The 84,063-nt window shown below is 59.7% G+C and carries 86 protein-coding genes, 1 tRNA gene and 3 pseudogenes; 47 read left to right on the top strand and 43 right to left on the bottom strand.

The window, feature by feature from the left end:
- The 5 genes from J5M72_RS24895 to J5M72_RS24875 all read right to left on the bottom strand — a co-directional run.
- Nucleotides 1–595: ABC transporter permease subunit (locus J5M72_RS24895; RefSeq protein ID WP_207867499.1), on the bottom strand; the 595-nt coding region annotated here is incomplete at its 3' end.
- Entirely contained in the window at nt 592–1,419 is an 828-nt protein-coding gene (locus J5M72_RS24890) for an ABC transporter permease (protein WP_169430111.1), read from the bottom strand. The genes J5M72_RS24890 and J5M72_RS24895, both read right to left, overlap by 4 nt.
- The gene (locus J5M72_RS24885) at nt 1,413–2,210 is read right to left on the bottom strand and encodes an ATP-binding cassette domain-containing protein (protein WP_207867497.1); all 798 of its coding nucleotides are present in this window, start codon (nt 2,208–2,210) and stop codon (nt 1,413–1,415) included. The genes J5M72_RS24890 and J5M72_RS24885 overlap by 7 nt, the downstream gene beginning before the upstream one ends.
- The gene (locus J5M72_RS24880) at nt 2,207–3,067 is read right to left on the bottom strand and encodes a putative selenate ABC transporter substrate-binding protein (protein WP_169430113.1); all 861 of its coding nucleotides are present in this window, start codon (nt 3,065–3,067) and stop codon (nt 2,207–2,209) included. The genes J5M72_RS24885 and J5M72_RS24880 overlap by 4 nt, the downstream gene beginning before the upstream one ends.
- Nucleotides 3,068–3,167: 100 nt before the next feature.
- Entirely contained in the window at nt 3,168–4,064 is an 897-nt protein-coding gene (locus tag J5M72_RS24875; protein ID WP_085709857.1) for a LysR family transcriptional regulator, read from the bottom strand.
- 165 nt (nt 4,065–4,229) lie between these two features.
- On the opposite strand from J5M72_RS24875, the gene J5M72_RS24870 reads away from it, so the two are divergent.
- Nucleotides 4,230–4,979 (top strand): glucose 1-dehydrogenase, encoded by a 750-nt coding sequence (locus tag J5M72_RS24870; RefSeq protein WP_207867494.1) that lies wholly within the window; start codon nt 4,230–4,232, stop codon nt 4,977–4,979.
- A gap of 10 nt (nt 4,980–4,989) precedes the next feature.
- Here the strand turns inward: J5M72_RS24870 and J5M72_RS24865 are convergent, their stop codons facing one another.
- The 3 genes from J5M72_RS24865 to gstA form a co-directional block, all read right to left on the bottom strand.
- Nucleotides 4,990–5,661, bottom strand: coding sequence for a paraquat-inducible protein A (locus tag J5M72_RS24865; protein WP_169430115.1), 672 nt, complete (start codon nt 5,659–5,661; stop codon nt 4,990–4,992).
- Nucleotides 5,658–6,254: a paraquat-inducible protein A gene (locus tag J5M72_RS24860; RefSeq protein WP_169430116.1), complete on the bottom strand. Its 597-nt coding sequence runs from the start codon at nt 6,252–6,254 to the stop codon at nt 5,658–5,660. Before J5M72_RS24860 ends, J5M72_RS24865 begins: the two co-directional genes overlap by 4 nt.
- Before the next feature lie 146 nt (nt 6,255–6,400).
- Nucleotides 6,401–7,012, bottom strand: a complete 612-nt coding sequence (gene gstA, locus J5M72_RS24855; RefSeq protein ID WP_207867492.1) for a glutathione transferase GstA — start codon at nt 7,010–7,012, stop codon at nt 6,401–6,403.
- A gap of 107 nt (nt 7,013–7,119) precedes the next feature.
- Here gstA and J5M72_RS24850 point away from each other — a divergent pair, with 107 nt between their 5' ends.
- A complete protein-coding gene (locus tag J5M72_RS24850) occupies nt 7,120–8,016 on the top strand; it encodes a transcriptional regulator GcvA (RefSeq protein ID WP_207867490.1) in 897 nt (298 codons plus the stop codon).
- 122 nt (nt 8,017–8,138) lie between these two features.
- Complete coding sequence (locus J5M72_RS24845; RefSeq protein ID WP_207867488.1) at nt 8,139–8,564, top strand: cupin domain-containing protein; 426 nt, start codon at nt 8,139–8,141, stop codon at nt 8,562–8,564.
- A gap of 99 nt (nt 8,565–8,663) precedes the next feature.
- Here the strand turns inward: J5M72_RS24845 and J5M72_RS24840 are convergent, their stop codons facing one another.
- Nucleotides 8,664–8,825, bottom strand: coding sequence for a hypothetical protein (locus tag J5M72_RS24840; RefSeq protein ID WP_207867485.1), 162 nt, complete (start codon nt 8,823–8,825; stop codon nt 8,664–8,666).
- Between the two features lie 272 nt (nt 8,826–9,097).
- Here J5M72_RS24840 and J5M72_RS24835 point away from each other — a divergent pair, with 272 nt between their 5' ends.
- Complete coding sequence (locus tag J5M72_RS24835) at nt 9,098–10,528, top strand: amino acid permease (protein WP_207867483.1); 1,431 nt, start codon at nt 9,098–9,100, stop codon at nt 10,526–10,528.
- Nucleotides 10,529–10,541: 13 nt separating this feature from the next.
- Here the strand turns inward: J5M72_RS24835 and J5M72_RS24830 are convergent, their stop codons facing one another.
- Complete coding sequence (locus J5M72_RS24830; protein WP_085709867.1) at nt 10,542–10,961, bottom strand: organic hydroperoxide resistance protein; 420 nt, start codon at nt 10,959–10,961, stop codon at nt 10,542–10,544.
- A 283-nt stretch (nt 10,962–11,244) separates the two neighbouring features.
- A complete protein-coding gene (locus tag J5M72_RS24825) occupies nt 11,245–12,171 on the bottom strand; it encodes a universal stress protein (protein WP_207867480.1) in 927 nt (308 codons plus the stop codon).
- Between the two features lie 271 nt (nt 12,172–12,442).
- Between J5M72_RS24825 and J5M72_RS24820 the strand changes: the two genes are divergently transcribed.
- The 4 genes from J5M72_RS24820 (at nt 12,443) to J5M72_RS24805 (ending at nt 16,068) form a co-directional block, all read left to right on the top strand.
- Nucleotides 12,443–13,516 carry an NAD(P)-dependent alcohol dehydrogenase gene (locus J5M72_RS24820; protein WP_207867478.1) on the top strand — a complete coding sequence of 358 codons (1,074 nt, stop codon included), beginning with the start codon at nt 12,443–12,445 and terminating at the stop codon, nt 13,514–13,516.
- Nucleotides 13,517–13,539: 23 nt separating this feature from the next.
- Nucleotides 13,540–13,749 (top strand): hypothetical protein, encoded by a 210-nt coding sequence (locus J5M72_RS24815; RefSeq protein WP_207867476.1) that lies wholly within the window; start codon nt 13,540–13,542, stop codon nt 13,747–13,749.
- Between the two features lie 30 nt (nt 13,750–13,779).
- A complete protein-coding gene (locus J5M72_RS24810) occupies nt 13,780–15,018 on the top strand; it encodes a DUF4010 domain-containing protein (protein WP_207867474.1) in 1,239 nt (412 codons plus the stop codon).
- Between the two features lie 126 nt (nt 15,019–15,144).
- Nucleotides 15,145–16,068 carry a universal stress protein gene (locus tag J5M72_RS24805; protein WP_207867472.1) on the top strand — a complete coding sequence of 308 codons (924 nt, stop codon included), beginning with the start codon at nt 15,145–15,147 and terminating at the stop codon, nt 16,066–16,068.
- Between the two features lie 52 nt (nt 16,069–16,120).
- Here the strand turns inward: J5M72_RS24805 and J5M72_RS24800 are convergent, their stop codons facing one another.
- Complete coding sequence (locus J5M72_RS24800) at nt 16,121–16,684, bottom strand: GNAT family N-acetyltransferase (RefSeq protein WP_207867470.1); 564 nt, start codon at nt 16,682–16,684, stop codon at nt 16,121–16,123.
- Between the two features lie 224 nt (nt 16,685–16,908).
- On the opposite strand from J5M72_RS24800, the gene J5M72_RS24795 reads away from it, so the two are divergent.
- A complete protein-coding gene (locus tag J5M72_RS24795) occupies nt 16,909–17,820 on the top strand; it encodes a universal stress protein (RefSeq protein ID WP_169430129.1) in 912 nt (303 codons plus the stop codon).
- Here the strand turns inward: J5M72_RS24795 and J5M72_RS24790 are convergent.
- Complete coding sequence (locus tag J5M72_RS24790) at nt 17,810–18,793, bottom strand: zinc-dependent alcohol dehydrogenase family protein (protein WP_207867468.1); 984 nt, start codon at nt 18,791–18,793, stop codon at nt 17,810–17,812. The two genes, J5M72_RS24795 and J5M72_RS24790, sit on opposite strands and share 11 nt — an antisense overlap.
- Before the next feature lie 24 nt (nt 18,794–18,817).
- Nucleotides 18,818–19,564 (bottom strand): fumarate/nitrate reduction transcriptional regulator Fnr, encoded by a 747-nt coding sequence (gene fnr, locus J5M72_RS24785; protein WP_207867466.1) that lies wholly within the window; start codon nt 19,562–19,564, stop codon nt 18,818–18,820.
- A gap of 244 nt (nt 19,565–19,808) precedes the next feature.
- Between fnr and J5M72_RS24780 the strand changes: the two genes are divergently transcribed.
- Nucleotides 19,809–22,184: a phosphoketolase family protein gene (locus J5M72_RS24780; protein ID WP_207867464.1), complete on the top strand. Its 2,376-nt coding sequence runs from the start codon at nt 19,809–19,811 to the stop codon at nt 22,182–22,184.
- Nucleotides 22,185–22,188: 4 nt separating this feature from the next.
- Here J5M72_RS24780 and J5M72_RS24775 read toward each other — a convergent pair whose 3' ends face one another.
- Genes J5M72_RS24775 through J5M72_RS24765 form a run of 3 tightly spaced genes read right to left on the bottom strand, consistent with a single transcriptional unit; the run spans nt 22,189 to nt 25,142 of the window.
- Complete coding sequence (locus tag J5M72_RS24775; protein WP_169430133.1) at nt 22,189–22,614, bottom strand: potassium channel family protein; 426 nt, start codon at nt 22,612–22,614, stop codon at nt 22,189–22,191.
- A gap of 16 nt (nt 22,615–22,630) precedes the next feature.
- On the bottom strand, nt 22,631–24,472 hold the full coding sequence (gene ftsH, locus J5M72_RS24770; protein WP_207867463.1) for an ATP-dependent zinc metalloprotease FtsH: 1,842 nt from the start codon (nt 24,470–24,472) through the stop codon (nt 22,631–22,633).
- Nucleotides 24,473–24,494: 22 nt separating this feature from the next.
- Nucleotides 24,495–25,142: a BON domain-containing protein gene (locus J5M72_RS24765; protein ID WP_207867461.1), complete on the bottom strand. Its 648-nt coding sequence runs from the start codon at nt 25,140–25,142 to the stop codon at nt 24,495–24,497.
- 222 nt (nt 25,143–25,364) lie between these two features.
- Here J5M72_RS24765 and J5M72_RS24760 point away from each other — a divergent pair, with 222 nt between their 5' ends.
- From J5M72_RS24760 to J5M72_RS24730, 7 genes are all read left to right on the top strand, one after another.
- Entirely contained in the window at nt 25,365–25,598 is a 234-nt protein-coding gene (locus tag J5M72_RS24760; RefSeq protein ID WP_169430136.1) for an Lpp/OprI family alanine-zipper lipoprotein, read from the top strand.
- A 72-nt stretch (nt 25,599–25,670) separates the two neighbouring features.
- Nucleotides 25,671–26,591, top strand: a complete 921-nt coding sequence (locus J5M72_RS24755; RefSeq protein WP_207867507.1) for a universal stress protein — start codon at nt 25,671–25,673, stop codon at nt 26,589–26,591.
- Between the two features lie 97 nt (nt 26,592–26,688).
- Nucleotides 26,689–28,074, top strand: a complete 1,386-nt coding sequence (locus J5M72_RS24750; RefSeq protein WP_207867460.1) for an MBL fold metallo-hydrolase — start codon at nt 26,689–26,691, stop codon at nt 28,072–28,074.
- Between the two features lie 45 nt (nt 28,075–28,119).
- The gene (gene mgtA / locus J5M72_RS24745; protein ID WP_207867458.1) at nt 28,120–31,716 is read left to right on the top strand and encodes a magnesium-translocating P-type ATPase; all 3,597 of its coding nucleotides are present in this window, start codon (nt 28,120–28,122) and stop codon (nt 31,714–31,716) included.
- A gap of 159 nt (nt 31,717–31,875) precedes the next feature.
- Entirely contained in the window at nt 31,876–32,763 is an 888-nt protein-coding gene (locus J5M72_RS24740) for a universal stress protein (protein WP_207867455.1), read from the top strand.
- Nucleotides 32,764–32,795: 32 nt separating this feature from the next.
- Nucleotides 32,796–33,356: a nitroreductase gene (locus J5M72_RS24735; protein WP_207867453.1), complete on the top strand. Its 561-nt coding sequence runs from the start codon at nt 32,796–32,798 to the stop codon at nt 33,354–33,356.
- 87 nt (nt 33,357–33,443) lie between these two features.
- Nucleotides 33,444–34,121 carry a phosphoribosyltransferase family protein gene (locus tag J5M72_RS24730; protein WP_207867451.1) on the top strand — a complete coding sequence of 226 codons (678 nt, stop codon included), beginning with the start codon at nt 33,444–33,446 and terminating at the stop codon, nt 34,119–34,121.
- Nucleotides 34,122–34,443: 322 nt separating this feature from the next.
- Here J5M72_RS24730 and J5M72_RS24725 read toward each other — a convergent pair whose 3' ends face one another.
- The 6 genes from J5M72_RS24725 to J5M72_RS24700 form a co-directional block, all read right to left on the bottom strand.
- Complete coding sequence (locus J5M72_RS24725) at nt 34,444–34,986, bottom strand: Hsp20/alpha crystallin family protein (RefSeq protein ID WP_207867449.1); 543 nt, start codon at nt 34,984–34,986, stop codon at nt 34,444–34,446.
- A 75-nt stretch (nt 34,987–35,061) separates the two neighbouring features.
- Complete coding sequence (locus J5M72_RS24720) at nt 35,062–36,555, bottom strand: basic amino acid/polyamine antiporter (protein ID WP_207867448.1); 1,494 nt, start codon at nt 36,553–36,555, stop codon at nt 35,062–35,064.
- A gap of 222 nt (nt 36,556–36,777) precedes the next feature.
- Nucleotides 36,778–38,637: an ABC transporter ATP-binding protein gene (locus tag J5M72_RS24715; RefSeq protein ID WP_169430160.1), complete on the bottom strand. Its 1,860-nt coding sequence runs from the start codon at nt 38,635–38,637 to the stop codon at nt 36,778–36,780.
- A 208-nt stretch (nt 38,638–38,845) separates the two neighbouring features.
- Nucleotides 38,846–39,847: an NAD(P)H-quinone oxidoreductase gene (locus J5M72_RS24710; RefSeq protein ID WP_207867445.1), complete on the bottom strand. Its 1,002-nt coding sequence runs from the start codon at nt 39,845–39,847 to the stop codon at nt 38,846–38,848.
- On the bottom strand, nt 39,848–40,180 hold the full coding sequence (locus J5M72_RS24705; protein WP_169430162.1) for a carboxymuconolactone decarboxylase family protein: 333 nt from the start codon (nt 40,178–40,180) through the stop codon (nt 39,848–39,850).
- Nucleotides 40,181–40,191: 11 nt separating this feature from the next.
- Nucleotides 40,192–41,628 carry an NAD-dependent succinate-semialdehyde dehydrogenase gene (locus J5M72_RS24700; RefSeq protein ID WP_207867443.1) on the bottom strand — a complete coding sequence of 479 codons (1,437 nt, stop codon included), beginning with the start codon at nt 41,626–41,628 and terminating at the stop codon, nt 40,192–40,194.
- A 219-nt stretch (nt 41,629–41,847) separates the two neighbouring features.
- Here J5M72_RS24700 and J5M72_RS24695 point away from each other — a divergent pair, with 219 nt between their 5' ends.
- Nucleotides 41,848–42,774 carry a LysR family transcriptional regulator gene (locus tag J5M72_RS24695; RefSeq protein WP_169430164.1) on the top strand — a complete coding sequence of 309 codons (927 nt, stop codon included), beginning with the start codon at nt 41,848–41,850 and terminating at the stop codon, nt 42,772–42,774.
- Here the strand turns inward: J5M72_RS24695 and J5M72_RS29070 are convergent.
- Nucleotides 42,764–42,922, bottom strand: coding sequence for a DUF2790 domain-containing protein (locus tag J5M72_RS29070; RefSeq protein WP_347709529.1), 159 nt, complete (start codon nt 42,920–42,922; stop codon nt 42,764–42,766). The genes J5M72_RS24695 and J5M72_RS29070 overlap by 11 nt on opposite strands.
- 91 nt (nt 42,923–43,013) lie before the next feature.
- Between J5M72_RS29070 and J5M72_RS24685 the strand changes: the two genes are divergently transcribed.
- On the top strand, nt 43,014–43,634 hold the full coding sequence (locus tag J5M72_RS24685; RefSeq protein ID WP_169430165.1) for a TetR/AcrR family transcriptional regulator: 621 nt from the start codon (nt 43,014–43,016) through the stop codon (nt 43,632–43,634).
- 200 nt (nt 43,635–43,834) lie between these two features.
- Nucleotides 43,835–45,106: an outer membrane protein transport protein gene (locus J5M72_RS24680; protein ID WP_207867441.1), complete on the top strand. Its 1,272-nt coding sequence runs from the start codon at nt 43,835–43,837 to the stop codon at nt 45,104–45,106.
- A gap of 75 nt (nt 45,107–45,181) precedes the next feature.
- Here the strand turns inward: J5M72_RS24680 and J5M72_RS24675 are convergent, their stop codons facing one another.
- Nucleotides 45,182–46,642, bottom strand: a complete 1,461-nt coding sequence (locus J5M72_RS24675) for an efflux transporter outer membrane subunit (RefSeq protein WP_207867437.1) — start codon at nt 46,640–46,642, stop codon at nt 45,182–45,184.
- 209 nt (nt 46,643–46,851) lie between these two features.
- Between J5M72_RS24675 and J5M72_RS24670 the strand changes: the two genes are divergently transcribed.
- Complete coding sequence (locus J5M72_RS24670) at nt 46,852–47,961, top strand: efflux RND transporter periplasmic adaptor subunit (RefSeq protein ID WP_207867435.1); 1,110 nt, start codon at nt 46,852–46,854, stop codon at nt 47,959–47,961.
- Nucleotides 47,958–51,053 carry an efflux RND transporter permease subunit gene (locus J5M72_RS24665; protein WP_207867432.1) on the top strand — a complete coding sequence of 1,032 codons (3,096 nt, stop codon included), beginning with the start codon at nt 47,958–47,960 and terminating at the stop codon, nt 51,051–51,053. Before J5M72_RS24670 ends, J5M72_RS24665 begins: the two co-directional genes overlap by 4 nt.
- Before the next feature lie 539 nt (nt 51,054–51,592).
- On the opposite strand, the gene J5M72_RS24660 is transcribed toward J5M72_RS24665, so the two are convergent.
- From J5M72_RS24660 to J5M72_RS24640, 5 genes are all read right to left on the bottom strand, one after another.
- Nucleotides 51,593–52,642 (bottom strand): tyrosine-type recombinase/integrase, encoded by a 1,050-nt coding sequence (locus J5M72_RS24660; protein ID WP_207867429.1) that lies wholly within the window; start codon nt 52,640–52,642, stop codon nt 51,593–51,595.
- A gap of 1 nt (nt 52,643) precedes the next feature.
- Nucleotides 52,644–52,886 carry a DUF4224 domain-containing protein gene (locus tag J5M72_RS24655; protein WP_116254797.1) on the bottom strand — a complete coding sequence of 81 codons (243 nt, stop codon included), beginning with the start codon at nt 52,884–52,886 and terminating at the stop codon, nt 52,644–52,646.
- A 140-nt stretch (nt 52,887–53,026) separates the two neighbouring features.
- The gene (locus tag J5M72_RS24650; RefSeq protein WP_207867426.1) at nt 53,027–53,179 is read right to left on the bottom strand and encodes a hypothetical protein; all 153 of its coding nucleotides are present in this window, start codon (nt 53,177–53,179) and stop codon (nt 53,027–53,029) included.
- Nucleotides 53,180–53,230: 51 nt separating this feature from the next.
- A complete protein-coding gene (locus J5M72_RS24645; protein WP_207867424.1) occupies nt 53,231–53,410 on the bottom strand; it encodes a hypothetical protein in 180 nt (59 codons plus the stop codon).
- Nucleotides 53,407–53,847 (bottom strand): hypothetical protein, encoded by a 441-nt coding sequence (locus tag J5M72_RS24640; protein WP_207867422.1) that lies wholly within the window; start codon nt 53,845–53,847, stop codon nt 53,407–53,409. The genes J5M72_RS24645 and J5M72_RS24640 overlap by 4 nt, the downstream gene beginning before the upstream one ends.
- A 60-nt stretch (nt 53,848–53,907) precedes the next feature.
- Between J5M72_RS24640 and J5M72_RS24635 the strand changes: the two genes are divergently transcribed.
- From J5M72_RS24635 to J5M72_RS24610, 5 genes are all read left to right on the top strand, one after another.
- On the top strand, nt 53,908–54,162 hold the full coding sequence (locus tag J5M72_RS24635; protein ID WP_207867420.1) for a hypothetical protein: 255 nt from the start codon (nt 53,908–53,910) through the stop codon (nt 54,160–54,162).
- A 173-nt stretch (nt 54,163–54,335) separates the two neighbouring features.
- Complete coding sequence (locus J5M72_RS24630) at nt 54,336–55,199, top strand: hypothetical protein (RefSeq protein ID WP_207867418.1); 864 nt, start codon at nt 54,336–54,338, stop codon at nt 55,197–55,199.
- Nucleotides 55,200–55,292: 93 nt separating this feature from the next.
- Nucleotides 55,293–55,979: a hypothetical protein gene (locus J5M72_RS24625; protein WP_207867416.1), complete on the top strand. Its 687-nt coding sequence runs from the start codon at nt 55,293–55,295 to the stop codon at nt 55,977–55,979.
- A 396-nt stretch (nt 55,980–56,375) separates the two neighbouring features.
- The gene (locus J5M72_RS24615) at nt 56,376–56,564 is read left to right on the top strand and encodes a hypothetical protein (protein ID WP_207867415.1); all 189 of its coding nucleotides are present in this window, start codon (nt 56,376–56,378) and stop codon (nt 56,562–56,564) included.
- Between the two features lie 108 nt (nt 56,565–56,672).
- Complete coding sequence (locus tag J5M72_RS24610) at nt 56,673–57,407, top strand: DUF5677 domain-containing protein (protein ID WP_207867413.1); 735 nt, start codon at nt 56,673–56,675, stop codon at nt 57,405–57,407.
- A gap of 15 nt (nt 57,408–57,422) precedes the next feature.
- On the opposite strand, the gene J5M72_RS24605 is transcribed toward J5M72_RS24610, so the two are convergent.
- Entirely contained in the window at nt 57,423–57,788 is a 366-nt protein-coding gene (locus J5M72_RS24605) for a hypothetical protein (RefSeq protein ID WP_207867411.1), read from the bottom strand.
- A gap of 384 nt (nt 57,789–58,172) precedes the next feature.
- On the opposite strand from J5M72_RS24605, the gene J5M72_RS24600 reads away from it, so the two are divergent.
- On the top strand, nt 58,173–58,562 hold the full coding sequence (locus J5M72_RS24600; protein ID WP_207867409.1) for an antiterminator Q family protein: 390 nt from the start codon (nt 58,173–58,175) through the stop codon (nt 58,560–58,562).
- A gap of 66 nt (nt 58,563–58,628) precedes the next feature.
- On the opposite strand, the gene J5M72_RS24595 is transcribed toward J5M72_RS24600, so the two are convergent.
- The 3 genes from J5M72_RS24595 to J5M72_RS24585 all read right to left on the bottom strand — a co-directional run bounded on the left by J5M72_RS24595 (nt 58,629) and on the right by J5M72_RS24585 (nt 60,366).
- A complete protein-coding gene (locus J5M72_RS24595) occupies nt 58,629–59,201 on the bottom strand; it encodes a hypothetical protein (RefSeq protein ID WP_207867407.1) in 573 nt (190 codons plus the stop codon).
- On the bottom strand, nt 59,189–59,938 hold the full coding sequence (locus J5M72_RS24590; RefSeq protein WP_207867405.1) for a hypothetical protein: 750 nt from the start codon (nt 59,936–59,938) through the stop codon (nt 59,189–59,191). The genes J5M72_RS24595 and J5M72_RS24590 overlap by 13 nt, the downstream gene beginning before the upstream one ends.
- Before the next feature lie 131 nt (nt 59,939–60,069).
- Nucleotides 60,070–60,366 (bottom strand): hypothetical protein, encoded by a 297-nt coding sequence (locus J5M72_RS24585; RefSeq protein WP_207867403.1) that lies wholly within the window; start codon nt 60,364–60,366, stop codon nt 60,070–60,072.
- A 42-nt stretch (nt 60,367–60,408) separates the two neighbouring features.
- Here J5M72_RS24585 and J5M72_RS29065 point away from each other — a divergent pair.
- Nucleotides 60,409–60,636 (top strand): annotated as a pseudogene (locus tag J5M72_RS29065) (lysis system i-spanin subunit Rz); the annotation flags it as partial.
- A 67-nt stretch (nt 60,637–60,703) separates the two neighbouring features.
- Here the strand turns inward: J5M72_RS29065 and J5M72_RS24580 are convergent.
- From J5M72_RS24580 to J5M72_RS24570, 5 genes and pseudogenes are all read right to left on the bottom strand, one after another.
- Complete coding sequence (locus tag J5M72_RS24580) at nt 60,704–61,522, bottom strand: TIR domain-containing protein (protein ID WP_207867401.1); 819 nt, start codon at nt 61,520–61,522, stop codon at nt 60,704–60,706.
- A 253-nt stretch (nt 61,523–61,775) separates the two neighbouring features.
- Nucleotides 61,776–61,928, bottom strand: a pseudogene (locus J5M72_RS29060) (DUF159 family protein); the annotation flags it as partial.
- Nucleotides 61,929–61,951: 23 nt separating this feature from the next.
- Nucleotides 61,952–62,677, bottom strand: coding sequence for a hypothetical protein (locus J5M72_RS24575; protein WP_207867399.1), 726 nt, complete (start codon nt 62,675–62,677; stop codon nt 61,952–61,954).
- Nucleotides 62,678–62,760: 83 nt separating this feature from the next.
- A pseudogene (locus tag J5M72_RS29055) lies at nt 62,761–62,970 on the bottom strand (hypothetical protein).
- Nucleotides 62,971–63,170: 200 nt separating this feature from the next.
- Nucleotides 63,171–63,258: transfer RNA gene (locus tag J5M72_RS24570), tRNA-Ser, on the bottom strand.
- A 122-nt stretch (nt 63,259–63,380) separates the two neighbouring features.
- On the opposite strand from J5M72_RS24570, the gene J5M72_RS24565 reads away from it, so the two are divergent.
- Nucleotides 63,381–64,052: a Bax inhibitor-1/YccA family protein gene (locus J5M72_RS24565; protein ID WP_027613775.1), complete on the top strand. Its 672-nt coding sequence runs from the start codon at nt 63,381–63,383 to the stop codon at nt 64,050–64,052.
- Nucleotides 64,053–64,125: 73 nt separating this feature from the next.
- Here J5M72_RS24565 and J5M72_RS24560 read toward each other — a convergent pair whose 3' ends face one another.
- Nucleotides 64,126–64,452, bottom strand: a complete 327-nt coding sequence (locus J5M72_RS24560) for a YceK/YidQ family lipoprotein (RefSeq protein ID WP_207867397.1) — start codon at nt 64,450–64,452, stop codon at nt 64,126–64,128.
- Nucleotides 64,453–64,509: 57 nt separating this feature from the next.
- Nucleotides 64,510–64,947, bottom strand: coding sequence for an Lrp/AsnC family transcriptional regulator (locus J5M72_RS24555; protein ID WP_064381847.1), 438 nt, complete (start codon nt 64,945–64,947; stop codon nt 64,510–64,512).
- A 141-nt stretch (nt 64,948–65,088) separates the two neighbouring features.
- On the opposite strand from J5M72_RS24555, the gene J5M72_RS24550 reads away from it, so the two are divergent.
- The gene (locus J5M72_RS24550; protein ID WP_207867395.1) at nt 65,089–65,982 is read left to right on the top strand and encodes a DMT family transporter; all 894 of its coding nucleotides are present in this window, start codon (nt 65,089–65,091) and stop codon (nt 65,980–65,982) included.
- Nucleotides 65,983–65,985: 3 nt separating this feature from the next.
- Here J5M72_RS24550 and J5M72_RS24545 read toward each other — a convergent pair whose 3' ends face one another.
- Both J5M72_RS24545 and J5M72_RS24540 read right to left on the bottom strand, forming a co-directional pair.
- Nucleotides 65,986–67,023: an FUSC family protein gene (locus tag J5M72_RS24545; protein WP_207867393.1), complete on the bottom strand. Its 1,038-nt coding sequence runs from the start codon at nt 67,021–67,023 to the stop codon at nt 65,986–65,988.
- Nucleotides 67,024–67,072: 49 nt separating this feature from the next.
- The gene (locus J5M72_RS24540; RefSeq protein ID WP_169430216.1) at nt 67,073–68,698 is read right to left on the bottom strand and encodes an NADP-dependent glyceraldehyde-3-phosphate dehydrogenase; all 1,626 of its coding nucleotides are present in this window, start codon (nt 68,696–68,698) and stop codon (nt 67,073–67,075) included.
- A 230-nt stretch (nt 68,699–68,928) separates the two neighbouring features.
- On the opposite strand from J5M72_RS24540, the gene J5M72_RS24535 reads away from it, so the two are divergent.
- From J5M72_RS24535 to J5M72_RS24460, 16 genes are all read left to right on the top strand, one after another.
- Nucleotides 68,929–69,288, top strand: a complete 360-nt coding sequence (locus tag J5M72_RS24535) for a c-type cytochrome (protein WP_207867391.1) — start codon at nt 68,929–68,931, stop codon at nt 69,286–69,288.
- Nucleotides 69,289–69,367: 79 nt separating this feature from the next.
- Nucleotides 69,368–70,696, top strand: a complete 1,329-nt coding sequence (locus tag J5M72_RS24530) for a D-arabinono-1,4-lactone oxidase (RefSeq protein ID WP_207867503.1) — start codon at nt 69,368–69,370, stop codon at nt 70,694–70,696.
- Nucleotides 70,697–70,770: 74 nt separating this feature from the next.
- A complete protein-coding gene (locus J5M72_RS24525) occupies nt 70,771–71,979 on the top strand; it encodes a DSD1 family PLP-dependent enzyme (protein ID WP_207867501.1) in 1,209 nt (402 codons plus the stop codon).
- Between the two features lie 160 nt (nt 71,980–72,139).
- Entirely contained in the window at nt 72,140–72,574 is a 435-nt protein-coding gene (locus J5M72_RS24520) for a hypothetical protein (protein ID WP_207867389.1), read from the top strand.
- Between the two features lie 228 nt (nt 72,575–72,802).
- The gene (locus J5M72_RS24515) at nt 72,803–73,414 is read left to right on the top strand and encodes a transposase (protein ID WP_169430218.1); all 612 of its coding nucleotides are present in this window, start codon (nt 72,803–72,805) and stop codon (nt 73,412–73,414) included.
- A 63-nt stretch (nt 73,415–73,477) separates the two neighbouring features.
- Nucleotides 73,478–75,073, top strand: a complete 1,596-nt coding sequence (locus J5M72_RS24510; protein WP_207867387.1) for a ShlB/FhaC/HecB family hemolysin secretion/activation protein — start codon at nt 73,478–73,480, stop codon at nt 75,071–75,073.
- Between the two features lie 14 nt (nt 75,074–75,087).
- Complete coding sequence (locus J5M72_RS24505) at nt 75,088–76,887, top strand: MotA/TolQ/ExbB proton channel family protein (protein WP_207867385.1); 1,800 nt, start codon at nt 75,088–75,090, stop codon at nt 76,885–76,887.
- 11 nt (nt 76,888–76,898) lie between these two features.
- Nucleotides 76,899–77,324, top strand: a complete 426-nt coding sequence (locus tag J5M72_RS24500) for a biopolymer transporter ExbD (protein ID WP_207867383.1) — start codon at nt 76,899–76,901, stop codon at nt 77,322–77,324.
- Between the two features lie 3 nt (nt 77,325–77,327).
- Nucleotides 77,328–78,032 carry an energy transducer TonB gene (locus J5M72_RS24495; RefSeq protein ID WP_207867381.1) on the top strand — a complete coding sequence of 235 codons (705 nt, stop codon included), beginning with the start codon at nt 77,328–77,330 and terminating at the stop codon, nt 78,030–78,032.
- Between the two features lie 39 nt (nt 78,033–78,071).
- Nucleotides 78,072–79,769 (top strand): putative porin, encoded by a 1,698-nt coding sequence (locus J5M72_RS24490; protein ID WP_207867379.1) that lies wholly within the window; start codon nt 78,072–78,074, stop codon nt 79,767–79,769.
- Between the two features lie 17 nt (nt 79,770–79,786).
- Nucleotides 79,787–80,416: a DNA repair protein gene (locus J5M72_RS24485; RefSeq protein WP_207867377.1), complete on the top strand. Its 630-nt coding sequence runs from the start codon at nt 79,787–79,789 to the stop codon at nt 80,414–80,416.
- 29 nt (nt 80,417–80,445) lie between these two features.
- Nucleotides 80,446–80,913, top strand: a complete 468-nt coding sequence (locus tag J5M72_RS24480) for a YbjN domain-containing protein (protein ID WP_169430225.1) — start codon at nt 80,446–80,448, stop codon at nt 80,911–80,913.
- Entirely contained in the window at nt 80,910–81,857 is a 948-nt protein-coding gene (locus J5M72_RS24475; protein WP_207867375.1) for a peptidylprolyl isomerase, read from the top strand. The genes J5M72_RS24480 and J5M72_RS24475 overlap by 4 nt, the downstream gene beginning before the upstream one ends.
- A gap of 39 nt (nt 81,858–81,896) precedes the next feature.
- Nucleotides 81,897–82,874 carry a LysR family transcriptional regulator gene (locus tag J5M72_RS24470; protein WP_207867373.1) on the top strand — a complete coding sequence of 326 codons (978 nt, stop codon included), beginning with the start codon at nt 81,897–81,899 and terminating at the stop codon, nt 82,872–82,874.
- Between the two features lie 67 nt (nt 82,875–82,941).
- Nucleotides 82,942–83,451 carry a GNAT family N-acetyltransferase gene (locus J5M72_RS24465; RefSeq protein ID WP_169430228.1) on the top strand — a complete coding sequence of 170 codons (510 nt, stop codon included), beginning with the start codon at nt 82,942–82,944 and terminating at the stop codon, nt 83,449–83,451.
- A 116-nt stretch (nt 83,452–83,567) separates the two neighbouring features.
- The gene (locus tag J5M72_RS24460) at nt 83,568–84,059 is read left to right on the top strand and encodes a hypothetical protein (RefSeq protein WP_207867371.1); all 492 of its coding nucleotides are present in this window, start codon (nt 83,568–83,570) and stop codon (nt 84,057–84,059) included.
- The last annotated feature ends 4 nt before the right edge of the window (nt 84,060–84,063 follow it).

Below are 84,063 nucleotides of genomic sequence, written 5' to 3'. Positions count from 1 at the left end.
TCCGAATATTGTTCTCCCACCGATACAAACAATACGCGAGCAACTGCGGCGCCAGGTTCGGCAGCGTCCCGTAACAAAACGCCAAAACCGGATTCCCCCCTTGCAACCGAAGCGCCTCCGCCGGTTCCGGTGGCGTGTTTTCCAGCGCTTCCGCAAACAAGCGCCCCAGTACGCCCGTGGTGTGCAGGGCGAGGGCTAGGGTGCCGGCATTGGGCCCGAGGCCGGCGGCGAAGACCATGAGGGCGGCCCAGACGAGTTCGGGGATGGCACGCAAACCGTTGAGCAGCAAGCGGGCGGCGCTCTGAAAAAACCAGCCGAAGCGGCCGGCGGCGGGGAGTGCCAATAACAGTCCCAGGACCGCGGCGAGGAGGGTGCCGAGGGCGGACATGGCCAGGGTTTCCATGGCGCCGTGGAGGATGGCGTTGAGGTAACCGGCGCTGAAGTCAGGGCTCAGGAAGCGGCCCACATACGAGCCCATTTGTTTCAGGCTGGTGGCGCTGCCGAGTTCTTCCAGGTCGAGGCCCAGGTAGGCGAATGAGGCGATGACAGCGGCGATGATGGCGAGAATCAGCAGCGGGTTGATCAGGCGCTTCATGTCAGCCTCCAGCGCAGCAGGCGGCTGAGTTGGTCGGCGCCGAGGACGAGCAGCAGGAAGGTCAGGAGCATGCTGGCGACTTCGCCTCCGGCGAACATGCGGATCGACAGGTCGATCTGTTGGCCGAGGCCGCCGGCGCCGACGAAGCCCATCACCACTGAGGCGCGGATGGCGCATTCCCAGCGGTACACGGTGTAGGAGAGCAGTTCCGCCGCGACGTTAGGCAGTACGCCGTAGGCGAAGCTCGCGAGGCGTCCGCTGCCGGCCTGGAGCAAGGCGTGGGCCGGGCGTTGGTCGGTGGATTCGAAGATTTCCGCGTAGACCTTGCCGAGCATGCCGCTGTAGGTGATGGCGATCGCCAGCACGCCCGCCGCCGGGCCGAGGCCGACGGCGCGCACGAACAGCAGCGCCCAGACGATTTCCGGCACGCTGCGCAGGAAGATCAGCAATCCGCGCACCGGCCAGCGCAGCAGCCGGCCCAACAGGCTCGGGCGGCCACCGTGGGAAGCGGCGGACAACGACAAGGCGCGGCTGGCGAGCAGGCCGGCCGGTACCGCCAATACCAGCGCCAACGCCATGCCGGCCGTGGCGATGGCCAGGGTTTGCAGGGTGGCCTTGAGCAGCAGTTGCAGAAAGTCCCGGTCATGGGCCGGCGGCCAGAAGGTCGAGACGAAGCGGCCCATTTCGCTCTGGCTGTCGGCGTGCAGCAATACGCCGAGGTCGAGTTCGCTGAGCTGAATGCCCGGCCACAGCAAGGCAATCGCCAGCAGTGTCAGCAGCAACCGTGGCAGCGCGGCGGGGTCGCGGGTGTCGGCGGTCAGCATCGTGGAATCTGCACAATCAGTGGCGTCATGGCCGGTGCCGGGGATTGCAGTTGTTCGTTGGCGTACAGGGTGTCGAGCATGTCGTGGCTGACTTGATCGGACGGGCAATCGAACAGGATCTGCCCCTCGCGCAAACCGATGATGCGCGGGAAGTGGGCGAGTGCCAGTTCCACGGCGTGCAGGCTCGCCACCAGCGTGACGTTGTGCTCCCGGGCGTGGCGCGACAGGACCGTCAGGGTGTGCCCGGCGAGGACCGGGTCCATGGCCGACACCGGTTCATCGGCCAGCAACACCTCCGGCGCCTGATACAGCACGCGAGCGATGCCGACCCGCTGCAATTGGCCGCCGGACAGTTGCTGGCATTGGCTGAAGAGTTTTTCTGCCAGATCCAGCCGAGCCAGAGCGGCGTGGGCGCCGGGGATGTCCAGCGGATGCAGCAGATTGACGAGGCTTTTGCCCAGGCTCCATTGCCCGAGTTTGCCGGCCAGCACCGCCGTCACCACCCGTTGCCGGGGCGGCAGGGGCGGTGCCTGATGCACCAGGCCGATTTTTGCGCGCAGGCGTTGGCGCTGGCGGGCGGACAAGTGCCAGGCCCGCTGGCCCAGCACTTCGATGTCGCCGCTGCTGGGCCGAATCGCGGTGGCCAGCAGGTTGAGCAGGCTGGACTTGCCGGCGCCGGACGGGCCGATGATCGCCACCTGCTCGCCGCTGTTGATCTGCAAATCCACACCACGCAGGGCTTCGACGCCGTTGGCGTGGTGCAGAAAGACTTGCTTGAGGCTCAGGGTCATTTCAGCAGTTCGGCGGCGCGGGCGGCTTCCTCGATGCCTTTGTAGTTGTCCGGGCTGGTTTCGATGAAGCGGCTGGCAGCTTGCAGGTCGAGGATTTTCTTCTGCTCGGGGTTGGCCGGGTCGAGGGCGAGGAAGGCTTTTTTGATTTTCGCCGCCAGCGCCGGGTCGAGGGTGCCGCGCACGGTCCAGTTGTAATCGAAGTAGGCCGGGGTGGTGGCGAAGACCTTGACCTTGTTGGTGTCGACCTTGCCGGCGTCCACCAGTTTCTGCCAGACGCTGGCGTTCAGCACACCGGCATCGACCTTGCCGGCCTGGACCCAGGCAACGGTGGCGTCGTGGGCACCGGAGTAGCCGACGCGGCTGAAATAGGTTTCCGGTTTGATGCCGTCCTTGAGCATGAAGTAGCGCGGCATCAGGCTGCCGGAGGTGGACGACACGGAGCCAAAGGCGAAGGTCTTGCCCTTGAGGTCGGCGAGGCTTTTCACGTTCGGGTCGGCGGTGATGAATTTGCTGGTGAATTGCGCGTCCTGCTCACGCTGCACCAGCGGGATAACCGGAGTGGTGGCATCGGTTTTCAGCCGTGCCTGGACGAAGGTGAAACCGCCCAGCCATGCCATGTCGAGGCGGTCGGTGGCCAGCGCTTCGACCACCGCCGGGTAATCGGCCACGGGAACGAACTGCACCTTCATGCCCAATTGCTGCTCCAGATAAGCCCCCAGCGGTTCGAACTTGCGCAGCAGTTCGGTCGGGGCCTCGTCGGGAATCGCGCTGACTTTCAACACGTCGGCGGCCTGGGCCAGCAGGGTGGAAAAGGACAGGGCCAGACCGGCAGTCAGTGCCAGGGTGCGTTTGAGCATGGGAATCTCCGTTTCATGGGCGTCAGGATCGGTGCGTAGCCTGCGGAAAAACGTCGTCGGCTGCAACGTCAGGTTAGACGAATCGGCGCGACAGCGAGGCTCAGTCCACCTGCGCGAAGCGCTCCACCAGCCAGTCGATGAACACCCGCACGCGGTTGCTCAGGTGCCGGTTCGGCGGATACAGCAGGTGGAACGGGTACGCCGGCGGACGCCAGTCGGTGAGGATCGGCACCAGTTCGCCGCGTTCGATGGCCGCCCTGACTGTGTAGCTGAATGTGTGAATGATCCCCAGCCCCGCCAGACCGGCCGCCAGATGCGCGTTGCTTTCGTTGACGCTGACCAGGCCTTTGCCTTCGATCTGATGGCGTTCGCCGTTGCGCTGGAAGTTCGACGGCAGGATACGCCCGGTGGAGGCCGAGCGGTAAGCGATCATCTGATGTCGGGCCAGCTCCAGCGGGTGCATCGGCGTGCCGTGGCGCTGCAAATAATCGGGCGTGGCGCAGGTGGTCCAGGACACTTCGCCGAGGCGGCGCACGGCGAGGGCCTGTTCGGTCAGCGGGCCGCCGCGAATCACGCAGTCGACGCGCTCGCTGATCAAGTCCACCGGGCGGTCGCTGACGCCCAGATCGACCTGAATGTCCGGGTAGCGCTCGAAGAACTTCGGCAGTTCGGGAATCACCAGCATGGTCGCGGTGGAGCCGCCGATGTCCACGCGAATCCTGCCACGCGGCAGACCCTGGGCCTGGCTGAAACCCTGATCGATGTCGTCCAGTTGATGCAGCAGTTGCTGGGTCAATTGGTAGTAGGAAGCGCCGTCGGCCGTCACGGTCAGGCGCCGGGTGGTGCGTTGCAGCAAGCGCACGCCGAGATGACTTTCCAGTTGCCCGATCAGTTTGCTGACCGTGGTTTTCGGCTGGTTCAACGAGTCGGCGGCTTTAGTGAACGAGCCGCTTTCCACGACGCGGGCAAAGACGCGGATCGCCAGTAATTGATTCATCAGGCTGCACTCATGGATCGAAGACAGGGCTGAGTATTGTGCATGTCTGTGTACAAACAAAACCGATTTTGCGGATTTTTCAAATCAATCCATCGGCCTAAAGTCGCTTCCAACGGCTCACCTGCGACCCGTCACCTTCCTTGAAACAGTTACTGGAGATTCATCATGAGCAACAGACTTGAAGGCAAAATCGCCCTGATCACTGGCGGCACCACCGGCATCGGCCTGGCCTCGGCGCAGGAATTCGTCGCCCAGGGCGCCACGGTGTTCATCACCGGCCGGCGTCAGGCCGAGCTGGACAAAGCCGTCGCCGCCATCGGCCCACGGGCCATCGGTATTCAGGGCGACGTGGCAAAACTGGACGATCTGGATCGCATCTACCGCGAAATCGCCGAGAAGGCCGGCCACCTCGACATCCTGTTCGCCAATGCCGGTGGCGGCGACATGCTGCCGCTGGGTTCGATTACCGAAGAGCACTTCGACCGGATTTTCGGCGCCAACGTGAAAGGCACGTTGTTCACGGTGCAAAAGGCACTGCCGCTGCTGCGCGATGGCGCATCGATCCTGCTGACCTCATCGACCACTTCGGTGCAGGGCACGGAAAACTTCAGTGTCTACAGCGCGAGTAAAGCCGCCGTGCGCAACTTCGCCCGCTCGTGGCTGCTGGACCTGAAACCTCGGCGCATCCGCGTCAACGCCATCAGCCCCGGTCCGGTGCGCACGCCAGGTCTGGCAGGGCTGGTGCCGGCGGAGCACGCTCAGGGGCTGTTCGACCAGTTGGCGTCGGTGGTGCCGATCGGGCGTCTGGGGGAGCCGAGCGAGATTGCCAAGGCAGCGTTGTTCCTCGCTTCGGATGACAGCAGCTTCGTCAACGGCATCGAATTGTTCGTCGACGGCGGCACCGCGCAGATCTGACTGGCGTCAGTCAATGCCCCGGCACTTGTTCATTCGAGTGCCGGGGCTCGTCTGTTTCATCCGTTTCTTCGGCCGGTGCCTTGTCCCAGATCAGGCGCGGATCGAAGCTCATGGCCGAGAGCATGGTGAATACCACCACCAGGCCGAAAAACAGAATTCCCGGTCGCGGCTCGATATCTCCCAGCGCCTGGAACTTCACCAGCGCCGCCACCAGCGCGACCACCAGCACGTCGAGCATTGACCAATAGCCGATCAGCTCGACGAATCGATACAGCTTCGAACGTTCCCGGCGCGCCCAGTGACTGTCCCGTTGCACGGTGACCAGCAGCAGCGTCAACGCGACGAATTTCACTCCCGGCACCGCAATGCTGGCGATGAAGATGATCAGCGCAATGTCCCACGCGCCGTGGTCCCAGAACTCCAGCACGCCACTCATGATGGTGCTGTCGGCGCCGTTGCCGAGCAGGGTGGTGTTCATTACCGGCAGCAGATTCGCCGGTACGTAAAGCGCCAGGGCGGCGAACATGTAGGCCCAGGTGCGGGCCAGCGAGTTGGTCTTGCGCCGGTGCAGCGGTGCGTCGCAGCGTGGGCATTGGTGCGGTTCGTCGGTCATGTCGCAGGCCAATCCGCAGCTGTGGCACAGGCAGAGATTGAGTTCGCTGGCGGTCGGTGGTCGTTTCACAGGATGTCCCACAAATCACGTATGTCGCGCCCGGCAATGCGGATCAGCAACAGGCTCAATACAGCGAGGGCGAACAGGCCGATGCCGGGGATCACATCGAGCATGCCCGCCAGTTTGAACACCGCGACCATGGCGCCGAGCAGGCAAACCTCAAGCATGCTCCACGGCCGTAACGTTTCCAGCCAGCGCATGCACACTTTGAAGGCCGGGCAGCGGCGCGAGGCGAGGGCGAAGCTCAATACCCAGATGAGCAAAACCAATTGAAAGGCCGGGGCGATGATGATCGAGATCGCCGCGACCATGGCCATGAAAGTAATCGGCCCCTGACTCAGGGCCAGCACCGAATCCCACAGGGTCGCGCTGTTTTTCAGGCCCTTCATGCTGATGCTCATCACCGGGTAGAAATTGGCGAACAGCCATAGCATGGCGGCAGTGAAACTCAGGGCCAGACGTTGCTCCACGCTCAGGTTGTTGTGGCGCTGGAGCACGCCGCCACAGCGAGCGCAGAGGGATTTCTGGTAGCGGGCGAGCGTGGCTTTTTCGTACACGCAATCGCAATGCTCGCAGATGATCAGGTGATCAGTCGTGGCCATGGGGCGCTCGAGGGAAGGAGGGCTGAACCTTCTTCAATATAGGCGCGTTGGGGCATCCGACAACTGTCACATTCCGAAATGCACCTTTGATCTGCCGCTGCACCGCGCCGAATCTGGCCCCGGACAGCGACCACGCAACCGGGCGTTCAGACCGGTTGCGTGGCTTCCTCTTCCGCTATCGCTGCCTTCACACCGGGCCGCTCGGCGATGCGCGTCATGTAGTTCGCCAGCGCTGGCCAGTCTTCGACGGCGATGCTGAACGTCGGCAACCACTTCAACACCGTGAACAGATAGGCATCCGCGACGCCGAACGCCGGCATCAGATACGGTTGCGTTGTGAGGAGGCGGTTCAGGTAATCCAGTCGTTTGAAGAGTTTGTGTTTGAAGATCGTTTTGGTGGATTCCGGGATTTCGCGGCTGAACAGCGGTGCGCTGCCCCCATGAATTTCCGAACTGATGAAATTCAGGTATTCCTGCAAACGCGAGCGCTCCCAGGTGCCATTGGCCGGGGCCAGCGTTTGACCGGGCAAAAGGTCGGCGAGGTACTGCAAAATGGCCGGGCCTTCGGTCAGTACCTCGCCGTTATCGAGCATCAGCGCCGCCACGTAGCCTTTCGGATTGATCTCGTGAAAGTCCCGGCCGTCGGCGGTGCGCTTGGTCTGGTTGTTGACCCGGATCAGTTCGAACGGCAGCGCCAGTTCTCGCAGCACAATGTGCGGGGCCAGCGAGCAGGTCATGGGGGCGAAGTACAGTTTCATGGGATCTCCTTCAAATGAGAGCCCAGAATCCGGCATTGTGGCGGCGCTTCGCAAAGGACATCTGCGGTGCTAGCGTATGACAAAATCTCATGGATTGAAGAGGCCCTATGCTCACCCGACTGCCGTCGCTCAACGGATTGCGAGCCTTCGAATGCGCGGCCCGCCACATGAGCTTCACCCGCGCTGCTGAAGAGTTGAATGTCACCCAAACCGCAATCAGCCATCAGATCCGTCGCCTCGAAGAAGAACTTGGCGTGCGCCTGTTCATGCGTTTGAAGGATGGGCTGGCGCTGACCGATGAGGGCAATGCGTACTTTCCCGGGATTCGTTCGGCGTTTCTGGAACTGCGGCATTCAACCGAGCGTTTGCTGGAGGCCAACAACCAAAGTGTCCTGACGATCAGTACGCTGGTTTCGGTGGCGTCCAAATGGTTGTTGCCGCGTCTGCCGTCGTTTCGCGAGGCGCATCCCGAGATCGATGTGCGGATCAGCGCGTCCACCGAACTCGTGGACTTTCGCAAGGGCGGTATCGATGCGGCGATTCGCTACGGCACCGGCGAATGGCCGGGGTTGCGGGCGGACTGGTTGATGTCCGACGAGATCTTTCCGGTGTGCAGCCCGCGCTTGCTCAGTGGTCCGAACCCGATCAAGACACCGGCCGATCTGACCCGACACACCTTGCTGCAAGTCAGCGGCCAGACCGCCAACGACTGGAGCGACTGGCTGCACGCGGCAGGCCAGCCGCCGCTCCCGGCCAAAGGCCCACGCTTGACCTTCGACCTGGCGATGATGGCGGTGCAGTCGGCGATTGACGGGCAGGGCGTGTGCATCGGTCGTTCGACCTACGTTGAGGACGATTTGCGCGCGGGGAGGCTGGTGGCGCCGTTTGATTTGCGGCTCAAGTCCGACTCGGGTTTCTACTTCGTCACGCCCCATGAAAACGCCGGTTCGAAAAAGATCGTCGCCTTCAGGCAATGGCTGTCGCAGGTGGTGAGAGTTGTATGAGCGTGTATCAATCCCGCCCTCGTACACAGTGAGCTAACAAGCGCCGGTATCGGGACACATTCCCGGTACATGCCCTCTTCAAAGTAGAGGCGTCACTTCACTACTTCCGAGAGGGCAACACCATGCGCCGCACACTCCTGATGACCGCAGCCGCCGTACTGGTTTCAATGACCGGTCTCGCACACGCCGCTGACACCCCATCCGCCGCCCCTGCGAAGAGCTGGCAACAAGGCCTGAGCCGCACGGATCTGGTCCATCAGGATCTGGGCGCTGCCGATCGCGAAGTGATTCAGGCCCGGGTCGATTTCGAACCGGGCATCACTTCGCCCCGGCATGCGCACCCGGGCGTTGAAGTCGCCTATGTGATCAGCGGCACCTTCGAATACCAGCTCGAAGGCCGGGCACCGGTGACGCTCAAGGCGGGAGACTCGCTGTTCATCCCTGAGGGCGTGGCGCATATCGCGAAAAACGTTGGCAACGACAAGGGCTCGGAACTGGCGACTTACATCGTCAAGAAGGGCGAGCCGTTGCTGATCCTCAAGCAATAACCCCCGGGATACTGAAAAGGCCTGCCAATGTGGCAGGCTTTTTTTGCTGTCGGCGGATTCAATGCAGGCCGATGCCGCCCGACTCAGACTGAAAGAACTTCAGCGCACATCCACCTCTTTCACAACCCCGGCAGATGCCCTTTGCTTGCGCCTCTTGCGCCAACTGAAAAACGCATGCACCGGATGCAGAACGGCCGTCAGCACGCCCAGCAGCAGGATGATGAAGAGGATGATCAGCGGGATGCTTTCGTGCGAGAACATGGTGGGTTACTCCTGTAGTCACTATGTTGGAAACCCCAGACTAGACGCATCCGACGATGTTTTTGGTGAACGTATGTTCATCCTCGGTCGCTTCGATTGTGCTACGGGAGGCCCGGGATCGGCTCCGCGTTCGTGAGCAGTTCTAAGGCTCGTTTTTCTCGCTGACGGTCAACCGGGCATGTCGAAATCAGGCATCGGCATGCCGCACACGAGCTATTTGCGTTCAACTTCAGCCACGTAAGGTGAAGCGTCCATCAGAGAACAAGAAAACAATGAACAGCCTGAATTCGAAGGAATCGAGCGGTCAGTTGGCGCAGGGATTCAAGCCTCGCCACGTGACCATGTTGTCAATTGCGGGAATCATCGGCGCGGGGTTGTTCGTGGGTTCCGGACACGCCATCGCAGCGGCGGGGCCGGCGGTTTTGTTGGCGTATCTGTTTTCCGGCCTGCTGGTGGTGCTGGTCATGCGCATGCTGGGGGAAATGGCGGTGGCCCGACCGGACACCGGATCGTTTTCCACCTATGCCGATCTGGCCATCGGTCGCTGGGCCGGCTTCACCATCGGCTGGCTCTACTGGTGGTTCTGGGTACTGGTCATTCCCATCGAGGCGCTGGCCGCCGGGCATGTCTTGAATCAGTGGTTTCCCCACGTCGATACGTGGTTGTTTGCGCTGGTGTCGATCATCCTGCTGGTGATCACCAACCTGTTCAGTGTCGCCAAATACGGCGAGTTCGAATTCTGGTTCGCCATGGCCAAGGTCGTGGCGATCATCGGTTTCATCGGTGTAGGTTTTGCCGTGCTGATGGGCTGGATTCCCGAGCGTGAAGTCAGCGGCCTCAGCCGCTTGATGGAGGAACATGGCGGGTTCGCTCCCAATGGTTTGTCGGCGGTGGTCGGCGCGTTCATCACCATCATGTTCAGTTTCATCGGCACCGAGGCGGTGACCATCGCCGCTGCCGAATCGGACAACCCGGCACAGAACATCGCCAAAGCCACGCGTTCGGTGATCTGGCGCATCGGCGTGTTTTATCTGCTGTCGATCTTCGTGGTGATTTCCGTGGTGCCGTGGAACGATCCGCTTTTGGCGTCCGTCGGTTCCTATCAGCGCGCACTGGAACTGATGAACGTTCCCCACGCCAAATTCATGGTCGATGTGGTGGTGTTGATCGCCGTGGCCAGTTGCATGAACTCGTCGATCTATATCGCTTCGCGCATGCTGTTTTCACTGGGGCTTCGCGGCGATGCACCGCAGGCCTTGAAAGTGACTTCCGGCGCAGGCGTGCCGAGGGCGGCGGTGATTGCCAGCAGCGTCATCGGCGCCGGGGTGACACTGCTCAGCTACTTCATGCCCGCCGGCCTGTTTCAATTCCTGCTCGCCAGTTCCGGGGCCATTGCGCTGCTGGTGTACCTGGTGATCGCGGTTTCTCAACTGCGTATGCGCCGGATGCTGCTTCGGCAGAATGTCGAGCTGACCTTGCGCATGTGGCTGTTTCCGTGGCTCACGTATCTGGTGATGGCCTTCATCTGTGCCGCCCTCGCGGTGATGATGCTGACGCCGGAGCATCGTCTGGAAGTAACTTCGACCATTGGCCTGGCGCTGGCGATTTCCTTTATCGGGCTGGTGACCACGCGTCAGCATGGGCAGGCGAGTTCTTCTGTCCCAGTCAAACAAAACGCCCGAGGCAGTGCCTCGGGCGTATAGGGAGGATCGGGATTCAGATCAGGCGCAGGGTCACATCGATGTTGCCGCGAGTGGCCTTGGAGTAAGGGCAGGTCTGGTGCGCGGCCTCCACCAGCGACTGGGCGACCGAAGGTTCCAGCCCCGGCAGGCTGACATTCAAGCGTGCCTGCAGGAAAAACGCGTCGCCGGTCTTGCCCAGATCGATTTCGGTTTCCACCGCCACGTCGGCCGGCAGCCTGATCTTCAGCGCAGCTGCCGCCTTGCCCATGGCGCCGATGAAGCAGGCCGACCAGCCGGCTGCCAGCAGTTGCTCCGGGTTGGTGCCGCTGCCATTGGAGCCAGGTGGCGACAGTTTGACGTCCAGGTTGCCGTCGGAACTGCGCGAGGCGCCATCGCGTCCGCCGGTGGTGCGGGTCTTGCCGGTGTACAGCACGGTGTCGATTTGATTGATCATGAGAATGCCTGCCTGTGTGAGTGGTGGAGTCGGAGGTAAGGTTCCGATGGCCCACACTTTTGCATTGGCATGTACCGGGGATGTGTCGTGCAACGGGGGGTTATGTATCGCTGTGTAGCAATGCAGTTCAGCCTGATCGCTGAGAGAGCGTCAGCAGAATTCCGACGCACACGCGTGGGTTGATCGCATTGAGCGGCATGTCCCAACCATGTACGACTGCGGGCGTCCGGGCCGCAGTGCAGTCCCGAACGTTGAGGACTGCACTGCGTGCAACGGCGAGGGCTCAGCCCTCCTGGCTTTCCGGGGCTACCACCCACACGCTGCATGGCATTTTGTAGAGCAGGTGCTCGACGGTGCTGCCGACCAGCCGGCCGATTCCCCGGTGGGCCACACGACCCATGACGATGAGATCGACGTCGTACGCATCGGCATAACTGGACAGCACCTTGGCCGGGTCGCCGAGGATCATGTGTTGATTCTCGGCGGGAATGTCATTGCGTTCAGCCAGATCACGGAAGGCCTCACCCTGGGCATCGAACAGCTTTTTGGCGGCATTCGAGGAAAAGAACGCCGAGGCGTTATCGAAGCCGAATTCTGCTGCGCCTATCGAGGACAGGTCGTGGGCGTAGATCGCATCGAGTTGAGCGTTGCAGATGCTCGCCAGTTTGGCCGCTTCGCGCAGAATCCGGTCATTGAGCCCCACATAGCGGTCATCGCGATGGAACGGATCGACCGCCGCGACGATACGCCGCGGCAGAGCGTGCAGTACGTGGCTGACGAAGTGCAGCGGCACCGGGCATTCGCGCAGCAGATGGACGTCAAGGGGGGTGAACATCAGGCGCGACAACGCTGATTCGTGCTCCAGCGCCTTGATCATGGCCGCCATCGGCTGCTCCTTGAGGTGAATGAGGATCTCCTTAAGCGCGTTTTCCACCCACACGACTTCCGTCGTCACGTGCACGCCGAGTTTGCGTAAAGGGCGGGCCTGATCCTCCAGCCATTGCCGATGCCGCTCGACATAGCCCACGCGCATCTGTTCCAGCGCCTGTTCATTGACCAGACCGGCAGTTGCCAGGCCCTCCAGATAATCGAATGCCACGATGTGCAGCGCGGCGTCCGCGGCTTTGGCCAATGCCGCCGCACGGTCGAACGCCGGGCTGTTTTCCATCAGGGGTGAGACGACGAGCATGAAGCGTGATTGCTCAGACATGGCAGATCTCCCGTAGGCAAATGCAGGAACGTCTGGACTCGAGAGCGACCGCGCACTCGGGCTGTACCGCTTAGTGCCTATCCTGCCGACGCTGGTGGGGAGGGCCTTGATTTTTGTCAACCCGATGAGTGGCCGCCGATCTGGCCGGATCGGCGGTCAGGGGCGGACTGATCCACCGATTGTTGACCATTATCAATCTTTGCCGTGTCCCTCGGGCGCAGTCTGCTTTCAATGCTGACCCCACGTTCACGGCTGGCCCGGAGGATCGACCATGGCGACCATGAAAGCTGCAGTTTTCGTTGAAAAGAACCGTATCGTGCTCGAAGACAAGCCGATCCCCGAGGTCGGCCCGCTGGACGCTCTGATCCGCATCACCACCACGACCATCTGCGGCACCGACGTGCATATCCTGCGCGGTGAGTACCCCGTGGCCAAAGGGCTGACGATCGGCCATGAACCGGTGGGCATCATCGAGCGGCTGGGTTCGCAGGTGCGCGGTTTCGTCGAAGGGCAACGGGTGATTGCCGGGGCAATCACGCCGAGTGGGCAAAGTTACGCCTGCCTGTGCGGCTGCGGCTCCCAGGACGGCCCGGACACCCGGCACGGCTTCAAGGCCATCGGCGGCTGGAAGTTCGGCAACACGCTTGACGGCTGCCAGGCCGAGTACGTGCGGGTGCCGGACGCGCTGGCCAATCTGTGTCCGATTCCCGAGGGCCTGACGGACGAGCAGGTGCTGATGTGCCCGGACATCATGTCCACCGGATTTTCCGGGGCCGAGCGCGGCGAGATCAATATTGGCGATACCGTCGCGGTGTTCGCGCTGGGGCCTATCGGCCTGTGCGCCGTGGCAGGCGCGCGCCTCAAGGGCGCTCCGCGAATCATTGGCGTTGACGCCGTGCCGCAGCGAATGGATGTCGCTCGTCGGCTGGGGGCAACCGACGTGATCAACTTCAAGGACGGCAACGTGGTCGAGCAGATCATGGCGCTGACCGACGGGCGTGGCGTCGATGTGTCCATCGAGGCCCTGGGTACCCAGGGCACTTTCGAATCGGCGTTGCGGGTGCTGCGGCCCGGCGGGCGGTTGTCCAGCCTCGGGGTGTATTCCAGCGACCTGCGCATTCCGCTCGACGCCTTTGCCGCCGGCCTTGGCGATTACAGCATCGTGTCCACCCTGTGTCCGGGCGGCAAGGAACGCATGCGCCGGTTGATGGCGGTGGTGCAGAGCGGGGCGGTGGATCTGTCGCCGCTGGTCACACATCGTTTCAAACTCGACGACATCGAGGCCGCCTATGAGCTGTTTGCCCATCAGCGCGACGGCGTGATGAAAGTCGCGATCACGCCTTGAATGTCCGGTTTGCGGAGACGTCCATGAAAATCGAGATTATCCAGAGACGCAGCCCCGATGGCTGGATCGTGCACATGGATCGGCTGCAAGTGCGCTTCAACAGCCTGGAGCAGGCCCGGGCATTCGTCGACCAGCTCCAGGCCCGGATCGACGCACCGCACCCCTGGCCGCAGCCGGCGGTGCAAGGCTGGCGACCCGATGGACGCCGCATGGCCGTTGGCGGCAAGCGTTGACTGGTAGCGGCCAACAGAGGCGGGCAGAGCGTGAATGAATCCCTCGACCTGGCGGGCGCGGCGGCCGCGCTGGGCATCGGTATGCTCATCGGACTGGAGCGCGAGCGGCACAAAGGTACCGACAGTACCCGCGATTTTGCAGGCATGCGGACTTTCGCCATCACCGCGTTGCTGGGGTATGTGGCGATGCAGGTCGGTGGCGCGTTGCTGCTGGGGATTGTGGCGCTCGGCCTGACCGCGCTGATCACCGTGGCGTATTGGCGAAGCCTGAGCGACGACCCGGGCGTCACCAGCGAAGTGGCTTTGCTCACGGTATTGCTGCTCGGCGCCTGGTGCGGTTCTGCTACAGGGTTGGCGGTGGCGACAGGCGTGGTGGTGGCGGGGTTGCTGGCGTACCGGGAAAAACTGCATGACTTTGCCAACAGCCAGTTGACCGAGACCGAAATGCGCGACGGTCTGGTCCTGCTGGTGGCGGCACTGGTCATCCTGCCGCTGGCGCCGGATCGCTACATCGGGCCTTATCACGCGATCAACCTGCGGACCCTCTGCACACTGACGGTATTGCTGATGCTGGTGGGGGCCATCGGGCACATCGCCGTGCGAATTCTGGGCAGTCGTTATGGCTATGCCATCAGTGCCATTGCCTCCGGTTTTGTTTCCAGTACCGTCACCATCGCGTCCATGGGGCAGCGCGTCGCCAGGGCGCCCGGGCAGGTGCGAACCTTCGCGGCGGCCGCCATCGTGTCCAACCTGGCCACGGTGATTCAGATGGCGCTGATTGTCGGTACCGTGGACCCCTCGCTGTTGCGCAGCCTGTGGGTACCGCTGGGCTGCGGGCTGGCGACCACCGCGTTGTATGGCGCATGCCTGATGTTTCCCGGGTCGCAAGGAGGTGCCGAGGAACCCCTTGAGGGCGGGGGGGCGTTCAATCTCAGGCTCGCCGTGGTCGTGACGTTGACCATGACCGCCATCACGCTCGTTTCATCGGTAATGCTCAACTACCTTGGCCAGGTCGGGGTGATGCTGACCGCAGCCTTCAGCGGTTTTGCCGACGCGCATTCGTCCATCGCGTCCATCGCGTCTCTGGCCAGGGCGGGGCTGTTGCCCGTCGATGCCATCGTCCCGCCGGCGCTGATTGCCTTCAGCAGCAATTCGTTGAGCAAGTGCCTGGTGGCCTGGGTCAGCGGCGGCCGGCGGTTTGCTGCGTATGTCATTCCCGGACAGCTTTTGCTGACGCTGGCCATGTGGGCGGGCACCTTGCTGCATTGAAGCGTGTCTGGAATCTACGGGTTTGCCCGGCAGAACAGCCAAAGCTGACAAAGATCAAATGGCTTGCGGCTGCATGGCTCAATCTGTACCGGTGTTCTTTCAGATGGCTGTATGCCGAGGTGTCCCATGTCACAGACTCAGCGTTTATTGTTGGTCGCTCCCCCCGCCATGACGCGCACACCGGCGTTCGAACGCGCCGGCGCACTGGCACAGGTCATGCAGTTGCCGTTGCATATTGTCGCGTTCGATTACTTGCAGGCGCTGGCGGTGGCGGGGCTGTTTGCTGCCGAAGAAATCAGCGTGGCCCGGGAAAGTTATCTGCAGCGCCATCGCGATTGGCTCGCGGAGCAGGCTGCACACTTGGGCAAGCATGGTATCGAGGTCACCAGCGAAGTGCTCTGGGTGCAGCGCCCTTATGAGGAAATCCTGCATTTCGTCCATGAACAGTCGTTGGCGCTGATCATCAAGGATGCGCAGGAAGAGTCGGCCCTCAAGCGCGTGTTCTTCACCCCGCTGGACTGGCAGTTGCTGCGCGATTGTCCGGTGCCGGTGCATCTGGTGACCAATGACCGCCACCCTCGACCGCGCCATATCATGGTCATCGTCGATGTGCTGCGCAGCGAGGAGCAGGATCTGGTGTTCAACGATCAGATCATCGATGCGGCGGTGAAGCTGGCCGAACAGTGTGGCGCCGACCTGGATCTGGTCCATGTGTATGACTGGACTGCGGTGTACGCAACGGACATGGGTGTGGGCGCCTTGCCCCTGGCGATCGGGCTCTATGAATCCTTGGGTACGGCTCAACATGAAGCCTTCGCCGCGCTGGCGGAGCGTCACGGGGTTGAGGTGCAGCGGCGCCATTTCATCGAGGGCGCGCCAGTGCCGAACATTTGCGAGTTCGCCAGCCAACATGACACGGACGTGATCGTCATGGGCACCGTGCAGCACAATGGCTTGAACAAGTTATTGGGCACGACCGCCGAGCAACTCCTGCATCGCGCACCCTGCAGTGTGTTTGCGATCAAGCCGGGCGGGCAGTCGCAGAGCTGAAGCTGGATCACCCCGCGATGAACCGTTGGCCTGAACATCGCGGGGTGATTTTTTACAGGTGGAGACTATGGATCACCTGACTGCTGCTTTCGCGGTCATGGTGCGTCTCGAAACCCAGCTCTCTGGCCAGGTCGCGCATGGGTGCATTGCTGGACGCGTCCACCGAATACATCCGATGGAAACCGTTGCGGCGGGCAGCCTTGATCAGGTGTTCCATCAACAAGGTCCCCAGCCCCAGGTGCTGCCATTCATCGGCGACGGTCACGGCGCATTCACATTCGTGTTCGTCAGTGGCGGCATAGCGGCTGACGCCGATTTCGATGAGTTGGCCGTTTTCGTGCACCAGAGCGATGTAAGCCATGCGCTTTTTGTTATCGGTGTCCATCAACTGGTCGAGCATCGCCTTGCCCGGCTCGTTGATCTGCGCGAGAAAACGCATGTGCCGTGACTCGGGAGAGAGCCGCTTGATGAAGGCGTATTCGCGCTCGCGATCCTTTTGCGCCAATGGGCGGATCAGAATGTGGCGACCATCCTTGAGTGCTTCGATCCAGTATTGCCCGGACACCGCGGCATAGGCCGCAGCAGCGCGTTCGTTGTGGTCTTTGACAGTGAGCATGGGGTGGTCCTCCTGGCGCTTTTCTCAGGTTGGCGCGGGGTGATGCACCTCGCGGTTGAGTCCTTTCTACGCCGCTGGCGCGACCGGAATCTGATCTGGATCAGAGACCGTCGATGTGTGGCGCTGATTTGCGCCTTTCTGATGTAAATCAACCCGGCCATGGGCATGGCAGGCGCAGTCTTGGCTCATTGGCATGGGTGGATATGTCCGAACCGAGGTGTGTGATGGGCCAATATCAACGTTTATTACTGATCGCCGACCCGAACCTGCATCCGTCTGCGGCGATGACACGCGCCGTGGCGCTGGCCAAGACGTGTGGCGCGGTATTGCATGTGCGAGCGTTTGCCGATCCCGTGCCGGTGGTGCATGTGTGGGAAGAGAAAACCGACGACGCCAGCTACCAGCGCTATTTGCGTCGCTATCGCCGCTGGGTCGCGGATGAAGAACAGCGTCTGGGCGACCTGGGCATCGAGGCCACCGTCGAGGTCGTGTTCACCACGCACCCGCTGGCGGACATCCTGCGCGCCGTCGAAGACCTCAAGCCGGATCTGCTGATCAAGGACGTCACCCTGGAACCGGCGCTCAAGCGCGTGTTCATCACGCCGCTCGATTGCCACCTGCTGCGCGAGTGCGCGGTGCCGGTGCACCTGGTGAATCAGGCGCGTTACGGGGTACCGCACCGTGTGGTGGCCGCGGTCGATCCGTTTGATCCGGCCACGCAGATCAGCGGCCTGAACGACACCATCATTCAAACTGCCAATGCCCTGGCCTTGCAGTGCGATGCGCCGCTGCACCTGCTGTATGCCTACGATTTGTCGGCTGCGTTCAACGGCGACGCGCCGCTGGTCGGTGGCGGCTGGGGCGTGGATTTTGCCGAAGAGTTGCGCCAGGCGTTGCACATGGCTTTCGTCAGTCTGGCCGACCGTTATGGCGTGCCCCCGGAGCGCCGGCACTTTGTCATGGGGTTGCCGGTGCCGGTGATCAGTGAGTTTGTCGAACAGTATCAGGCCGATGTGGTGGTGATGGGCACCGTGCACCGGGTGGGTATCGATCGCTTGATCGGCAGCAACACCGAGCGGGCGCTGTACAGCGTGCCGGGCAGTATTCTCGCGGTGCGGCAAAGCATCAGGGGGTGAGCACTATGGCGCCGTTGAACCGGCCGCTGCGCAAACAGGCCAGGGCCTGATTGGCGTCATCCAGCGCAAACCGGGTGATGTCGCAGTGCACCGGCGTGTGTTGCAGCTCGGCGAAAAACGCGGTGCCGTCCTCACGGGTCAGGTTGGCTACCGAGCGCAGGCTGCGTTCGCCCCAGAGCAGGCGATAGGGGAAGGCGGGAATGTCGCTCATGTGGATACCGGCGCAGATCACGCAGCCTCCCTTGACCGTTGCCGAGAGTGCCATAGGCACCAGCGCACCGACCGGGGCGAAAATCAGGCCGGCATCCAGCGGATGGGGCGGCAGTTGATCCGAAGGGCCGGCCCATACGGCCCCCAGCTTGCGGGCATAGGCCTGGCTTTCGTGATCCTCGGGCCGGGTGAAGGCGTACACCTGTTGGTGGCGACCCCGGGCGATCTGGATCGCCAGGTGGGCTGCCGCGCCAAACCCGTAGAGTCCCAGGTGTCGGGCGTCACGGGCCATTTGCAACGCACGAAAGCCGATCAGCCCGGCACACAGCAGGGGCGCGGCCTGTTGGTCGCTCAGCGTATCGGGAATCGGGAAGCAGAATCGCGAGTCGGCAACGGTGTACTCGGCGTAACCGCCGTCCAGTTGGCAGCCGGTGAACTGCGCCTGATCGCAGAGGTTTTCCCGGCCCGAGCGACAGAACGAGCATTCGCCACAGGTCCAGCCCAGCCAGGGAACACCCACCCGTCGCCCGATCCACTCCGGGGCGACGTCGCCGCCCACGGCGGTGACTTCACCGACGATTTCGTGCCCCGGCACCCGTGGCAACACAGCTTGCGGCAGTTCGCCGTCGAGCAGGTGCAAATCAGTGCGGCACACGCCGCAGGCCAGGACTTTGATCAGCAGTTGCCGTGCGCCGGGCTCCGGGACCGGACGTTCTTCCCGTTGCAGCGGCTGTCCGGGCGAGTGCAGAACCATGGCGCGCACAGGCAGGCTCCAGACTTGACGGGATCAGCACAAGGTAGGGCGATGGCAACCGGCGATCATCTGTTTGAGCCCTTCCAGATTGTGGATTTTCACATCGCGCCCGGAGATTTCCACCAGGCCCTGATCGCGCAGGTGCGCGATGCCCCGGCAGATGGTTTCCAGGCGCAATCCCAGGTACGAGCCAATTTCCTCGCGGCGCATTTTCAGTACGAAGTTTTTCGCCGAGTAGCCGCGCTGGTTCAAGCGTTGCGACAGGTTCAGCAGGAAGGCCGCCAGGCGTTCGTCGGAGTTCATCGTACCGAGCAACATGAGCATGTCGTGGTCGCGCACGATTTCCCGGCTCAGCAGCTTGGTCAGGTTGTGCTGCAGCGAGGGCAGTTGCTGTGCCAGTTTTTCCAGATGGGTGAAATGGATCGGGCAGACTTCGCTGTCTTCCAGCGCAAAGGCGTTGCAGGCGTGGGTGTCAGTGCTGATGGCGTCCAGGCCGAGCATTTCTCCCGGTATTTGAAAGCCGGTGACCTGTTCGCGCCCGTCGACGGACAGCACGTTGGTCTTGAATGACCCCAGGCGAACGGCATACAGGGATCGCAGCGGATCACCCTCGCGATAAAGTGCCGCGCCTTTCCTGACCTTGAAACGCTGCACGATCAGCGCATCCAGCCGCTCTACCTCTTGCCCGGACAGGCCGATCGGCAAACACAGTTCCAACACACTGCAGTTGGAGCAGGCAGACTTGAGCTGACGAAATTGCAGTGGTTTTGTATCGGGCATGAATGTGATCCCCATCACGTTGTGTTGTAAGCATAGTCGCCAGGCTCTCGGCGGCACTCAAACCGGCGTCGGCAAAGGTAAAAAACGACCAATGGAATATGTCACCCATCATCTACAGCGCTTGCGGACAGGTGACCCAATGACCGTTTTCGCAGAGGGCGACGCTTGATCTAGATCAAGTCTTGCGGGTTTCAGGTCTCCAGAATCGATAAACAGTTGTTGAACGGCCACGGCGGGCAATCTCATGAGCGAGTTTCTCAGTGCAGAGCAAGTGGAAGGTCTGGACGCTTACTGGCGGGCGAGTAATTACCTGGCCGTCGGGCAGATTTACCTCAAGGACAACCCGTTGCTCGCGATGCCGCTGCGTCGCAGCCATATCAAACCGCGTTTGTTGGGACACTGGGGGACGACACCGGGGCTGAACCTGATCTACACCCATCTCAACCGGTTGATCACCACCTATGACCTGAACATGCTGTTCGTTGCCGGCCCCGGTCATGGCGGGCCGGCGGTGGTGGCGCAGACGTATCTGGAAGGCACTTACACCGAGGTCTGTCCGACGGTCGAGCGCAATGCCAATGGCCTGTTGCGTCTGTTTCGGCAGTTTTCCTGGCCGTATGGCCTCTCCAGCCATGTGTCGGCGCAGATTCCCGGTTCCATTCACGAAGGCGGTGAACTCGGTTACAGCCTGGCGCACGCCTATGGTGCAGCGTTCGACAACCCTGATCTGATCGTCGCGTGCGTGATCGGTGACGGCGAGGCTGAAACCGGTACGCTGGCCGCCAGCTGGCATTCAAACAAGTTTCTCAACCCGGTGCGTGACGGGGCGGTGCTGCCGATCCTGCACCTCAATGGCTACAAGATCGCCAACCCCACGGTGCTGTCCCGAATCCCCGAGGACGAACTGTCGGCGCTGATGCGCGGCTATGGCTACGATCCGTACTTCGTCGAAGGCGATGATCCGATGCAGGTGCATCAGGTGCTGGCGCAGACCCTGGATACGATGCTGCTGAAGATTCGCCGGATCCAGCGTGACGCGCGTCGGCGGCCGGCCCATGCCGTGGCGCACCGGCCCGTCTGGCCGGTGCTGGTATTGCGCACGCCCAAGGGCTGGACCGGGCCACAGTTTGTCGATGGTCACCGCGTCGAAGGCACCTGGCGTGCGCATCAGGTGCCGCTGGCCGACTTCAGCCAGCCGGTTCACCTGCAACAGCTGGAAGCGTGGTTGAGCAGTTATCGTCCCGAAGAGCTGTTTGACGCCCAGGGGACGCTGATGCCGGAGATCGCGGCGCTCGCGCCCACGGGCCATCGGCGCATGAGCGCCAATCCCCACGGGAATGGCGGGCTGTTGCTGCGGCCACTGGATCTGCCCCGGTTTGCCGACTTCGCCGTACCGCTCGACACCCCCGGCAGTGTACGTGCCGAGGCCACGCGGGTACTGGGGACGTACCTGCGCGAGGTGATGAAGAACAGCCTGGCGACCCGCAATTTTCGCTTGTTCGGCCCTGATGAAACCGCCTCCAATCGTCTCGATGCGGTGTACGAAGTCACCGGCAAGACCTGGCTTGATCCGCTGGAGCCTGACGATTTGAACCTGAGTGCCGATGGCCGGGTCATGGAAATACTCAGCGAGCAGGTGTGCGAGGGCTGGCTGGAGGGTTATCTGCTGACCGGCCGCCACGGCTTGCTGTCCTGCTACGAGGCGTTCATCCATATTGTCGATTCGATGGTCAACCAGCACGCCAAGTGGCTCAAGACCGCTGCCGAAGTACCGTGGCGCAAACCGGTGGCGTCGCTCAACTATCTGCTCACGTCCCATGTGTGGCGCCAGGACCACAACGGTTTTTCGCATCAGGACCCGGGGTTCATCGATCTGCTGGCGAACAAAAAGTCCGACATCGCGCGGATCTACCTGCCGCCGGACGCCAATTGCCTGCTGTCGGTGGCCGACCATTGCCTGCGCAGCCGCCATTACATCAACGTCATCGTGGCCGGCAAACAACCGGAATGGCAGTGGCTGGACATCGACGCGGCGCAACGCCATTGCCAGGCCGGTATCGGTCGCTGGGCCTGGGCCTGCCGCGACGACCAGGCACCGGACGTGGTCATGGCCTGCGCCGGAGACGTACCGACCCTGGAAACCCTGGCCGCGGTGACCCTGTTGCGCGACTGCGTGCCGGACCTGAGGGTGCGGGTGATCAATGTCGTGGACCTGATGGTGCTGCAACCGTCGTATCAGCATCCTCACGGCTTGTCGGACAGTGCATTCGACACGTTGTTTACCGTCGACAAACCGGTGATCTTCGCCTTTCACGGTTACCCGGCGCTGGTTCACCGGTTGCTTTATAAACGCGCGAGTCATGACAATTTCCATGTCCGTGGCTTCAAGGAGGAGGGCGCGACCACCACCCCGTTCGACATGGCCGTGATCAACAGTCTGGATCGCTATCGGTTGATGCTCGATGTGTTCGAGCGCGTGCCGCGGTTGCAGGACCAGCTACATGAAGCACGGGCGCGCTACTGGTCGCAAATGGAGCGGCACAAGCTCTATCTCATCGAGCATGGCGAGGACCTGCCCGAGGTGCGTAACTGGCAGTGGACGCCTGCGTCATCCCCGTGAGCGGCTACTTGCTCTTCCAGTATTTCTGCATTTCGAGGAACAGAAACGAGGCGGTCCAGGTAATGAGGACCAGACCGGTCAGCGCCTCCAGGCCCGTCAGGTATTTGAGGTGGCCGACCGGGGAAATGTCACCGAAACCGATGGTCGTGTAGGTGGTGAAGGAGAAGTACACGCAGTCCATGAAGGTGCCGTCGAAGTTGCCTGTCAGATAGCCCCATTTACCGGAATGCGCCATCAGGTAATACGCCAGGGCAAACGCCCAGACTTCGATGGCATGGGCCAGCAGGCTGCCAAACACGCCGACGACAATCCTGAATCGGCGCCACAGTTTCAGGCGCGGCAACCAATCGTTCAGACGCAGCAGGCATTCGTAGTGAATGACTACGGCGACGATCACCACCAGCGTGTTGATCAGCGTGACTGCCAGCATTGACCAGCCTCCCGGTTCAGGACGGTGCCGTGTCGGTCCGCACAGGTTGCGCAACCGGCTGCAGGGGCCGTAGCGGGGCGAATTCCTCGGGGGTCAGGGTTTCCTTTTGCAGCAAGAGGCGGGCGCCGGCATCCAGGTCGGGCCGCAACCTTTCGAGCAGCGCTTTGGCGCGCTGCCAGGCTTCGTCCAGCAGGGCGCGAATGGCCAAGTCGATTTCCCGCGCGGTCTGTTCCGAATAGTCTTTTTCGCCGGGCCCCGGCACGCGTTCGCCGAGCCAGGTCGCGTTGCGCCGCTCCAGAACGGCCTGGCCGAGTTCGCGGCTCATGCCAAAGCGGGTGACCAACTGCCGGGCGATGTCCGTGGCGTGGGTCAGGTCATCGGCGGCGCCGGTGGAAATCTCCCCGATCACGAGGAATTCCGCAGCCCGTCCTGCCATCAGCACGACCATGCGGTCCTTGAGCATCTGGCAACTGATCAGAAAGCGGTCTTCGGTCGGTCGCTGCAGGGTATACCCGAGTGAGCCGATAGCGCGTGGCACGATCGAGACTTTGTGTACCGGATCCATGGCCGGCAAATGGCTGGCGGCCAGCGCGTGGCCCATTTCGTGATAAGCCACTACCCGGCGTTCTTCAGGGCGCAGCACACTGCTTTTGCGCTCGACGCCGGCAATCAGCCGTTCCACGGCGGCGGTGAAGTCGACGATGTCGACCTGGTCGGCGCCGCGCCGCGTCGCGACAATGGCCGCCTCGTTCACCAGGTTTGCCAGATCCGCGCCGGTGAAACCGGTGGTGATGTCGGCGATACGCTCGCTATCGATGTTCGGTGCCACGGTGATTTTCTGCAGGTGTACCTTGAGAATCGCCTGTCGGCCCTTGCGGTCCGGGCGGTCGATCAGCACTTGCCGGTCGATTCGCCCTGCGCGCAACAGCGCCGGATCGAGAACCTCCGGCCGATTGGTTGCAGCCAGAAGCACCACGCCTTCCCGAGGATCGAAACCATCCAGCTCCGAGAGCAGTTGATTGAGGGTCTGCTCCTTTTCGTCATTGCCACCGAACGCACCGGCGCCGCGCATCTTGCCCAGCGCATCCAGTTCATCGATGAAGATGATGCACGGCGCGGCCTGGCGTGCCTGCTCGAACAGATCGTGGACCCGCGCGGCACCGACGCCGACGAACATCTCCACGAACTCAGAACCGGAGATCGAGAAAAACGGTACGCCAGCCTCGCCGGCAATGGCTTTGGCCACCAGCGTCTTGCCGGTACCGGGTGGACCGACCAGCAGCGTACCCTTGGGAACGTGCGCGCCGAGGCGGGCATAACGGGCCTTGTCCTTCAGGAACGAAACGATCTCCATCAGTTCGAGCTTGGCTTCCTCGATCCCGGCAACGTCGGCGAAGGTGACGCCGGTATCCCGCTCGACAAACACTTTGGCCCGGGATTTTCCGATATTCATCAGGCCGCCCAGCCCCTGTTTTTCAGCGAAACCGCGCAACGCAAAGTGCCAGACCACCATGATCAGGATCAGTGGCAACAACCAGCCCAGCAGCCCGCTGAGCAGGGTGTTCTCATTGACGCCGCTGAACGTCACCCCCGAATGCACCAGGTCCGTGGCCAGCGTCGAATCCACCCGCACCGTGGTGAACAGTTCACGGCCATCGATGGGTTCGCGCAACTTGCCGCTGATCTGGTCTTTCTCGACCCGCAGATCACTGACCTTTTGCTCGTTCACCAACTGCAGGAACTGACTGTACGGAATGCTTTGCACGGCATGGCGTTCGGCGAACAGAAACTGCACAAGGGCCAGCACCACAAAAGCGATCAGGAAATACGACAGGTTCCACGGGTGATTGTTTTTCATGGTCATGGCTCGACGAGGAGGTTTATGCCAGCAGCAGATGGTCCTCGACCCGACTGACGCCGGGCACCGACCAGGCGGCGCGCTCGGCGATCTGCCGTTCACGCCACAGGTGAACCCGGCCTTCAAGCGTCACCACATCGCCTTCGACCTTGACGCGAATGTCCTTGGCTTCGACTTCGGCATTGCGTTTGAGCGCGGCTTCGATGCGTTGCTGGATATCGAAGACGTCCAGTCGCGGACGCAGGGTCAGGCGATTGTTCACGGCGGTGACGCCCGTGAGCTTGCGTACCGAGCGCTCGACGGTTTCCTTCTGGTATTGCCAGTCGACTTCGCCTTCCAGCGTGATCCGCCCGCCCTGCACGATGACCTTGATATCGCCCTCGGGTACGTCGGAACTCCAGTGGATGATTTTCAACGCGCGGCTGGCGATGGTGTCGTCTGCGGTACCGGCATTTCTCTCAAGCCTGACTTCGATTTCTTCGGCCAGCGCACGTACGCCCCTGACCCGTTTTACCGCACGTTCTGCGCTGACTTTCTGAGCGTAGCTTTTGACATGCCCCGTCAGCGTGACCACGCCATCCTCCACGGACACACCAATGTTGGCAGCGTCGATTTCAGGCTGGAATTCGAGTTCCTCCAGTATGCATTTGCGCAGGCTCAAGTCGTTCATGACGGTCTCCTCGTGGCGATGTGAGAGGGCAGGGAACAGGTGCCCGGTGTTTTTTTCTACGCCTGAGCGACAAAATTTCGTTGAGGAATATCAACAATGGCTGTTCGGGCCGCAGCGGCCGCAAGCGAGCGATTTGTTTGACAAAGATCAGAGCCGGCGGCGGCCAACGCCAGATACTCAAACCAACACGGTCTTGAGCATTGATCCATCGAGGAGAAAACCATGAACAGGCGCTTGGTCATTGTCGTGCTCGGTGTGCTGGTGGCGGCGACTGGCGGTTGCGGTCATCGCCAGACCGAAGAATTCGACGCTCGACTGGAGTCCGCCGAGGACAATGCCGCAACCGCCAGGCTTCGGGCCGATGAGGCGTTGCTCAAGGCAGAGCAGGCGCAGCGAGCGGCGCAAGAGGCGTATGAGCGCGCAAGACGCATAGCCGAAAAAGCGGCGCGCAAGTAATCGAGATCATCCGTGAGTCGGAACAGGGACGTGAGGCTGGCAGGGACCGGCCATGCATTGCCGGAGAAAGTGATGCTCAAGCTCAAACGTATTTTGTTGATTGCTCCCCCCGAGATGAACCGTTCACCGGCCTTCGAGCGGGCTCAGGCGCTGGCCAGGGCGACCGGAGCGCTTTTGCACATCGTGGCATTCGATTATGTCCAGGCGCTGGCGGTGGCGGGGCTCTTTGACCCGAATGCGATGGCGCAGGCACGGGAGGGCTACCTGCAAGTGCATCGGCAGTGGCTGGAACAGCAAGCGCGGTTTCAGCGCAGCGCCCGACTGCCCGTCAGCACCGAAGTGGTGTGGGCCAGGACCACGCCCGCCCATGTGCTCGAATACATCAATGACTTCCATGCCGATCTGGTGATCAAGGACATGCACTATGTGCCGGCACTCGAGCGTGCCTTTCACCGGCCGCTGGACTGGGTATTGCTGCGCGATTGCCCGGCTCATCTGCACCTGGTGAGCGAAAACGCGAACTCCGTGCCTGCGAAAATACTGGCAGCCGTCGACCTTTCTCATCTGGAAGAGCTGACCCAGGGCCTCAACGACCGGATTCTCGACCTGGCTACCACCCTGGCGGACGCAACCGGGGCGACGTTGCACCTGTTGAACGTCTGTAACTGGTCGGTGCTGGGGGACGCTGCGATGAGTGTGCCGACATTGAGTCTGGACCACAGCTTGTGCGAGGCGATCACCGATACCCAGCAAGAGGCATTCGATGCGCTTGCCGAACGCTACGGCATCGGCAAACCGTGCCGGCATCAACTGACCGGCATTCCCCATAAGGTGATCGAACTGTTCGCCCGCCAGAACGCTTTCGACATGCTGGTGCTGGGTTCGGCCTATCACCGCGATGTCGATGGTTCTGTCGGCAGTACGGTCGAAACGTTGACGAATCGGGCACCGTGCAGCCTGATGATCGTCAAACCCACGTCCGGTTTCGACTGATGGCAGCGCCAGTCAGGGGAGCAGTTGATAAAAATCAAAGGGCAGCGAGGCAAAAAGAGCGATCAATGACGCTCTTGTCGAGGCTGGGGAATTGGCCATGCGAATCACTTTTCTGGGTGCGGCCGGCACCGTCACCGGTAGCAAGTATCTGCTGGATCACAGGGATCGGCATGTATTGATCGACTGCGGCCTGTTTCAGGGCTACAAGCAATTGCGTCTGCACAACCGGGACCCTTTTCAGTTACCTGTGCAGGATCTGGACGCGATTGTCCTGACCCATGCCCATCTCGATCACAGCGGCTACCTGCCGGTACTGGTGCGCAACGGCTATCGCGGGCCGATCTATGCGACAGAGGCGACCTGTGAGCTGGTGAAAATCCTCTTGCTCGACAGCGGCCGCCTGCAGGAAGAGGAGGCCGGTTTCGCCAATCGGCACGGTTTCTCCAAACACTCGCCGGCATTGCCGCTGTACACCGAGCAGGACGCCGAGCAGACGTTGAAACTGTTGCACCCGATCGCGTGGCACCATCGGGTCGAAATCGTCCCTGGCCTGAGCGTCCTGTTGCGCGGGGCCGGTCATATTCTGGGGGCCAGCACCGTGGAAGTGGTCGCTGACGGGGTGACACTGGTGTGTTCCGGCGATCTCGGGCGCCCTGAAGACCCGTTGATGTTTGCCCCTGAAACCATCGAGCAGGCGGATTATCTGCTAGTGGAATCGACCTACGGTGATCGCAAGCATCCAGACGAGGACCCGGAGCACCAATTAGCCGACGTGATCAATCGCACGGCGCTGCGTCACGGTATTACTCTGGTGCCTTCATTTGCGGTGGGCCGGGCGCAATTGTTGATGTACCACTTGTACCGCCTCAAGCAGCAGCATGCGATCCCCGATCTGCCGATCTATCTCAACAGCCCGATGGCTACGGATGTCACGCGTTTGTACCAGCGCTTTCGCAGCGAACACCGGTTGTCGCCGCAAAGCTGCGAAGGGATGTGCAGCGGGACGCATTTTGTGCGTTCGACCGACGAGTCGATCGAACTGGACAGGCAGCGCACGCCGGCGGTGATCATCGCTGCCAGCGGCATGGCCACGGGCGGGCGGGTGCTGCACCACCTCAAGGCGTTGGCACCGAACCCGTCGAACTCGCTGCTGATGCCGGGCTTTCAGGCGGGTGGCACCCGTGGTGCACAGATCGTGGCAGGAGCCCCTTCGGTGCGCATTCACGGCCAGGAGGTCCCGATCCGTGCCGAGGTGGTGCCGATGCAGACCCTGTCGGCGCATGCCGATGCCGATGAAATCATGCAATGGCTGCGCGGCTTCAAACGCCCGCCGAAACACACCTTCGTGGTACACGGCGAACCCAATGCATCGGACGTACTGCGCCGGCGCATCAGTCTGGAGCTGGGCTGGTCGGTGTCGGTGCCGGAGTACCGCGACAGCGTCGAACTGGCCGCTGTCGGTGATACGCCAGACAAGGCCTGACGGGCAGACGAAACCGTTACGCGAATGAATGCGCAGGGGCACGGCATGTCGTTAAAACCGCCCGTTTCAGAGATCCACCGGCGGCCTGCACTGGAACTTGACCGGCATTACAGCCGGTCGGCCCTGTGGCTGACCTGGCTGCTGGGCGCCGCGATGTTTGCGACGGTGGTAGCGGTTGCTCTGCATTTTACCGATGTCGAATCCTTCAGCCGCTTGCTGACGCAGGCGCAGCCGCAATGGCTCATCGTTGCTTTCGTTCTGCAGGCCCTGACATACGTTGCCCAGGGCCAGGTGTTTCGCGTAGTGCTCAAGGCCGGAGGCCAGGACCTGTCCCTGTGGGTCGCGGGCAAGCTCAGCGTGATGAAGCTGTTTGTCGACCAGGCGCTGCCATCCTCCGGAATCAGCGGGGCGTTCGCTGTCGTGGCCTCGTTTGTTCGTCTGGGCTTTGTCAGGCCGGTGGTGCTGGCGTGTCTGGTACTGGACCTGTCGGGGTATTTTCTGGCCTATGCCTTGTCAGTGGGCCTGGCGTTGCCGGTCATCATTGTTCAGGGGCACGGCACGACGGCCGTGCTGACCACCTGCGTGATCTTCGTCGCATTCAGCCTGCTGCTGGCGATTGTCACTCCGGGTCTGGCGGGTAATGCACGACTGACGACACATGTGCCCGGCCAACGGTTGGCGATCGTTGCCAGAAGCCTTGCCTTGCTGACCGGCGCGGACCGGCGCCTGGTGCGCAACCACCTTCTGCTGTTGCGCATCACCTTGCTGGAACTGGCAATCATCCTTCTGGACAGCACAACCCTGTGGGTTCTGGTGCGCTCGCTGGGTGTTTCGGTACCGCCTCTGGGCCTGTTTGCAGGCTTCATGCTCGCCAGCGTCTTGCGCAGTATCGGCATCGTGCCGGGAGGCCTTGGGGCGTTCGAGGCGGCTGCCGTCGTCACCATGCACTGGGCCGGTATCGATGTAGCGGTGGCGCTTTCCGCGACCTTGCTGTTTCGCGGCCTGACGTTCTGGTTGCCGATGCTTCCCGGTCTTTGGCTGGCGCACCGGGAATGGCATTCCTCCGCCCACGGGCACGGCCCTGCGGCCAACACGGATTACTGGAGTCCGGCGGTCAGTCAATTGTTCAGTACCTTGCACAGTGGGCCGGCAGGATTGAGTCACGCTCAAGCCAGGGCACGACGGCGTCGAGCCCCGACCCCAATCAAGGATCGACCCAAAGGACTGGGCAGGCTGGTACTGGAGCAGATGCGCACGCCGTTGGTATTGATTCTGATCGCCGGCGCCGGTATTGCCGTGTGGGTGGGGGACTGGCTGGATGCGGCAATCGTCGGGTGCATTGTGCTGATCAGCGCGGTGCTCAGTGCCTGGTACGAGAATCGTGCCAGCCGGGCGGTTGAGCAGTTGCGCAGCAAGATTGCCTTGCGCGCGACCGTGCGGCGAGAAGGTCACTTGCTGGATGTGGCCGCCAGCGATGTGGTGCCCGGGGACATTCTGGTGCTCAGCGCCGGCAGCCTGATCGCGGCCGACGGTCGTATCCTGCAGGCACTCGATTGTTTCATCGGCGAGAGCCTGCTGACCGGCGAAACCTACCCGGTGGAGAAAGCACCGGGGGACTGCGCCCCGGAAGCCACCCTCGCGCAGCGTCACAACTGTGTGTTCATGGGCACCTCGGTGCGCAGCGGTTCGGCTGAAGTCCTGGTGACCCGCTACGGCCAGGACAGTGAGATCGGTCATATCGCCAGAACCCTGGCGTTACGCCCTCCGGAAACGGAGTTCGAGCGAGGCCTGCGGCACTTTGGCGGCCTGCTGCTGCGCGTGATGCTGGTGATCACCATCGTGGTGTTCGGCATCAACATCCTGCTGCATCGTCCACCTCTCGACACGCTGATGTTTGCGATTGCTCTGTCCATCGGACTGTCGCCGGAACTGTTGCCGGCGATCCTCAGTATCACCCTGGCCAAAGGTGCGCAGCGCATGGCCGGCAAGGGCGTGATCGTGCGTCACCTCAATGCCATTGAAAATCTCGGGACCATCGACATTCTGTGTACCGACAAGACCGGAACCCTGACCCGTGGGGTGGTGGTTCTGGACGCAGCGATGGATGTCGAAGGCATCGCGGCACCGAGCGTTCTGCAACTGGCAGTGCTCAACGCGAGCCTGCAGACCGGCATGCGCAATGCCATGGACGATGCCATCACCCTGGCGGGCAAAGACCTGGGGACGGACGACGGGGTGCGGAAAATCGATGAAATCCCTTATGACTTCGTGCGCAAGCGCCTGAGTGTGGTGGTCAGCCAGAAGTCGCCGGCTCCCCGCTTGATGATCACCAAGGGAGCGTTGGACAACGTGTTGCAAGTCTGTACCCATGTGCGGCGTGGGGGCCAGAGCCTGGCACTGGACAGCGCTGAACGGGCACTGATCGCGCAACGCTTCGGCGAGTGGAGCGAGCAGGGCTTCCGCGTCCTGGGACTTGCCACGCGTGAGCTGCCGGAACAGATGCACTATGGCCGCGAGGATGAGCGAGACATGAGCTTTCGCGGTTTCCTGTTGTTCTTTGATCCGCCGGAACCGGGCGTCACGGAAACCATCGCCACCCTCGACAGGCTCGGCGTGCAGGTGAAAATCATCAGCGGCGACAACCACCTGGTGGTGCGGCATGTCGGCCGGGCTGTTGGCCTGCCTGTGGAGCGCATCATGACCGGCGCCGAGCTGGCGGCGATGAAGGATGAGGCGCTGATGCACCTGGCAGCGCGCACGACCCTGTTCGCCGAAGTCGACCCCAATCAGAAGGAGCGCATCATCCGCGCCCTGCAGAAGACCGGTCATGTGGTGGGGTACATGGGCGACGGAATCAACGATGCCCCGGCGCTGCAAGTGGCGGACATCGGGATCTCCGTGGACAACGCTGCCGACGTGGCCAAGCAGGCCGCCGACTTCGTGCTGCTGGAACATGATCTGGACGTGCTGCGTGAGGGCATCGAAGAGGGGCGGCACACGTTTGCCAACACCTTGAAGTACATTTCCATCGTTTCCAGCGCCAACTTCGGCAACATGATCAGCATGGCCCTCGCGTCGCTGGCGCTGCCCTTTCTGCCGCTGCTCGCCAAGCAGATCCTGCTCAACAACTTCCTGTCGGACATTCCCTCCATGGGTATCGCCAGCGATAACGTTGACCGGGAATGGCAAAGTACCCCGCATCGCTGGGACATCAATCAGATCCGCAATTTCATGGTGGTCTTCGGGCTGGTGAGCTCGTTGTTCGACCTCATGACGTTCGCGGCTTTGTACCTGCTGTCACAGATGGTGCCCGAGGTTTTTCGCAGCGGCTGGTTCGTGGAGTCACTGCTGACCCAGCTGCTGACGATTTTCATTGTGCGCACCTACAAACCGTTCTATCGCAGTCGCCCGGCGACGCTACTGATGGTGAGTGCCTTGGCGGTGGGGCTGCTGGCCATCGGGCTGCCATACAGTCCGATGGCCGCTTCGCTGGGGTTGGCGCCCTTGCCGTTGCCGATCCTGGCATCGGTGCTGGCGATCAGTCTGCTGTACACGATATGCGCCGAAGGCGCGAAGCGTGTGTTCTATCACCGCCAACGATCACCACAGCGCTGCGCGGGGGGCGGTGCAGTCATCGGTTGACTTCTGCAGATGGCAGCTCGTGAGCACCGCCGCGTTTGATATTTATCAAGCGCCGGACTTGCGTGCGGCGCACGCTGGCGTGACGGGGAGCCAGCCTCGTAAAGGCCTCTTCGTCCGAACCTTCTGTTGCTGTGCGGCCTGCCTTTCAGGAGATGAATCATGAGCCAATATCAACGCCTGTTGTTGGTCATCAACCCGGTGCTGCGCGGTTCCCCGGCAATTACCCATGCCGGAGCGCTGGCCAGGGTCAGTGGGGCGGCATTGCATATCGTCGCCCTCGTGAAGTCGCTGGACATTCTGTGGTTGCTGGAAGAAGGCAACCGGGAACAGGCCCGGGAAACCTATCTGCAGGACCATCGCGACTGGTTGAAGTATCAGGCGGAAAAACTGTCTGGCAAAGGCGTAACGGTGACGTGCGAAGTGGCGTGGGCGGACGACATGAAACAGGGGATCCTCGATCACGTCACGGAGCTCAATCCCGATCTGCTGATCAAGGAAGTGCAACACGAGTCCTTGCTCAAACGTGCGTTCTTCACACCGCTGGACTGGTATCTGTTACGCCACTGCCCGGTGCCCCTGTACCTGCTGGGCGGCGCGGCCCATGCGTTGCCGCGCAAGGTCGTGGCCGCGGTCGATGCCTCGGCGAGCGGCCCGGAAAACAACCGGTTGAACGAGCGCATCATCCAGCAGGCCACCGCCCTGGCCATCCAGTGTGATGCCGAACTGCACCTGTTGTACGCCTATGACGTTTCGCAGGAATACCTGGCAGAACTGGGTGACGGCCTCAAAGTCGCCGAGCTGACCAAAGGCCTGCGCCGGGAGTTTGAAAAGACCTACCTGGACTGGGCCAACCGGCATGGCGTACCGGCCGATCGCCGGCATTTTGTGGTGGGGCATCCTGTTGCGGCGCTCAGCGAGTTCGCAGACGAGCATCAGGTGGATGTAATCGTCATGGGCCGCGTGCAGTTTCACGGTCTGGACAAGCTGCTGGGCAGCACCACCGAACACATTCTGTACCAGGTCCCCTGCAACGTACTGGCGGTGTAGTCCGTCACCGGCCCCTGAAGGAGGAACGCCTCATGAATATCGACCAGGCCATCTCTGGCCGGCACTCGACACGGGAATACACGACGCAGGCTGTCGACGAAGAGGTCATCGTGCGCCTGATCCATGCCGCTTCTCTCGCACCCAGCGCAATGAACCGGCAACCCTGGCGATTCACGGTGGTGCGCGACCAGGCATTGCTGGACCGAATTTCACGCGAGGCGAAGGCCTGCATGCTTGAAACACTGGATCGCGGAACGCAATCGGAGCGGTTTCATGCGTTGCTCAACGACGAGCACTTCCAGATCTTCTATCACGCACCGGTGCTGATTCTGATCTCGGCTGACGCTCCCGGGCAATGGGTGGTCGAAGACTGTGCACTGGCGGCCCAGAATCTGATGCTCAGTGCCTGTGCAGAAGGGCTCGGCACTTGCTGGATCGGCTTTGCCCAGCGGTATCTCAATACCCCGCAGGGCAAGCAGGCGCTGAAGCTGGCGCAGGCATGGGTCGCGGTGGCACCGATCATCGTTGGCCACCCGAAACACGCGCCGGCACCGGTTGCCCATCAGGCACCGGACATTCACTGGGTTGGCTGACACGCCGAGCGGCATTGCGCCAAAGACGGCGAACGTGCGGGCATCGGCCACATACAACGACAGGCACCATCGCCTGAGGAGGTTCCCATGAGTGCAGATCCTTCGCTGGACACCCTGTTACAGGATCGCTCGGCAGCAGGCCGGCGTTTGGTGGAGCCACTGCTCAAGTACGCACATCGAGCGGATGTGATTGTGCTTGCCTTGCCCCGTGGCGGGGTTCCGGTGGCGTATGAGGTGGCGACGGCCCTGGACGTGCGCCTGGACCTGATGTTGGTGCGCAAGCTGGGCATTCCTTCCCGACCGGAATTTGCCATGGGGGCCATTGCCAGTGGCGGCATTCAGATCCGCGATGAACAGACCCTGCGCGTGCACTCGATCAGCCCTGCCGCATTCGACGCCGTGGTCGAGCAGGAACGCCGCGAATTGCGGCGCCGCGAACAGGCGTATCGGGGCACGCGCCCGACGGTGGCACTCAAGGATCAGGTGGTGATCCTGATTGATGATGGTCTGGCGACCGGTGCTTCAATGAGGGCGGCGATCCAGGCCGTGCGCTTGCAGGCTCCGGCGCGCATCGTCGTGGCCGTGCCGGTTGCGCCGCCGGAAACGGTCGAGGCTTTGCGTTTCGAAGTGGACGAGGTGATCTGTCCGGTAACGCCGCAATGGATGATGTCCATCGGTTACTGGTATGCGGATTTCCGGCAAACCACCGATGCCGAGGTGATCGAGTTGTTGCAACAGGCGTGGCGGCGGGAATCAGCCGGTTGAGCGGCGAGGCGACCGCAATGGCCGCCTCGCTGATTTCATACGTCAAACGGAAAGGTTTCCTCTCCCGGGTCGAGGGCTGACCTTTGGGCAGTGGAAGCGCTGTCAACGGCCGGGTTTGCTCGATCCATATCAACGCATCGAACTGCTCCCGCCATACCCAGTTGGCCATTCATTGAAAAATGTCACAGAAACGGGGGCAGGGCGCTGGATACTTCTAAGGGTGCCTGTGTATTTCCGATCGAGCCGTTCGACATTTTCAGAGGCTGAGGCCCAAGAAAAAGCCCCTTGCCGGTTTCCCGGCAAGGGGCATACGTCTGCGGATTCATTCGCCCTTGATCGGCACGACCTTGTCCGCTTTCATCGCTTCGGGTTTTTTCGGCAGCGAGATGCTCAATACGCCTTTGCTGAAGTGCGCATCGATCTTTTCGGCGTCGACCCCTTTGGGCAGGTTGAACACCCGCTCGAAGGAACCGTAGTGACGCTCGCTCAAGTGATAGCCCTTGCGTTTTTCTTCCTTGTCCTCCTTCTTCTCGCCCTTGATGATCAGGCTGCCGTTGGACAGTTTGATCTCGATGTTCTTCTGATCCATGCCGGGCAGTTCGGCGGTGATCTCGAAGCTTTTATCCTTTTCGGTGATGTCCACCGCGGGCATGCTGCGGGAGAACAAGTCACGCGAGAAGAACGGCTCGACATCGAACAGGCCACGACTGAAGGGCGACATCAATGACCCGCGGTTAAAGTCCTCGAACAGGTGGTCAACCTGTTGCCGCAGCTTCTCCAATGGGTGCCAGAGATCGGTCGTCACGGGCACCTGGTTCGATTTTGCGTCCGCATGTTCCTGCATTTTTTTCACGGAATTGCTCATTTTCGGTACTCCTCTCGGATGGAAGGCGCAGCGCCGGACGTCCTGTCGGCGAACCGCGCGGACTGAACGAACTCCTTACAACGTCAACGTCCCGGACCACAGCATCCAGCCGGCGTAGGCCGCTGCGGCCCAGATGATGATCAGCAGACCTGTCTCGGGACCGCCAAGGGGCTGCCCCTCACGGGATTTCAGCGTGCCCAGGTAGATCAGTGAGCCGGGGGCGTAGAGCAAGGCGCTGAGCAGCATGTATTTGGGGCCGGCGGCGTACAGCAGCCAGACGCAATACAGCGTGGCGACCAGCGCGATGGCCAGGTCTCGCACTTGCAGGGCGCGATGACCGGCGTAGGTTTCGCCCTGCCAGGTCATTTTCAGTGCATACAGACTGCTGAGCAGGTAGGGCAGCAGGATCATCGAGGTGGCAAGGGAAATCAGTGCCAGGTAACTGGCGCTCGAATACAGCGTCAGCAGCAGAAACAGCTGGATGCATCCGTTGGTCAGCCACAAGGCGTGGACCGGTACGCCACGGGTGGACTCCACGCCGAGCGACAGTGGCATGACCTTTTCCTTCGCCGGTGTGAACACCGATTCGGCTGCCAGAAGCGTCCAGGCGAGCAGGGCGCCACCGACCGAAACAATCAGGCCGATGCTGATCAGCACGGCACCCCATGGCCCTGCGGCGGCCTGCAGTACGCCGGCCATCGAAGGGTTTTTCAGGGCGGCCAGTTCCGGTTGTTTGAGAATGCCCAGTGACAACAGGGATACCGCAATCAGCAGCAACAGGGTGATGACAAAACCGATGACCGTGGCGCGTCCGACATCGGCGCGTTCTGCGGCGCGGGCAGAAAACACATTGGCGCCTTCGATGCCGATAAACACCCAGACCGTCACCAGCATCGTGCTTTTGACCTGGTCGAGGGTGCTGCCCAGCGCCGGTGCGCCCCAGAAGTCCATGGTGAACGTGTCGCGCCGGAACGCCGCGATCACAAAACCGATGAACAACAGCAGCGGCACGATCTTGGCCGCGGTGCTCAGGGCGTTGGCACGGGCCGCCGTGCGCATGCCCCGCAGGATCATCCAGTGCAACGACCAGAGCACGACCGACGCACCGGCAATCGCTGCCTTGTTATTGCCGTCGCCAAATGCCGGAAAGAAGTAACTCAGCGCGGCAAACAGAATCACCAGATAGCTGACGTTGCCGATCCAGGCACTGATCCAGTATCCCCAGGCAGAGTTGAAACTGAGAAAGTCACCGCCCAGTGCCCGGGCGTAGGCGAATACACCGTTATCCAGTGCCGGCTGGCGGTTGGACAAACTCTGATAGACCAGAGCCAGGGACAGCATGCCGACCCCGGTGATCAGCCAGCCGATCAGGATCGCCCCGGCCCCGGCGCTGGCGGCCATGTTCTGCGGCAGGCTGAAAATGCCACTGCCGATCATCGAACCCACCACCAGCGCCACCAGCAGGCTCAGCGTCAGGCGCCTGGGCTCGCTCTTGCGCAAACTGCCGGTCAGTGGCGAATGCTGGGCGGGGGTAGCGCCCGGTTGAACGTCTTGAAGTTGAGTAGCCATGACGCGCCTCCACGAGACAGGATGGTCGGCATTGGCCGCGGACGCGGTCATGCGGACCTCGAGGATTAATCTCGGCGAGAAACGCGCAGGCGTGTTTGATTAAAATCAACTGAGAGAAAAACGCCGCGCCGGTCGCGGGTGACGATCAACCGGTCGCGGCTCGCGCCGCAGGCAAGTCGAGGGCTTTCAGCAGCGTTCTGCAGGGAAGGGAAGCAGGAGGGCTTACGCCCGGTCCATTGCTTCGTCCAGCCCTTGTTCTTCACCCAGAAACCCACCGCTTTGATGTTGCCAGAGGCGTGCGTAAGTGCCGTTTCGTTCCAGCAGCTCGGCGTGGGTGCCTTGTTCGATGATGCGGCCTTCGTCCATGACGATCAGTCGGTCCATGGCCGCAATCGTCGACAAACGATGGGCGATGGCGATGACGGTCTTGCCCTGCATCATGTCATCGAGGCTTTCCTGGATGGCGACTTCGACTTCGGAGTCCAGGGCACTGGTGGCCTCGTCGAGCAACAGGATCGGCGCATTCTTGAGCATCACCCGGGCGATGGCGATACGTTGCCGCTGACCGCCGGACAGCTTGATGCCGCGTTCGCCCACCAGCGTGTCGTAACCGGTGTGTCCCTGGCGGTCGCTCAATTGGCTGATGAAACCGTCTGCCTGGGCGCTGATCGCCGCGCTGCGGACCTGCGCATCGGTGGCGTCCGGGCGACCGTAGGCGATGTTGTCGCGAATCGAGCGGTGCAGCAGCGACGTATCCTGCGTGACCATGCCGATGGCGCTGCGCAGACTGTCCTGGGTTACTTGCGCGATGTTTTGCCCGTCGATGCGAATCGTACCGCTGTCCACGTCATAGAAGCGCAGCAGCAGGTTGATCAGCGTTGATTTGCCGGCACCGGAACGACCCACCAGACCGATTTTTTCCCCGGCGCGGATGTGCAGGCTCAAGCCGTCGAGCACCTGGCGCTCACCGTTGTAGTTGAAGTGCACGTTGTCGAAGGTCACGGCGCCGCCGGAAGGCACCAGCACGCCGGCGTTCGGCGCGTCCTGCACTTTCGGGCCCCGGGTCAGGGTTTCCATGCCGTCCTGCACGGTGCCGATGTTTTCGAACAGCGACGTCATCTGCCACATGATCCAGTGGGACATGCCATTGATCCGCAACGCCATGGCGGTGATTGCCGCCACCGCACCCGCGCCGACCTGGCCCTGGTGCCAGAGCCAGAGCGCATAACCACCGGCGCCAAGAATCAGCCCGACCACCAGTGCCTGATTGACGATCTCGAACTGGCTGACCAGACGCATCTGGCGAAAACCGGTGTGCTTGAAATCCTCCATCGCTGCGCGCGCGAAATGCGCTTCACGGTTGGAGTGCGAGAACAATTTCACCGTGGTGATGTTGGTGTAAGCGTCGGAAATCCGCCCCGTCATCGAGGAGCGTGCATGGGCCTGTTCCTGCCCGACCTGTCCCAGACGCGGCACGAAATACAGCATCGCCAACCCGAACAGCGCGACCCAGGCAAGAAAGGGCAGCATGAGTTTCAGGGCAAAACCACCGGCCAGTGCGATGATCGCAATGAAGTAAACACCGATGCCGGGGGCAATTTCGATGACGGTGAACAGCACTTCGCGCACCGCCAGCGCGGTCTGCATCACTTTGGTCGTGACCCGGCCGGAGAATTCGTCCGAGAAGAACGAAAGGCTTTGTCGCAGCATCAGGCGATGGAAGTCCCAGCGCAGCCGCAGCGGCAGATTGATCGCCAATATCTGGTGCTGCACCATCGTGCGCAACGCCACCAGACCGATGCTGGTCAGCAACACAATGGCGATGCCCCACAACACCCGACGCTCCTGCGCACTCTGGGCGCCACCGGCCTGCCAGGCCGAGAGCAGGTCCACGACTTGCCCGAGAAACGAAAACAGCCAGGCCTCGTAGATCGACACGCCGGCACTGAGCAGCGCCAGCGCAAGGACATAACCCCGGGCACCCCGGGTGCAGGCCCACAGAAAACGCAACAGGCCTGCGGGCGGTGGCGGTGCCTCGTCGGGTGGGAAAGGGTCGAGCCTGCGTTCAAACACGCGAAGCATAGTGGTCTCCGAAATGATCAGTTTCAGGGGAGTATGCCATTTTCGTCATTGGCCCCGGATAAGAGGACAACAGCCGCACGGCCGAGTTTGACCGCAGGGCGTTTCTCAATACTATCCAGCAGGCACGCAGCAGCGAGGCGTAACGGGCAGTCTGGCGATCCCCGGCTTTTGGCACAGATGGATCAACTGCATCCCAATTTGGCCAGGCTCAAAGCAGGTCTTCGGGCTGCATCGTCAGAATGATTTTCCCGACGTTTTCAGAAGACTCCATTCGGCGGTGAGCATCTGCAGCCCGTGATAACGCAAACGTGCTATCGACGACTGGTTCAAGGCTGCCGGCACCCTCGAAGCGATCAAGCCAGTGCTCGCGGAAACGCTTGATCATGGCGTGCTTCTCCGGTTGCGTGCGGGACTTCATGACTGTACCGATGATTTGCAAGTGGCGGTAAAGAATGTCCTCCAGCGCCACCGTCATGTTGCCGCCTCCGCCAAGGATGCCCACCTGAATCAGGCGGCCGCCGCGTGCAAGGGACGCGATGTTGCGGGCGAAGTAGGGCTCACCGATAAAGTCGATGATCACATCGACACCGCGACCCTGGGTTTTGTCGGCGATCACCTCAGCGAAATCCTGCGTCTTGTAGTCGATCGCCACATCAGCGCCCAAATGCTCGACACGCGCCAACTTGCTGCGATCGGTCGTCGCATACACCGTGGCACCGGTGGCGTAAGCCAACTGCACAGCGGCAGAGCCGACGCCGCCGGCTGCCGCATGAATCAACACTGAATCGCCAGCCTTGAGCCGAGCCAGATGCATCATTGCTTCATGGGCCGTGACGAAGACCTCGGGAATGGCCGCCGCCTGTACATAATCAAGCTGTGCCGGGATGTGCATGGCCATGCGGTAATCGATGCGCGCCAACTCGGCGTAGGCACCGCCGCCGACCACGCCCATGACTCGATCTCCCACCTCGAACCCCGTCACCGCGCTCCCTTTGCCGATCACTTCGCCGGCGATTTCCAGACCGATGATCAGCGAGTCGCCAAAATTCGGATGCCCGTATCCACCGGTCCGGTGAGTCAGGTCCGCACGGTTCACCCCGGCGGCATAGACACGCACCAGCAGGTCGTCCGGACGGACTTCAGGATTGGCAACCTCTACGAGTTCCAGGACGTCTGGCGCACCAAACGCTTTGATGTTGATGGCTTTCATTCAGTTGTTCTCCGTTTCGTTGAACGTGGCGTTGGCGATAGCCGATGCGGTGATGGCGCCAGGGAAACCTACATAGAACGCCAGGTGCGTGATCGCCGCCGCCATTTCGTCTTGGGTCACACCGTTGCCAGCCGCCCGGCGTAAGTGAGCAGGCAACTCCTCCGAGTGACCACCGGCAATCAATGCCGCCACGGTGATCAGACTGCGGTCGCGCGGGGACAGCGCCGGATCGCTCCAGATGTGCGGATAAAGCGTTGAGTCGACGAATTGCGACAGCTTTGGCGTGAACGCGCGCGCGGCTTCCCGAGGACTTTTGAAATTGAGCTTGGACATGGGCGAGTTCCTTAAACCTGGCTGATGAATTTGTGGGTGAGATAGTGCTCGATGCCTTCAATGCCGCCTTCGGAGCCGTGACCGCTTTCTTTCATGCCGCCGAACGGGAGCTCGGTCGCGACGATGCGATATTGGTTGATCCCGATCATCCCGGCCTCCAATCCGTCGGCAACGTCAATGGCCGTGCGCGCGCTGGAGGTGAACGCGTAAGCGGAGAGTCCGTAGGGCAGGCGGTTGGCTTCTTGCAGTCCATCGGCCAGTTCATCGAACGGCATCAGTACGGCAATGGGGCCGAAGGGTTCTTCGTGCATGACGCGGGCGTTCATCGGCACATCCGCCAGAACCGTGGGCTGGAAGAAGTAGCCTTCGCCTGACAAGGCTTCACCACCGACCAATACCCGTGCACCTTTCTCAACGGCATCGGCGACCAGCTCTTCCATCTTGGCCAGCTGCCTTGGGTTGGCCAACGGTCCGACTTGTGTGTCCGGATGCAGGCCGTCACCGATTCTCAGCGCTTGGGTCGCAGCGACAAACTGATCGACAAAGGCTTGATAGGCGCCACGCTGGATCAGAAACCGGGTGGATGAAATACATACCTGCCCGGTGCCGCGAAACCGGTTGGCGACGCCCTCAACGGCAGCTTTTTCAATGTCGGCATCCTCGAAGACCAGCACCGGTCCGTGCCCACCCAGTTCAAGGGTGATGGGTTTCACGCCTTCGGCAGCGCGTGCAGACAGCAGGCGCCCGATCGGTACTGAGCCGGTGAAGGTCACTTTGCGAATGATCGGCGAAGCGATCAGATGGCTGGACACTTGATCCGGTACGCCAAAGACCACTTGCAACACACCCTTGGGCAATCCTGCATCGTCGAGTGCACGCGCCAGGGCCAGCGCTGTAGAGGGGCTTTCTTCACCTGGTTTGAGAATGACGCTGCAACCGGCGGCCAGTGCTGCCGAGAGCTTGCGTGCCGGGGTGATGGCCGGGAAATTCCACGGTGTGAATGCGGCAACCGGGCCGATGGCCTGGCGTTTGACCAGTTGCAATACGCCTGGACGATTGGACGGGACCACACGGCCATCGATACGCCGGGCGCTTTCGGCGAACCATTCGAAATACTCCGCCGCGCGGGTCACTTCATCCAGGCTTTCATTCAGCGGCTTGCCTTCCTCCAAGGTCATCTGCGCGGCAATCTGCGGCGCACGTTCGAGGATCAGGTCAGCGGCACGCTTGAGGATCTTGGCGCGTTTGTCAGGCACAGTCTGACGCCATTGTTCGAAGCACAGGCGAGTCACTTCAAGGGCGTGATCAAGGTCGTCTGCGGTGGCGAGTGGGACGCGTCCGATTTCCCGACCGGTTGCCGGATTGACGACGGCGGCAGTATCGCGCCCTTCGGCACCGATCCATTCACCACCGATGAAAAGATAAAGCGGATCGTAGGAAGTCTTCATGCTGTGTCCTTCAGTTGGTTGTCAGAGATTCGTATGAAACCCGGCGCCTGATCAGGCGGCCTGTGCAACCCAGTCTATGGAAGGAGAGCCCATCGATTTAGACGGGCCAAAGGGAATCATTGTTGTCGGCAGAGGTAATATCGAGCCGCGGGCCGAACGTGTAGCATCCGGAAAAAAGCGGGTTGTCACGGTGAGCGTCAGATCTACAGGAAGGTCGCGATGGATAAGCTTTCGAACATGTCGGTGTACATAAAGGTTGTCGAGATGGGCAGTTTCACGGCCGTGGCCAATCATCTGGACTCAACGGTCGGTAACGTATCGCGTGCTGTCTCCGCGCTTGAAAACGTGCTCGATGCGCGCCTGTTGCAACGCTCGACCCGACGCCTCTCGGTCACCGATGCGGGGCGACGGTTCTATGAGCGCTGCACGAAAATTCTGGCTGATCTGGAGAGTGCCGAAGCCGAAGCCAGCAATGCCGCGCTGGAGCCTCGAGGAACAATGCGTGTGCATTGCGTCCCCGGGCTGGCTCGGCATCTGGTCACGGGGGCGGTGCTGGAGTACCGCCGGCAGTTCCCGGAGGTGACGGTGGATTTATTGCTCTCGCAACGCATGCCGAACCTGTTGGAAGACCAACTGGATGTCTCGATTCTGATTGCTCGGGCGCTACCCGATTCGGCGTACGTCAGCCAAAAGATCGGTGTCAGCCATTGTGTGCTGGTGGCGTCACCTGACTACCTGGCCCGACATGCGGCTCCCGAGACGCCTGAAGACCTGCGTGATCACCAGTGTCTGCTGTTGGGCACCGTGGATTATGTGCGGGATGAGTGGCAGCTCAGGAGCAAGGCGGGGGACGCGACGTTTGTCCCGACAGGGCCAAGTTTCAGCGTCAACGATATGGATGCGATGGCACATGCCATTCGAGAGGGGGCGGGGATTGGGTTGCTGGCCGGGTTCACGGCCATCGAGGATTTGCGTTCCGGGAAGCTTGTGCGGGTTCTGCCTGACTACCACACCTATGAGCGCAACGTTTACGCCGTCTATACCTCCCGGCAGTTCGTCGATGCAAAAATCACGCGCTTTATCGACACCTTGAAGGATCGGGTTGGCAGTCTGCTGGCAGCCACGGCCAAAGAACTTATCGATTGAAATCCTGGCAGGTCATGTGCGTCGGTACGACTGCGCAAACATCCGGCACCGGGTCTTCAGAGATGACCTTGGCGACATCAAGGTGGCTGCCGTAGGCGTATTGCTCGATCTGTCGAGTCTTTGCAGGACCGTCGTGTGCCGCTGTCACAGAGCTGAGGGTATGCGAATGTTCGATTCGTGACTATATGTTTCATTGGTCACGATTTGTAAGTCCTCGAGAGGGTGAGTAAGCTACGCCCATGAATCAGCCATCCCTATCTTCGCCCGGCCCTCGTGGCCCAGTCGATCACGACATTCGTGATCAGATTGTCGCGGCAGCCAATGAACACTTCAGCCAATACGGCTATGGCAAAACCACGGTCTCCGATCTGGCCAGGGCCATCGGTTTTTCCAAGGCGTACATCTATAAGTTCTTTGATTCCAAACAGGCGATCGGCGAAGCGATCTGCTCAAACTGTCTGGGCCAAATCGTTGCAGCGGTAGAACAGGCTGTTAACGCAGAGGCGATTTCGCCGACCGAGCGTTTCCGCCGCCTGGTGAAAACCGTGATAGCAACGGGTGTGGACCTGTTCTTCAATGATCGCAAGCTCTACGACATCGCTGCATTTTCCGCCGGGGAGCGCTGGCCCAGTGCCCAGATGTATGAAGACCAGATCAAGCGCTTTATCTTCGACATCGTGCGTGAAGGGCGGGAGCTCGGAGAGTTCGAGCGCAAGACCCCACTGGACGAGACCGTCGAGGCGATTCATCTGGCCTTGCGCCCCTTCGTCAACCCGTTGCTGCTGCAGCACAATCTGGATTTTATCGAGGTAGCGCCCACGCTGACCTCCAACCTCATTCTGCGTAGCCTGATGCCCTGACCCAGCGCAGATTACCTGTTCAGGTGAGCTGAGCCACAGCGCGACATCCCCCCAACCGGATTTCCTGTTCCCGGCACCTGTGTGCGGAGACGGTGTTCAATTTTACTCTTGGTGACCATTGACTGAAATGGTCACTTGGATAGTATGGCTTCGCTGTCTTTCTCGATGTTGTTTTTCAGTGATCCCATAGAGTCCAGATAATGAAAAAAATAATGCTCAAGAGTCCCGTCGGCCTGGCGGTCGCGCTGGTGTCCTCCAATGTGTTGGCCGGTGGTTTTGCCCTCAACGAACAAAGCATCAGCGGGATGGGTTCCGGTTTTGCCGGGCGATCTTCATCAGCCGAAGACGCCAGTACGATCTACGGCAATCCGGCAGGCATGGCGCGGCTTAAACGAGAGCAGGTGAGCGTGGGGGCGGCGACGCTGTTCGCCAAATCGGACATCAGCCAGACACGCAGTACGTTTGGGGGAAAGGAAGACGGCGACATGGTGCCCACCACTACAGTACCGATGGGGTATTACGTCAAACCGATCGATGAACATTGGGCATTTGGTGTCGGGTTCTATGTGCCTTTCGGGCTGATCACCGACTACGGCAGTGGATTTGCCGGACGCTATTACGCCAACAAAAGTGAAGTCACCACACTGACCTTTCAACCGACCATCAGTTACGCGTTTAACGAAAAGGTATCGATCGGGTTCGGGCCGACCATCAATCGTATCGGCGGAGAGATATCGGGCATGGTACCCAATCCACTCAGCCCGGGGCGCAATGACGGCAAGCTCAAAAGCACCGGCGATGACACTGCACTGGGTTTCAATGCTGGCGTGCTGGTGCAGGCGACCGAACAGACCCGCCTGGGCCTGACGTATCACTCCAAAGTCAGTTACCACCTGGACGCCAAAACTAAGGTCACCGATGGCATCTTCAGCGTACTGGGCGTCAGCGGCCGTAGTTACGACGCATCGCTGGATGTCGACACGCCTGAGTCAGTGGACTTTTCGCTGACGCATCAATTCAACAACGACTGGACGCTTTATGTGGGCAGTACCTGGACGCGCTGGAGCCGCTTCAAGGAGCTGACGATTGAGAACAGCGGCTTGCCGCCCTTGCTCAGCGGTCAATTGGGGACGATCAGCGAAGAGCAGAACTGGCATGACACCTGGGCTCACGCGATCGGTGCGGCCTATCAATTGAACAGCCAATGGGTGCTGCGTGGCGGGTTTTCGGTCGATCAGTCACCCGCCAACAACACCAATCGGGGGCCGCGCATTCCGACGGGCGACCGTAAGGTTGTCAGCATCGGCGCCGGCTGGACACCCGTGGACAATGTCACGATCGATCTCGCGTATTCCTATCTTTGGGAGGAAAGCGTGGAGGTCAACGACACCTCGGCAGCGAGAGGTGCCTACAGTGCCAAGTACAAGAATAGTGCCAGCGGGTTCGGAACGTCGGTCAGTTACCGCTTCTAGTTGAGCGCTATCAAGCCAAATGCGGATCGGGAGTACACGTGTCTCCCGACTCTTGAAACGATCTGGGGTTGCTGCTCAGCGCGCCGCTACAGAACCCGGCTCAACGGGTTGCCATCCTCCACCGAGCGACTTGAATACCGCCACCGCCGCACGGGCCGATTCAGTCCGCGCCTGCGCTCTGGCGTCGGAGGCCTGCAACAATGTTTCGTCGGCGTGCAGGACATCGATCAGGCTGGCGGTGCCTCTTTCATAGGCGGTGAACGAGGACTGGCGAGCTTGAGTCAGCGCCGCTTCGCCGCCGGTAAGGGTAGTGGTCTGGGCTTGCCGATTCACCAGTGAGGACAGCGCGTTCTCTACATCTTCGGTGGCGCGCAGTACCGACTGGCGATAGACCGCCAATGCTTCAGATTCCTGACCTTTGGCCTGATCGATCTGGGCGTTGATGCGTGCGAAGTCGAATAGCCTCCAGCGCAAACCCAGCACACCGGCCGACTGGCTTGCGCCGCCGGTGAAAAGATTGCCACCGGATACGGCTGTCGCGCTGCCGAGCAAGGCGCTGAGTGAAAATTTCGGGTAGTACTCGGCAATGGCTTCACCGATGCGCGCGTTGGAGGCCGCAAGACGGCGTTCGGCCACGATCAGATCCGGTCTGCGCCGCAGCAGATCTGCCGGTGTGCCCAGCGCAGTCAACGACGGCACATCGGGAATTTCGCCCTCACGTGCCAGTTGCGTGCGGTGAGAGCCGGGAGGCGTGCCGAGCAGCACGTCCATCGCATTCATGGCTGCTTCCAGACCGCTTTGCAGTACCGGAACGGTCGCCTGGACTTGCGACAATTCACCCTCGGCCTGACGCACCTGGTACTCCGCGGCCAGGCCCTTGCCGTAAAGCAATCGGACTTTCTCCAGCAACGCGTGTCGGGTGTCGACTTGCCGGTTTGCAATATCCAGCCGTGCCTGTAATCCGCGCAGGGTGATGTAGATATCGGCCGTTTGCGCGGCGATCGCCAGCCGTGTAGCGGTGAAGCCCGCTGCTGAGGCCTGGTACTCGGCCAGTGCTGCCTCACGTCCACGGCGCAGCCCACCAAAGACATCGACTTCCCAGCCCGCCTCGAGGTTGGCCTCGTAAGAATTGCCATAACGGTCATAGCCAGGTGTTGAATTCAACACCTGGCCCAGTGGCGTCTCGACGGACTGATAAGCGCGTGCCGCCTGTGCGTTGATGTTTGCCGAGGGCAGCAGTGCTGCGTTTGCGGCTCCCAGGCCGGCCCTTGCCTGGGTGACGCGCGCCGACGCTTGTGCCAGATCCAGATTCTGCTGCAGTGCCTGGTTGATGAAGTCGGTCAGCAGCGGATCATTAAAGTTTTTCCACCAGGCGGCGAGACCGTCCGGTGTCAATCCGGATCGCGGTTCGACAGCGGGCTGCCCCAGGTAATGGTCCGAAAGCGGGGCGTCTGGACGACGGTAATCCGGACCCACCGCACAACCTGCCACGAAGCTGGCGGTAACCAAAAGAGTAATCGTACGGAGGGGAGGCATCGGCGTTCCTTAACGAGGTTTGTGACCATAATACGTATTGGTCACAACGTGTCAATCAAGGGTGATTGAACGTATTGGCCGATTAAACGGGTATTTTAGACAGGCATGATAAAGCCGAAGCGTCGGATACTTCATATTCAGTGACTGTTGACGATAGTGGTCACAGGGTCGAGAATATGATGACCATCCTATTTCTAGTAAGGGAACCTATGCGCCGGCTCCGAATTTTCCCCATCGCCGCATGCCTGTTGCCACTCGCCCTGGTAGCGTGCGGTGATTCTTCCTCCGTAGTCGACCCGCGTACTCAAGCGCCTTTGGTCCGGGCCACCGCCGTTCAGGCAGCGGCCGACGGTTCCCGATCTTTTACGGGGGTGGTGACGGCGCGCACTCAGGGCGACCTGGGCTTTCGCGTATCGGGCAAGGTGCTTGAGCGTCTGGTTGACACGGGGCAGACCGTCAAGCGCGGTCAGCCGTTGATGCGGCTTGATCCCATCGACTTGGGGTTGCAGGCGCGCGCGCAGCAGGAGACGGTCATCGCCGCACGGGCCCGCGCCAGGCAGACAGCCGATGACGAAGCCCGCTATCGCACCCTGGTCAGCGCCGGCGCCATTTCCGCATCGGCCTACGATCAGATCAAAGCCGCCGCAGATACCGCCAAGGCGCAACTAAGCGCCGCTGAAGCTCAAGCGGACGTTGCACGCAACGCTTCCGGTTATGCGGTGCTGGTCGCCGATGCCGATGGCGTTGTGGTGGAAACACTCGCCGAACCCGGACAAGTCGTCAGCCCGGGACAACCGGTGGTTCGACTGGCGCGGGCAGGGCAACGCGAGGCCATCGTGCACTTGCCCGAGACGTTGCGTCCCGCAGCAGGATCCACCGCTCAAGCCACGCGCTACGGCGACGTTTCGGGGGCTGTTACCGCGAAACTGAGGTTGCTTTCGGATTCGGCGGACCGCACGACGCGTACGTTCGAGGCCCGCTATGTACTGGAAGGCGCGCTGGCCAATGCACCGATAGGTTCGACAGTCACTCTCAGAATAGCGGAGGGCTCGACACCTGCCGCGTCGTTGCAAGTGCCCATTGCCGCGCTTTACGACGCCGGTAAAGGCCCTGGAGTGTGGGTTATCGGCGGCACCCCGCCAACCGTGACCTGGCGACCGGTTCAGGTGCTGGGGTTGAGCGACGAATCGGCCCGAGTGGCCGGCGACCTTCGCGTTGGCGAGCAAATCGTTGCGCTGGGCGCTCATCTGTTGCGCGAAGGTGAGTCAGTAAGAATGCCTGTGCCTGATGCGGCCACCGTCGCCGGGAGTCGTCCATGAGCGAAGGACGATTCAACATTTCCGCCATCGCCGTTCGCGAGCGGGCGATTACAGTCTTTCTGATTTTCCTGATTGCCGTTGCCGGCATCCTGGCGTTCTTCCAGTTGGGGCGTGCCGAAGACCCTCCTTTTACAGTCAAGCAGTTGACCGTCATCACGGCGTGGCCGGGGGCGACCGCACAAGAGATGCAGGATCAGGTCGCAGAACCCCTGGAAAAACGCCTGCAAGAGCTCAAATGGTACGACCGCTCGGAAACCTATACGCGGCCGGGGCTCGCTTTCACGATGGTCTCGTTGCTCGATAGCACGCCCCCTGCGCAAGTGCAGGAGGAGTTCTATCAGGCGCGTAAAAAACTCGAAGATGAAGCCATCAAGTTGCCGGCGGGCGTCATCGGGCCGATGGTCAACGATGAGTATTCGGACGTGACCTTTGCGCTGTTCGCCCTGAAAGCCAAAGGCGAGCCCCAGCGCTTGCTGGTCCGCGATGCTGAGTCGATGCGCCAGCGTCTGTTGCATGTGCCGGGGGTGAAGAAGGTCAACATCATCGGCGAACAAGCCGAACGGATATTTGTTTCGTTCTCTCATGACCGGTTGGCGACCCTGGGCTTGTCACCGCAGAACATCTTCGCCGCGCTGAACAGTCAGAACGCGCTGACCCCGGCCGGATCAATCGAAACCAGCGGGCCACAGATTTTTCTGCGTCTCGATGGTGCGTTCGACAAACTGCAGAAAATCCGCGACACCCCTGTGGTCGTGCGAGGGCGGACACTCAAGCTGTCTGATGTGGCGACGGTCGAACGCGGTTATGAAGACCCGGCAACCTTTCTGGTGCGCAATAACGGCGAAGATGCGCTGTTGCTCGGCGTAGTGATGCGCGAGGGCTGGAATGGTCTTGATCTGGGCAAGGCGCTGGAAGCCGAGACCGCAAGGATCAATGAGGAAATGCCACTGGGCATGAGCCTCTCGAAGGTCACCGACCAGGCGGTGAACATCGACTCTGCCGTCGGCGAGTTCATGGTCAAATTCTTCGTCGCGCTGCTGGTGGTCATGCTCGTCTGCTTTCTCAGCATGGGCTGGCGTGTCGGCGTGGTGGTCGCCGCCGCCGTACCTTTGACCCTGGCGATCGTGTTTGTGGTGATGGCAGCCACCGGCAAAAACTTCGACCGTATTACCCTCGGGTCGTTGATCCTGGCGCTGGGGCTGCTGGTCGATGACGCGATCATTGCCATTGAAATGATGGTGGTGAAAATGGAGGAGGGCTACGATCGCATCAAGGCGTCTGCCTATGCCTGGAGCCACACGGCGGCGCCGATGCTGTCCGGAACTCTGGTGACGGCGATCGGTTTTTTGCCGAACGGTTTCGCTCAGTCAACCGCCGGCGAATACACCAGCAACATGTTCTGGATCGTGGGCATCGCTCTCATCGCTTCGTGGGTCGTGGCCGTGGCGTTTACCCCTTATTTGGGCGTGAAACTGTTGCCGGACATCAAGGCAGTCGAGGGTGGACACGCGGCCATCTACAACACGCCGCGATACAACCGCTTCCGCCGGGTTCTGACCCGGGTCATCGCGCGCAAATGGTGGGTCGCGGGCATGGTTACCGCGCTGTTCTTCGTGGCGGCGGCGGGCATGGGGCTGGTGAAGAAACAATTCTTCCCGACCTCTGACCGTCCCGAAGTCATGATCGAGGTGCAAATGCCCTACGGCACTTCCATCGAGCAGACCAGCGCCACGGCTGCCAAAGTCGAAGCCTGGCTGCGCCAGCAAAACGAGGCAAAAATCGTCACGGCTTATATTGGCCAAGGGGCGCCGCGTTTCTTTCTGGCGATGGCGCCGGAACTGCCCGATCCGTCGTTCGCCAAGATCGTGGTGCTGACCGACAGTCAGGAGGCACGGGAAACCCTCAAATTGCGTTTTCGTGACGCGGTCGCTCAAGGGCTTGCCCCTGAGGCGCGCCTCAGGGCATCGCAGATTGTGTTTGGTCCTTATTCGCCATTTCCAGTGGCTTACCGGGTGATGGGGCCTGATCCGGCCAAGTTGCGCGTGATCGCCGAGCAGGTGCGGGGCGTGATGCAAGACAGCCCGATGATGAGAACCGTGAACACTGATTGGGGGCCGCTGACTCCGTCGTTGCATTTCAACCTGGATCAGGACCGTCTGCAGGCAGTGGGGCTGACATCGACTGCGGTTGCACAGCAATTGCAATTTCTGCTCAGCGGAGTACCGATCACGGCGGTGCGTGAAGATATTCGTTCAGTGCAGGTCATGGGGCGGGCAGCGGGGGATATACGGCTCGATCCGCAACAAATCGAAGGCTTCACTTTAGCCGGTGCGTCGGGACAGCGAATCCCCTTGTCGCAGATAGGCGAGGTCGATGTGCGCATGGAGGATCCGATCCTGCGCCGGCGTGATCGCACCCCGACCATCACCGTGCGCGGCGACATTGCCGAGGACTTGCAGCCACCGGATGTTTCCAGTGCGCTGCTGAAGCAACTGGAGCCGATCATCGAGAAGCTGCCTTCCGGTTACCGGATCGAGCAGGCGGGCGCGATCGAAGAGTCCGGCAAGGCCGGCAAGGCGATCCTGCCGTTGTTGCCGATCATGATTGCCATGACCCTGGTCATCATCATTGTGCAGGTCCGTTCGATCTCGGCGATGATCATGGTGTTCCTTACCTCGCCGTTAGGGTTGATTGGTGTGGTGCCGACACTGCTCATCTTCAGTCAGCCGTTTGGCATCAATGCGCTGGTCGGGTTGATTGCACTGTCGGGGATCCTGATGCGCAATACGCTGATTCTGATCGGTCAGATTCATCACAACGCGCAAGAAGGGCTGGATCCGTTTCACGCTGTCGTCGAAGCCACGGTGCAACGTGCACGACCGGTACTGTTGACGGCCCTGGCGGCAATCCTGGCGTTTATTCCCCTGACACACTCGGTGTTCTGGGGGACGCTGGCCTATACCCTGATTGGCGGCACGCTCGTCGGCACCATCATGACGCTGGTGTTCCTGCCCGCGATGTACTCGATCTGGTTCAAGATCCGTCCTGACCATAAGGGGCAAACTGAAAAAATAAATCCGACACAGGTATAAAAGCTTGAAATCGAGGCCCGCTTTGTCGTGCCTCTTTGCCCCCCTTACTACTCATCTTTTGACTGGTCACATCTGGCAGGATCACTGACAGTTTTGTCGTTATCCGAACGTGCATATTGGCCGTGACAGACATTCACGCTGATCCGCTTCTGGCCGTAAGCTGCCTACGGACATCACCGAATACCCATTGGATGAGTTCTGAGTTTCTTGATCCAGGCTGGAACGCTGGAATGGAACGGGAGGGTTGCGGAAATAGCTGAAAAGATGCGGAAACGATCCAGAAAGGGAGGTCCAAAAAACGCGAGTTCCAGAAACGACAAAGCCCTGAATAATCAGGGCTTTGTCGTATCAAATATGGCGGAGGCGATGGGATTCGAACTCATGGACCTGTTACAGTCGACGGTTTTCAAGACCGATATTCAAAGCCAATGAAACCGGGGCTTGTAGCCGATTTTCGTTACGATACGTTTATTTTTCGACACCTCTACAGCCCGCATTCTACAAGGGGCGGATTTTGAGTTTTGTAACGGTTTTTGGGGCTATTTCGATGGCTTGGCAATGGCGCCAATTCGTCGATAGACGCGCTCGGTAATGTCTCCTTTGGTGTGCCCCAAGAGTAGGCTCGCATCGCCGACGTCGAGGATTTCCGACGCCGCTTTCGGCCTGATGTCTCTGAACTGGAAGCCTCCGATTTTCTCCGCCAGTTGAACATCGCCTTTTTCTTCAGCTTCTTTCTTGGCCCTTTCTCTGGCGTCGTCCCATCGATCGCGAAGCATCTTCGCGGTCATCCGCTTGCCGCGTGCGCTCACGATCAAATAGCTGCAAATGTGCTGAGCATTGCGCTCGGCCATTTTCCCGATCAACAGGCCTAGGCTGTTTGGCTCATCACCGTCAGTCATCTGGATACGCAGCTTTTTGCGTGTCTTGTTCTGCTGCACACCCAAGTATTTTCCTTCGACATCGTCCTTCCTCATGACCAGGACATCTGCCGGTCTTTGCCCGGTCAGATAGGCCAAGTCCATCGCGTCTTTCAGCTCTTGAGCTGCCTTCATGTAAACAGCATCCCAAACCACATCATTTGCGTAATAGTCCCTCGGTGTTTCCTTGTTTTTTCGCACGCCCTGGCAGGGGTTTTCTTTGGTTGTCAGTCCCCATTCTCGAGCAATGTTGAAAACGTGGGAGAGGGTGGCAATCTCGCGATTCGCCCGAACCTTGGCGGTCCGCGCGTCGCGGTACCCTGCGATAGTTGCTGGGGTGATTGAGTCGATGGGAGCGCTGTCGAACATCGGCCGAAGCTGCTTGATCTCCGCCAAATTGTCCTTCTGTGTCCGTGCCGCTTTCTTCGATACGATGTCGCGGATATATCGGTCGAAGATGCCTTTCATGGTGCGCAGATCAAGCGGCTTTTCCTTCGCCTCCAACTCCGCCCATTTGACCCTGGCCAAGTCCATATCCTTGCCCAGCGGAATCGCCTTGCCTGTCATATCCAGATAGTAATAGGCGATCCAAACCTTTCCGCTTTTTCGTATTCGTGTCCACTGGTACATCCGAGGCGGCAAGCTGCGTGTGTCGGCCTTGCGGGGGCGCATATCAATTCACTCGCGAGTAGTCTGGTGTCCATACCGGTGCAGCCGGCGGCGGGTTCGGATCGGCAATCGTAGGGCTGATCATGCCCAGCTTCATGCGGGCATACATGCGGCCCACCAGCGGGCGCTTGCCGCGGCTTTCGACGAACACCCACTGGCGATCAATCAGCCAGCGGCGCTGGTAGGCCCGGGCCTTGTAGCCGGTGAGAGCGGCCAGCTCCTCGTCGGAGAGAATTTCAGTTTCCATTTTGATGCTCCATGCCGCGCCTGGCGGTAGAAGTTGGTGATGGGTTATGCGGGCAACAAACCTTTCGCTTTTGCTTCTGCCCGGCACTGCTCGCGAAACTCCCGAGCCTTTTCGATTGCTTGCTGCTTTGTCGCTGCCTTTCAAGTGGGGCCGACCTGAATGAACTTGCCGCGCAGCTTCCCGCACCAGTGCTTCACGAAATCGCCGTTCTCGATCTGGCAGATGCTGCCGGCCGATGCTTTCGGTGCCGTTGCGTAATCCACCAGCTTCTGGTCGTACGTAAATTCGGGCATGAGGATTCCTCGCCCGCCATACACCGGCAGGCTGTTGAGTTGGGGGAGCGATTACGGGTACTGGCGTTTTATGCGATCGGCGATGCCTTCGAGCTTTTCCGCCATTGCCCACATGTCGTTGTTGTCGCGGCGGGAGACGACAGAAGAGCGGTGCACGTTGCGACCGATGAGCATCTTTGCGGCGAGAAGGATCAGCCAGGCTTCAAACTTTCTGCGGATGAGCAGCTTCATGCCTTCGCCGCCGAGTGCGTTGCGTTCCAGCGCTCGAAGGCTTCTTGCGTGGTGGACGCTTCGACCTTCTCGTCGCAGGTGTAGCAGTGTGCGACGCCGCCGGCCGCACCTACATCGCGGTGCCCTTGCTTGCACGGGTTCATATGCCAGTCGCCATCCTTTGGATTCAGGAACTCGTGCATTTCCGAAAGCACCAGGTCATGCTCCAGGTCGTTCGGCTCGACGTCTTCGTGATAACGAATCTCGGTGTCGAAGTTGGCGACCATGCGGCGTATCAACAATGTAGCCGTATCATTCAGCTGATCCTTTGCGCTCAGGCGTAGTTGCAGGGCGTCGCGCTCTTTGATCGCGGTCGCATGCTTGTCGCGCCAGTACAGCACCGCGTCGAGTTCTTCAGCCGCTGTTACTGGTGCGGCCATTTCGTTTTCTGATGACATGGAAATACCTCGCCGAGAGTCGGCTACAGTTTATTTGTCGTTCACAAGGAGGGCAGGAGAATGGCGTGTTTGATTTGTGGCGAGACGGATATAGAGCTGCTTTCGGCAGGGCATTTCGTGGAGAGAGACTGTCCAGGGTGCGGGTACTACGGCGTTCCTAAACAGCTCGTCAAAGAAATGTCGGTTCGCAAGCAAAAATTTCACGTAGAGCGCACTAGGGCTTACTTGGCGATGAGAGCCGAAAACAAGCAGTCACCTTGGATAACCCCGGTGGATATCAATATTTACCTGTTGCTGGATATCTCAATCCCCTGATAGCGGGTGGAAGAATCGCAGCAACCTAGATGAGTGCTAAACGCATGGGGCGTCCTACGCCGGGGCATGCCCGGGCGGAAAAGTGGGTTGGGTAGGATCTAAAACATCGATTGTTGGAGACAGCATTAAAATGTGTATAAATGCGTGTCTGGCCTCGGACGCGAAGGAATGACATGAAGAAAAATCAGGAAGCAGACTCTGTACCTAATGAGATAGTGGGCAGTGGGCCCGGCCTTTCGGTGAAAAAGCGATGCTTTGTGGTCACCCCAATCGGCGGCGGCGAGTCCCCCACACGAAGAGCCGCAGATGGATTAATAAGTTCAGTATTGAAACCACTCCTGGCAGAGTTAGGTTTCGAAGTTTTTGTTGCCCATGAAATCTCCATAACTGGCTCAATATCAAGGCAAGTTATCGAACATATTCTTGAGGATGAGTTAGTTATTGCAAATCTTTCTGAGCTCAATCCGAATGTGATGTACGAGCTAGCTGTACGGCACTGTACCGGTTTGCCTGTTGTCGCTTTAGCTGAGTCCGGTACGAGACTGCCTTTCGATATCTCAGATGAAAGAACAGTTTTTTATACAAACGACATGCGAGGAGTATATGAGTTAACACCCGCGCTACGTTCCGCCATTGAGGACGTTCTAGTGCGCGGGGAAACGGATAATCCAATTTCGCGAGTGCAGAAAAATCGAGTCCTTTTAGATACTCTGGATCAGGGCGATGCCAAAACAATCCTCATAGAGCGCCTAGATAATATCGAAACGCTTCTGAATGATATTCGATCGCCTCGGTCTCGATGGAAGTCTACAACAGGGATGTATTCAGCAAAAATAAAGCTGGATGGGAGCAAGGAAGATGTCATGGCTTTCGTGGAAAAGCTCTCAAAAGAGCATGGGTTTTATGGCTGCGAAATGGATAATTATACAAATACTGGTGCTGAACTGACAGTAAGGTTTTCGGTTCCAATCGATATGCAACGTATTAGCGCACTTACTAGTGCAGCTGGAATCTCATCGCTAGTAATTTCGATGTGAAAAGTCTAAACGCTACTTCAGGCGCTTGGTGTGATTCGTAGAAGTGGGGTATTTGTGTTCGTCCCGGCATGGGGCCGGAATGAGGAGAGGTAGGTGGCAAAAAAATTAGAGTTCTGGGGCATCCTTTGTACAGTCGTCTATCTGTTGGTGATTGCAACGACCGTTGCATTCAAGTTCGAAAACTTTATAAACCTTGAATTGAATGCTTTGGGTGACTTTCTTGCCGGAGCCTTTGGCCCAATCGCGTTTCTTTGGTTGGTTCTTGGTTTTTTGCAGCAAGGACGAGAGCTGAAGTTGAGTACAGACGCTTTGCAGCTCCAAGCTCAAGAGTTAAAAAACTCAGTAGAACAGCAGTCGATCATGGCATCTGCAGCTTTACAACAGATTGAAGCAGCGCAGCGGGCAATCACGATTCAGCAAGATGAGGCGGAGCGTTCAATAGCTGCCAGCTTTGACGCTAGAGTTGGCCTGAAGACGGGCGGTGGTAAGCCCAATACAATAATGAATAAACTCTATGTCGAGAATCTGGGTAACACGGCTGATCACGTTGTTGTAACTTTTGACCCACCGTTTGATCAGTTGGCAAAAATCGAATTGGGCATGATCAAGGCTGGAGGTAGATGGGAGTGTGAGCTCTTAATAGATGTCTCTCGAGCAGGCTCAATTGGAGAGCTGCTCATCGAGTACATTGGCATGGATGGTAAGAGTCGCAGCGAGTATTTCACTTATCAGATATCTGACGAACATTGGGTCCGCTTTAAAAAACGCAGAACATCATAGCTTGCGCTGAATTTTCCGATCCCACTTTTGCAAACCTCTCAAGCTGTCGCGACTGTTTTTCGCTAATGACGAATTCCGGTCGCGACATGCTGGCAAAGCGCTCTGAATCCTCAACCGGCGTTGCAGCCAGATTTAGAATCAGCGTAGACACCGTTTCCTGCCATTCCTCGAAGCCGTGACGCTCGTCGAGAATCAGTAGGGCGTCATAAAGGCTTTCGAAACAATCAACGTGCGCTTCTCGGCGCCGATGCGATCGAGCAGCGCCTTCTCCTTGGCTCGCTTGTCCTTCTTCAATTGCGCGTTGCTCTTGGCCTTGGCCTACCTCTTCAATTCCGCTGGCCGGCTCGTTACCAGGTGGTGAATCTATGACTCAACTCACACTGGCAGGAGGCCGACATGAGGTTGCAGAGCGATGTAGATGCGCTAGCGGCTATCGAAGAGGACGCTAAAGCGATGCTAAAACGGATAGGGCTGCCGGACGACGCTGTGAAGCTTGAGGTGGTCGTGTTCCTTCGCGAGGTGATCGACCTGGCCAGCTACATGGAGTCGGCACATCAAATCGTTGAGCCACCGAGTTTCGTCTGAGCTGGCGTATTGCCGATCGTTGCGGTATTTGTGTTCGGCCCGGCATGGAGGCGAACTCCATGCACTGAAGCCGCTCGATATGACTCTAAACAGCTGAAGGATCGCAGAATGGACCAACCCGCCTTGGATAATGCTCTGAATCTCAGGGGCTTCTTATCCCCATCAATGGATTTCGTGCGAGAGAAACTCAGGGCTACCTATGCACAGTCCTTTGAAATCGCTGAGTCTGCATCTGACGATGCTCAACGCTCGATGATGGCGGCAGGCGTTGACTGGCAAGAACCGCACATGTTGGCTGCTTTGATTTTTCTGCAGCGGACAGTAAGAAGTTGTCAGGCTGCAATTATTTTATGCGAAAGCGGACTCGTCGTAGATGCTCAAACCGTGACGCGTTCAGCGGCGGAGGCTATGTTTCATGGCGTGGCTTTAATCAATGATCCATCCACATTTTCAAGGATCTCTCGGCAATCCGACATAGACGAGAGAAAGCAAGCTAAGGCGATGATCGACTCCCTATCGACTAGAGGCTTGACCGACCAGAACATAGCGGATCTCACTGAAGTCATTCGCCGGGGCGAGGGTAGTGCTCCAGGTTTTTCAACATATGACGCCGCCCGAATTGCTAACCTCATGCCGATATACGACACCCTTTACCGCGGCCTATCGGTAGCAGCGAGCCACGCAACCTTTAGGTCGATGGATTCTTCGCTCCAAGTCTCGGATGAGCAAGTTGGATTAATAACAGGGCCAACTGACTACCACCTTGAATTTACGCTAGGTCTTGTGCAGAGCTGTCTGGATATAGCTTGTAAGGCTTTAGATGAGAACTTCGTTTCTGAATGATTTAAGGGGCGGTAACTAAACCGTCGGCGCATCGACTTCGTCTTCTGGCTCTGGCGGGTCGTCGGCGAGCGACTTCATTCCAGCGGCCCGAATAATGCGCGACACTTTTTCAGTAACAACGAAAGGTGTCATGACACACTGCAGCATCTTGGCCTGGGTCTCGATGTCGGCGGCGATCAGGTTTCGCAGCAGATTCTGATACACCTCCTGCTGGTTGTTGAAGCCGTGGGTGGCCATGACCCGCTTGAGGTCTGGCTTGAACACGCCGGCCACCTCAATCGTAAACTTCTCGACGCCCAATGCAGCGTCCTTTGCTGCTGCCTTCTCGCGCTTTCTGCGCTGCTTCTTGGCTTCCTCCGTCAGTTCCTTTTCCTCGGCCATGACCTACCTCTTCATTTCCGCTGGCCGGTAAGTCCAGCCAGGTCTGTCGGCGGCGTGTCGTCGCCTGGTTACTGATGCGTTTCATGAGTTGAACTTGAATCCGTTCTCGCTGGCGATCAGCGCAACCCGCTTGACGTGCATGTGCAGTGTCTTGGCCGTATCGCTGATGGTCTTGTCGGCTTCGGCCAGTTCGCGCACCTTCGGGGCGATCTTGTTGCGCTCGACGCGCAGACGGTCGTGGTGCGGTGAGTTTCAAATTGCAGCAGGTACAGCGCGAAGTCTTGGCGTTAAAGACTTCCCCAACACCGATAGGGCCGCAGAGCCAATACGAGCAACCAAACCGCTTGGGAGCAGGCGGAACAAATTACACAGGGGATTGAGAGCATGATGATTCGTAAGCCAGCTGGCCGGCCTTTGGGGGATACAGAATACCTGCTTGAACAGTGGGGCTGGTGGAGGATGGATGGGGCTGGGATTCCAAGTTACGCATCGCCTAACCTCGCGTTGATGCGGCAGGCTAACGCTTATCCATCATCGAGCAAGAGCTACTGCATTACTGACGATTGGGCGACGGCTATCGATGGAGCGGTTGCGAGGCTGACCCATCGCGATCAGCAGATGGGGGACGTTATCTGGCTGTACTTCGGTGCAAAATGGCCCATGTTGCGTGTGGGAAAGCATTACGGGCTAAGCGAGGGAAAGACTAGGGAGTTGGTGCGAGCAGGAGTAGCTTGGATCGACTGTGTTGTTTGTCCAATGTATAAAGTCGCATAATGTGTTAATTGTATATCTGCCGAGCTCGCGTCGGCAGATGTTTGATAAGGCTATAGTTATTTTTAATTAATAATCGGCATAGTCTGGATAGGCAAAAAGTCTGCGTGATCGAGCGTCATCTAGCCATTTGAACGCGTTTTCAAGGCCGTAAATACCAATGATGCTTTCCGCTAGCACGTTGTGTTGCAGAGAAAATAGAGATATCAAAATATTATCAATGGCATTGCTTTTATTGAATATGTGCATGAAGTCATCTTTTAAGTTAGTGCCGTATGCCAAATTAGCATTAGCTTGAGCGAGGTGGATGCCGAACAATCTGTCATAATATTCAACGAATTCCCTGTCGCGCGCGAAATAAAATAGGGTTTCGATCCCGGCTAGATACTCGGCGTCAACTTCGTTAGTGAAGACATCCCATAACTTATTTTGTGGGGCACCTCTCGCTAGCAGGCTCTTTAGCAAACTTTCTCTGTCAAGCGTTGTTTCAGTATATGGTTTGTCCTGATCTTTGCGGAAGTCAGGGTTCTCCTTGAACCACTCATCTATAAATCGCAGCAATTTTTGTTCGGAAATACCTTTGAGTGGGAGCGGGGAGTTGATCAGTGGAGCGAGATTGTAATGGTTTTTTATGAGATCCACGGCCTTAGAAAAGTCCCTACTCCCAAGCCATACTCTGCTTTGATACGATCTTTTACCGAAGTGAATTCCTCATCTCTCCACTTCTCTATGCGTGGTAGCTCTTTAGCAATTCTAAAGATTTCTGGACGAGATAGTTTCTCTGTGAATGAGCCTTGATTGTATTCCGACTGCAACCAGTTATTAAGTTTGTGGAGTGAATCCAGGTTTTTTTCGAGTTCATTAAACTTCTTCTTCAGAAGAATGAAGTTTATGAGGGATACTTCTGTTAAATGCTTCTGAGAGTCGTTGTTGGTTGGGTAGCGAAAAGTTTGGCCGGTTGGATCGATCTCTGCAATATCTAAAATAGTCGCTTCTGCTTTTTGATTTGCGGATATATATCTTTTGTCGATATTCTCAGATTGTGTTTTGAAGAAACTCCAAATCATGTTGATGTCGTGTGAGCTGGATGAGTTGAACTGAATATTGATTTTTTTCAGTTTGGCGATTTCGATGATTTCGTCAATCGCGCCTTTCAGTCTTAATTCGACTGAGTGGCGCATATTGAAACAGACTGGGTAAACAAACTCGTCAACACTGAGGTGAATGCTTTCATCATTGATAACTAGGTCAATTAGAATGTTTGCCGCTTTCGAGAAACCCTCCGAATACTCAATATAACTAGGTTGACCGTTGTTACCAACACAGGCGTTCGCCCATGTGGGTTCTGCTCCACGAAATGTTGGATTTTTGTTAGTCATCAGCCTGGAAATTTCCTTGTTGGGGTCTGAGTCGATGCATTGATGCCATTCTAGGGCGGGTTGTGGGGAGCGCATATCCTCAGTGGTCGTAAATGAGAAAAAAAGCTTTTCCGCGCGGAATAGGTCTGTTTTTATTGCAGCGTGAACTGCTGTGAACGCAGCGACCCGACGTGCATTGGCGTAATGTTGCGCGGCGCGTTAGGGAACGGAATAGGGAACGTGACATATACGTACCCGTTTGCATCCGTAACGCCCGATCCCCACTGCTCAATAAGGCCGTTGGCATTTTTGGCCCACCCCGAGCCGGAAATGCTCGATGCAAACTCCGTGGAGTATTTCAGGGCGGCGGGCCCATCCTCAAACACCCAATTGGTTTCACCGCACACCAGAACACCAGCCGACCCCGCCGGGATAATGACGCTGTTCACGGTCTTGGCGAGGGCGACGATAATATCCGTCCCTTGCCGGTCAATCGCCTTGCCACTGCTGATGTCCGCCTGTCAGTCCTCCTCGACGCAACCAAAGGCTTTGGGATGCCAGCCGCCTCCGGCGCCGGCGGCGTGGATCATGCAGCAGTACGCGCCCGACTTGACCCAGCGCATGCTCAAAGAATTATCGCCATCACCGACACCGGCGACCGGGGATTGATCGCGCTGCATGCGTGTCAGGACTACATCAACGCATTGAGTCGGCAGTAGGGCCTCAACTCAAAAGCTGTTGATTTGCGATGTGCCGAAACCGCCGAGTGGTCGGAGTTGGAGATTATTAAATGTCAAGTATCAGTTTTTTTGCATCGACAATAAGTTTTGGTGACAAATACATATTAATTGACTCCATGCTGACGGAGCCATTCGGCCCAAACCCAAAACCTGACGATATTGACTCGATTCTTATAATTGAATGTAGTTCGTTATTAGCCATTGCCCGTACTTTCTTGATAATCGAGTTTTCAATGTTTTCTAATTTCAAGCAGAGCTCTTGCCTCGTTGGATCTAAGCGTTCGCAACTTTCAATTAGTCCTTTTAGCTCTTTTGCTGGGAGTAAAAGCTTAATCGCTGTTGCTATATTTGCACCTAGGTTGTGTGTATACTCAAAATCAATTAGCTTTTCTGCCAGTTCGTTGAAATCTGTTTTTAGTTTTCCTCTACCGCCTACCGCAGATTGTAGTGATTTGAATGCGAATTCAAGCTGGCTCGCTTGATTGCCCGATATGGCATTTAGATTATTCAGAGGTGAAGGCAGAGTGCTTGGTGAAGCTCCTGAATGGCATATCGGAAGCAAAGGGATTTCATTTTTTTCTTCGTTTATGTTAATCAGGTTTCTTATCCATATCGCTCCGAGCTCAAAGTTTATCCAGTTTCGCTTAACGGATGTGTTACTTATTAAATATATTGCTGCTACGCAGTTGGTTAATCCATTTTCTATTTTTTTTAGAAAGTTTGCACCAGCTGGAATGCTGGTTCCATCTGATGAAACAAAAACATCAACAAAGCCGCTGAACTCTTCTACTATCGCTTGCTGTATGATAAGTGCAAGTGCTTTTTCTTCGTGTATGTGTGAGAGGAAAATCATCTTCTGTGACATGTTATGTGCTCATGTTTAGGCGTTGTGGATTGTAGCATCAATTTGAGAGCGTAACAGTCTTTCAAGTAGGAGCCTATCATGAGATTTAATGATCTAAAAAGACCTAGCACTTCATCCGTTTTTACGTGCTCAACGATTTTAATCTTCCAAAGGTGTCGGTCTGCCCACCTTTCTACGGCATCGAAAAAACTTTGTGCAATCCTTGGTCAGTGCGGGGCCATCCCTGTCGGACCGTATCGGCGTGCAGGAACTAGCATTCTTTATTTGAAAGAGCGAGCTAGAAAGTCGGCGCTGCGTTGTACCGTTCAAAGGATTGCTCCCCGGTCGAGTTGATCAGGGCGTTCGGCATGCTCAGCGCTGCAACGATGTCGTGAATGCCGCTACACTGGGAGAGTCGTCTGCACATTGCCCGTTTCTCGCATCGATCTATCAGCGTAGACCTAATGGCGCTGTCATCGTCACAAAACCTTTTCCGGCGCAGGCCTGGCAATCATCGCGCGCATCAAAGCGATCAAGGCAGGCAGTGCAAATGCGGAAAGCTGCCGACTCAATGTGAGGCCGCACCTTTTCGAAAGCGCGCAGATCTCGTTCCTCCTGCGCGACTTGCGCAGCATCTATAAGCGCTCGATAGGCGTCAGCGTCAGAGAGAGAGTGGTAGGTGATGCCGGCGATCATTCGTTCGGTCTCGACCAACTGATACTGGCGCCCATTCATTTCCAGCACCAAGCCTGTAATCCGTCCAATCTTTCGGGAAAGTCCCAAGGTTAGCCTCACACCATCGGCGTCAGAGTAGACCTTTCCGTCGTAGGCGAAGGAAGCGCCGCGCGGCTCATCACTTTTGAAGTTGAAGATTGACCGGCTGATAGTGCCCAGCAGATTGCCGTTATCGATCTGAACGACATCATAGGTCGATGCGCCACGGTAGTGTCCGAGCGAGTTCTGCAGCTCCTCGACGGCGTGCCAGTAAGCGGCGTCTGCCATTTCGTTCATGTCGAACTGCTCAAGCCGGTCGATCAAGCCCTCACCGAGGAGCGTCGCTGTCATCTCGTGGAGGGTTTCCCGATGACCCTCTGGGTTCTGTAGACGGAAGTCGTGACCGTCGAGGGTCGCGCGCCATCTTTGGAGCCGTAGGGTTTTTGCTTCGTCGAAATTCATGCTGCGGGGTTCGCTGTACAAGTGCTGTATTTATGTACAGTAATCAAGATGGAGCAGGTGGGCGAGGTGGAGGCGACGAGCTGTCAGTCGGGCGTCATTAGAACTGCCAAGGTCATCTTGATGAACTCTTCGTTCTTGTCGATCGCCCAGAGGGCCCCGCGGACGTTATCGGCGACATCGGCCGACCCGCGCTGCTCTACTCAATTCGATAGCTCCATGATGGCGGCTTCGAGGGCGAGTTGGTTTTCGTTGATCTTGAAGAGTAGGGAAGGGAGTAGGTCTGAGTTGGGCATTTTGGTTTCCTTGATAGCCAAAGAACCAGCGTAGCATCGTGTTACATGAAGAGTGTTTTAACGATCGGCAGGATGCCGGAGAGGGGAAAGTTTTGTAACGCGTTGCAAAAAGTTTTGTAACGCTTCGAAAAAAGCCCCAAAAATCTGAGCCCCCAGAAACGACAAAGCCCTGAATAATCAGGGCTTTGTCATACATAAGATGGCGGAGGCGATGGGATTCGAACTCATGGACCTGTTACAGTCGACGGTTTTCAAGACCGTTGCCTTAAACCACTCGGCCACACCTCCGTTGCGTTGCGGGCGCCATAATACCTGAATGAAACACACTGTCAAACTCTGTGCATGGCTTGTTACAGAGCGTCTGTTATGATCTTTGCGACTGAACGTTTCAAACCAACAGGAGTGTCGCCATGCGCGAACAGGATTACGCAGTTCACAACAGCGTGCAGGCTGAGCAGCTAGAGGTTAGCCGCGTCCTGCGCAACACTTATGGCCTACTGGCACTCACCCTCGCATTCAGCGGTGTGATGGCTTTCGTGGCCCAGCAGATGCGCGTCGGTTACCCGAACATTTTCGTGGTGCTGATCGGCTTTTACGGTCTGTTCTTCCTCACCAACAAGCTTCGTGATTCGGCCTGGGGCCTGGTGTCGGCGTTTGCCCTGACCGGTTTCATGGGGTTCCTGCTCGGCCCGATCCTCAACCGTTACCTGGGCATGCAGGGCGGTGCTGAAGTGGTCAGCTCCGCGTTCGCGATGACGGCACTGGTGTTCGGTGGCCTGTCGGCCTACGTGCTGATCACCCGCAAGGACATGAGCTTCCTCGGTGGCTTCATCACCGCCGGTTTCTTCGTGTTGCTGGGTGCGACGCTGGCGAGCATGTTCTTCCAGATCAGCGGCCTGCAACTGGCGATCAGCGCAGGTTTCGTGCTGTTCTCGTCGGTGTGCATTCTGTTCCAGACCAGTGCCATCATCCACGGCGGCGAGCGCAACTACATCATGGCGACCATCAGCCTGTATGTATCGATCTACAACCTGTTCATCAGCTTGTTGCAGATCTTCGGCATCATGAGCCGCGACGACTGATCGACTGAATCGGCGTTAACGAAAAACCCGCGAAAGCGGGTTTTTTGTTGCCTGCAAAAACGTGATCAGACGATCAATTGATGATCATGCTGCCATCGGTGTGTTGCTTGTAGATCGTGTAGGGCAGCAGCAAGGTATCGAGCACCCCCGAGACCGCCGCATCGACCAGCAGGCCGGGAGAAGCGTTCTTGTAGTTGAACGCATCGACGTCATCCGGTTTTTCTGCGTGCAGCATGCAAAAATCGTAAGTCGCGCCGCTGTAGATGCGCGGGACGGCACCACAGTAGGTTTTCTGGTTCTTCAGTTGATTCACGGAGACCCTGTCGCTGAACGCCACGGTCTGCACCGTGCCGCACCCGGCGAGCATCAGTGTTGCCAGCATCATCGCCTGCGTTTTCATACCGCCGCTCCTTAGCCGGAAAAACCACAATTTACACCGTACATGCTTGAAAAGTATTCAGGCCATCGGCGGCAACCGTCGCTTGACCGGTGTTTTCTTGACGATGGCCGTATTGGTCTCGGCCAGGGTATTGAGGCGGTCGAGCAGGGTGTCCAGTTGCTCCATCGACCGCACATGCAGACGGGCAATGAAGCAGTCCTCGCCGGTGACCTTGTCGCACTCGGTGAACTCGGGAATCGACAGGATCTGCCGTTCCACCTCCTGCAATTGCCCCGGTAACGGGCGCACCCGGACGATGGCCTGCAACTGGTAGCCGAAGCATTTCGGGTCGATCTCCACGGTGTAGCCCTTGAGCACGCCGCGCTCCTCCAGCCGGCGCAAGCGCTCGGCCACGCTCGGTGACGACAATCCGCTGATCTGTGCCAGGGCCTTGAGCGAGCGTCGGGAGTCTTCCATCAAGGCTCCGATCAGAATCTGGTCGATATCGTCGGTCATGCAAAAAAAACTCCCGCATTAGGTGAATGGCGAAAACCACCCTTGATAAAAAAGGCAGGAATCGAGTTTAGCCTGCCTTTTGCACTGGAGAAGCCCCGATCTCGCTTGGCATACTTTTGCCACACATTAAGGAGATTGATGATGGAAAAAACAATCCGGCGCGGCTCATTCGAAATGACCGCTGCGATGCTGATATCCGGGACGATCGGCTGGTTCGTGCTGGTGTCCGGTCAACCGGTACTCGATGTGGTGTTCTGGCGCTGTGTATTCGGTTCCGGCACTTTGCTGCTGATTTGCGCCGCTTTCGGTTTCTTGCGCCCGGGCATTCTGACCCGCACCACGTTTCTGTTGGCGGTGCTCAGCGGCATGGCGATTGTTGGCAACTGGGTGCTGTTGTTCGCCTCGTATTCCCGGGCTTCGATCGCCATTGGCACGGCGGTGTACAACGTGCAGCCGTTCATGCTGGTGGGACTGGCCACCCTGTTTCTCGGCGAGAAAATCACCCTGCAAAAGCTGTTCTGGCTGGGGATTTCATTTATGGGAATGCTGGCCATCGTCAGTGCCCATGGCGGGCAAGGCGAGGGCGGCAATGATTACCTGATGGGGATCGCGCTGGCGCTGGGGGCGGCGTTTCTGTACGCCATTGCCGCGTTGATCATCAAGCGCCTGACCGGCACTCCCCCGCACTTGATTGCGTTGATACAGGTCTGCACCGGCGTGCTGCTGCTCGCGCCGTTCGCACATTTTTCAGCGCTGCCGCAGGCGCCCATTGCCTGGGCCAGCCTGGTGACGCTGGGCATCGTTCACACCGGTCTGATGTATGTATTGCTCTACGGCGCGATCCAGAAACTGCCGACGGCACTGACCGGCGCACTGTCGTTCATCTATCCGATTGCGGCGATTTTCGTCGACTGGTTCGCCTTCGGCCATCAACTGCAGACCCTGCAATGGATCGGCGTGGCGGCGATCCTGCTGGCCGCCGCCGGGATGCAACAGGGCTGGGGCTTCAAGTCGCGGCGTCTGGCGGCGCAGTAACGCTCAGATGTTCCAGCGCGGTGCGGTTTTCGCCAGGCGCTGGCGCATCTCGCCGATGTTGGACGCCAGTTGCCGGGTCAGCAGACGGTAACCGTCGAGCGGGCTGTAGACCGGCGCGTCGAGGCTGACGTCCGGCAATTCCAGCGGGCGCCCAAGGCGCTGGGTCGCACCGGTTTTCAAGGCCCGGGCCATGCCGATCAGTTGCACACGGATCTGCCGGTGCTCGGCCTTCAAGGCCGATTGCAAGTGGGCCATCGCTTCAAGATCGTTGCTGTCCGGTCGGGTATTGCCGAGGATTTCAAGCGTGCTGATGCACATGCGCAGGTTGCGCTGGATCGCGTCCAGTTCGGTCATCGAAACCTTCACTTCCTTGGACACTGACGGCATCAACGAGCGCAGTTGCACCATCACGGTGTTCAACCGGCCCATCAGTTTCAGATGTTCATCGGCCGAAACCGGTTCACCGCTGATGATCCGCCCGTACACCGTGGCGCAATCGCGCAAGGCATCGGCCAGGTTGTAGCGCCACGAATACACCGCGTACAGCGGCAGGGCGAAGGAAAAGGCCAGGGCCAGGGCGATACCGATCAGGATATCGACCCCGCGCCACAGCCCGTCGGTGATTGGATTGTCGCCATGCCCGGCGACAATGAAAACGGTGATGGCCGAGAGCAGGGCGGTGTAGCCGCCCTTGCCGATGGCGTGATACGAGAAGAATCCGCACACCACCGCCATTGCAAAATAGGTCAGCCACGGCATTCCCAGCCACGCCTGTTGCGCCACCAGCAACAGACCGACGCCGGCGCCGATCAAGGTGCCGGTGGCACGTTCGGCGGCTTTCTTGCCGATGTTGCCGTGGTGCTGCAAGCCGCCGATGACCACGAGCATGGTCACCGACGCCCATTCGCCGTGGGGCAGGTTGATGCCGGTGGTCAGCAGGATTGTCGCCAGCAACCCCAGCGCCACCCGCACCGCGTGAATCAACCGTGCGTGCCGGTAGCGACGGTACGGGTCCAGCAGCGGCCGCAGGATCCGCCGCAACAACGGCGGCCAGCGGTGGGGGCTGAAAGTGCTCAGCGTTTATTCCTCCTCAGAAGATGTAATCGGTGGCGATGAAGTTCGAATCCCGCCCGCGAATGATTTCGCTGATCAGGTCCTTGTTGGGCTCCTGGAACTTGGTCGCCACCAGGGTGCGGATCGAAAACACCCGCAGCGCATCGTGTACCGACAGCGTGCCTTCGGCGGAGTTCTTGCGCCCGTTGAACGGGTAGGTGTCCGGGCCCCGCTGGCACTGGGCATTCAGGTTGATCCGCCCGACCTGGTTGGCGAAGGTGTCGACCAGTCGGCCGACCGCCACCGGATTGGTGCCGAAGATGCTCAGTTGCTGGCCGAAGTCCGACTCCAGAACATAGTCGATCACGGTATCGAGATGACGGTACGGCACGATTGGCACCACCGGGCCAAATTGCTCTTCCTGATAGACACGCATCTGCGGCGTCACCGGGTACAGCACCGCCGGGTAGAAGAACGAGGCCCGTGCTTCACCGCCATTCGGGTTGACCACCTGGGCGCCTTTGCTGTGCGCGTCAGCCACCAGACTGTGCAGATAATCGACCTTGCCCGATTCCGGCAGCGGCGTCAGCGAAACCCCGCTGTCCCACGGCATGCCCGGTTTGAGGCTGGCCAGTTTCGCGTTGAATTTCTCGATGAAGCTTTCGACCACGTCTTCATGCACAAAAAGGATCTTCAACGCAGTGCAGCGCTGGCCGTTGAACGACAGCGAACCGGTGACCGCTTCGCTGACCGCGTTATCCAGATCCACCTCGGGCAGGACGATGCCGGGGTTCTTCGCATCCAGCCCCAATGCTGCACGCAGGCGGTGCGGTTTCGGGTGCAGTTTTTTCAGGTCGCTGGCGGCCTTGTTGGTGCCGATGAAGGCGAAGATGTCGATCTTGCCGCTGGCCATCAGCGCGCTGACGGTCTCGCGACCGCTGCCGTAGATCACGTTGATCACGCCGGTGGGAAAGCTGTCGCGGAAGGCTTCGAGCAGCGGACGGATCAGCAGCACGCCGAGCTTGGCCGGTTTGAACACCACGGTGTTACCCATGATCAGCGCTGGAATCAGCGTGGTGAAGGTTTCGTTCAGCGGATAGTTGTAAGGCCCCATGCACAGCGCCACGCCGAGCGGTACGCGGCGGATCTGGCCGAGGGTGTCCTGTTCCAGCTCGAAGCGGCTGGAGCGGCGGTCGAGTTCTTTCAGTGCGTTGATGGTATCGACGATGTAGTCGCAGGTGCGGTCGAACTCTTTCTCCGAGTCCTTGAGGTTCTTGCCGATTTCCCACATCAGCAGTTTCACCACGGCGTCGCGCTGTTGGCGCATGCGCCCGAGGAAGGCTTCGACGTGCTGGATGCGTTCGGCCACGCGCAGGGTCGGCCATAGGCCCTGGCCACGGTCGTAGGCACGCACGGCGGCGTCGAGGGCGGTGAGGGCGGTGTCGGCGTCCAGCAGCGGCGTACTGCCCAGGATCACTTGTTCGTCGCCGTTGTCGCCGTGCAGATAGACCGGACTGCGCACGGTGGCGAGCGGGCCGTCCCAGCGGCGCAACTCGCCGTCGACCAGATATTCGCGTTGCTCGATCTGACCGTCGAGGCGGTATTTTTCCGGGATGTCGCTGACAGAAGGGAACAGATTGCCAAGGATGTTTGCTGTGGTCATGTCGCTACCCCGTAGAAGATGTCGGCGGGCCGATTGGAAAAGGCTTTACAGGTTATACGCCTGAATTCACTGAAATTTAAACCCGCAAATGTCACGGGAATGTCACGCGGGCATGAGCCCTGACTGGCCCCGGATGCCCCCCTCACTGTCCCGCAATGCCCTCAACCCGCCGCCCTCGCTACCTTATGGTGTGATCACAACAATAAGCAGCACCTCACGCGAGGATCTTTATGCGGGCATTCCGATTCACCTGGCTGCTGATGCTGGCCGTTGCACTGGCCGGTTGCGGCGAAGATGCCAAACCCCCGACCTCATCCGGCACCGCCCGTAGCGCCATGCCGTCCGACCCGGCGCTGGCGCAGATCTACGCCAACAGTTGCCAGCTCTGTCACGCCAATCCCGCCGCCAACGCGCCGCTGACCGGTGACCGCAAGGCCTGGGAACCGCGCATCCGGCAGGGCACCGATACGCTGCTCGACCACGCCATCAATGGCTACAACGGCATGCCGCCGATGGGCCAGTGCGTCGAGTGTTCGGAAGAACAATTCCTTCAGTTGATCGGCTTCATGGCCGACCAGCCGCTTCCATAATAAGGATCCTGGCATGCCGATAGATCTGACACGCCGGCAGTTGTTGCAACGGGCAAGCATCGTCGGGGCGTTCAGCGCGCTGGCTTCCAATCCGGCGCTGGGCCAGTTGATGCGCGCACCGCGGCTGATTCCCTGGCGCAACTGGTCGGGCGGGCAAAGTTGCCTGCCGGCGGCGCGGGTGGCACCGAAGAATCTGGATGAATTGACCGCAGTCATCCAACAGGCCCCCGGCAAAATTCGCCCGGTCGGCTCGGCGCATTCCTTCAGCGCGCTGGTACCCACCGACGGCACACTGCTGTCGCTGAGCTACTTCAACGGTCTGCTCGATCACGACCCGAAAACCCTGCAAGCCGAATTCGCCGCCGGCACGCCGATGTCGCGCATGGGCACGCCGCTCAAGGACGTCGGCCAGGCTCTGCAAAACATGGCCGACATCGACTATCAGACCCTCGCCGGGGCCATTTCCACCTCGACCCACGGCACCGGCAAAACTTTCCAGTCCTACTCGGCTCACGTCTGCGGGATGCAACTGGTGACCGCCAGCGGCGAGGTGTTGGACTGCGACAGCCAACGCCATCCCGAAGTGTTCAACGCCGCCCGGGTATCCCTCGGCGCGCTGGGCGTGGCGACGAAAATTCGCCTGCAAAACCGCCCAGCCTATCGCCTGCGAGAAACCCAATGGATCGCCAAAACCGAAGAGCTGCTGGAAGACCTGGACAAGAACACAAGCGAAAACCAACACTGGGAAATGCTCGTTGTCACCCATTCCGACTATGCCTTGTCGATCGCGCTCAACGAGACCACCGATCCAGCCACACCGCCGATCCCGCCCGAAGAGGAGGGCGGCAACGAGTTCGTGACGCTGATCGAGAAGATCGACAAATACGGCAGCGACTTCCCGAGCCTGCGCAGTTCGCTGCTCAACAGCCTGCGGCATCTGGCGAGTTTCGAGGATCGGATCGGCGACTCGTTCGACATCTACGCCAACGTGCGCACCGTGCGCTTCAACGAAATGGAATATTCGGTGCCCGCCGAACATGGCCCGGCGTGCCTGCGCGAGATTCTCAAACTGATCCGCGACAAGGACCTGCGCACCTGGTTTCCCATCGAGTACCGCTACGTCAAGGCCGACGATATTCCGCTGAGCATGTTCGAGGGCCGCGACAGCTGTTCGATCTCGGTCCACCAGCATTACCAGATGGACCATCACAACTTCTTCGCCGCCGTCGAGCCGATCTTCTGGAAGTACAACGGCCGCCCGCACTGGGGCAAGTTGCACACGCTCAATGCCCGGACGCTTCAAACGCTCTATCCGCGCTGGCAGGAATTCATTCAGGTACGCCAGGCGCTGGACCCGAGCGGCAAGTTTCTCAACGGGCATCTGTCGTCGATTCTGGGGGTGAGCTGATGGCGGTCAATCGACGTAATTTCGTGCTCGGGACTTTGGGTGTCGGTGCTTTGCTGGTGGGGGTTGGCGCATGGCTGCGACCGGGGGATCGCGGCGGGCCTTACAGTGACTATTTCCGGGCGCTGAACAATGAACTCAAGACCAAAGGCCCGATGCGGCCGGTGTTGCTGATCGACCTGGATCGCCTCGATCACAACATTGATGTGGTCATGCGCTCGGTAAAACGTGGCGGCAAGCAACTGCGGCTTGTGGAAAAATCGCTGCCATCGCCGGGACTGCTCAGCTACGTCGGCCACCGCGCCGGGACGCAGCGACTGATGTCGTTTCATCAGCCATTTCTCAACCACGATGCGGTCACCTTCCCGCAGTCGGACATCCTGCTCGGCAAGCCACTGCCGGTGCGCTCGGCAGAGCTGTTTTATCAGACCCACAAAGGTCCGTTCGACCCGGCAAAACAACTGCAATGGCTGCTCGACGGCCCCGAACGTCTGCAGCAATACCTTGCACTGGCTCAGGGATTGGGCACGCGGATGCGGATCAATATCGAGCTGGACGTCGGTCTGCACCGGGGCGGCGTCAGTGACCTTAACGTGCTCGGGCAGATGCTCGCGCTGATCGCCGCCAACCCGCAGCACCTGGAGTTTGCCGGGTTCATGGGCTACGACCCGTTCGTGGGCATGGGCGTGCCGGGGATTCTTGGTTCGCCCGAAGAACTGTTTGCCAAGGTCATGGTGATTTACAAAAACTGCGTTGATTACACCCGGCAGCAGTTTCCCGCGTTGTGGCATGACGGTTTGTGCCTGAACACCGCTGGCAGCCCGAGTTATCGTATCCATGAATACGAAAAGCTCAGCAGCGAGGTTTCAGTCGGAACCGCGATGCTCAAACCGACGCACTATGACCTGCCGTCGCTGAGCGAGCATGTGCCCGCGGTCTACATCGCCACGCCCGTTCTAAAAAGCACCGGCCCAGTGAACATCCCGGCGCTGGACAACAAGTCCAAGCTGTTCTCGTGGTGGGACACCAACCAGCGCCAGACTTTCTTTATCTACGGCGGCAACTGGATGGCCGAGTTCGAATCGCCGCCGGGATTGCAGAGCAACGGCGTGTACGGGCGCAGTTCGAATCAGGAGATGGTTAATGGCTCGAATGCCGTGGGGCTGAACGCAGACGATCAGGTCTTTCTACGACCAACCCAGACAGAGGCTGTATTGCTGCAATTCGGTGATCTGTTGGCAGTGCGAGGGGGCAAAATTGTAGATGTGTGGCCGGTTTATTTCTGAAACTCAAAAATAACGTATCACTTAATTCACAAGTACCTCGTGCGTCTACTGTCAGATATGACAGTAGACGCGCGAGGCCTTTGGGGTATTTTAAAAAGGCAAAGTCATGAGTCCCCTCTTTATTCAACAGAGGGCTTGTCTATTTATCAGAGATGTCAAAATGAACACAGAAACAGTTACTCAACCTGCAACTGATTATATCGTGATAAAAATTGACGATCAGCAGGATTTCAGGGTCGACCATAAAACGTTTGAACTGAGTGACGATAGTATCAGTGTTACCGCGCGTGAAGGGCGTGGCGGTAATATGGAACCCAAGCAGGATCTTTTTTTCAGCTGTCCAAGATACTCTGGGCACTATGATTTTGATGCTCTATTGAATGCTATGTTTCAGCAGCATTCGGATATGTACTTTTTCAAATACGCCCCCATTAACGGGGGAGGTGCGGTTGTTATGCGTAACCCGGCCGCTGCACATGGTGCTTTTAGTATGGAGATGAAGTTGTTTTACAATAGCGGTCCAATAGGTATTATTGTTCCGGAGTTAATCAGGGTTCACGTTGCTTTCAATTTTGATTTGAATCCACAGACTTGATAACGTTTTTTAGTCAATATCAAATGCGTTATGCAGGCCGATTAATCGGGCGGCGTGCATAACGCATTTTTTGTATGGCGATAGTCGCCATCCATCCTCTTTCGAACATGAAGCTTTCATGACAAAAGTTCGGTAGCACATCGCCAGTCCGGTCATGCCTATGTAACGCGCTTGAGGGGCCCTTTGGGCGCTTTTCACAAGCCGAGGCGGGACGCCGGGAGTGAGGCAATGGGGACTATGGAACGCTACTCGAAAGTGGGCATGCAGGAACTCGATCAACGCCTGTCGAAGATCGTCGAAGCCGCGCGCAAGAAGCCGGTTTCGGTGTATCGCTACGGCGCGCCGTGGGTCTGGATCGTGTCGCAGGATGACTGGCAGGGCGCCTTGAAAGAGGTCTCCAGCTACATTCCGTCGGGTCATTCGCTGGTGCTGTTGCGCCCGCAGATCGATGACCTGTTCGACGCTCACGGCGACCTCCTGCACGACCTCAATGCCCAACCCGGCATGCTGATCCCGGCGCAGACGGTCATGCATATTCTGCTCCTGCAACTGCTGTATTCGGTGCCCAGCGAGCAGCAGCTCTATGAACAGCTCAATTACAACCTGCTGTTCCGCTGGTTCGTCGGCCTGGGCCTGAACCAGAAAGTCTGGAGCTTCAACGTCCTCAGTCGCGACATCGCCACGCTGCTCAACGAGCCGCGTGCGGTGCAGCTCATCCAGAAAATCATCGGCGAAGTGTTCTGCGGCGCGCTGCTGCAAATGCCCGAGTTCTCGTTGAACTTCGCGCTGCTGCACACATGGCTGGGCAAGCACGCCTGCGCCCCGCAAGTCAGCAATTAACAGCGACCAGCAATTGACGCAACAGAGACGCCAACAGGTTCATCGCGAATTTCAGGGGGTAGTGTGGAGCAGATTTTCACGTCACGGCTGGCGTTGTGGGGCTGGCTGCTGGTGACGGCCGGCGTGCAGCCGGTGTTCGCCGATGAGGCCGAAAACGCAGCGGCGCAGCGTCTGGTGGACGTCAACGAATACTTTGTGCGTGGCAATACCGTGCTCGATGCGCGGGCGATCGAGGAAGCGGTGTACCCGTTCCTCGGCCCGCAAAAAGCCTTGAGCGACATTGAAGGCGCCCGCGATGCGTTGCAGAAGGCCTATCAGGAACGCGGCTACCAATCGGTGTTCGTCGAATTGCCGGAGCAGGCGGTGGCTGATGGCATCGTCTACCTGCAAGTCAGCGAAACCAAGGTCGGCCGGGTGCGGGTGGTCGGCGCCAAACACTACTCGCCGCTGGACATCCGCGACAACGTTCCGGCGCTGAAGGAAGGCGAGGTGCCGGACTTCGCCAAGGTTCAGGGTGAACTGGCGCAGCTCAACAAGACCCCGGGCCGGCAGGTGATGCCGCTGGTTCGCGAAGGTCAGCGCCCCGGCACCATGGACGTGGACTTGCAGGTCGAAGATCAGAACCCGTGGACCGCCAGCGTGGGGCTGAACAACGACTACAGCGCCGACACCGAAAAACTGCGCACCGTCACCAGCCTCGGCTACAACAACCTCTGGCAACTCGGCCACAGCATCAACCTGACTTTCTTCACCGCGCCGCAGGACACCGACAACGCCAAGGTCTGGTCCGGCTCCTACAGCGCGCCGCTGACCGACCGCTGGAGCGTGCAGTTCTCCGGTTACCAGTCCGACAGCAACGTCGCCACCATTGGCGGCAGCAATGTGCTCGGCAAGGGCCATTCCTACGGCGTTTCGGCGATCTACACGATCCCGTCCAGTGGCAACTGGTCGAACTCGCTGTCGGCCGGCATCGACTTCAAGGACTTCGATGAACGCCTGACCCTGTCCGGCGAGAGCGACCAGGTGCCGCTCAAGTACGCGCCGTTCACCTTCGCTTACAACGGCTATCGCTACAGCGAAAAAAGCCAGTTAGGCCTGGGGCTGAGCCTGGTCGCGGCCACCCGCAGCCTCTTCGGCTACGGCAGCTCCGACGAAGACTTCGACTACAAGCGCTACCGCGCCAAACCGAGTTTCGCCGTGCTCAAGGGCGACACCAGTTTCACCTGGACCTTCGACAACGACTGGCAGAGCGCGAGCAAAGCCGCGTTCCAGCTGGCGTCGGGGCCGCTGGTCTCCAACGAACAATTCTCTGCCGGCGGCGCGACTTCGGTACGCGGTTATCTGGCCGCCGAGCGCACCGGTGATGACGGTGTGTTGCTCAGTCAGGAAGTCCGTACACCGTCGCTGGCCAAGTACACCGGCACCTGGATGCAGGACTGGCGTTTCTACGCCTTTGCCGAAGGCGCGCAACTGTACCTGCGCGACGAACTGCCGGACCAGGACGCCAGTTACGCCCTGGCCAGTGTCGGCCTCGGCACCCGCGCCAGCCTGAGCAAATGGCTGTCCGGCAGCCTCGACTGGGGCTACCCGCTACTCGAAGGGCCGAACACCTCGAAACAGGAATCGCGCCTGCACTTCAACCTTCAGGCCACTTTCTAACAAGGAGCACTTCCATGCAGCGCCTTTTCCTTTCGTTGTTGATCTGCCTGGGCTTTGTGCTCCCGGCCACGGCCCAGGCCTGGTGGCAGGACGACTGGCACTACCGCAAACAGATCGCCGTCGACACCACGCCGCAAGGCGCCGCGATCAATCAGGCCCTCGGCCGTACCGCGCTGCTGGTGCGCCTGCATACCGGCAACTTCACCTTCGACGGCGTGAAAGAGGACGGCTCGGACCTGCGCTTCGTCGCCGCCGATGACAAGACCGTGCTCAACCACCAGATCGAAAGTTTCGACGCGCTGATGGGCATGGCGCTGATCTGGGTCGACGTGCCGAATGTCGAGGGCGGTCAGCGTCAGGACATCTGGATGTATTACGGCAACCAGAAGGCCCCGGCCACCGGCAATGGCCAACTGACGTTCGATCCGAATTACACCGCGCTTTATCACTTTGAAGGCGCTACCGGTACTCCGGCCAAAGACACCACCGCCTATGGCAACACCGCGCAGAGTGCGACCGGCGCCGCAAGTGACGGCGTGGTAGGGCGTGCCTTGCAGTTCAGCGGTCAGCCGTTGCTGTTGCCGGCCAGTCCGTCGTTGCAGCACAGCGCCGGCAGCGCGTTTACCTTCAGTGCCTGGTTGCGACTGGATCAGGCCAACGGCGAACAACTGATTCTGGCCCGCCGCGAAGGTGCCAACAGCCTGCTGGTCGGTGTGAATCAGGGCGTGCCGTTCGTGGAGATCGACGGCCAGCGCGCCGTCGCCACCCAGCCGCTGAATCCGGGCCAATGGCAGCACGTCGCCCTGACCGCCGAAGGCGCAAAAGTGACGCTGTACATCAACGGTCGCGAAGGCGCGGCACTGGCCCAGGCGATGCCGGCGTTCAACTCGGTCATGGCTATCGGCGCGGATCTGCACGAGGGTCCTTTCCAGCCGTTCGTGGGCGCCATCGACGAACTGCGCCTGTCGAAAGTCGCCCGTCCGGCGCCGCTGTTGCTGGCCGACGCCACCTCGCAAGGCGCCGAGTCGAAACTGGTCGCCTATGGCGTCGATGAAGAACAGTCCGGCTTCGGTTTCGGCAGCCTCGGCTTCCTGCTCAACGCGGTGCCGGTGGACGCCTGGGTGATCATCGCGGTGCTGGTGCTGATGATGTTCCAGTCGTGGATCATCATGCTGCGCAAGAACCGCACCCTCAGCCGCGTCACCGCCGCCAACGAAGACTTCCGCGTGCAATTCGCCAAGGTCGGCACCCGCCTGGAAATGTTCGCCGACGACACGCAACTCGCCCAGCGTTTGCAGCACTCGCCGCTGTGGCGTCTGTATCAAGTGGCAGTGAAAGAGATCCGCACCCGCCGCGAGCAGGGCGCCGACACCTCGTCGGTTTCAGCGGCGACCATCGAAGCGATCCGCTGCTCGATGGACGGCGTGCGCACCCGGGAAAACCAGCAACTGAGCTCGAAACTCTCGACCCTGTCCAACGCCATCGCTGGCGGCCCATATATCGGTCTGCTCGGCACCGTGCTGGGGATCATGGTGGTGTTCCTCGGCACGGCCATGGCCGGCGACGTCAACATCAACGCCATCGCGCCGGGTATGGCGGCCGCGTTGCTGGCCACGGCCATGGGGCTGTTCGTCGCGATCCCGGCGCTGTTTGGCTACAACCGCCTGATCACCCGCAACAAGGAAGTCAGCGCTGACATGCGCGTGTTCGTCGACGAGTTCATCACCCGGCTGGCGGAGATGCACGGCGAAGGCCAGTCCAGTGAAGCGGCGCATCAGCGTGGCCATCACGCCAACCACTCCGTACCGGCCTGAGGAGCAATGACATGGCGTCCGTAAATGCCTCCCACGACGATGACGAAGATGCCGCAGTGGACAGCATCAACATCACGCCACTGGTGGACGTGCTGATGGTGGTGCTGGTGATGTTCATCCTCACCGCCACCGCGCAGGTCTCCGGGATCCAGATCAACCTGCCCAAGGCCAGCGCCTCCGTGTCGCTGTCCGAGGCCAAGACCAAGGCGATTTCGGTCAACGACGGCGGCCAGGTGTTCCTCGACGCCTACCCGGTGACGTTGCCTGAACTGGAAGAGCGCCTGCGCATCGAGAAGGCACAGAACCCGGACTTCCCGGTGATCGTGCGCGGCGACGCCACGGTGCAGTACCAGAAGGTTATCGAAGTGCTGGATCTGTTGCGCCGGCTCGAACTGTCCCAGGTCGGTCTGGTGACCGGCAAACCGACGCAGGGCTGAGTCATGACTGCACAGATGCCAATCGAGCCTTTGCCGGTGAAGAAGTCGCCACTGCGTTACGTGAAGTGGGGCGCCGGACTGCTGCTGGGCGCCATTGCAGCATTCCTGTTGTGGCAGTGGGCCAACGACATGAGCGGCATCCGCCGGGAAGCGCCGAAGGTGCCGACGATCATTCCGTTGCCGCCACCACCACCTCCGCCGCCGGAAAAACCGCCGGAGCCGGAAACCCCGGTGGAAGAAAAAGTCGTCGAGCCGGAGCCGACACCCGAGCCACAGGAAGTGAAACCCGAGGAAGAAGCGCCGCCATCGCCGGCGGACGACCTGGCCAACCCGATGCAGATTGACGGCGACGCCCAGAGCGGCAGCGACGCCTTCAACATCGGCGCGGGCAAGGGCGGCGGCATGGCCGGGTCCGGCGGTGGGCGACTGGGAAACGGCACGTACAGCCAGTTCCTCGCGTTCACCTTCCAGAAGCTGCTTCGGGAAAACCCCGACCTGCGCAACCTCGCGTTTTCGCTGCAGGCCGATGTGTGGCTGAGCAGCGTCGGCGAGATCACCCGGGTCGAGCTGGTCAAGTCCAGCGGCAATTCCGAAATCGATACGCAAGTGCTCGCCGCGCTGCGCAATGCGCCTGCTTTGAGCGAACGGCCGCCGGCCTCCATCACCTTGCCTGTGCGCATGTCCCTGCAAGGGCGGCGTCCGGGTTAACCGAATTCATAAAGCTGTATGAAAAGGAGTTGTGTGCAGATGATTTCCAACGTGAATCGATTGTCCCTGGCGGTCGGCATGGTCATTGCGACCCTGGTCGGTCAGGCCGCGGCAGCGCCAGCGCCCTCGGAGAACGCCACGATCAATCTGATCCGCTTGCTGGTCGAGCAGGGCATTCTGAAACAGGACAAGGCCGACGCACTGATCGCCCAGGCCCAGAACGAAGCGGCCCAGGCCAAGCAGGCTGCGGCGTCCACCGCTGTGGCCGCCGGGCCGGTCGCCGCACCGGGCGATGTGCGGGTGCAATACGTGCCGGCCGCGGTGCGCGATCAGATTCGTGATCAGGTCAAGGCCGAAGTCATGGCCACCGCCAAGCAGGAAAACTGGGCTGCGCCCAACACCTTCCCGGACTGGGCGTCACGCATCAGCTTTGACGGCGACATCCGTCTGCGTGACGAATCGCGCTACTACTCGGGCAGCAACAGCAACGAAATCGTCGACTTCGCCAGGCTCAACAACAACGGCCCGTACGACGTGAACCCCAACAGCAGCACCGCGTTGCCGCCGTTGCTCAACACCCGTGAAGACCGCACCAACCTGTTTCGCCTGCGCGCGCGGCTAGGCATGAAAGCGGACATTTCGCCGCAATGGACCGCCGGCATCCGCATCGGCACCGGCTCGGACAACAACCCGGTGTCGACCACCCAAAACCTCGGCGGCGGTTTTGCCAAGAAAGACATCTGGCTCGATCAGGGTTACCTGACCTGGAAACCGTCGGATGAACTGACCCTGACCGGTGGCCGCTTCGCCAACCCGTTCATGTCTACCGACATGCTGTATTCCAACGACCTGAACTTCGATGGCGTGGCGGCGATTTTCGACCACAAGCTGAGCCGCGACTGGGGTGTGTTCGGTACCGTCGGCGCGTTCCCGGTGGATTACACCAACGACACCACCACCAGCAATGGCTTCGACAAGGAAGAAAGCGACAACAAATGGCTGTACGGCGCACAGGTCGGCGCCAAGTGGGCGATCAACAGCAACAACCGCTTGAAAGGCGCATTGGCCTATTACCGCTTCCAGGACATCCAGGGTGAGCGCTCCAGCCCCTGCGAACCCTGGGCTGGCGCACCGGGCTGTGACAGCGACGGCACGCGTGCGGCGTTCATGCAGAAGGGCAACAGTGTGTTCCTGCTGCGCGACATCACGCCGAACCCGCTTAACCCGACGACCACACCGCAGCCGCAATTCGTTGGCCTCGCTTCCGAGTTCAACCTGCTGGACCTCAACGTGGTGTGGGACGCCGACCTGCCGGAAGACTTCAAACTGCGCAGCCAGGGCAACTACATCCACAACCTCGGCTACGACGAAGGCGACATGCGCAAGCGTTCGGCCGGGCAACTGGTCAACAACCTCGACAGCAACGGCAACATCGAAAGCGGTGCCAATGCGTGGATGGTGCAGTTCACCCTCGGCAATGCGCTGGACCTGAAGAAGCAGGGCGACTGGAACCTGTTCGCCGGCTACAAGTACATCCAGCCTGACGCCTTGCCGGACGGCTTCAACGACTCGTCGTTCCACCTCGGCGGCACTAACGCCAAAGGCTACATACTCGGTGGCAACTACGGTCTGGCGAAGAACGTCTACGCCACCGGTCGCTGGATGAGCACCGAAGCGGTGTATGGCGCGCCGTTCGACATCGACGTCTTGCAGCTCGAGATCAACACGCGCTTCTAAGGCGCCGGGAGAGGGATATGAACACTCGGTACTTTTTGCTCGGACTTGGATTGCTGGTCGCCAGCGGGGCCAGTGCCGAAGGCATGGAGGAGCGTCTGCGCACCCAGTTGCGCAGCACCACTCAGCAGCTGCAAACCCTGCAAAGCCAGCAGGCCCAGGCCAGCGCCGCGCAACTGGCGGCGCAGAACGAAGCCAAGGCAGCCCAGGCGCAAATCAAGCAATTGACCGCCGAACTGGCCAAGGCCAAAGGCCTGGCCGAGCAGTTGGCCGGGCAGCAGCAAAGCCTGCACAGCCAGGCTCAGGCGCAGGTGGCGGCCAGCAACGAGCAGACCGGCAAATTCAAGAAAGCCTACGATGAGCTATTGGTCATGGCCCGTGCCAAAGAGGCAGAACGGTCTAAGCTTCAAGCGCAATTGACTGAACGTGACACACAAGTGCAGCAATGTTCGGTCAAGAATCAGCAGATGTACGGCGTGGCCAAGCAGATTCTCACCGCCTACGAAAACATCGATGTGGCCGAGGTGATGAAGATCCGCCAACCCTTCGCCGGCAGCGCCCGGGTCAAGTTCGATGAATTGGCCCAAGGCTTCGGCGATGAACTGTACAAGACTCAATTCGATGCGCCGCAAGCCGCGATCGCGCACTGATTAAAAGACTCATAAACAAGGAAGAAGTCATGACTCAATTGATCTCCCATGTCTCCCCGCAATCCCTGACCGAAGTGCTGCAAGCCGCCGGTTACCGCGTCAACCAGACCGAACAGAACGGCATCGTCCAGTTGCTCAGCGCCAGTCAGGGCATCGGTTACGCCGTGCGTTTCGGCAACCCGGCGGTGGCGGAGCAGGGCAGCTATGTCGACTTCACCTTCAGCTGCGCCTTGCGCGTACAGGGTGAGTTGCCGGCCGGTGTGGCCGAGCAGTGGAACGCAACCCGCCGGTTTGCCCGGTTGTCGTTGCAGGGCGAGTTTCTGGTGATGGAAATGGATGTGGTGTTGGCCGCGGGCGTGAGCAGCGATTACCTGCGCGGCAACCTGGAATTGTGGGATCGCCTGCTTCAGGAATTCATCGTGTACCTGCGTGATTTCACCCAGAACGCTGCTGCCGCCCAGGCTCCAAAGGTTGAGCAAGAGGAAGTCGCGCTGTGACCAAACCTGCCATGGTAATCAGCGCCGCTGCGGTGGCGCTGTTGGTGGTGGCCGTGGCGCTGGTGGTGCGGCCGGGCAATGACCCGGTCGCCGCCCAGCAACCGGCGCCGGTCATTGCGGCGAACAGTGGGCCTGCGGTGGCGCGGTTGGGCAATCAGCAGGTGTCGCCGGAGGAATTGCAGGCGCTGCTGGCCGCCGTACCGCCACAGACCCGCGAGCAACTGCGCGGTAATCGTGAGGCGCTGGAGCGCTGGATTCGTTCACGCCTGGCCGAAAAAGCCGTGCTCGAACAGGCCGATGCCCAAGGCTGGGCGCAGCGTCCGGACGTGCTTCGGCAGACCCGCGCCGCCACCGAACAGATCGTGTTTCGCGACTATTTGCAGTCGGTGAGCAAAGTGCCGGCGGACTATCCGAGCGCCGCCGAGTTGCAGCAGGCGTATGACGCGGGCAAGGCCAACTGGCAGACGCCGGCGCTGTATCGGGTCAGCCAGATCTTCCTTGGGGTGAATGAGCCGCAGAACCTTGAGGCCGTGCGCAAGCAGGCAACGGAGTTGAGCAAGAAAGCCCAGGCAACCCCGGCGGACTTTGCAGCACTGGCCAAGGAGTTTTCTCAGGATCGCCTGACTGCCGAACGCGGGGGCGATACCGGCCTTCAACCGTTGCAGCAACTGGTGCCGGAAGTGCGTGGTGCGGTGGCGCGACTCAAGGTTGGCGCGGTTTCCGATCCCGTGCAAAGCAGCGCCGGTTTCCACGTGATCAAACTCACCGAACAACAACCGGCCCGCACCGCGACCCTCGACGAGTTGCGCGATCAACTGACCCTGGCCTTGCGGGCACAGCGTCAGGAACAGATCGCCCAGGCCTATCTGGACGGCATGCTCAACACCGCGACGCTGAGCATTGACGGGGCCGAGCTCAATAAGGTGCTGGAGACCAAACCCTAAGCGCTGCACACCAAAACAAAGATCGACAGGGAGTCATCGATGTCATTCACCGAACCCGCAGCACGACAGAGCAGCGCCGATTTCCGCTGGCCACAGGACAAGGAAGAACCCTGGCTGGCGCAAGCCGCGACCCTCGACGGCGACGTCGCGCAATACTTTCTGGTCAGCGCCCGTTGCGGTTGCTTCATGCAAGCCGCCCGCAGCCTCAACGTGCGCTCGACCTTGCTGCGCAAACAACTGGCGCAGCTCGAACAGCAACTGCAATGCGCGCTGTTCAGCTTTCAGGGCAGCGCCTTGAGCCTGACCCGCGAAGGCCAGCAATTGCAGGCGCAACTGATCGCCCTGGCTCACGAGCGCAAACTTCCGGTGATCGAGCAACCCCTGATAAGACTGGCCGTCGCCGAATCGATCCTGCACGACATCCTCGGCCGCGACCTCATCGCACTGTTGCGCCGCAACGCCAGCGTGCGCCTGGAAATCATCGCCCTCGACAGCGAACTGGCCCTGCATGCGGTCAGCGCCGACATCGTGCTCTGGCTCGCCCACGGCGACAACCCGCATCCCGGCCCGACCTTCGCCACCAGCGAACCGCAACGCCTCGCGCAACTGGAATACCAGCCGCACATCGCCAAACGCTATTCCCGTGTCACTGCACGGCCAGAAAGTCCGGATGACCTCGCCGATTTCATGCTGGTGCAATGGCAGCATGACCGGCAGATCGACAGCTTCCGGCCGTGGAACGAATTGGTCGAACAGCGGTTGGCCGGGGTGGTGCAGATGCAGTCTTACGAGCTGATGCTGGAGATGATTCGTTGCAGCGCGTGCATCGGGTTGCTGCCGATGTACATGAGCCGGTTTGATCGCGGGCTGGTGGCGTTGCCGGGGTTGTTTGGGGAGGCGATGCGGTTGCAGGCGTGGTTGGCGGTGAACAGTGAGTCGCAGAATGTTGGGGAGGTGCAGACCTTGGTGGAGTTGATTCAACGCACTTTCAATGAGCGGCAGGAGTGGTTCGAGTAAGTCTCGCCAGGATCAGTTGCGCCGGTTTACAGTGACCGGCCACGCACTGATCCAGGAGGGATCTTTCATGCCTGAGCACAACCCCGCCATTCACCTCGAACGCTTCAGCGAGTCCCACGTCGAAGGCGTCACCGCGCTTTACAACGACCCGGCCGTGACCCGGCAGGTGTTGCAGATGCCGTTTCAGTCTGCCGAGATCTGGCGCCAACGGCTGATGCCCGAAAACGAACGGATGGTGAAGCTGGTGGCGCTGCATCAAGGTGCGGTGATCGGGCATCTCGGGCTGGAGGCTTTTTCGCGGATTCGCCGCAGCCATGCCGGCAGTGTCGGCATGGCCGTCGCGGTGGCGTGGCAGGGCAAGGGTGTCGGTTCGACGTTGTTGGCGGCGGCGCTGGAGATTGCGGACAACTGGATGAACCTGCACCGGGTCGAGCTTTCGGTGTACGCCGACAACGAGGCGGCCATTGGTCTCTATCGCAAGTTCGGCTTCGAAACCGAAGGCCTGTTCCGCGATTATGCGGTGCGTGACGGGCAATGGGTCGACACCCTGAGCATGGCGCGGTTGCGCAAGCGCTGACCTTTTGTCAGTCCATGGCCGAAGTGACGATCGTGCAGGCAAATGACTTGCACGGTCGTCCTCGGCATCTGCCATGCTCGACGTCCGCAGCACTGCTTCCTTGAAGGAACACCGCAATGGACGACGTACAGCAGCTGGGCGAAATGCTTCGCCACTATGCCGACAGCGAAGCGCACAAGAAGCAACTGTTCGAGACGCAATCGGCGACCTGGGCCTCACGGATTACCGAATTGTTCGGGCAGATTCAGCAATGGCTGGAGCCGGTGCAGGCGCCGGGTTTGCTGGAGGTGGGTCGGGAGGCTTATGTGGCGTTCGGGCCGAGCATTCCGGTTGAGACCTCAACCTTCAAGACTGAAAAACTGAGCATCGTGATTGCCGGCAAACCGGTGGAGTTCGTGCCGGATGTGATGGGCAGCGGCGGGCAGATTTCGCTGGCGGTGATGGGGCTGACGGCGGCGCGGTACGGGAGTGTTTCGTTGGTGGGGTTGCCGGGCGGGGAGTGGCAGTGGCGTAAGACCAACGGGTTGAAAGACCCGGATACCTTTGTTTTCGACGCGAATTTTCTCGCGCAGCAATTGCAGAGCCTGATTCCCCGAGACCGCACCTAAGATC

This window comes from Pseudomonas sp. 58(2021) (genome assembly GCF_017491585.1).
Lineage (GTDB): Bacteria > Pseudomonadota > Gammaproteobacteria > Pseudomonadales > Pseudomonadaceae > Aquipseudomonas > Aquipseudomonas fluorescens_BT.
The sequence above is the reverse complement of the archived record's forward strand: the minus strand, read 5'-3'. Positions and strand labels throughout refer to the sequence as shown.

Bases quoted from the DNA above. Each gene is read 5' to 3' on its own strand.
- J5M72_RS24520 (WP_207867389.1), top strand. From the start codon at position 72,140: ATGAACACAGAAACAGTTACTCAACCTGCAACTGATTATATCGTGATA.
- J5M72_RS24610 (WP_207867413.1), top strand. From the start codon at position 56,673: ATGGACCAACCCGCCTTGGATAATGCTCTGAATCTCAGGGGCTTCTTA.
- J5M72_RS24825 (WP_207867480.1), bottom strand. From the start codon at position 12,171: ATGTCTGAGCAATCACGCTTCATGCTCGTCGTCTCACCCCTGATGGAA.
- J5M72_RS24615 (WP_207867415.1), top strand. From the start codon at position 56,376: ATGAGGTTGCAGAGCGATGTAGATGCGCTAGCGGCTATCGAAGAGGAC.
- J5M72_RS24630 (WP_207867418.1), top strand. From the start codon at position 54,336: ATGAAGAAAAATCAGGAAGCAGACTCTGTACCTAATGAGATAGTGGGC.
- J5M72_RS24715 (WP_169430160.1), bottom strand. From the start codon at position 38,637: ATGCTTCGCGTGTTTGAACGCAGGCTCGACCCTTTCCCACCCGACGAG.
- J5M72_RS24890 (WP_169430111.1), bottom strand. From the start codon at position 1,419: ATGCTGACCGCCGACACCCGCGACCCCGCCGCGCTGCCACGGTTGCTG.
- J5M72_RS24640 (WP_207867422.1), bottom strand. From the start codon at position 53,847: ATGTCATCAGAAAACGAAATGGCCGCACCAGTAACAGCGGCTGAAGAA.
- J5M72_RS24870 (WP_207867494.1), top strand. From the start codon at position 4,230: ATGAGCAACAGACTTGAAGGCAAAATCGCCCTGATCACTGGCGGCACC.
- J5M72_RS24650 (WP_207867426.1), bottom strand. From the start codon at position 53,179: ATGCCCGAATTTACGTACGACCAGAAGCTGGTGGATTACGCAACGGCA.
- J5M72_RS24835 (WP_207867483.1), top strand. From the start codon at position 9,098: ATGAACAGCCTGAATTCGAAGGAATCGAGCGGTCAGTTGGCGCAGGGA.
- J5M72_RS24460 (WP_207867371.1), top strand. From the start codon at position 83,568: ATGGACGACGTACAGCAGCTGGGCGAAATGCTTCGCCACTATGCCGAC.
- J5M72_RS24660 (WP_207867429.1), bottom strand. From the start codon at position 52,642: ATGCGCCCCCGCAAGGCCGACACACGCAGCTTGCCGCCTCGGATGTAC.
- J5M72_RS24490 (WP_207867379.1), top strand. From the start codon at position 78,072: ATGATTTCCAACGTGAATCGATTGTCCCTGGCGGTCGGCATGGTCATT.
- J5M72_RS24755 (WP_207867507.1), top strand. From the start codon at position 25,671: ATGCTCAAGCTCAAACGTATTTTGTTGATTGCTCCCCCCGAGATGAAC.
- J5M72_RS24695 (WP_169430164.1), top strand. From the start codon at position 41,848: ATGGATAAGCTTTCGAACATGTCGGTGTACATAAAGGTTGTCGAGATG.
- J5M72_RS24795 (WP_169430129.1), top strand. From the start codon at position 16,909: ATGGGCCAATATCAACGTTTATTACTGATCGCCGACCCGAACCTGCAT.
- J5M72_RS24815 (WP_207867476.1), top strand. From the start codon at position 13,540: ATGAAAATCGAGATTATCCAGAGACGCAGCCCCGATGGCTGGATCGTG.
- J5M72_RS24505 (WP_207867385.1), top strand. From the start codon at position 75,088: ATGCAGCGCCTTTTCCTTTCGTTGTTGATCTGCCTGGGCTTTGTGCTC.
- J5M72_RS24685 (WP_169430165.1), top strand. From the start codon at position 43,014: ATGAATCAGCCATCCCTATCTTCGCCCGGCCCTCGTGGCCCAGTCGAT.
- J5M72_RS24700 (WP_207867443.1), bottom strand. From the start codon at position 41,628: ATGAAGACTTCCTACGATCCGCTTTATCTTTTCATCGGTGGTGAATGG.
- J5M72_RS24805 (WP_207867472.1), top strand. From the start codon at position 15,145: ATGTCACAGACTCAGCGTTTATTGTTGGTCGCTCCCCCCGCCATGACG.
- J5M72_RS24725 (WP_207867449.1), bottom strand. From the start codon at position 34,986: ATGAGCAATTCCGTGAAAAAAATGCAGGAACATGCGGACGCAAAATCG.
- J5M72_RS24560 (WP_207867397.1), bottom strand. From the start codon at position 64,452: ATGAAAACGCAGGCGATGATGCTGGCAACACTGATGCTCGCCGGGTGC.
- J5M72_RS24720 (WP_207867448.1), bottom strand. From the start codon at position 36,555: ATGGCTACTCAACTTCAAGACGTTCAACCGGGCGCTACCCCCGCCCAG.
- J5M72_RS24665 (WP_207867432.1), top strand. From the start codon at position 47,958: ATGAGCGAAGGACGATTCAACATTTCCGCCATCGCCGTTCGCGAGCGG.
- J5M72_RS24750 (WP_207867460.1), top strand. From the start codon at position 26,689: ATGCGAATCACTTTTCTGGGTGCGGCCGGCACCGTCACCGGTAGCAAG.
- J5M72_RS24765 (WP_207867461.1), bottom strand. From the start codon at position 25,142: ATGAACGACTTGAGCCTGCGCAAATGCATACTGGAGGAACTCGAATTC.
- J5M72_RS24600 (WP_207867409.1), top strand. From the start codon at position 58,173: ATGATGATTCGTAAGCCAGCTGGCCGGCCTTTGGGGGATACAGAATAC.
- J5M72_RS24775 (WP_169430133.1), bottom strand. From the start codon at position 22,614: ATGCTGGCAGTCACGCTGATCAACACGCTGGTGGTGATCGTCGCCGTA.
- J5M72_RS24515 (WP_169430218.1), top strand. From the start codon at position 72,803: ATGGGGACTATGGAACGCTACTCGAAAGTGGGCATGCAGGAACTCGAT.
- J5M72_RS24680 (WP_207867441.1), top strand. From the start codon at position 43,835: ATGAAAAAAATAATGCTCAAGAGTCCCGTCGGCCTGGCGGTCGCGCTG.
- J5M72_RS24655 (WP_116254797.1), bottom strand. From the start codon at position 52,886: ATGGAAACTGAAATTCTCTCCGACGAGGAGCTGGCCGCTCTCACCGGC.
- J5M72_RS24500 (WP_207867383.1), top strand. From the start codon at position 76,899: ATGGCGTCCGTAAATGCCTCCCACGACGATGACGAAGATGCCGCAGTG.
- J5M72_RS24875 (WP_085709857.1), bottom strand. From the start codon at position 4,064: ATGAATCAATTACTGGCGATCCGCGTCTTTGCCCGCGTCGTGGAAAGC.
- J5M72_RS24645 (WP_207867424.1), bottom strand. From the start codon at position 53,410: ATGAAGCTGCTCATCCGCAGAAAGTTTGAAGCCTGGCTGATCCTTCTC.
- J5M72_RS24580 (WP_207867401.1), bottom strand. From the start codon at position 61,522: ATGTCACAGAAGATGATTTTCCTCTCACACATACACGAAGAAAAAGCA.
- J5M72_RS24800 (WP_207867470.1), bottom strand. From the start codon at position 16,684: ATGCTCACTGTCAAAGACCACAACGAACGCGCTGCTGCGGCCTATGCC.
- J5M72_RS24850 (WP_207867490.1), top strand. From the start codon at position 7,120: ATGCTCACCCGACTGCCGTCGCTCAACGGATTGCGAGCCTTCGAATGC.
- J5M72_RS24840 (WP_207867485.1), bottom strand. From the start codon at position 8,825: ATGTTCTCGCACGAAAGCATCCCGCTGATCATCCTCTTCATCATCCTG.
- ftsH (WP_207867463.1), bottom strand. From the start codon at position 24,472: ATGAAAAACAATCACCCGTGGAACCTGTCGTATTTCCTGATCGCTTTT.
- J5M72_RS24550 (WP_207867395.1), top strand. From the start codon at position 65,089: ATGGAAAAAACAATCCGGCGCGGCTCATTCGAAATGACCGCTGCGATG.
- J5M72_RS24740 (WP_207867455.1), top strand. From the start codon at position 31,876: ATGAGCCAATATCAACGCCTGTTGTTGGTCATCAACCCGGTGCTGCGC.
- J5M72_RS24730 (WP_207867451.1), top strand. From the start codon at position 33,444: ATGAGTGCAGATCCTTCGCTGGACACCCTGTTACAGGATCGCTCGGCA.
- J5M72_RS24635 (WP_207867420.1), top strand. From the start codon at position 53,908: ATGGCGTGTTTGATTTGTGGCGAGACGGATATAGAGCTGCTTTCGGCA.
- J5M72_RS24880 (WP_169430113.1), bottom strand. From the start codon at position 3,067: ATGCTCAAACGCACCCTGGCACTGACTGCCGGTCTGGCCCTGTCCTTT.
- gstA (WP_207867492.1), bottom strand. From the start codon at position 7,012: ATGAAACTGTACTTCGCCCCCATGACCTGCTCGCTGGCCCCGCACATT.
- J5M72_RS24705 (WP_169430162.1), bottom strand. From the start codon at position 40,180: ATGTCCAAGCTCAATTTCAAAAGTCCTCGGGAAGCCGCGCGCGCGTTC.
- J5M72_RS24465 (WP_169430228.1), top strand. From the start codon at position 82,942: ATGCCTGAGCACAACCCCGCCATTCACCTCGAACGCTTCAGCGAGTCC.
- J5M72_RS24710 (WP_207867445.1), bottom strand. From the start codon at position 39,847: ATGAAAGCCATCAACATCAAAGCGTTTGGTGCGCCAGACGTCCTGGAA.
- J5M72_RS24540 (WP_169430216.1), bottom strand. From the start codon at position 68,698: ATGACCACAGCAAACATCCTTGGCAATCTGTTCCCTTCTGTCAGCGAC.
- J5M72_RS24760 (WP_169430136.1), top strand. From the start codon at position 25,365: ATGAACAGGCGCTTGGTCATTGTCGTGCTCGGTGTGCTGGTGGCGGCG.
- J5M72_RS24735 (WP_207867453.1), top strand. From the start codon at position 32,796: ATGAATATCGACCAGGCCATCTCTGGCCGGCACTCGACACGGGAATAC.
- J5M72_RS24535 (WP_207867391.1), top strand. From the start codon at position 68,929: ATGCGGGCATTCCGATTCACCTGGCTGCTGATGCTGGCCGTTGCACTG.
- J5M72_RS24605 (WP_207867411.1), bottom strand. From the start codon at position 57,788: ATGGCCGAGGAAAAGGAACTGACGGAGGAAGCCAAGAAGCAGCGCAGA.
- fnr (WP_207867466.1), bottom strand. From the start codon at position 19,564: ATGCCCGATACAAAACCACTGCAATTTCGTCAGCTCAAGTCTGCCTGC.
- J5M72_RS24845 (WP_207867488.1), top strand. From the start codon at position 8,139: ATGCGCCGCACACTCCTGATGACCGCAGCCGCCGTACTGGTTTCAATG.
- J5M72_RS24885 (WP_207867497.1), bottom strand. From the start codon at position 2,210: ATGACCCTGAGCCTCAAGCAAGTCTTTCTGCACCACGCCAACGGCGTC.
- J5M72_RS24590 (WP_207867405.1), bottom strand. From the start codon at position 59,938: ATGACTAACAAAAATCCAACATTTCGTGGAGCAGAACCCACATGGGCG.
- J5M72_RS24470 (WP_207867373.1), top strand. From the start codon at position 81,897: ATGTCATTCACCGAACCCGCAGCACGACAGAGCAGCGCCGATTTCCGC.
- J5M72_RS24675 (WP_207867437.1), bottom strand. From the start codon at position 46,642: ATGCCTCCCCTCCGTACGATTACTCTTTTGGTTACCGCCAGCTTCGTG.
- J5M72_RS24830 (WP_085709867.1), bottom strand. From the start codon at position 10,961: ATGATCAATCAAATCGACACCGTGCTGTACACCGGCAAGACCCGCACC.
- J5M72_RS24575 (WP_207867399.1), bottom strand. From the start codon at position 62,677: ATGAATTTCGACGAAGCAAAAACCCTACGGCTCCAAAGATGGCGCGCG.
- J5M72_RS24485 (WP_207867377.1), top strand. From the start codon at position 79,787: ATGAACACTCGGTACTTTTTGCTCGGACTTGGATTGCTGGTCGCCAGC.
- J5M72_RS24670 (WP_207867435.1), top strand. From the start codon at position 46,852: ATGCGCCGGCTCCGAATTTTCCCCATCGCCGCATGCCTGTTGCCACTC.
- J5M72_RS24780 (WP_207867464.1), top strand. From the start codon at position 19,809: ATGAGCGAGTTTCTCAGTGCAGAGCAAGTGGAAGGTCTGGACGCTTAC.
- J5M72_RS24480 (WP_169430225.1), top strand. From the start codon at position 80,446: ATGACTCAATTGATCTCCCATGTCTCCCCGCAATCCCTGACCGAAGTG.
- J5M72_RS24555 (WP_064381847.1), bottom strand. From the start codon at position 64,947: ATGACCGACGATATCGACCAGATTCTGATCGGAGCCTTGATGGAAGAC.
- J5M72_RS24565 (WP_027613775.1), top strand. From the start codon at position 63,381: ATGCGCGAACAGGATTACGCAGTTCACAACAGCGTGCAGGCTGAGCAG.
- J5M72_RS24495 (WP_207867381.1), top strand. From the start codon at position 77,328: ATGACTGCACAGATGCCAATCGAGCCTTTGCCGGTGAAGAAGTCGCCA.
- J5M72_RS24820 (WP_207867478.1), top strand. From the start codon at position 12,443: ATGGCGACCATGAAAGCTGCAGTTTTCGTTGAAAAGAACCGTATCGTG.
- mgtA (WP_207867458.1), top strand. From the start codon at position 28,120: ATGTCGTTAAAACCGCCCGTTTCAGAGATCCACCGGCGGCCTGCACTG.
- J5M72_RS24860 (WP_169430116.1), bottom strand. From the start codon at position 6,254: ATGGCCACGACTGATCACCTGATCATCTGCGAGCATTGCGATTGCGTG.